The organism is Massilia sp. TWP1-3-3, assembly GCF_049897805.1.
Taxonomy (GTDB): domain Bacteria; phylum Pseudomonadota; class Gammaproteobacteria; order Burkholderiales; family Burkholderiaceae_D; genus Telluria_A.
This window is the reverse complement of record NZ_JAFCWX010000027.1, coordinates 1-91,627: the sequence shown is the minus strand read 5'-3', so window position 1 is coordinate 91,627 and position 91,627 is coordinate 1. Positions and strand designations below refer to the sequence as shown.

General features: G+C 63.4%; 61 protein-coding genes. 38 read left to right on the top strand and 23 right to left on the bottom strand.

All coding sequences use genetic code 11. The features are described 5' to 3' along the window. Positions 1 to 122: 122 nt before the first annotated feature. The gene (locus ACP7D4_RS21905) at positions 123 to 296 is read left to right on the top strand and encodes a PAAR domain-containing protein (protein WP_426211301.1); all 174 of its coding nucleotides are present in this window, start codon (positions 123 to 125) and stop codon (positions 294 to 296) included. Here the strand turns inward: ACP7D4_RS21905 and ACP7D4_RS21900 are convergent. After that, positions 293 to 1,303 (bottom strand): DUF726 domain-containing protein, encoded by a 1,011-nt coding sequence (locus ACP7D4_RS21900; RefSeq protein WP_426211300.1) that lies wholly within the window; start codon positions 1,301 to 1,303, stop codon positions 293 to 295. The two genes, ACP7D4_RS21905 and ACP7D4_RS21900, sit on opposite strands and share 4 nt — an antisense overlap. A gap of 169 nt (positions 1,304 to 1,472) precedes the next feature. Between ACP7D4_RS21900 and ACP7D4_RS21895 the strand changes: the two genes are divergently transcribed. The 19 genes from ACP7D4_RS21895 (at position 1,473) to ACP7D4_RS21805 (ending at position 27,798) form a co-directional block, all read left to right on the top strand. Beyond that, the gene (locus tag ACP7D4_RS21895) at positions 1,473 to 1,886 is read left to right on the top strand and encodes a hypothetical protein (RefSeq protein WP_426211298.1); all 414 of its coding nucleotides are present in this window, start codon (positions 1,473 to 1,475) and stop codon (positions 1,884 to 1,886) included. Between the two features lie 519 nt (positions 1,887 to 2,405). Continuing rightward, a complete protein-coding gene (locus ACP7D4_RS21890; protein ID WP_426211296.1) occupies positions 2,406 to 4,691 on the top strand; it encodes a phage tail sheath family protein in 2,286 nt (761 codons plus the stop codon). Between the two features lie 11 nt (positions 4,692 to 4,702). After that, the gene (locus tag ACP7D4_RS21885) at positions 4,703 to 5,224 is read left to right on the top strand and encodes a phage tail protein (RefSeq protein ID WP_426105221.1); all 522 of its coding nucleotides are present in this window, start codon (positions 4,703 to 4,705) and stop codon (positions 5,222 to 5,224) included. After that, the gene (locus tag ACP7D4_RS21880) at positions 5,224 to 5,955 is read left to right on the top strand and encodes a hypothetical protein (protein ID WP_426105220.1); all 732 of its coding nucleotides are present in this window, start codon (positions 5,224 to 5,226) and stop codon (positions 5,953 to 5,955) included. Before ACP7D4_RS21885 ends, ACP7D4_RS21880 begins: the two co-directional genes overlap by 1 nt. Further along, positions 5,952 to 6,755, top strand: a complete 804-nt coding sequence (locus tag ACP7D4_RS21875; RefSeq protein WP_426211294.1) for a hypothetical protein — start codon at positions 5,952 to 5,954, stop codon at positions 6,753 to 6,755. Before ACP7D4_RS21880 ends, ACP7D4_RS21875 begins: the two co-directional genes overlap by 4 nt. Beyond that, positions 6,752 to 8,059 carry a DUF4255 domain-containing protein gene (locus ACP7D4_RS21870; RefSeq protein WP_426211292.1) on the top strand — a complete coding sequence of 436 codons (1,308 nt, stop codon included), beginning with the start codon at positions 6,752 to 6,754 and terminating at the stop codon, positions 8,057 to 8,059. Before ACP7D4_RS21875 ends, ACP7D4_RS21870 begins: the two co-directional genes overlap by 4 nt. Next, a complete protein-coding gene (locus ACP7D4_RS21865; RefSeq protein WP_426105216.1) occupies positions 8,056 to 9,990 on the top strand; it encodes an ATP-binding protein in 1,935 nt (644 codons plus the stop codon). Before ACP7D4_RS21870 ends, ACP7D4_RS21865 begins: the two co-directional genes overlap by 4 nt. Then, a complete protein-coding gene (locus tag ACP7D4_RS21860) occupies positions 9,987 to 10,256 on the top strand; it encodes a hypothetical protein (protein WP_426211290.1) in 270 nt (89 codons plus the stop codon). The genes ACP7D4_RS21865 and ACP7D4_RS21860 overlap by 4 nt, the downstream gene beginning before the upstream one ends. Further along, positions 10,253 to 13,600: a DUF4157 domain-containing protein gene (locus ACP7D4_RS21855; RefSeq protein ID WP_426211288.1), complete on the top strand. Its 3,348-nt coding sequence runs from the start codon at positions 10,253 to 10,255 to the stop codon at positions 13,598 to 13,600. Before ACP7D4_RS21860 ends, ACP7D4_RS21855 begins: the two co-directional genes overlap by 4 nt. A gap of 7 nt (positions 13,601 to 13,607) precedes the next feature. Next, positions 13,608 to 14,264, top strand: coding sequence for a hypothetical protein (locus tag ACP7D4_RS21850; protein WP_426105212.1), 657 nt, complete (start codon positions 13,608 to 13,610; stop codon positions 14,262 to 14,264). Positions 14,265 to 14,283: 19 nt separating this feature from the next. Continuing rightward, positions 14,284 to 14,637, top strand: a complete 354-nt coding sequence (locus ACP7D4_RS21845; protein ID WP_426211286.1) for a LysM domain-containing protein — start codon at positions 14,284 to 14,286, stop codon at positions 14,635 to 14,637. Then, positions 14,630 to 15,754: a hypothetical protein gene (locus ACP7D4_RS21840; RefSeq protein ID WP_426105210.1), complete on the top strand. Its 1,125-nt coding sequence runs from the start codon at positions 14,630 to 14,632 to the stop codon at positions 15,752 to 15,754. Before ACP7D4_RS21845 ends, ACP7D4_RS21840 begins: the two co-directional genes overlap by 8 nt. Continuing rightward, positions 15,751 to 16,266: a phage baseplate assembly protein V gene (locus tag ACP7D4_RS21835; RefSeq protein ID WP_426105208.1), complete on the top strand. Its 516-nt coding sequence runs from the start codon at positions 15,751 to 15,753 to the stop codon at positions 16,264 to 16,266. The genes ACP7D4_RS21840 and ACP7D4_RS21835 overlap by 4 nt, the downstream gene beginning before the upstream one ends. Before the next feature lie 38 nt (positions 16,267 to 16,304). Beyond that, the gene (locus ACP7D4_RS21830; protein WP_426211284.1) at positions 16,305 to 16,628 is read left to right on the top strand and encodes a hypothetical protein; all 324 of its coding nucleotides are present in this window, start codon (positions 16,305 to 16,307) and stop codon (positions 16,626 to 16,628) included. A 1-nt stretch (position 16,629) separates the two neighbouring features. Continuing rightward, positions 16,630 to 16,989 carry a GPW/gp25 family protein gene (locus ACP7D4_RS21825; protein ID WP_426105206.1) on the top strand — a complete coding sequence of 120 codons (360 nt, stop codon included), beginning with the start codon at positions 16,630 to 16,632 and terminating at the stop codon, positions 16,987 to 16,989. Further along, the gene (locus tag ACP7D4_RS21820; protein WP_426211282.1) at positions 16,986 to 19,427 is read left to right on the top strand and encodes a putative baseplate assembly protein; all 2,442 of its coding nucleotides are present in this window, start codon (positions 16,986 to 16,988) and stop codon (positions 19,425 to 19,427) included. Before ACP7D4_RS21825 ends, ACP7D4_RS21820 begins: the two co-directional genes overlap by 4 nt. Further along, positions 19,424 to 22,588 carry a PA14 domain-containing protein gene (locus tag ACP7D4_RS21815; protein WP_426211280.1) on the top strand — a complete coding sequence of 1,055 codons (3,165 nt, stop codon included), beginning with the start codon at positions 19,424 to 19,426 and terminating at the stop codon, positions 22,586 to 22,588. The genes ACP7D4_RS21820 and ACP7D4_RS21815 overlap by 4 nt, the downstream gene beginning before the upstream one ends. Further along, complete coding sequence (locus tag ACP7D4_RS21810; protein ID WP_426211279.1) at positions 22,585 to 24,687, top strand: phage tail protein; 2,103 nt, start codon at positions 22,585 to 22,587, stop codon at positions 24,685 to 24,687. The genes ACP7D4_RS21815 and ACP7D4_RS21810 overlap by 4 nt, the downstream gene beginning before the upstream one ends. Before the next feature lie 42 nt (positions 24,688 to 24,729). Beyond that, on the top strand, positions 24,730 to 27,798 hold the full coding sequence (locus ACP7D4_RS21805; RefSeq protein WP_426211277.1) for a DUF6519 domain-containing protein: 3,069 nt from the start codon (positions 24,730 to 24,732) through the stop codon (positions 27,796 to 27,798). Positions 27,799 to 28,061: 263 nt separating this feature from the next. Here ACP7D4_RS21805 and ACP7D4_RS21800 read toward each other — a convergent pair whose 3' ends face one another. The 12 genes from ACP7D4_RS21800 to ACP7D4_RS21745 form a co-directional block, all read right to left on the bottom strand. Further along, the gene (locus ACP7D4_RS21800) at positions 28,062 to 29,954 is read right to left on the bottom strand and encodes a potassium transporter Kup (protein WP_426105196.1); all 1,893 of its coding nucleotides are present in this window, start codon (positions 29,952 to 29,954) and stop codon (positions 28,062 to 28,064) included. 125 nt (positions 29,955 to 30,079) lie between these two features. Next, positions 30,080 to 30,346 (bottom strand): hypothetical protein, encoded by a 267-nt coding sequence (locus ACP7D4_RS21795; protein ID WP_426105194.1) that lies wholly within the window; start codon positions 30,344 to 30,346, stop codon positions 30,080 to 30,082. A gap of 7 nt (positions 30,347 to 30,353) precedes the next feature. After that, positions 30,354 to 31,052, bottom strand: a complete 699-nt coding sequence (gene kdpE / locus ACP7D4_RS21790) for a two-component system response regulator KdpE (protein WP_426211275.1) — start codon at positions 31,050 to 31,052, stop codon at positions 30,354 to 30,356. Position 31,053: 1 nt separating this feature from the next. After that, entirely contained in the window at positions 31,054 to 33,783 is a 2,730-nt protein-coding gene (gene kdpD, locus ACP7D4_RS21785) for a two-component system sensor histidine kinase KdpD (RefSeq protein WP_426211273.1), read from the bottom strand. A 2-nt stretch (positions 33,784 to 33,785) separates the two neighbouring features. Continuing rightward, positions 33,786 to 34,370 (bottom strand): potassium-transporting ATPase subunit KdpC, encoded by a 585-nt coding sequence (kdpC, locus tag ACP7D4_RS21780; RefSeq protein WP_426105189.1) that lies wholly within the window; start codon positions 34,368 to 34,370, stop codon positions 33,786 to 33,788. A gap of 12 nt (positions 34,371 to 34,382) precedes the next feature. Further along, complete coding sequence (gene kdpB / locus ACP7D4_RS21775; RefSeq protein WP_426105187.1) at positions 34,383 to 36,464, bottom strand: potassium-transporting ATPase subunit KdpB; 2,082 nt, start codon at positions 36,462 to 36,464, stop codon at positions 34,383 to 34,385. A 19-nt stretch (positions 36,465 to 36,483) separates the two neighbouring features. Next, on the bottom strand, positions 36,484 to 38,289 hold the full coding sequence (kdpA, locus tag ACP7D4_RS21770) for a potassium-transporting ATPase subunit KdpA (protein ID WP_426211272.1): 1,806 nt from the start codon (positions 38,287 to 38,289) through the stop codon (positions 36,484 to 36,486). Next, entirely contained in the window at positions 38,289 to 38,378 is a 90-nt protein-coding gene (kdpF, locus tag ACP7D4_RS21765) for a K(+)-transporting ATPase subunit F (protein WP_426105183.1), read from the bottom strand. The genes kdpA and kdpF overlap by 1 nt, the downstream gene beginning before the upstream one ends. Before the next feature lie 233 nt (positions 38,379 to 38,611). Continuing rightward, positions 38,612 to 39,388 (bottom strand): TorF family putative porin, encoded by a 777-nt coding sequence (locus ACP7D4_RS21760; protein WP_426105181.1) that lies wholly within the window; start codon positions 39,386 to 39,388, stop codon positions 38,612 to 38,614. Further along, positions 39,385 to 39,765, bottom strand: coding sequence for a hypothetical protein (locus ACP7D4_RS21755; protein ID WP_426211270.1), 381 nt, complete (start codon positions 39,763 to 39,765; stop codon positions 39,385 to 39,387). The genes ACP7D4_RS21760 and ACP7D4_RS21755 overlap by 4 nt, the downstream gene beginning before the upstream one ends. Positions 39,766 to 40,471: 706 nt before the next feature. Beyond that, entirely contained in the window at positions 40,472 to 40,990 is a 519-nt protein-coding gene (locus ACP7D4_RS21750; RefSeq protein WP_426211269.1) for a hypothetical protein, read from the bottom strand. Positions 40,991 to 41,094: 104 nt separating this feature from the next. Further along, the gene (locus ACP7D4_RS21745; RefSeq protein WP_426211268.1) at positions 41,095 to 42,759 is read right to left on the bottom strand and encodes a NucA/NucB deoxyribonuclease domain-containing protein; all 1,665 of its coding nucleotides are present in this window, start codon (positions 42,757 to 42,759) and stop codon (positions 41,095 to 41,097) included. 240 nt (positions 42,760 to 42,999) lie between these two features. On the opposite strand from ACP7D4_RS21745, the gene ACP7D4_RS21740 reads away from it, so the two are divergent. Further along, complete coding sequence (locus ACP7D4_RS21740) at positions 43,000 to 44,367, top strand: UDP-glucose dehydrogenase family protein (protein WP_426211267.1); 1,368 nt, start codon at positions 43,000 to 43,002, stop codon at positions 44,365 to 44,367. Between the two features lie 57 nt (positions 44,368 to 44,424). Here the strand turns inward: ACP7D4_RS21740 and ACP7D4_RS21735 are convergent, their stop codons facing one another. From ACP7D4_RS21735 to ACP7D4_RS21720, 4 genes are read right to left on the bottom strand one after another with little or no spacing between them, the layout of a single operon-like run. Then, a complete protein-coding gene (locus ACP7D4_RS21735; RefSeq protein ID WP_426211266.1) occupies positions 44,425 to 45,762 on the bottom strand; it encodes a TolC family protein in 1,338 nt (445 codons plus the stop codon). After that, the gene (locus tag ACP7D4_RS21730; RefSeq protein WP_426105170.1) at positions 45,755 to 47,005 is read right to left on the bottom strand and encodes an ABC transporter permease; all 1,251 of its coding nucleotides are present in this window, start codon (positions 47,003 to 47,005) and stop codon (positions 45,755 to 45,757) included. Before ACP7D4_RS21730 ends, ACP7D4_RS21735 begins: the two co-directional genes overlap by 8 nt. Beyond that, positions 47,002 to 47,685 (bottom strand): ABC transporter ATP-binding protein, encoded by a 684-nt coding sequence (locus ACP7D4_RS21725; RefSeq protein ID WP_426211264.1) that lies wholly within the window; start codon positions 47,683 to 47,685, stop codon positions 47,002 to 47,004. Before ACP7D4_RS21725 ends, ACP7D4_RS21730 begins: the two co-directional genes overlap by 4 nt. Next, a complete protein-coding gene (locus tag ACP7D4_RS21720; RefSeq protein ID WP_426105167.1) occupies positions 47,682 to 48,797 on the bottom strand; it encodes an efflux RND transporter periplasmic adaptor subunit in 1,116 nt (371 codons plus the stop codon). The genes ACP7D4_RS21725 and ACP7D4_RS21720 overlap by 4 nt, the downstream gene beginning before the upstream one ends. Positions 48,798 to 49,043: 246 nt before the next feature. Between ACP7D4_RS21720 and ACP7D4_RS21715 the strand changes: the two genes are divergently transcribed. After that, positions 49,044 to 54,392, top strand: coding sequence for an amino acid adenylation domain-containing protein (locus ACP7D4_RS21715; protein WP_426211263.1), 5,349 nt, complete (start codon positions 49,044 to 49,046; stop codon positions 54,390 to 54,392). 2 nt (positions 54,393 to 54,394) lie between these two features. Here the strand turns inward: ACP7D4_RS21715 and ACP7D4_RS21710 are convergent, their stop codons facing one another. From ACP7D4_RS21710 to ACP7D4_RS21695, 4 genes are all read right to left on the bottom strand, one after another. Then, a complete protein-coding gene (locus ACP7D4_RS21710; protein ID WP_426211261.1) occupies positions 54,395 to 55,195 on the bottom strand; it encodes a 4'-phosphopantetheinyl transferase family protein in 801 nt (266 codons plus the stop codon). A gap of 38 nt (positions 55,196 to 55,233) precedes the next feature. After that, complete coding sequence (locus ACP7D4_RS21705; protein WP_426105161.1) at positions 55,234 to 56,010, bottom strand: thioesterase II family protein; 777 nt, start codon at positions 56,008 to 56,010, stop codon at positions 55,234 to 55,236. 62 nt (positions 56,011 to 56,072) lie between these two features. Next, a complete protein-coding gene (locus ACP7D4_RS21700) occupies positions 56,073 to 56,291 on the bottom strand; it encodes an MbtH family protein (protein ID WP_426105159.1) in 219 nt (72 codons plus the stop codon). Further along, on the bottom strand, positions 56,284 to 56,505 hold the full coding sequence (locus ACP7D4_RS21695; RefSeq protein ID WP_426211260.1) for a hypothetical protein: 222 nt from the start codon (positions 56,503 to 56,505) through the stop codon (positions 56,284 to 56,286). The genes ACP7D4_RS21700 and ACP7D4_RS21695 overlap by 8 nt, the downstream gene beginning before the upstream one ends. Positions 56,506 to 56,664: 159 nt before the next feature. Between ACP7D4_RS21695 and ACP7D4_RS21690 the strand changes: the two genes are divergently transcribed. Beyond that, positions 56,665 to 67,944 (top strand): amino acid adenylation domain-containing protein, encoded by an 11,280-nt coding sequence (locus ACP7D4_RS21690; protein ID WP_426211258.1) that lies wholly within the window; start codon positions 56,665 to 56,667, stop codon positions 67,942 to 67,944. Positions 67,945 to 67,974: 30 nt separating this feature from the next. On the opposite strand, the gene ACP7D4_RS21685 is transcribed toward ACP7D4_RS21690, so the two are convergent. Further along, positions 67,975 to 68,442: a hemerythrin domain-containing protein gene (locus ACP7D4_RS21685; RefSeq protein ID WP_426211257.1), complete on the bottom strand. Its 468-nt coding sequence runs from the start codon at positions 68,440 to 68,442 to the stop codon at positions 67,975 to 67,977. A gap of 280 nt (positions 68,443 to 68,722) precedes the next feature. Between ACP7D4_RS21685 and nosZ the strand changes: the two genes are divergently transcribed. The 10 genes from nosZ (at position 68,723) to ACP7D4_RS21635 (ending at position 80,729) form a co-directional block, all read left to right on the top strand. Beyond that, positions 68,723 to 70,663, top strand: a complete 1,941-nt coding sequence (gene nosZ, locus ACP7D4_RS21680; protein ID WP_426211255.1) for a TAT-dependent nitrous-oxide reductase — start codon at positions 68,723 to 68,725, stop codon at positions 70,661 to 70,663. A 35-nt stretch (positions 70,664 to 70,698) separates the two neighbouring features. Beyond that, positions 70,699 to 72,861 (top strand): 4Fe-4S binding protein, encoded by a 2,163-nt coding sequence (locus ACP7D4_RS21675; RefSeq protein ID WP_426211254.1) that lies wholly within the window; start codon positions 70,699 to 70,701, stop codon positions 72,859 to 72,861. Between the two features lie 77 nt (positions 72,862 to 72,938). Beyond that, positions 72,939 to 74,210 (top strand): nitrous oxide reductase family maturation protein NosD, encoded by a 1,272-nt coding sequence (locus ACP7D4_RS21670; protein ID WP_426105149.1) that lies wholly within the window; start codon positions 72,939 to 72,941, stop codon positions 74,208 to 74,210. Then, positions 74,191 to 75,120: an ABC transporter ATP-binding protein gene (locus ACP7D4_RS21665; protein ID WP_426211252.1), complete on the top strand. Its 930-nt coding sequence runs from the start codon at positions 74,191 to 74,193 to the stop codon at positions 75,118 to 75,120. Before ACP7D4_RS21670 ends, ACP7D4_RS21665 begins: the two co-directional genes overlap by 20 nt. Continuing rightward, positions 75,104 to 75,940, top strand: coding sequence for an ABC transporter permease (locus tag ACP7D4_RS21660; RefSeq protein WP_426105145.1), 837 nt, complete (start codon positions 75,104 to 75,106; stop codon positions 75,938 to 75,940). The genes ACP7D4_RS21665 and ACP7D4_RS21660 overlap by 17 nt, the downstream gene beginning before the upstream one ends. After that, a complete protein-coding gene (locus ACP7D4_RS21655; protein ID WP_426211250.1) occupies positions 75,925 to 76,422 on the top strand; it encodes a nitrous oxide reductase accessory protein NosL in 498 nt (165 codons plus the stop codon). The genes ACP7D4_RS21660 and ACP7D4_RS21655 overlap by 16 nt, the downstream gene beginning before the upstream one ends. 29 nt (positions 76,423 to 76,451) lie before the next feature. Then, entirely contained in the window at positions 76,452 to 76,880 is a 429-nt protein-coding gene (locus ACP7D4_RS21650) for a c-type cytochrome (protein WP_426211248.1), read from the top strand. Positions 76,881 to 76,964: 84 nt separating this feature from the next. Then, a complete protein-coding gene (locus tag ACP7D4_RS21645; RefSeq protein ID WP_426211247.1) occupies positions 76,965 to 78,002 on the top strand; it encodes an FAD:protein FMN transferase in 1,038 nt (345 codons plus the stop codon). Positions 78,003 to 78,078: 76 nt separating this feature from the next. Beyond that, positions 78,079 to 80,004 (top strand): type IV pili methyl-accepting chemotaxis transducer N-terminal domain-containing protein, encoded by a 1,926-nt coding sequence (locus ACP7D4_RS21640; RefSeq protein WP_426211246.1) that lies wholly within the window; start codon positions 78,079 to 78,081, stop codon positions 80,002 to 80,004. Positions 80,005 to 80,024: 20 nt separating this feature from the next. Further along, positions 80,025 to 80,729: a response regulator gene (locus ACP7D4_RS21635; RefSeq protein ID WP_426211244.1), complete on the top strand. Its 705-nt coding sequence runs from the start codon at positions 80,025 to 80,027 to the stop codon at positions 80,727 to 80,729. A 16-nt stretch (positions 80,730 to 80,745) separates the two neighbouring features. Here ACP7D4_RS21635 and ACP7D4_RS21630 read toward each other — a convergent pair whose 3' ends face one another. After that, positions 80,746 to 80,997, bottom strand: coding sequence for a heavy-metal-associated domain-containing protein (locus ACP7D4_RS21630; RefSeq protein WP_426105133.1), 252 nt, complete (start codon positions 80,995 to 80,997; stop codon positions 80,746 to 80,748). Between the two features lie 218 nt (positions 80,998 to 81,215). Here ACP7D4_RS21630 and ACP7D4_RS21625 point away from each other — a divergent pair, with 218 nt between their 5' ends. From ACP7D4_RS21625 to ACP7D4_RS21605, 5 genes are all read left to right on the top strand, one after another. After that, positions 81,216 to 82,418: an NnrS family protein gene (locus tag ACP7D4_RS21625; RefSeq protein WP_426211242.1), complete on the top strand. Its 1,203-nt coding sequence runs from the start codon at positions 81,216 to 81,218 to the stop codon at positions 82,416 to 82,418. A gap of 68 nt (positions 82,419 to 82,486) precedes the next feature. Continuing rightward, positions 82,487 to 82,984, top strand: coding sequence for an RrF2 family transcriptional regulator (locus tag ACP7D4_RS21620; RefSeq protein ID WP_426211241.1), 498 nt, complete (start codon positions 82,487 to 82,489; stop codon positions 82,982 to 82,984). A 57-nt stretch (positions 82,985 to 83,041) separates the two neighbouring features. After that, a complete protein-coding gene (locus ACP7D4_RS21615; RefSeq protein ID WP_426105127.1) occupies positions 83,042 to 85,492 on the top strand; it encodes a putative bifunctional diguanylate cyclase/phosphodiesterase in 2,451 nt (816 codons plus the stop codon). A 378-nt stretch (positions 85,493 to 85,870) separates the two neighbouring features. Next, the gene (locus ACP7D4_RS21610; RefSeq protein ID WP_426211239.1) at positions 85,871 to 90,505 is read left to right on the top strand and encodes an RHS repeat-associated core domain-containing protein; all 4,635 of its coding nucleotides are present in this window, start codon (positions 85,871 to 85,873) and stop codon (positions 90,503 to 90,505) included. A gap of 80 nt (positions 90,506 to 90,585) precedes the next feature. After that, positions 90,586 to 91,215: a hypothetical protein gene (locus tag ACP7D4_RS21605; protein WP_426105124.1), complete on the top strand. Its 630-nt coding sequence runs from the start codon at positions 90,586 to 90,588 to the stop codon at positions 91,213 to 91,215. The last annotated feature ends 412 nt before the right edge of the window (positions 91,216 to 91,627 follow it).

Here is a 91,627-nt window from a genome sequence, read left to right as displayed (position 1 = left end):
GAGTAGAATTCATATCGGGCAAGGTGTGTTCGTGCTGATGGCTTAGGTTTCTAGATAACTCCCATTCTATCAATCACTTACGGCATTCTTGCCCTTTTTTATGCAAAATTCAGGCTAGAGAGATGAAAGATGCGAAAGCAGGCGGCGTGGTCCGTTTAGGCGACAAGACTTCGCACGGTGGCGAGGTTGTGTCTGCCTGTAGTGACTTCAAGGTGCTCGGAATTGCCGTCGCACTCGAAGGCGATATGGCAGGGTTTTTTCCGTCTAGCCGCGCTCGAGAACAAGTCGCTGCCTAGTGTTCTAGCCTTCTAATTATTTCCCCAAATTTCGACTTCCACAACGTGTGGGCCTTCACGAAGTCACTGCAGTCAACATTGATTACTTGTGCGTGTTCCAAGTGAATCCCGCTGTACCCCGCTGGCCGGCTTACCATGACGTTGGCCCCTCGGTAAAGCATGGCAAGGGTACTGTCTTCACTTGAAAAGCAATTGAAAATTTTCCCCCGCACCGCGTTTGCTGCTTGTCTCCAACAGTCATCATCTTTCCCGCCGCCGCCAACTGCCGCACCCAGCAGGTAGGCGTTTTCGATGCGTTTGCTACCGTGTTTAGCCAATTCAACCAATGCAAAGTGGATGACCCTGGCCCCGAGCGAATGACCCGCTAGCGTAAAGCTCCAGTCCGGAGTTCGCAAGATCGCGCTGGCCAGCAGGCGGCCCGCGACTTCAGCATTTTTCATACTCAAATGCCATGAAGCGGCGATATTGGCTCCCGCGAAGAGGATGTGACTGTTCGCGATACTTACAAACGCAGACGCAAGCGCTTCGGGCAAGGCGTTTTTGAGATGTCGTGTGGCCTCCCAGTCCAGATGGTAACAAGTGGCTTTTTCAAAGTATTGTTTAGTCGAACCGGTCCAGTCGCATGTATCCGTTTCAGCTTCCGAGAGAAAACCGTTAACAAAGGTGATGCCGTGTTGCGCGCCGTCGCTGATCTTGCGGATCGCAAAGTGTTCAAGCGCCCTAAAATCACTGATGGGCAACGGCAGCAGGCGACCGAGCTTCCCGAATATTGTTGAATGAGGAATCGCCAGGAAATTGGTGGCGTCTGCATGGATGACGTCATTGAATTCGACAATGTCGCTGAGCGGTCTCGTCCATAAACTCATGTTCGGGACGCTACCGTCGTGCTCGGCGCACAGATTGTCGTCCCACCTTTCGCCCGCTTTTGCCATATGCATGCATTTCGGAACAATGCAGACCAGCGTTCGATTCTTGCAGTGATCACACTGGTACAGGCTGCGCGCCAAGGTAGTCTTGAAGAGATGATGCGGCCCGGGGGTGTAGCACCACGAACAGTAACGGGACGCTAAGGTCATCATTTTCAACGCGTGAAATAATCTTGCGTCATTCTAACGTACCTGTCGCCGCTGGCGAGGCCTCGTCGGGGGACCGGCGAAAGGGCAGCCAACGCCAAAAATGATCTCGCTACCAAAACAGGCGACCTGTGGTGAAAAAACCGCCGCTATCGTTCGAGAGCTTAACTATACGGTCCCACCGTCGCTCGCACCATACCGTAACGCGGTGCTGTTCTTCACCCAGCAGCACTCGCGCTTTGACAAGCACGGAAAGAAGCCGGCATTCGCCAACAGCCGTTACGATCCCTATCTCTGTGCGAGTAGGTCGCCGGGCCATGGTGAGCTGGGCGCGCTCAAAGACCTGGCAGTGGCGCCCTGTAACCGGGATGGTCAGAAATGGGAGGACACCCTGGTGAAGGGCTACGTTGGCATGCTTGAGATTGAAGATGCTCTGCACGAGACGGCCACCTACACTATTGCGCTGGACAAAACTGCAAAGGCACGGCGCAAGGTTTTAGGCGCATCTGATGGCTGAAGAAGGCTGTTTTTCGTGCAGTTGGGTGCGGATCTTCCGTATCGAGAAGCGCGCAACTCATATTCGGGATGCTGCCGTCGTGCTCGACGCATAGCTGGTCTTCAAGAGGTGGTGCGGCCCGCAGGTGTAGCACCAGGAACAGTAGCGGGACGCTGAGGCCATCATTTTTTACGCGTGAAATAATTCAGCGTCATTTTCGAAGTACGGCTGCCACCGCCGACGCCTCAAAAACCATCCAATCCGATGCCTTCGAACTTGCATCTAAGCCATTAATTCTTAAGCGTTTTTTCCTAATAGAAGTAGGAAGAATTAGAGACTTTTCTCCCTTTCTCCAGCACGCTCATTCGGGCGGCACGTCGCGGCAACGCAGCCGCTTATGTCTTTTCAATATCTTCTTGGTTTGATATTTCGCAAACGTGCCATTTTGCAACGTCCCACAATAGGACCTCGGCGCCACGCAGACAACTCCCCGTGGAGGCCTGGGTCAAGCCTGGACCGCTACCTGCGAAAGGATGTCTAATGCCAAGTGCTCTTACTTACCCCGGCGTTTATCTGGAAGAGGTTTCCAGCGGGGTGCGCAGCATCACCGGTGTCGCCACCTCGGTCGCGGCCTTCGCGGGCGCCGCCGAACGCGGTCCGGTCAATTCTCCCGTGCATCTGTTTAGCTATTCCGATTACGAACGCCGCTTCGGCGCGCTGGTCGAGGAATTCGAGCTGGGCTACAGCGTGCGCCAGTTTTTTCAGAACGGTGGCACCGACGCCTGGGTCGTGCGGGTCGTCAAGAGCGCCAGCAGGGCCGAAATCACGCTGCAAAGCGCCGCCCCGCTCAACGTCCTCAAAGCCAGCGCGATCGACCAAGGCAGTGACGGCAACGGCATCGAAGTGCAGGTCGACTATTTCACGAGCAATCCCGGCAGCACCTTCAACCTGACGCTGCTGCGCACCTCCGACGGCCTGGTTGAGCGTTACGCTGAGCTGTCGATGAATTCGATGAGTTCCCGCTACGCCATCGAGGCCGTGAATGGCGTGTCGCAGCTGATCACGCTCGAGCGCCTGGTCAGCGCCCCCGCCTTGAATGCGCTCACTGCGGCGACGTCGACCAGCGCCGCGCTGCCCGATGTGGGCACGCTGATCGACCTTAATCACAATGAATTCCAGATCAGCGCGAACGGCCTGGCGCCGCTGAAAATCGTCATCGCACCCGGCGACGTGGCAGGCGCCAGCGCGTCACTGCGCCTGGCCAGCCTGTGCGCGGCGATCCAGGCCAAGGTGCAAGCGCTGGCCAACGGCCGCCCCGCCTACGCCGCCTTCACGGCCGCCCCGGCCGGCGCGTCGATCGCGCTCACCTCCGGCGCGGGTGGCGAATTTTCGAGCGTGCGCATCCTCCCTGGGGAACGCAACAACGCCAGTGGCGTGCTGCGGCTGGGCGCCGAAAGCGGCGGCGCCGAGATCGATGGCGTGGCCGCGATCCGCCCCGCGCCCGTGCCGGCGCCGGCCACCCTGAGCAGCGGCGCCTTTGCCGCCGCCGACCTCGATGCCTTGCCCGACGCTACGCACAGCGCCTTGCGCATCAGCCTTGACGGTTTTTCCGACCTCGTCGACATCGGTCCCGCGCTGGCCGTCGGCGCCACCCTGGCCGACAAACTGGCCGATGTCGCCCGCCGGCTCCAAACTGCGGTGCGCGCGCTCAAGCCGGGCATGCCGGCCTACCGCTACTTCACGGCCACCGTGTCAACCGCCGGTGGCAACACCCGCGTCGTACTTGCCACCGGCACCCGCGGCAGCGGCAGTACGATCAGCGTCATGCCGGCCGCCGCCAACAGCGTGGCCGCCGAACTGCACCTGACCTCGGGCACCGTGACTACATCGCCCGTCAACGTGAGCCTGCAGTCCGGGACCGAAGTGCAGTTCGGCAGCGCCGACGTGTACACGGCCTTCATCGGCAGCCGCGCCGAGCGCAAGGGCATTTACGCGCTCGAGCAGGTCGACCTGTTCAATCTGCTGGTCCTGCCCGGTATCGACGATCCGGGCGTGCTGGCCGACGCCAATGCCTATTGCCGGGAACGGCGCGCATTTTTCATCATCGACGCGCCCAAGGGCATCAAGTCGCCGGACGAGGCCGTCCAGCTGATCACCGGCACCGACCTGCCCAAGTCCGACCATGCGGGCGTGTATTACCCGTGGGTGTACATCGCCGACCCGCTGCGCAATGGCAAACCGCGCCTGAGCGCGCCGTCCGGCACCGTGGCCGGCCTGTTCGCGCGCACCGACGCCGACCGCGGCGTGTGGAAGGCGCCGGCCGGCACCGAAGCCAGCCTGGTGGGCGTGCAGGCGCTGGCCTACCAGATGACCGACAGCCAGAATGGCACCCTCAATCCGCTCGGCATGAACAGCCTGCGCGTCTTTCCCGTCCACGGCGCCGTGTGCTGGGGCGCCCGCACCTTGCGCGGAGCCGACCAGATGACGTCGGAATACAAATACGTGCCGGTGCGCCGCCTCGCGCTGTTTTTGGAGGAGAGCCTGTACCGCGGCACTCAATGGATCGTGTTTGAACCGAACGACGAGCCGCTGTGGGCCCAGATCCGCCTGAACCTGGGCGCCTTCATGAACGGCTTGTTTCGCCAGGGCGCGTTCCAGGGCAAGACGCCGCGCGAAGCGTATTTGGTCAAGTGCGACCGCGAGACCACGACCCAGGACGACATTAACCACGGCATCGTGAACATACTGGTGGCCTTCGCGCCGCTCAAGCCGGCCGAATTCGTGGTCATCCGGATCCAGCAGTTGGCCGGCCAGATCCAAACTTAAGGAGGCACACCGTGGCGTCATTTACTGCTAACGCTCAGCGTTTCGACCCTTACAAGAACTTTAAATTCCGCATCAAATGGGATGGAAAATATGTGGCCGGCGTGAGCAAGGTGTCCGCGCTCAAGCGCACCACCGAAGTGCTCAAGCACCGCGAAGGGGGCGACCCCAGCACCAGCCGCAAGACGCCGGGGCGCACCGAATTCGAGGCCATCACGCTCGAACGGGGCGTCACGCACGACCAGGAATTTGAAAAATGGGCCAACAAGGTCTGGAATTTCGGCGCCGGCCTCGGGGCCGAATCCTCGCTCAAGGATTTCCGCAAGGATCTCATCCTCGAACTGTATAACGAGGCCGGTCAGCTGGTGCTCGCCTACAAGGTGTTTCGCTGCTGGGTCTCGGAATTCCAGTCCCTGCCCGACCTGGACGCCAATGCAAACGCGGTCGCGATCGCCCGTCTCAAGCTGGAAAACGAGGGCTGGGAGCGCGATTACGAAGTCGCCGAGCCGTCCGAACCGAGCTTTAGCGAGCCCTGATGGCGGCCCTCACTTGCGCCCAGTGGCTGGCGGCCTGGGAAGACAGCGCCGCGCTGGCCCCGGCGCTGCGGCCTTGCGCCTTGCTTGCGCCCTTGATGGAAGGCGGGCAGGAGGCTGCGCAAGCGCTCAGCGTCGGGCAGCGCGACGCCCATTTGCTCGACCTGTACCAAGCCTTGTTCGGGCCGCGCATCGAGGTCGTGGCGGCCTGTCCGGCCTGCGCCGCCATGCTCGAACTTGAAGTCGAGCCAGCCGGCCTGCGCCTGCCGTTCGCCGCGCATCCGGCGCGCGTCATGGCGCTGGACGCCGGGGGCCACTATATAACATTTCGCCTGCCCGACAGTTGCGACATGGCTGCCGCGGCGGCTTGCGCCGATCCCATAGCGGCGCGCAACCTGCTGCTCGAACGCTGCGTGAGCGCGGCCGCAGTCGATGGGGGCGCACTGGCCGCGCACGCCTTGCCGCCCGAGGTGGTTGACGCCGTCGCGCGCGCCATGGCCGATGCCGATCCCCAGGCGTTAACCGAACTTGCGCTCACGTGCCCGAGCTGCGCCCATGGCTGGGACGCGCCGTTCGAGATCGCCCACTTCCTGACCGAGGCGCTGGGCCACTGGGCCGCTCGCATGCTCGACCAGGTGCACGCACTGGCTACCGCCTACCATTGGAGCGAGGACGCCATCTTTGCGCTCACACCGGCGCGCCGGGCGCAGTATCTGGCGCGGGTGTGCGCATGAGCGACTTTTTGATGCTGCTGGCCCGGCGCGCCGTGTCTGCGCCGGCGCTGCGCGCGCGTGCACCGTCGCGCTTCGAAGGCGGCGTCCAGGGCCCGCATGGGGCCCCGCATGTTGATCCTGCGCGTGACGAGATGCCTGCCACGGTGGCGCCACCGATAGCCAGTGAGCGAGCACCGGGCGGCCCGGTCAGCATCGATGCAACAACCAGGCCACCGCTCGCACCGCCCCGCCGGGCGCCAGGTCCGGCGCCGCTGTCGGTTGATGCGAGCGCGGACCCTGGCGCCGCACCGTCGCCGGCCAGCGTGGTCCCTAAAACGTCGCTGGCGATGCCGCTTGTTCGATCCGCGTCAGCGCTGCAAGCCGTCCTTGAGTCTGTCGAGCCTGTGTTGTCCGCAGCACCGGCCAAGGCCACAGCGGTTTTGGTTAAACCTGCGCTGGACGAACACCGCGAACAACACGAACAGCGGACGATGCAACCGTCCACGAGCGCAACCATACTCACGCACACCCGGCATGTGCTGAACCAGCCGGTGGAACGCCTGCCCGCCGCCCCACCTGTCGCCGCAACTCCCGCGCAGCAGGGCAACGCGCCGACGTCCGACACCGCGCGCGCGCAGGCGGGCGCCGGCGTTGACCCGGCTCCACCGGCGGTGGAAATTCACATCGGAAGCATCGAAGTGCACGCCGCAGCCGCCCCGGTTTCGAGCGCGCGTCAGCCTGCAGCGAGCGCGCCCGCCGGCAAGTCGCTCGACGACTATCTGCATGAACGCAGCGGCCCGGCGCGCGGGCGCCTGCCATGAGCAGCGCGCTCGGCCTGGCCGCCACCGCCGCCGTGTTACAGCAGATGCTGCAAAACGGCCTGTCCAGCCTGAAGATCGGCGACGTCCTGGGCATCACCACGCCGCACGTGAGCTGCATGCCGGCCGACCGCATCGATCTCGAAGGCGCCGCCAGCCAGCTCAATCTGTTCCTCTACCAGCAGACGCGCAATCCGGGCTGGGCCAACATGGACCTGCCCAGCCGCGACAGCCGCGGCGAGCGGCGCACCAACCCGGCGCTGGCGCTGGACCTGCATTTTTTGGTGACCGCTTACGGCGTGTCCGACTTTCATGCCGAAGTGCTGTTGGGCGCCGCCATGCAGATCCTGCACGAAAGCGCGGTCTTTGGACGCGCGGCCATCCGCGCGGCGCTCAAGAGCGGCCCGGCCAAGCCGAACCTGCCCGTTCAACTCGAACTGGCCGGCCTTGCCGACCAGCTCGAACAGCTGCGCATCACACCGCTCAACTTCGGGCTCGACGATCTGGCGCGCATCTGGTCCGCGATCCAGCTGCCGCTGCGCCCGAGCGCCGCCTACCAGGTCAGCGTGGTGCTCATCGACAGCGCGCGCAGGGCCAGCACCGCGCTGCCGGTGCGCTCGGCAAATATCTATGTGGCGCCGTTTAACGAGCCGCGCATCGACCGGGTCGAAGCGGCTGGCCAGCCGAACGGCGCCATCCTGCCCGACACCGTGCTGCGCGTGAGCGGAGCCCGTTTCAAGGGTCCTGCCATGCGCGTAAGCGCGAGCGGACTCGATGTGACGGGCGCCTTGAGCCGGCGCGAGGACGCGGTGCTTGAATTGACGCTGCTGCCGGCCATGGCGAGCGGCCTGCGCTCGGGCGTCAACACCATGCAGGTCCAGCAAATGCAATTGATGGGGCAACCGCCGGTCGAACACATGGGGGTGGAATCGAACCTGGCCAGCTTCGTGCTGAACCCGGCGGCCAGCTTCAGCGTCGAACCCGGGGCGGTCGCCAGCGTGGTCGGCGCCGTCACCTACAAGTCGGGCAAGATCAAGGTCACGCTCACGCCCAGGGTGGGCGCAAGACAACGCGTGCGCCTGCTGCTCAACGCGCTCGACCCCGCCGCCGCCGCGCTGGCGTATACCTTTCAGGCGCCCGACGGCAATGGCATCACCGCCCCAGCCACCGACACCGACGTGATCCTGATCGCGTACCAGCATGTGGTGCAAGGTAACTACCTAGCGCGGGTGCAGGTTGATGCGGGCGTGAGCGCGCTGCAGGCGAACGCGGACGGGCGTTTTTTCACACCGATGGTGGCGCCGTGAGCGCGCGCCGGGCGCTGGCCGCCAACCGGCGCGCGCTTGATCTGGCGCTCGACCAGCTGGCCCATTTTCTCGCGCTCGGCCTGACGCCGGGCGGCCCCCCACATCTGACTTACTTGGCGCCGCCGCCCGCGCTCGCGCACTTGTGCGCGCGATTGCGGCTGTCGCGTTTCGAGCAGGACCTGCTGCTGCTGGCCGCCGCGCCCGCGCTCGATGCGCGCTTCAAGCAGTTGCTCGCTGCCGCGCACGGGGATCCCGGCATGCCCTGGCTCAGTTTTGGCCTGGCGCTGCGACTGTTGCCAAATCCCGACTGGGGCGCGACGACCCCGGTGGGCGCCTTGCGGCGCTGGCAGTTGCTCGAATTGAGCGGGCCGGGCAGCCTGTTCGAAGCGCCCCTGGTGGTCGATGAAGCCATCCTGCACCAACTGGCAGGGCGCACGTATCCCGATCCGCGCATCGCGCCGTGGTTTCGCGAACTTGCCGCTGATCCGGGCGCCCAGGGCGACGGCGCAGCGTCGAGCGCGCAGTTGGCCGCCATCGGCCGGGTGTGGCAAAACGCGCCGGATTTGGCCGCCACGCCCGTATTGCGCATGCAGGAGGGCGATGGCGAGCGCTTCGTGCGCGCCTTGGCCGCAGCGCTGGGGCTGCGCGCCTACCGGTTTTGCGCGCTGGCCCTGCCGGGAACCCCGGCCGAACGCGAGGTGCTGGCCCGCCTGTGGGAGCGCGAAGCCCTGCTGCGCGGTGGCCTGCTCTGGATCGAAACCGTGCACGTGGGCGCCGGCGAGCAGGAGCTGGTGGCCGACTTCATCGATCGCCTGCAATGCCTGGCCGTGTGCACCGGCAGCCATGCGCTGCCCCTGCGCCGCGTGCAGCGCCAGATCGTGCTGCCGGCCGCTTCGGCGCCCAGCCGCCTGGCCAGCTGGCAAGCGGCGCTGGGCACGCACGCGCTGCGCCTGAACGGGCAGCTCGGACCCATCGCCGAGCAATTCCACTTGAGCGCGGCCGTCATCGGCGCGCTGGCCGGGCGGCTGGAGGAGCAACTGGGCGGGCAGGCCGAAGCGCCCGATCCGCACCAGCTGCAACAACTGGTCTGGAATGCCTGCCGGGTCGAGGCGCGCCACGGCCTGAGCGCGCTGGCCAGCCGGGTCGACAGCGGCGCCGGCTGGGACCAGCTGATCCTGCCTGATGCCGCACTTAGCGCGCTGCGCACCATCGTCGCGCAGGTGCGGCAGCGATCGCGGGTCTACCGCGAATGGGGTTTCGGCGAGCGCGGCGCGCGCGGCCTGGGCATCAGTGCGCTGTTCTCCGGCGGCAGCGGCACCGGCAAGACGCTGGCCGCCGAAGTGCTGGCCAACGAGCTGCGGCTCGACCTGTTCCGGGTCGACCTGGCCGCGCTGGTCAGCAAGTACATCGGCGAGACGGAAAAAAACCTGTCCAAAGTGTTCGAGGCGGCCGAAGCCAGCGGCGCGATCCTGTTGTTCGACGAAGCCGACGCGCTGTTTGGCAAGCGCAGCGAAGTCAAGGACAGCCATGACCGCTACGCCAACCTGGAAGTCAGTTATCTGCTGCAGCGCCTGGAAACCTACCGCGGTCTGGCCATCCTGACCACCAATCTGAAGCAGGCGATCGACAGCGCGTTCCAGCGCCGCATACGATTCGTCGTCAATTTCCCTTTTCCCGATGCCGCAGCGCGCAGCGCGATCTGGGGCCGCGTGTTCCCGCCGGCCACGCCGACCACGGCGCTCGACATTGGCAAACTGGCGCGCCTGTCGCTGTCCGGCGGCCATATCCGCAACCTGGCCTTGAACGCGGCCTTCCTGGCCGCCGACGCCGGCGACCGGGTGTCGATGCGCCACTTGCGCCACGCCGCCGAGGCAGAATTCGCCAAATTAGAGAAGCCCTTGCCTATCAGCGAAGTGGAAGACTGGACATGAACGGCACCCCCAAGCGGCCCGCCGCGCCCGTGCATGTGTCGATCGGCGAGCTGCGCCTGGTCGGCTATTCGAAGCGCGACGGCGAGCGCCTGGGCGGCGCGTTCCAGCGCGAATTGGGCAGACTGCTGGCCCACGGCGGGCCGCCACCGGCAGGCTTTCGCCAGCAGAAGCTGGCGCTGCCGCATTTTGCCAGCGCCGTCGCCGAGCGGCCCGAGCAAACCGGGCGCCGTCTCGCGCGCGCCATCGTCAGGTCGCTGCGGCCATGAGCGAACGCGCGCCCGCCGCCGTGGCGCCGCTCCCCGCCAAACGCGCCCCATCGCCGGCGCGCCAGCCGATCCTGCTGCAACGCAAATGCGCGTGCGGGGCGGGCGCGGGCGCCGGCGGCCAGCGCGGCGCTTGCGCCGAGCAGGCATCGATGCTGCAGCGGCGCGCAAGCACGGGCAGCGCGCGCGCCATGCCGGCGTCGGTGGGCGCCACGCTGGCGCAGCCGGGCCGTCCGCTCGAGCCGGACACCCGCAGCTTCATGGAAAAGGGCTTTGGCGCCGATTTTGGCGCGGTGCGCGTGCACGACGACAGTACGGCGGCCGGCTCGGCGCGCGCGGTCGATGCGCACGCCTACACGGTCGGCCAGCACCTCGTGTTCGACCAGGGACAGTACCAGCCGCACAGCGAGTCTGGGCGCCACCTGATCGCGCACGAACTGGCGCACACGCTGCAGCAGCAGGGTTTGCAGCGCGCCGGCGTGAGCAATCTGGAGGATCAGGGAGCGCAGTACCAGCGCCTCGAGCGCGAGGCCGACCACGCGGCCGACGCGGTCATGCGCGGCCAGGCGCTCTCGCCGGGCGCGCTAAGTCACGTCCCGGCGCGGCTGGCGCGCAAGGAAAAGTCGCCCGACCCCACGCTCACCGTCGAGAGCAGCTACTACAGCGAAAAAAACAAGATCGACGTGCAGATGGCGACCCAGCACAAAGTGACGCCCGAAAAGTCGCACACGGTCAAAGAGAATGGCAAGGACAAGGAGCACGCTTCGTTCCTGGTCGACCAGATCGAACTGAACGAATCGAAGGGCGCGGTCGGCAAGGAATGGGAAAGCAAGGCCAAGGCGGGCGCCCTGCGCGCCACCGTCACGATGGACAAGCTGGCGGCGGTGCAGGCCGGCCATTGGCAGGAGCGCGTCAGCTCGGACGAGCTGCGCAAGCGCTGGCTCAACCAGCTAGGCTGGAAGGTAGGCGACGCGGGCCTGAACGAGGCCTGGCAAAACGCGGGCAAGGCCGAAGGGGCGAATGCGGAGTTTCCCAAGGTGGCCGGGGTCAGCTGCGAGATGGACCACATCATCGAGCTGCAGGTGGGCGGCGACAACACCGAACAAAACATCCAGGTGCTGGACCGGCCCGACAACGGCGCCAGCGGCAGCTTGATCTGGCAGCAGGTGCGCGGTCTGGCGCAAGCCATTGCCGGCACGCTCGACAAGGACCAGAAGGCGCTGCCTGCGGAAATCCGCATGGTCTTTCAAGGGGTCAAGGCCAAGCCGGGAAACTGCGGCCCGTGCTGCAAAACAGCCGCTAAATTCAAGCAGCAAAACGGGAAAGCCAAGCCGGGCGATAAGGGCAGCGTCAAGCTCGACGAGTATGCCATTGCGGCAGGCGGCAGGAGCGTCGCTCTGCTGGTCGATGGCAAAAAAAAGCGCAACAAAATCTTCGAGTCTGACGTGGCCGGCAACACGGCGGCCGCCGAAATCCTGCCCGGCCTGCTGCTGCATGAATTGAACCAAGAGGGCGGCCCGGCCAAGCACCATATCGACGCCCACATCGACGCGCGCAGCAAGACGCGCCTGCCGATCACGCTGCCGGGCAAGGGCACGCCGGTGCGCCTGAACGTGGCCAAGGACGGGGACTTGACGCTTTCGGCCCAGGCGCAAAAGGATGCCGGCATCGCCTTTACCTACGATTACCTGAGCCCAGGCCGCTTCACCAAGCTGCACGCGGACGCGAGCGGCCTGTCCGGCGAGGGCTACATCACGCCGCAAAAAGTACCTTTTTTGCCGCGCCTGGAAGTGGCGTTTTCGCCTGATTACTTCCGCATCAAGGCGCCGCTCGACAAGGACAAGCTCAAGCCGCCTTTTCCCGGCGTGAAAATCACCGAGGGCTCGCTCGGACTGGAACTGGCGCCCAAACTGAAGGCGGTGGGCAGCATCGGCTTTGAATTTGGCACCGCGCGCAAACTGGCCAGCAGCAAACTGGAGGTGTCGGCCGACGAGGCCGGGCTTGTTTTGAAAGGTAAGCTCAACGTGTTCCTGCCGGGTGTGGACGACGCCAGTGGCGAGATCACCTGGCAGGGCGGCGTCTGGAGCGGTGGCGCCGTCATCAGCGCCACCAAACTGCGCGAGCGGCTCAAATACGTGCAGGGCGGCGAACTGCGGGTCGGTCTGAAGGAGGGCAAGATCGACGCCGGCGGCACGGTCAAGCTGATGCTGCCGGGTGAAAACGAGGCCGACCTCGAACTGGGCTACCGCAACAACAAGTGGCTGTTCGCCGGGCGCGGCGCGATCAAGGTCAACTCGTCCTATCTCAAGCCGATCCAGGCGGCGCTGTCGTATGACGGTGAATTGTTCAAGGCCAGCGGGCGCGCCGGCTTCGCCTTCAAGGGCCTGGACGGCACGCTTGACGCCACCTACGAAAACAAGGACGGCGCCGAAAAAGTCTACGGCAAGGGCGACATCAAGATCGACCAGGGCCGCGCCAAAGGAAATATGCTGGTCGAGCTGCATCCGAACCAGAGCATCACCGGCAAGGGCAAGCTGTCCTACGAGATCCGCAAGGGGCTGGTGGCAAGCGCCGGCATCACCATCGACGACAAGCAAAAAATCACCTTCGACGGCGAATTGAGCTTTCCCGACATCGAGTTGTTCAAGCGCTTTCCAGCCTCCAGCGAGAAGCATTCGATCTTCAAGGCGTCGGCCAGCATTCCCATTCCGGGCGCCTCGATCGGGCCGATCGGCCTCGTGGTCAAGGTCTACGGCGGGCTTGAATACTATTATTTTGCGGGCCCCGGCGTGCTCAAGAACGTCAAGGCCGAGGCCAAATTCAATCCCTTCGAGGCCGACCCGGATTTCTCGTTCAAGCTCAAGGCGACGGCCAGCATTCCGGCCGGCGGGGGCATCACGGGCACCATCGGCGCCGACCTGGCCATTGACGCGGTGCTCGGTTCGGTCGGCGGCGGCTTGAGCGTGTCGGCCACGGCCGGCCTGGAAGGCAAGGCGGAACTGGCCAGCGAGATCAACTACGCCAAGGACCGCTTCAGCATCGACGCCAGCGCTTACGTGGGCGGCAAGGTGATCCTGGGGGCAGGGCTTGACGCGCGCGTGTACGCCGAGGCGGGCGCGCTGGGCATCAGCGTGCGCACCGAGAAGGTGTGGAACCTGGCCAAGACCAGTTTGGACACGGGCCTGGCGCTGGGCATGCGCCTGCCTTTGCACTACGACAGCGTGGACGGCTTCAAGATGCCTTCGCTGTCGGACATCAAGCCGGAGCCGGCCAATCTGGACATCAACCCGTCGCGCATGCTCGAAAAGCTGTTCGGCGACGCCAAGAGCAGCGAAAAGAAGGGATGAAGACGCCATGACGGGATTTTCCAATTCGCCGCGCCTGCTCAAGGGCGGCCTGATCCTGATGAATCCGGCGGACGGCTTGATCCAGCGCGTCATCGCGCTTCAGTACAACCCGGACACAGTCACGCGCGCTTTGCAGCCGCAAAGCACGGGCGGCGCCGGCGGCACCAGCGAACCATTGCGGCTCAAGGGCCCGCCCGTGGAAACCATCAAGCTCGAGATCGTGCTTGACGCGAGCGACCAGCTTGAATTCCCCGCCGGGCACCCGATGGCGGTCAAGGTGGGCCTGCATCCGCAACTGGCCGCGCTTGAAATCATCGTCTACCCGAACAGCGAGACGCTGATCCGCAACAACCAGCTGGCCGGCGCCGGCACGCTTGAAATCGCGCCGGTGCAGGCGCCGCTGCCGCTGTTCGTGTGGAGCCAGTCGCGCGTGGTGCCGGTGCGGATCACCGATTTCTCGATCGTCGAGGAAGCCTTCGACGCCAACCTCAATCCGATCCGCGCGCGCGTGAGCCTGGGCATGCGGGTGCTCAACATCAACGACCTCGGTTTCAACGACAAGGGCGGCCACCTGTTCATGGTCTACCAGCAGCAAAAAGAGCAGTTGGCACGGCAGTCCGGCAGCGCGGCGCTGGCCGGGCTTGGCCTGGGCGCGGCGCCGTGAAATCACACAAGGAGCAGGCATGAGCGAAGGAGCAGGCATGAGCGAAGGAGCAGGCATGAGCGACAAGCACTTCCCCCCCACCAGCCGTTACGCCGCCACCGGCACGGTCGAGATGGTGCGCGACGGCGAGCGCATCGTCCACCTGCGGCGCCGTTTCGTGCCCGACCCGTCACGCTACGCGACCCTGTTCGAGCATCGCGTGGTGCAAGGCGAGCGGCTCGACCTGCTCACCGCCACCTACTTGGGCGACCCGGGCCTGTTCTGGCGCCTGGCCGACGCCAACGGCCTGCTCGACGCGCGCGAACTGGAGCAGGGCGGGCGGCGCTTGCGCCTGACCCTGCCCGAAGGCATGGCGGGGCCGGTCGATGCTTAAGGGGATCCACGTCTCGCTGCTGGTCGGGCCGGCGCAGCCGGTGCCCGCTCCCAGGCCCGTCATGGACGCGCTGCAAAGCATCCAGGTGACGTCGGACGCGGGTGCGCGCAGTGGCTTTCAGATCAAGTTCAACGTCGACAATCACTCGCCCCTGCACACGCTCTTGCTGCTGGCCGGCGGCCAGGTGCCGTGGCTGCGAGTGCTCATCGTGGTCACCATCAACAGCCTGCCCACGGTGATGATGGATGGCCTGATCACGCGCCAGGAGATCGGCGCCGCGAACGAGCCGGGCATGAGCGTGCTCACCATCACCGGCGAAGACCTGTCGGTGGCGATGGACCAGCAAGAGTTCAACGGCATTCCCTATCCGGCCATGCCGGCCCCGGCGCGGGTGGCCCTGGTGCTGGCAAAGTACGCAATGTTTGGCATGGTGCCGCTGGTGATTCCCCCGATTTTTACCGACGTGCCGATCCCGGTCGAATCGATTCCCCTGCATGAGGGAACCGACCTGGCCTACGTGCAAAAGCTAGCCAAAGATGTCGGCTACGTGTTTTACGTAAGCCCGGGCCCGCTGCCGGGCATGAACACGGCTTACTGGGGCCCGGAAATCCGGCTCGGCCTGCCCCAGCCGGCGCTCAACATCGGCATGGACGCGCACAGCAATGTGGACACGCTCTCGTTCGCGGTCAACCAGACCGGCGCGGCGATGCCGATCGTGTTTATCCATAACGCGCTGACCAAGATCGCCTTGCCGCTGCCAATTCCAAATATTTCGCTGCTCAGCCCACCGCTTGGCCTGCTCGCGCCCATTCCCAAGGAGATCACCTTGCTCAAGGAAACCGCCAAGATGTCGCCCATGGCCGCCATATCGCGCGGTCTGGCCGCTGCCGCCTCGAGCGCCGACGTGGTCAGCGCCAACGGCAGCCTGGACGTGTTCAGGTATGGCAGCATCCTCATGGCGCGCCGCCTGGTCGGCGTGCGCGGCGCAGGGGGGGCCTTCGACGGCCTGTATTACGTCAAAAAGGTCAGCAGCACCTTCAAGCCGGGCGAATTCAAGCAAACATTTTCCCTCGCGCGCAACGGCCTGCTGTCGACCTTGCCCCTGGTGCCGACATGAGCGAACGGACGCGTTTCTACGGCAAGTTCCGCGGCACGGTGCTCAACAACATCGACCCCATGCAAAAAGGGCGCATCCAGGTCATGGTGCCCGACACCACGGGGCTGGTGCCGGGCAGCTGGGCCATGCCCTGCGTGCCCTTCGCCGGCCGCCAGAGCGGCCTGTACGTGCTGCCGCAGATCGGCGACGGGGTCTGGGTCGAGTTCGAGCAGGGCGATCTTGATTATCCGGTCTGGGTCGGCGGTTTTTGGGGCAGCGCGGCCGAAGTGCCGGTGCTGGCGCTGGCCGGACTGCCCGTTTCGCCCAGCGTGGTGCTGCAGACCGGTGGTCAAAACACGCTGATGCTGTCGGACCTGCCGGGGCCGACGGGCGGCATCCTGCTCAAGAGTACAACCGGTGCGCTCATTTCGATCACCGAGTTGGGCATCACGATCAGCAACGGGCAGGGCGCCACCATCACCCTGCTGGGACCGGCGGTCAACATCAACGCGGGCGCGCTGACGGTGATCTAGCGCTTTTTCATATTAGCCATTTTTTGGAGGACCACCAGATGCCCGGATTCCTATTGCACGTCGGCGCCACCGTGATTTGCGCGCACGGCGGCCAAGCTACGCCGAGCGCGCCGTTCCCGCGCGTGAGCGTGTCCGGCCAGCCGGTGGTCACGCTGGGCGCGCCCTACGTGGTGGCCGGTTGCGCGATGCCGCCGCCGCCGGTCGGCAACGGACCGTGCGTGAGCGGGCAGTGGCTGGCCGGCGCGACCCGGGTGATGGCGGGCGGCCAACCCGTGCTGCTGCAGGCGGCCCCCTCGATCTGCGCACCCACCGCAACGCCGATGACGGCGCTGCAAACCCAGACCCGTGTGATAGGACTTTGACATGGCGCTCGCCTTTCCCTTCCGGATCGACGCGCGCGGGCGCAGCGCCGCCGTGTTCGAGGACGCGCACCTGCGCGACATGATCGAGCAGGTACTGTTTACGGTGCCGGGCGAGCGCGTCAACCGCCCCGACTTCGGCTGCGGCCTGCTGCAACTGGCGTTCGCGCCGAACAGCGACGCGCTCGCCGCCGCCGTCCAGATGACGGTGCAAGGCGCGCTCCAGCAATGGCTGGGCGAACTGATCGAAGTGGAGGCGGTGGCGGTCGAGGCGCGCGAGGCGCAGCTGCATGTCGAGCTCCAGTACGTGGTGCGGCGCGACCGCGAGCGGGTGCGCGCCTCGTTTGCCCGGAGCCTGCCTTGAAGCGCCAGTTCCGCAGCGCCCATCCGCACCGCGTGCAACTGCTGCGCGAACTGAACCCGCCCACGCTCAACGGCATCGACTATCTGGAAATTGGCAGCGCCGACCAGCGCACCCTCAAGGTGGTGTTCGTCCACCCTGTGGCGGGGTTGGCAGCGGCCCATTTTCGGGTCGAGGGCGGGGTCAGGATCGTCGGCGTCAAGCTCGATGGGCCGGTGCTGGTGGCGGGGCGCGAGGTGAGCGTGCGCGTAGACCGGACGGGCGACTTTTCGTCGTACACGCTGCTGCTGCAAAACCCGGCCGCGCCGCTCGAAGCACCGGCCGGCTTCGACCCTTGCCTCTCTAACATTGCCTTCAGCTTCAAGGCCGAGTGCCCGTCCGACTTCGACTGCCTGACGGCGCGCACCTGCGCGCCGCCCGTCTACGTGGAACCCCGGCTCGACTATCTGGCCAAGGATTACACGAGTTTTCGGCGCCTCATGCTCGAGCGCATGGGGCAGCTCATGCCGCTTTCGCGCGAGCGCAATCCGGCTGATTTTTCCGTGGCGCTGGTCGAGATGCTGGCGCACGTGGGCGACCAGCTCAGCTATTACCAGGACGCGGTCGCCACCGAAGCTTACCTGGGCACGGCGCGCCAGCGCGTCTCGCTGCGCCGCCATGCGCGCCTGCTCGACTACGCCATCAATGACGGTTGCAACAGCCGGGTGTGGGTGGCCCTGAGCGTGCTGCTGGCGGCCGACGGACGCGTCTTGCCGGCGTCCACGCCAGTGCTCACGCGCGGCGCCGCGGGCGGCGGGGCGATCGAACGGGCCGCCATCCTGCACACCCTGCCGGACCCGCAGGTGCAAGTCTTCGAAACCATGCACGAGCTCACGCTACAGTCGGCCCACAACGGGATCGGCATCCACGCCTGGGGCGATCCGAATTTTTGCCTGGCGCGCGGCAGCACCTCGGCCGCGCTGGTCGACGGCGCCGGACTCTCGCTCAAGGCCGGCGATGTGCTGGTGCTCGAGGAAGTCGCCAATCCCGGCACCGGCCTGGCCGCCGACGCCGACCGCAGCCACCGGCACGCCGTGCGCCTGCTGGCAGTGGAGGCGGGCGTTGACCCGATGGGTGCGGTCGATCCGGTGACCCACGCGGCGCTGCCGGTGGCGCTGCAACTGGTGCGCTGGCACGCTGATGACGCATTGCCGTTTGCCTTGTGCGTGACGGTGGAACGGCCGCTCGGCGGCGGCCTGCAAACGCTGCAGCTGGCGCGCGCGCGCGGCAACGTGGTGCTGGCCGACCATGGCTTTACGCGCGACCGGGTCGGTCTCTTGCCGCCGCTCGCGCCGGCCGGGTCGCGCTACCGCCCGCGCCTGCCCGACACTGGCCTCGCGTTCGCCCAGCCTTACCGGCACCGCGCCGCACTGGGGCAGTCGGCGCGCGCTGCGCTCAGCCAGGACTTGCAACAGGTCCAGCCGGCCGGCATGTACCTGGAACTGGACGGCGCCGCTGCCGCGCCGCGCTGGAATGCGCGCGCCGACCTGCTCGGCAGCGACCGCTTCGCGCAAGAGTTCGTGGTCGAGACCGAGCACGATGGCAGCGCCCACCTGCGCTTTGGCGACCGGCAGTTCGGCATGGCGCCCGAGCCGCAGGCGCGCTTGCTGGCGCACTACCGGGTCGGCGGCGGCGGCGGCGGCGAGGGCAACGTGGGGGCCGAGTCGCTCACCCGCATCGTCAGCGAGGACCCGGTGCTGCGCCTGGCCATCGTTGGCGTACGCAACCCGCTGGCAGCCGTCGGCGGGGTCGACCCGGAGCCGGCCGACGCCATCAAGCTGCTCGCTCCCGAAGCATTCCGGGTGCAGGAGCGCGCGGTCACGGAGGACGACTATGCGCGCGTGGCCGAACGCCATCCCGAAGTGCAGCGCGCGCTGGCCCGGCTGCGCTGGACCGGCAGCTGGTACACCATGGTCGTCATCGTCGACCGGCTTGGCGGCAAGCCGCTCGATGCGGCCTTTCGCGCGGCCATGCTGGAGCACCTCGAGCGTTTTCGGCTGGCCGGCCACGACCTCGACCTGGCCGCCCCGGTGTTCGTGGCGCTCGATATCGCACTGCTGGTGTGCGTGGCGCCCGGCTTTTTCAGCGCTCCGGTTGAAAAAGCTCTATACCAGGCGCTGGGCGCCGGGCGCGACGCGAACGGGCAGGCCGGCTTTTTTCATCCGGACCATTTTACTTTTGGGGACCCGCTGAGCGTGTCGCGCCTGATCGCGGCCGCCATGCAGGTCAGCGGCGTGGCCTCGATCGAGGTGCTGCGCTTTCAACGCTGGGGCAAACCGGCCGACCACGAGATCGAGAACGCGCGCATCCAGGCGGCGCCGTTGGAGGTCCTGCGCCTCGATAACGATCCCAGCTTTCCGGAAAACGGCCATCTGATGCTGACCATGTGTGGGGGAATATGAGCGACGAATTGAATCGGGCCGACTCCTTTGCAGATACCTTGGCCGACTGCGACTGTTGCAAGGGCGTGCACAGCGTCACGCCGGCCGACCAGGCCAATCCTCCCGGGCAGTCGGCGCTCAAGATGCGGGTCGGCACCCATGCGCGCTTCCTGCAAAGCCAGGTGGCCGCGCTGGCCGGCCAGGACGCCTTGCACGGTTTGACCACGCGCGCGCCGGACGACCCCGCGCTGGCGCTGCTGGACGGCTGGTCGGCGCTGCTCGATGTGCTTAGTTTTTACCAGGAGCGCATCGCCAACGAGGGTTATTTGCGCAGCGCCACCGAGCGCCGCTCGGTGCTCGAACTGGCGCGCACAATCGGCTACGAATTGCGCCCCGGCGTGGCGGCATCGACCTATCTCGCGTTCGGCATGGAAAGCGCGCCCGGCGCGCCGGCCGGCATGCGCATTCCGCTTGGCCTGAAGACGCAAAGCACGCCCGGGCAGGACGAAACCGCCCAGGTCTTCGAGACGCTCGAAGCGATTGACGCGCGCGCGCGCTGGAACGCGCTGGCGGTCGCGCATGAGGATAGCGTGACTCCCGTCGTCGGCACCGACACGCTCTACCTGCGCGGCCAGCATACCGGCCTGCAGGCCGGCGACCTGCTGCTGGTGGTGGGCGACGAACGGCTGGCCGATCCGGCCGATTTGCACTGGGACGTGCGCCAGGTCACGCGCGTGCTGGCGGTGGCCCCGCTTGAAGCCAGCGCCGATCCGCTGGCTGGCCACAGCGTCGTCACGCTGGAGCGCGCGCTCGGCTCGTCCGCGCCGCCGGGCGCCCCCGTCGCCACCAACGCGCGCTGTTACGCGCTGCGCGCCAAGGCCGCCCTGTTCGGCGCCAACGCGCCCGACTGGCGTGCCATGCCGGCCACCCTGCGCGCGGCCTACCTCGGCTTCGACAAGCCGGAGCAGGCGCCGATCGGTGAACACGGCCAGTGGCCGGGCTTTACCATGGCGGGCGTCTCCGACGCTCCGCCCGGCGAGTTGGCCGGCAGCGGGCTGTATGCCGAGTATTTCGCTGGCAAACAGCTCAACGTGCCGGCGTGCGCGCGGCTTGACCCGGTCATCGATTTCCACTGGGGCGCCGGCGGGCCGGACGCGCGCGTTGGCGTCGACCATTTTGCGGCGCGCTGGAGCGGTTGGCTGGAAGTGCCGGCCACGGGCGACTACACCCTGTTCGTGCTGGTCGACGATGGCGTGCGCCTGTGGCTGGACGGCAAGCTCCTGATCGATCAATGGGTCGACCATGGGAGTACCGAATTTGGCGTGCTGGCCGCGGGCCTGGAACGGGGAAAAAAATACGATCTGCGGCTCGAGTATTACGAAAACGGTGGCGGCGCGACCATCGTTTTTTCGTGGCAGGGTCCGGGCCTGGCCAAGCAGGTGGTGCCGGCCGAGCGCCTGTATCCGCGCGACGTCAACAGCGTGCATCTGGACGCCAGCTATACGAAGTGGGTGGCGGGTAGCTGGATGGTGCTCGGCCTTGGCCAACGGCGCGAGCTGTATCAGGTCGTGACGGCCAGCGACGATGGCCGCTCGCAGTTCACGCTTACCAGCAAGACCACGCGCCTGCTCTTGCGCGGCGCGCGGCTGCGCGAATTGTTCAACGACCAGCTGCGCGCAACCGCCGCGTACGGGGAGTCGAGCGAACTGGCCTGGGCCGCGCGGCCCCGTTCCGGGCTGCTCGCAGGGCTGGTGCTCGACTTGACCACGCAGGAAGACGAGCTGGCCGCCGGGCGCATGATCGCGCTGGCGGGCAAGGTGCTGCGCGAGGGGGCCGGGAACGCAGCGCTCAAGGCGCGCCTGCAAAACCACGATCCGCTGGCCGCTTTCGAACCCGCGCGCGACGGCAAGTCGGCCAGGTTCACGTTCATTGACGGGCAGCGCCTGACGGCCTTGCTCGAGCCAGCCTCGGAAGTGGTGCGCATCCAGCACGCCGAGGTGGTGGACGGGCACACCCGCCTGCTGCTGGAAACCGCGCTGGTGCACGCTTACTTGCCGGCGACGTTGCGCGTCAACGCCAACGTGGCTGCCGCCAGCCATGGCGACAGCCGCCAGATGCAGATCCAGCCGGAGCTGCTTGGCGGCGGCGACAGCAGCCGCACGTTCCAGCGCTTTGCCCTGCGTCAGGCGCCGCTGACCCACATCGCGGCGGCCACCGCGTCGGGCGCGGCCAGCACGCTCGCGCTGCGGGTGGACGGCGTGTTGTGGCAGGCGGCGCCGCGCATCGGCCTGCTCGGGCCGCGCACGCGCGGCTACGTGCTGCAATTGAACGACGACGGCCAGAGCGTGGTGCAGTTTGGCGACGGCGTGCACGGCGCGCGCCTGCCCAGTGGGGAACTCAACGTCGAGGCGAGCTACCGGGTTGGCCTCGGCTCGCAAGGCAATCTGGCGAGCGGAAAAATCGACCTGCTGCTGATGCGTCCACTCGGCCTGAAAGAGGTGGTCAACCCGGTTCCCGCCAGCGGCGGCGCCGACCCCGAGAGCGGGGCGCGGGCGCGCGCCAACGCGCCGCTGACGGTGCGTACGCTCGACCGGATCGTGTCGCTGCGCGATGTCCAGGACTTCGCCGCCGCCTTTGCCGGGATCGGCAAGGCGCAGGCGGTCTGGCTGTGGAACGGCGCCCAGCGCCTGGTGCACCTGACCGTGGGCGGGGTCGACGGCGCCGACATCGACCCGCTCTCGGCGCTGCATCGCAATCTGGCCGCTGCCGTCGACGCGGCGCGTGCGCCCCACCAGATGCTCACCATTGCCCCCGGGCGCACCCTGTGGTTCGGGTTGGATGCGCGCGTGGCGGTGCTGGCTGGGCAGCGCGCCGCACCGGTGCTCGCGCGCGTGCGGCTGGCCTTGCAGGCGGCGTTCGGTTTTGCCGCGCGCAGCTACGGACAGTCGCTCAGCGGCAGCGAACTGCTGGCCGCGATGCAGGCGGTGGAAGGGGTCGACTGGATCGACCTTGACCAGATGCGGCTGCGCGCGACGCCCGGCGGGCCGGTGCAGGCACAAGTGCCCGGCCCGGACGGTCGCCTGCGATCGCAGCGCGCGCACTGGCAGGACGGGCAAGTGGCACCGGCCGAACTGCTGCTGCCCGACTTGGCTGATGTGAACCTGTCCGAGGTGACGGCATGAGCCTCGACGCCGATTTCCTGTTTTCGCGCCTGCCGGCGTTTTACCAGAGCCGCGACGCCGAGCAGGGCGGCTCGCTGCGCGCGCTGCTGACAGTAATCGCCGCCCAAGGCGCGGTGCTTGACGACGACATCGCGCGCCTGTACGAGAACTGGTTCATCGAGACGTGCGACGAGTCGCTGGTGCCGTACATCGGCGACCTGCTAGGTGTGCGCGGCCTGTACTCGGTGGCCGGCACGCCCGCGTTCGGCCAGCGCGCGCTGGTGGCCAACACCTTGCGCCTGCGGCGCCGCAAAGGCACCTTGTCCGTGCTCGAGGAGCTGGCCTTCAACGCGAGCGGCTGGCCGGCGCGCGCGGTCGAATTTTTCCAGCTGCTGGCCACCACCCAGCACGTGAACCACACCCGTACTGCGAATGTGCGCACGCCCGACTTGCGCCACGCGCTCGCCATGGAGCGTATCGACGGCGCCTTTGACCGCGCCGCCCACACTGCCGAACTGCGCGCGCTGCCCGGTGGGCGCTACAACATTGCCAACGTCGGCCTGTACCTGTGGCGCCTGTCCGCGTTCGCCCTGCAGGGACGCGGCAGCGCGCCGGCCGAGGCGGCGCACGCAGGCCGCTTCCGGTTCGACCCCTTGGGACGCGACATGGCGCTGTTCAACCGCCCGCGCGCCGAAGACAGCGTGGGCCACTTGGCAGAACCGGTCAACGTGCCCGAGCCGATCTCGCGCCGGCTGCTGCACGACGAACTGAACGCGCTGCGCCAGGCGCTGGTCGACGACACCGACCCGCCGCTCGGCTACTTTGACGCGGACGGCGGGGCGGTGCTGCGCATCTGGCTCGACGGCGAGGCAGTCCCGCCTGAAAATATGCTCGTGTGCAATCTGTCGGCGCGCTCGGACGACGCAGCCCCGCACGACTGGCGCCGCCCGCCGGCGCAGCTGACGGTGGCCGCGCGCGTGGCCGGGCGGCCCGAGCTCGACTTTCCGCGCGACTCGGCGCGCATGCTGGTCGGCATCGATCCGGTGCTGGGCCGGATCGCTTTGCCGGCGGGCAAAGTCGCGGCCAAAGTCGAGGTGGCGTACGCGGTCGGTTTTCCCGGCGACATAGGGGGCGGGCCGTACGACCGGCGCGGTGCGCGCCGCGTCGACGAGGACGGCAGCGGTCTGCTGGGCGGGCGCGGCTTTGACGTGGCGCTGCGGGTTGGCGCGGGCGCGGGCGCGTTGCCCACGCTGGCAGCAGCGCTGGCGCTGGTGGTGGCAGGCAAGCGTACCTTGATCGAGCTCGACACGGACGCCAGCGAAGCCATTTCTCCCATGCTGGTGCTGCCCGAATCGTATCTGGTGATCGAGGCGCGCAACCGGCGCCGCCCGGTGCTCATTGGCGACATCCATCTGCAGGGTAATGGAACCACGCGCTTTGGCCTGTCGGGCATCACGCTGGACGGCCAGTTGCTGCTCGACGGCCCGCTGCGCGAAGTCGACCTGCGTCATTGCGGCCTGACCCCGGCGCGCGGCGGCATCGCGCACACGGGCAGTGCGCCGGAACTGCAGCTTGTGCTCAGCCATTGCGTGTGCGGACCGGTACGCGCGCAAAACGCGCTGGCGGCGGTCGCGGCCGGCGACAGCGTGGTCGCGTCCTTCGATCTGCCGCGCAGCGCGCTGCGGATCGAACGCTGCACCGTGCCGGGCACGACGGCGGCCGGCGAACTGGCGGCCGGCAACAGCCTGTTTGGTGCGCGCGTGAGCATCGAGCGCACCCAGCAGGGATGCGTGCGCTTTTGTTACGTGCCCCAGAGCTCGCAGACGCCGCGCCGCCACCGCTGCCAGCCCGACCTGGTCGTCAAGGACCTCGCGCCGGCGCTGGCGGCGGCCGAGGCGGTGCGGGTCAGACCGAGTTTTACCCAGGTCGGCTATGCCGACCCGGCCTATTTCCAATTGACCTCCGGCACGGCCAGTGAAATCCGGCGCGGCGCCGACGATGGCGCGGAAATGGGCGTATGGAACATGCTCAAACAAGCCCAGCGCGAAGCCAACATCACCCAGGCGCTCGACGAATACTTGCGCTTCGGCCTGGAGGCGGGTGTCATTTTCGTCAATTAGAACGTCAGAACAACTCCATTCACGTCGAAGGAAACACGCGCAATGAAAGCAGACCTCACCCGCCTCACGTTTCAGCAAGAGAACCACTATCGCAGCGTGCGCATGCAGCAGGGGCGGGTCCAGCTCGACGCCGACTGGAACGAGCAGCAGGATATCCTCAACCACCGGATCGAAGGCGAAACCGTCGACACGCTCGGCCACGCGGCCGGTCCCCTGGACCAGGGCGGCTTCACGCTCACAGCGGCCGGCAAGAATGTGCTGATCGGGGCGGGGCGCTATTACGTCGAGGGCATTGTGTGCGAAAACGCGACGCAGGTGAGCATGAGCACCCAGCCCGATTTTCCGGCTGCGGCCTCGCCCATTGTGCCGCCCGGCGCTTTTTCGATTGACCTGCCGCCGGCCGGCGCGCCACGGCCGGCCAATATCATCGTCTACGACGGCGCCGGCGCGCCCCAGGATCCACCGGACGGGGTCTACATCGCCTACCTCGAACTGTGGCAGCGCCACCTGACGGTGCTCGAACAACCCCTGATGCGCGAGGTCGCGCTGGGCGGGCCGGACACCGCCACGCGCGAAAAAACCCTGTGGCAGGTCAAGCTGCTGCGCGCGGGCGAACCGGGCGAGGCCCTGACGTGCCTGTCGGACGTGGCGGACTGGAACACGCTAACGGCGCCGCCGACCGGGCAACTGGCCGCGCGCGCCGAACCGGGCTCGCCGCCCAAGGATCCTTGCCTGCTCAGTCCCGACGCCGGCTACCGGCGTCTGGAAAACCAGTTGTACCGGGTCGAAATCCACGACGACGGTTCGCAGACCTCGCTGCGCTATAAATGGTCGCGCAATAACGGTTTTCTGGCCTCCAAAGTGGTGCGCTGGCTGGGCAGCCCGATTGCCGACGAATGCGAGGTCGATTCGATCGGGCGCGACGCCACGCTGGCCATCGTGGCGCGCTGCTGGCTCGAGTTCTTCGACGACAACCACGAGTTGCTGGGCCTGTCGGGCACGCTGGTCAGGGTGCTCAAGACGGCCGGCAACGTCGTCACGCTCGACCTGGCGAGCGCGACCGGCAGCCTTGATCAAGCGCTGTTCCTGCAAAACCCGCGCGTGCGGGTGTGGGAAGACTGGGGCGACATGACGCTGGCGGCGCCAGGCGCTGCCGGCGGCTGGGTTGAGCTGGAGGACGGGGTCGAGATCAAATTTACGTCCGGCAGCTACCGGATGGGCGACTACTGGACTATTCCGGCACGCACCGCAAGCGCCGACATCGAATGGCCGCGCGAGCCCAGCGGCCAGAGCGCCTTCATCGGGCCGCAAGGCGTGTTGCGCGCGTTCGCGCGCCTGGCCATGCTCTCGGCGGCGGGCGGCACCTGGAGCGTGCTGTCCGATTGCCGGTCGCTGTTCCCGGCGCTGAGCGAACTGACAAACCTGGTGTATGTGGGCGGCGACGGCCAGGAGATCATGCCCGACTTTCTCGACCCCGCCAATAATTTGTTGCCTAGTCCACTTGAAGTGGGGGTCTTCAACGGCCAGTATCCCGTGGCCGGCGCGGCGCTCCGATTCACCGCCAGCGACGGATTTTTCCCGGGCGGGGGCAAGGTCGAGATCACCACCACGGCGGCGACCGGCATCGCCGCGATTGGCTGGACGCTCGATGCGAACGTGCTCGATCAGCGCGTCACAGTTGAATTGCTGGAAGCCGGGCAGACGGCGCCGGGCAAGTTCGCCAGCGTGCATTTCTCGGCCCGCCTGTTGGTCGCCGCGCAAGTGGCCTACGACGCGTCCAAGTGCGCCGATCTCGCCGCGGCGGGCGTAAGCAATGTGCAGGACGCCATCGACGTCCTGTGCATGCGCACGCATGGGGGCGGCTGCTGCGTGACGGTGGGCAAGGAAGGCAGTTTTCCCACCCTTGACGTGGCCCTGCGCACGCTGCTCGAACAGGAAAAGTCCGACATCTGCATCTGCCTGCTGCCCGGCGAGCATCATCTTGGTGAGAGCGGTATCGATCAGCAAGCTCCTGGCCTCAAGCTCCTGATCCACGGCGCCGGGCGCGCCAGCCGCCTCATGTTCGACGGCCAGGAATTGAACTTTCTGGGCATGCAGGCGTTGACCTTGCGCGATTTCGACCTCATCAACACGGGTGCGCCCAGCGGCTTGCGGGTCGAGGGCACGGCACAGGTGCAATTGCACAATCTGCATATCGGCGGCATGAGCGAACCCGGCCAAAGCCTGGTGCGGCTCTCCGACGCCGGCAATATTGACATGCGCGACTGCCGCCTGAGCACCTTCCAGAAGAGCTCGGTCGAAATCTTCGGCCTGGTGCTGGCCGAGATTCCTTTGCTAAGGCCGCTTGAACGCAGCTTGCAGCTCAGCGGCGGCGAGCTCTTCCGTCCTATCACGGCCGACGTGGTGGGCGAGCTCGTCAACTACGACGAGGCGCAGCGCAGGGAGTTGATCAAGACCTATGAATTGTTTGTCAGGCAGCACAGTAGCGATGGCGTGGTCACCACCAATGCCTTGCGGGCCCTGTCAGAGCTGGCCGAGACGGTGTCGACGAGAATGGGCGGCATGGCGCAGGCGCTGGACAACTTGCGCACCGGGTTGATGTTGAATACGCCCGGGTTTGCGCTGATGCTGGGCGGCACGCCGGCGCTCGCATCGCTTAGCGACAACCAGATCAATGGCCGGCTGTCGGTGTATGGAGAATCGTCCGGTGGCGACATCAACGAGGATGGCAGGATCAATGCTTTGCGCGGACGCGTGCAAACCGGGGCATTCAGGATCCGGGACGGGCGCTGCGCGCTACGCATACGCAATAACGAGATGCGCGAAATGCGTTTGGGCGACGAGTGGCTGCGCCAGTCGGTGGAGGGGAACACCAATGAATCCTACGGCACGCTGATCGCCGAGGGAAACACCATGGTTGGCTACCAAACGCAGATGCTGGCGTTCGATCTGGCGCTGTGCCACAACGTGCTGCACCCGTATCAGGACGTGGGTACCGTGTTTGCGACCCAGGCCAAATATCTGGGCAATTTCGCGCATAACGATTTTCGGATTTTCAATGTCGGCAATGTGGCCGAAAAGTTCGGCAACGGTGCGTTAAATATCGTCTGAGGCACGCCAGCGGCGTAACGTTACTTGAGCCAGTTGCCATCCATGTGCAATGGAAGCGCCGGGGCCAACCCAGGACAGCGTCCTACCATAGGCTGCCGGGGGCGCACGCATCCGGTCTGAACGACACCGCTTGGTCCATGCGCGATACCGGACGGGTGGGTCCGGCATCGGCGGCCATGACCCGCTGCATGTTCGGCCACAAGGTCGCGATCCGCTTGCGCGCAGTGTCGCGGCCGCATGCACCTTCCGCCGGTGGCACGGATTCAAATCTCGACCTGAGTCCCCAGTTCGATCACTCGATTGCTCGGAATGCGGAAATAATCTGCCGCGTCGCGTGCATTCCTGGACATGGTGACGAATAGATGCTCGCGCCATGGCATCATGCCACTTCCCGGCGTCGAAATCACGGTCTGGCGCGCCACGAAGAACGATGTCTCCATCATGTCGAACTTCAGGCCGTGCTCTGTACACAGCACCAGGGCACCAGGAATATCCGGCTCGTCCTTGAAACCATACTTGACGTTGACCTGGTGGCAGTCGTGCCCGAGCGGCGTAATGCTTACCCGCTGCGTGTCCGCGACCCACGGCTCCTCGATCACTTGCACCGTCAGGAATATGACGCGCTCGTGCAAGACCTTGTTGTGCGAAAGATTGTGCAACATGGCATGCGGCACCCCGTCGCTCTCCGAGCGCATGAAAACGGCGGTACCAGGCACGCGAAGCGGCGGCGATACAAACAGCGATTGCAGGAAGTCATCGAGCGGGATGGCATGTTTTTGCAGGTTCAGAAACACTAGCCGGCGGCCGCGCTTCCAGGTCAGCATGACGATAAACAAGACCGAGCCTAGCATTAGCGGAAACCAACCGCCATGCAACAACTTGAGTAGGTTGGCGGAGAAAAAGGTGAGGTCGATGACAAGGAAGAAGCCGGTTGCGGTCCAGCACAGCAAGGGGTTTAATTTCCAACGGTAACGGATCACAAAGAAAGTCAGGATGGTCGTGGCCAGCATCGTCGCCGTGACGGCAATGCCGTAGGCGGCAGCCAGATTCTCCGAGGAGCCAAAACCGATTACCGCGATCAGCACCACCACCAGCTGAAGCCAGTTCACCGCCGGCATGTAGATCTGGCCGATTTCGCTTTCCGATGTGTGTTGCACCCGCATGCGCGGCAGCAGTCCCATGGCGATGGCCTGCTTGGTCATCGAAAAAGTACCTGAAATGGTCGCCTGCGATGCGATCACGGTGGCGATGGTGGAAAGGATTACCAGAGGATAAATGCTCCATGCGCCCAGTTGCTGGTAGAACGGATTCGATATTGCTTCGGGATGGGCCAGCAACAGGCCGCCCTGACCCAAGTAATTCAACGCTAGTGAAGGAAAGGCAATGAAGAACCAGGCGGCGCGGATCGGCTTTTTTCCAAAGTGCCCCATGTCCGCGTACAAGGCCTCGGCACCGGTAAAGGCAAGCACCACGGCACCGAGGGCGATGAAGGCGGTATACCGGTTGTTGATCATGAAAGCGACGGCATGCACGGGATTGATTGCGGACAGGATCGCGGGCGAATGGACAATATTGATCGCGCCCATTGTGGCGAGCACGGCGAACCAGAGCACCATGATCGGTCCGAACCAGCGGCCGATGCCGGCGGTGCCGTAACGCTGGGCCGAATATAGGAGGATTAGCACGATCATGGTCATCGGGACCACATACGGTTTCAGCGCGGGTGTAGCGACTTCCAATCCTTCGATCGCCGACAGCACCGAGATCGCGGGGGTGATCACGCTGTCGCCGTAAAACAGGGCCGCGCCAAAGACGCCGGCAATGAGCAGCCCGGCATAGATACGCGAGCCCTTCACCGAGGCGCCAAGTGCCAGCGCAAGCAGGGCGACGATGCCGCCTTCGCCTCGATTGTCTGCCCGCAGCACCAGCGTCACGTACTTCAGCGAGACGATGATGGTCAATCCCCAGAAAATCAGGGAAACAATCCCGAGCAAATTGGCCTGGGTTAATGCCAGGCCGTGCGTGGGATCGAAAATTGTCTTGAGCGTGTAAAGGGGGCTGGTGCCGATGTCGCCATAGACAATGCCAACTGCGGACAGGGTGAGGGCGAGCAGCTTGCTGTTCTTGTTTTCGGACGTCAAAATCGCACCAGTCATATAGGTTGAGGTGCAGCGCACCCTGAAACTTCGAGAATATCAGGAAAAGCTTATACAGATGCACATAAAAAGCGTGTAAAGAAATGGCTAAATGGCGTAAAAACGCTATAAAAATTGCCAATCACTTATTTGGCGCGTAGCAAGTAGCGTGGCCAGAATAACGCCCACCACAACAGCCGTAGACCACCCATGGTGTCGACATGATGCATACTTGGTGTGGGGAACGAAATTTTCTTCATCTGCATGACGAATAGGCCCACGTTGAGCCAGACAATGACGTCAAGCTCGGAATGGATATTGCAGGTGACGTAGGCTATGACCGGGACAATCAGTACGCCGGCGTAAGCCGATGCCATCACGGCTAGATGGAATACGAGCTGCTTGACGGTCATTTTAAGATCAGTTCAGCAGCAGGCGGTAACCAACGCCAGTCTCGGTGATCAGATGACGCGGTTGGGTCGGGTCGTCCTCCAGTTTGTGCCGCAGGTGACCCATGTAGATGCGCAGGTAATGACCGCTCTCGGTATGCTGTGGGCCCCATACCGAGCGCAGCAACTGCGGATTGCTGACTACCTTTCCCGAATTGGCCACCATGACGGACAGCAGGCGATATTCGGTGGGCGTCAGATGCACGTGGGTGCCTGCCTTCGCAACGCGCCGGTCCCTCAGGTCGACCGACACGTCGCCGAAGCGCACGACATCCATTTCCGCCTGGACTGCCGCCCCGCGCTGGCGCCGCAGTGCCGCTCTCACCCTGGCCAATAACTCGTCGACACCAAAAGGCTTGGTCAGATAGTCGTCCGCACCGGCATCGAGCGCGCGCACTTTTTCGCGCTCGCTGGTGCGGGCAGAGAGCACAATGATGGGAATGTTCGACCACTTGCGCAGATCGGCAATGAAATCGATCCCATCGCCATCTGGAAGGCCGAGATCGAGCACGATCAGGTCCGGCGGGCGAGTCCCGGCATCGATCAGGCCGCGCGCCAGCGTAGCGGCCTCGTGTACGTGCCAGCCTTCTTCCTCCAGCGCCGCGCGCACGAAGCGTCGTATCTGGGGTTCGTCTTCGACGAGCAATGCTTTTGGTGCCAGTTCATGCATGTTATTGCTCCGATTGGACTAAATCAAGTTCAGGCATCGCCGGCGGTGTGCCCAGCGCCAGCGAAAATACAAAGCCGGCACCGCCTTCCGGCGAGACGCAAGTGTCGATGGTTCCGCCATGTGCCTCGACAATGGCGCGGCAGATGGCCAGCCCGAGCCCGACGCCCGTCTTGGTCGATTCCTTCTCGCCGCGCGTGAATTTCTCGAACAAGGCTTCCTGGCGCCCCAACGGCAAGCCGGGACCATTGTCGTAGACCATCACATTGACGACGCTGCCATGCGCCTTGGCGGCGATCACGATGCGCGAGCCCTCGGGCGTATACTTGGCTGCGTTTTCCAGCAGATTGCACAGGACGCGCTCGAGCAAGACGGCGTCAAAGCGCAGCAGCGGTAGATTGGGCTCGAGCTGGGTGATCACCTGATGGCGTTTGAGCTGCGAGCCGCTGGCCCGCAGCGCGCTGCCGACGACTTCCTCGAGTGTCTGCCATTCGAGGTTGAATGTGACTTCGCCGCTTTGAATGCGCGCCATGTCGAGCAGGTTCGATACCAGGGCGCTCATGCGAATCGACTCGTCATGCAGGGTATGGGCGTAGGCAAGCTGGGCGGGATCGAGGGCCGGTCTGGAGCGCACCAGCGTCTCGGACACGCCCACCAGCGATGTCAGGGGCGTGCGCAGGTCGTGCGACAGGGCCGCCAACAGGGAATTGCGCAAGCGTTCCGACTCCATGTTTACCAGTGCGTTCTGCGCCACCTCGATGTAATGGACACGCTCAAGGGCGATGGCGGCCAGCGCCGCAAAAGCGTCGAGCTGTTGCCTTTGCTCGGGAATGAGGATCCAGCGCAGGCTTTCCGGCTCAATGGCCAGTACGCCCCGGGTACGCATCGGCGCGACCAGGGGAAGGTAAAATAGCTTGCTGGCCGGCAGCGTGTCGGTGCCAAGGCCGGCGCTGGCGGCCCGGTCGAACGCCCACTGGGCGATGCCGATGTCAAGCGCGGCGGCCAAACTGTCGTTCATGCCCGCTTCTGGCGCAAGCAGTCTGCCGTCAGCGTCGGGCACCAGCAAGGTGGCCTTGGCGCGGAAGGCGCGCTGAACGAAGCTGCTGGTGATGTCGAAAATCTGCTCGGTCTGCAGTGTTCCGGACAGTTCGCGCGCGAATTCATACAGGGCGCGTGAACGGCTTTCACGGTGCGAAGCCACGCGCGCCTGAAAGCGCAGATTTGCCGTCAGATGGCCGGTGATCAGGCCAACGGCCAACATGACTGCGAACGTGACGAGGTACTGTGCATCGGAAATGGCAAAGGTAAAGCGCGGAGGAACGAAGAAAAAATCGAAGCAGGCAACGCTGACGCAAGTGGCCACGACCGAAGGTCCCCGTCCAAATCGCAATGCGACCAAGACCACCACCAACAGGAATAACATGGCAATATTGGCCAGGTCTAAAAAGGCAAACAGCGGGGTGGCCACCAGCGCGGTCGCGACACTGGCCGCGCCGGCCCAACCATATTTCCAGAGGCGGCGCTTGGCGGGCATCCCGTTTATTCCCCCTTGCCCCAGGCCAGGCGCCGATGGCGCCCCGGCCGCAGTGTCGTTGGCGGCGGCGCCGATTTCAGTGAGGTCGATATCCGGCGCGTAGTGGGCGATTCGCCGGATGTGCGGGGTGCGCCATGGCCAGCTCCGATGTCCGCGGCCCAGCATGATTTTCGACAGATTGTGGCTGCGTGCGTACTCGACCGCAGCGGCGGCAATGTCGCTGGCAGACAGCACGGCCGTGCTCGCGCCAAGGTCCTGGGCCAGCTTCAGTGTCTGCAGTATTTGCTCGCGCTGGGCGCCCGGCAGCTGCTGCAGCGACGGCGTTTCTATATAGATGGCATGCCATTCGGCGCCGAGCTGGCCGGCCAGGCGTGCGGTACTGCGCACCACATGCTCGCCGCCGGGACGGGGGCCGATGCATGCCAGCAGCGCCGCATCGGTCTTCCAGATCGCCGCAATCGATTTTTCGACGCGGTAGGCGCGCACGTCGTCGCCGATCCGGTCGGCCGTACGACGTAGCGCCAGTTCGCGCAGCGCGATCAGGTTGCCCTTCCGGAAAAAATTTTGGGCGGCGCGTTCGGCCTGCTGTTCCTGATAGACCTTGCCGCTTTTCAGGCGCGCCAGCAGCTCGTCTGCCGGGATATCGACCAGAACGACTTCGTCGGCCTGGTCGAACACCGTATCGGGCACCGTTTCGGCGACCCGAATGCCGGTGATGCCACCGACGACGTCGTTCAAGCTGTCGAGATGCTGGACGTTGATCGTCGTGAAAACATCAATGCCGGCGCCGAGCAAATCTTCCACATCTTGCCAACGCTTTGGATGGCGCGACCCGGGCGCATTCGAATGCGCCAGTTCGTCCATCAGGATCAACGCCGGCTGGCGCGCCAATGCCGCGTCCAGGTCGAATTCGCTAAGCGTTTTGCCACGATATTGCACCGCTTTCAAGGGCAATAGCGGCAAGCCTTCGAGCATGGCGGCCGTTTCGCTGCGACCATGCGTTTCAATTACGCCAACCAGCAATTGCTGCCCTTGCGCATGCAGCTTGCAGGCGGCGGCCAGCATGCCGAAGGTCTTGCCCACGCCGGCCGACGCCCCAAAGTAGATGCGCAGCTTGCCGCGCGCTTCTTTCCTGTCCTGTGCCTGTACATTGGCAAGCAAGAGGTCGGGGTCCGGGCGTTGGGCGTCGTTGGGAAACATGATCAGGGGGCTGTCGCCGCTTGCGCGTCAAGCGCGAGGTTTAATGCCAGCACGTTCACCCGGGACTCGCCCACCACCCCGGCCAACTGCAGTTCGCTGTACTGCTCGACCAGCGTGTTGATGCGCGCGACGCTGATGCCACGCGCAGCGGCAACCCGGCCGCTCTGGTAGCGCGCGGCAGCCACGCTGATTTCCGGATCCAGACCACTGGCTGAGGCCGTTACAAGGTCAACCGGAATCGGCAGGGTATTGCCTGGGTCGGCAGCCTTGAGCGCTTCAACCCGGCCCTTCACCGCCGCGATTTGCGCCGGATTGGTCGGTCCCAGATTGGCGCCGCCAGAACCGGCGCCATTATTTGCCATGGGCGCGGTGGCTGAAGGACGGCCCCAGAAATACTTGGGCGAGGTGAACGACTGGCCGATCAGGTGCGAACCAACAACGATGCCGTCGCGCTCGATCATGCTGCCTGCGGCCTGGTGTGGATACAGGATTTGGCCGAGACCGGTCACGGCAAGCGGATAAAGCACGCCGCAGACCAGGGTGAGTGCGCCGAATAATACAAGCGCTGGACGAAGGGTAGATTGCATGGCAACTCCAGTTTAGGCCAGATTGAGAAAAGATAGCAGCACGTCGATCAGCTTGATGCCGATGAAGGGCAGGATGAGGCCGCCCACGCCATACAGCAGCAGATTGCGGCGCAGCAGCGCGGCCGCGCCAATGGCCCGGTATTGCACGCCCTTGAGCGCCAGCGGAATCAGTACCACGATGATCAAGGCATTGAAGATCACGGCCGACATGATGGCCGACGAGGGACTCGACAGGTGCATGACGTCGAGCGCCTTCAGGCTGGGATAGGTGCCAACGAAAGCAGCCGGGATGATTGCGAAGTACTTGGCGATGTCGTTCGAAATCGAGAACGTCGTCAGCGAGCCGCGCGTCATCAGCATTTGCTTGCCGATTTCAACGATTTCCAGCAACTTGGTCGGGTTCGAATCCAGATCCACCATATTGCCGGCTTCCTTGGCGGCCTGGGTGCCCGAATTCATCGCCACGGCCACGTCGGCCTGGGCCAGCGCTGGCGCATCGTTGGTGCCGTCGCCAGTCATCGCCACCAGGCGCCCTTCGGCCTGGTAGCTGCGAATGAGCTTCAACTTGTCCTCGGGCGTCGCCTCGGCCAAAAAGTCGTCGACGCCGGCTTCGGCAGCGATGGCCGCTGCGGTCAGCTTGTTGTCGCCGGTGATCATCACGGTCTTGATACCCATGCGGCGCAGTTCGGCAAAGCGTTCCTTGATGCCACCCTTGACGATGTCTTTCAGTTCGACCACGCCGGCCACCTTGCCTGCATCGGTGACAACCAGTGGCGTGCTGCCACGGCGCGCCACATCGTCGACCGTGCGCGCCACATCGGCCGGGTAAGGGTTGCCCAGCGCCTCGACGTATTTGCGCATCGAATCGGCAGCGCCCTTGCGCACTTCCCGTTGACCAAGGTCGACGCCGCTCATGCGGGTATTTGCGCTGAACGGGACAAAGGTCGCGTGCAAGGCCGCCATCTCGCGTTCCCGGATGTTGAACTTCTGTTTTGCGAGCACCACGATGCTGCGGCCTTCCGGGGTTTCGTCGGCCAGCGAAGCCAGTTGCGCCACATCGGCGAGCTGCTGTTCGGTCAACCCCGGAGCGGGGAAGAAGGCTGACGCCTGCCGATTGCCGAGCGTGATGGTGCCGGTCTTGTCGAGCAGTAGCACGTCGACGTCGCCCGCCGCTTCCACCGCCCGGCCGGAGGTGGCGATGACGTTGGCCTGCATCATGCGGCTCATGCCGGCCACGCCGATGGCCGAGAGCAGCCCACCGATGGTGGTTGGGATCAGGCACACCAGCAGCGCGATCAGCACTGTGATGCTGACCGGCGTCCCGGATTGCGCCGCAGCGACGGCGAACAGGGAAAACGGCAGCAGCGTGACGGTCACGACCAGGAACACGATCGTCAGTGCCACCAGCAGGATCGTGAGCGCAATTTCGTTCGGCGTCTTTTGGCGCTTGGCGCCTTCCACCATGGCGATCATGCGGTCGAGAAAGGTCTCGCCGGGATTGGCTGATACGCGCACCACCAGCCAGTCCGACAGCACGCGGGTGCCACCTGTGACGGCCGAGAAATCACCGCCGGACTCGCGGATGACCGGTGCCGACTCGCCCGTGATGGCGCTCTCGTCAACCGAGGCCACGCCTTCGATCACTTCACCGTCAATCGGGATCACGTCGCCTGCTTCGACCAGGATCGTCATGCCGCGGCGCAGGTCGGTGGCCGCGCATGGCAGCCAGGTGGTGCCGTGCTTGGGCGTATGGAGCTTTTTGGCCATCACGGTCTGCTTCAGATTGCGCAGCGAGGCGGCCTGCGCCTTGCTGCGGCCCTCGGCCAGCGCTTCGGCGAAATTGGCAAACAGGACCGTGAACCACAGCCAGATGCTGGTGGCCAGGATGAAGCCGGGACTGGCCTCGCCCTTGCCGCTCAGGGCCTGGAAATACAGCAGCGTGGTGATGATGCTGCCGATGTAGACCACGAACATGACCGGGCTTCGCAGCTGAGTGCGTGGACTGAGCTTTTTGAACGCATCGACAATGGCCGGGCCAAGCAGTGCGGAATCGAACAGCGTCAGCGCTTTGCGTGACGTAAGGGCTTGCGACATCGTGAACTCCTGATTGTGATTAGTTGGCGAACAACTGCAAATGTTCGACCATTGGACCGAGGGCCAGCGCCGGTACATAATTGAGCACGCCCACCAGCACCACAACGGCAATCAACAGGCCGATGAACATCGGGCCGTGGGTCGGCATGGTGCCGGCGTTCGCTTCAAGGCGCTGCTTGCTCGCCAGTGAGCCGGCAATGGCGAGAATCGGCACGATCGTGGCAAACCGGCCTAGCCACATGGCAACGCCCAGCATGGCGTTGTAGAAGGGCGTGTTGGCGGCCAAGCCGGCGAAGGCACTGCCGTTGTTGTTGGCCGCCGAACTGAAGGCATACAAAACTTCCGAAAAACCATGCGCGCCGGGGTTGGCCATGCCTGCCTTGCCAACGTCGAGCAGTACTGCGATGGCGGTCCCGGCCAGCACCAGCGTCGGCGTGACCAAGATTGCGATCGAGGTCATCTTGATTTCGTAGGACTGGATCTTCTTGCCCAGGTATTCCGGGGTGCGCCCTATCATCAGGCCGGCAATGAACACGGCCATGATGGCAAAGATCAGCATGCCATACAGGCCAGAACCGACGCCGCCGAAAATGACTTCGCCGAACTGGATCAGCATCAACGGCACCATGCCGCCCACCGGCATGAAAGCGTCATGCATGGCGTTCACCGCGCCGCACGAAGCGGCGGTGGTCACGGCGGCGAACAGGGTCGATGCGCTGATGCCAAAGCGGGTTTCCTTGCCTTCCATGTTGCCGCCAGCCTGCAGCAGGCTGGCACGCTGGTCGACACCCATCGCTTGCAGCGCGGGATGGACCTGCTGTTCGGCGCCCATGACCACGACCGTCGTCATGGTGAAGACTAGGGTCATTGCGGCCAGCAAGGCCCAGCCCTGCCGCCGGTCGCCGACCATGCGGCCGAAGGCAAAGCACAGGCCGGCCGGGATCAGGAAAATCGACAGCATCTGGACAAAGTTGGTCAGCGCAGTCGGATTCTCGTAAGGGTGGGCCGAGTTGGCATTGAAAAATCCGCCACCATTGGTGCCGAGCATCTTGATCGCTTCCTGCGAGGCGACCGGGCCCATGGCGATGGTCTGGGTCCTAGTCACGACCGACTCGGTCAGCGCTTCGCCCTTGGCGTCTTTGAGCGGCTGGCCGTCGGCGCCATTTTTCGGCTGGGAGTAGCTGACCTGGTCGAGCAGGGTAACCTCCTTGTATGCGGAGAAGTTCTGGATCACCCCCTGACCCATCAGGAATACCGCGAACAGCAGCGACAAAGGCAGCAGGACGTACAAGGTGGATCGGGTCAGGTCGACCCAAAAATTGCCGATCGACTTGACAGAGCGCGAACTGAAGCCGCGCACCAGCGCAAAGGCAACGGCCATGCCGGTCGCCGCCGAGAAGAAATTTTGCCCGGTCAGGGCCAGCATCTGGGTGAGGAACCCCATGGTTTGTTCGCCGCTATAGCCCTGCCAGTTGGTGTTGCTGACAAAGCTGACTGCCGTATTGAAAGCGGAGTCCGGGCTCACGTTGGGCAGCGCCTGCGGATTGAGGGGCAGCCAGAATTGGATGCGCTGTAGGCCGTATACGAACAGCGCGCCCAGAGCGTTAAAGGCCAGCAGCGCAACGGCATACGCCTTCCAGGATTGTCCATCCGTGGCTGTGGTGCCGGCCGCGCGGTAGAGCAGGTTCTCGATCTTGCCGATCCAGCTCAGACCGGAGATGGGGGCGCCGCTGCCGACGCGGGCCAGCAACATCCCCAGCGGATAGGCCAGGGCGAACAGCACGACCAGGAAGCCGATCAATAAAACAAGCGATTGAGACGTCATTACAGGTTCTCCGCATTCAGCAAGGCGACCAGAAGGTAGACGAAAAGCCCGGCGGAACTGAGCGCGCCGATCACGTAAAAGAGCGTCATTGATCACCCCTCAGCGTTGCGCAGCCGGCCACCATCGCCCAGCATACTGCGACAAAGGCGCAGATCGCCCCAACGAAAATTATGTCCATTTGTTACCCTCACACAGATTGATTTGATTACGTAGAAGCTTAGCCGGGAGCGTCTAAAAACTTTGTAAACACTTCGGGCGGGGACGTATACGCGGTATATAGATTTTTGCCCGAGCGTCTGCCGATGCCCTGGCCAGTTGCACCTTAAAAGGTCTTGCTGACCGTCACAGTCAGCGCTGATCGTCCAAGAAACTTGCCGTTCGCGGGCGAGGCATAGATGACCTTGCCGGCATTGGTCCCGATCAGGGCGGCAGCAACGCTAACGACGCCGAAGTCCCTGGTTGCGCCGGCTTTCCAGTCGGTGTAGCTGGCAGCGGACGTGCTCTTGACGTTCTGATGACCGGCATGCAGGTTAATTACGAGCTGATTGCCGGCATCGATGTTGGCCCCCACGTCCAGGTAAGCACTGTTCTTGCTATCCATGAAGCCGAACAGATTGGTGAGCGCATGCGAATACTTGATGTAAGCGGGACCATAGCCCAGCTGGCCATAGAGCTCGGTGGTGTTGGCGTTCGCAAAACCAGCCACGTGGGCCAGATTGTTGGATGGGTAGACATAGGTCAGTACGCCGACGTCGTAGCGCACGTCCTGGCCGAACTGGCCGCGTTTGCCTGCATACAAATCGAGTTCGGTGTTGCCGCCGCCGCCAGCATCCTTGGCCCATGTGATTGTCGACAGCCATGCCCCCGCATACAGGCCGGTTCGGTTGTGAACATAGTCTGCGCCTCCCTGGGCAGCGCTCTTGAGACGGCTTTGCGAGATGCCGCGGAAACGGTAGTCGGACACGAGGGCGGCATTCATGCTGACGGCCTTGTCCGGTTTTGCTTCGTCAACTATGGTGGCAACGAGCGCCTCATCGGCCTTGGCAGCATTGCCTGCGAACAGTGTCAATAAGGCGGCTACGTAGATCTTGGTTTTCATGACTGCAATCTTTCAGGTAGTGGTGAAATAAGGTTTTGACGGGGGATCAATTCGATGGTCCAGTGTTCAAAGACGTCGTGATACAGCTCGGCCATACCGATGGCGTTTCCCGATCCTGAATCAATGACGGTCTTGCAACGCGTGGCCGACATGACTTCGGACGCATGACCCCGTACGCAGGCAAGTTGGGCTGCGCTTGGTTCAGCATCGCCACAGACCACTGCGAACAGCACATGCAGGCCAGGATTGAACATGCGCGCTGAATTGAGACGCGCAACGAGCTGGTCGCGCTGCAAGCAGCGTGCGCGCGCGGCAGCGAGCGCGGCAACGATGGCGCTGCTGTCGCAACTGCATGGCCCGGCGACGGCAATGATCATGGCGCCGTGCGCCATGGCTGATTGGGTGATCCTGGGCAGGCGATTGCAGCGGCAGTAATCGAGCGCGAATTCATGAAATAGCCTGTGGGTAGATGAACTGCCTGCAGGTTATCGAATAGGAGGTAAAAACTTTCTAAAGAGTTTGCTCGTTTGCATAAACGCGCTATATAAACCCAGTCCAGGCAGTTCAGAAAACCGGTGCAGCGTCAGTCGCTGAGCTGAATCCGCGCTGAACATGCCCACATGCGCTCATCTCGGCTGAGAATTTCCGGCTCTCATATGCCGGCGTCGCAGACGCAAGGGATAACGTCGTCTTTCGTGCGCGTTGGGTAGCGATAGCGGGACTGGTGAGCCTGGATACACGGACGATCTTGCCCTGCGCTACGGATTGCGGCCGCCGCGCGCACGGCTGAGGCGTGGCGCCGAGCGTTCGACCTCTGCCGCGAGGGCAGTACCGTCGATGTGCTGCGCCATCACCCGCAGTGCAATACCAGGCTGATTCGGCTCCGCTTCGCGCTTTGGTCGGCCAACGGGCTGGTGACAGAGCGCGCGCTAGCGTGGTCTTGAAGAGATGGTGCGGCATAGGGGTAGCCGCACGAAGAATATTGAGCCCGCGCCGTGCTGGCGCAGGCTCCATCGTTGCCGTCAGGATGGAATGCAAACATTGCCGAACGATAGATCGCGCAGGATCACGCTCGCTGCAACGTTACCGGTTTCTTACCTCGTCATGAAAATGAGCGGCTTTTGCGCTGGTCTGCTTGATCACTTCATCTGCCCGCTGCGTTTCGGGCCAGAGAATCAACAGGTAGGATTCGATCGCTGGATCGCACAAGCCGCCGACTTGTTTCGATTCGCCATAGCCTTTCGCGCAAAACCGCACTCTGTATTCGCCCGTGGTCAAAGGAAGCGGATAGGCACAGTCGCCATCACAGCCTGTCAGCGCTACAGGAAGATGTTCAAACCTGCACGAGGCTTCAACAATTTCGTCCCAGGAAGCATCGACCGCGGGGGCGACGTCGTGCACCTCGACGGTGAAAGGTACTCGTCCGCCCCAGCAACCGAGGCCCAGAAATAGCCCGCCCGGTACCGCTGCGCCGCATAAGCCGTTCGTCTGTCCTTTGAAGGCGTCTACCGATAATTCCCCCTCTCGGTAGTTCAGCGACGTGAGATACACTTGACTGTAACTGGTCTTTACCGCTTCGCTCATGGTAAACAGCTGTGTCATGTATTCCCCTTTGAGTGAGCATGGTTCAATGTAAGCGACGGCGCAGGCCGTCGGGATATGCAACGGCGGCCACAAATTATCCGTGGCCGTGTTTTTGCGTTCGATTAAATTGCTGGACCGCGTGGATCAAAAGGCGGGTCAACAGGGAAACTGTCGTCTGTAAATTTTCCGCTAAACATCGTTGTTGTGAATGAGAATTTCTGCGAGGGCGCTCTGATCGTGACTGGGAGAATCATCGAACCGACGATCGCGGGTTCGTTAATGGCAATGAAAACACCGCTCGAACTCTGATAGGAGCCAAGCACCATGACGCCAACCGGAAGATTCTTAAAGTACAGGCGGAATGGACCGGCTAACGGGCCCGGTGCATTATTGGTGATGGTGAAATTATACTTTTGATCCTGGCCTTCCGAGTAAAGGTAGTTCCTGGTGATCGTAAACGAGCTGGTGACATCCTTTGGTCCTGACGGTGGTGGCGGTGGTGGTGGCGGCGTCCCGGTGATATTGCCCAGATAAACCCAAAAATTTTCATTGTCGTCCACGCGCTCGTCATTGAAGAACGTGAGCATTTGTCCGCCACCGGAGCGGTTATCGGTGGTAGGGATCAAGTTGACGGTGTATTTGTGCTCTTCGGTTGCAACGGAACGGGCGCCCTCCAATGCAGCTGCAGGTGGGTATTCGTCGCAATCGCACAGCTTGCGGTCGCTACAGGTCGGCGGCATCGCGACCGGCCATTGTTTGTCGCATCGAAGACCTGCCGTGTAGCGATTGGCATTCTGCGTTGTTTCGTTGAATGTTCGCGTCAAGGGCATATAGCCGGGGGCGCTCGAGGCGACCGAGCGCATGCCATCTGCCAAACGGAACTTGCCCGGAATTTCAGGGAAGTTGGAAAATGCATCGGCGATCAGCTTGCGTGCCTGAGGAGCACTTCCGCTCGGGTCCTGGAAGCGCCAAATAGCCGATGCGCCCGGGAACACGCAGCCCTCTGACGTGGATTTGATCACGCCTTTATCACAGCGCAAATCCCAATTGCCGGTGAGAGGTTGCATGACATTGGTCGCACCCGACCATGCATACACCGGCACGCTGCCATCAGTCGTATAGAACAACTTGACGTACATTGTGGTGCTGACCTTTTTGACAGTGGTCGTATCCCAAGTGATGGGAAACGAAAATGATTTCGTCATCTGCCCATTGGCACTGAGCGTGATCATCGGGATTTGCGCATCCGGCCCGCATGTCACGTCCGTTTCCTGTCCAACGCAATCGAGGCGGGGCTTTATTTTCAGCGTTGGAACCGGCAGTTTCAGCGCTGGCTGCAGATCAGTGTAGGTGTACCGCAGCGTCAGCGTTGCCTGTTTCTTCAAGCCCACGCTGCCACCGTAGACCGACCAATACGTTTCGACTTTCATCTCGCCCGCGTTATGGATCAGATCGCCTTCTGCATTCTTCACGTCCACGCTGGCCGTGTTCTTGTCCCGGACGCAAAGTACGTGCCGGTTAATCAGTGCATTCGGGTTTGGCGTGAAATCAGCTTGGTAGAAATCCGCGTCGCCGGTGCACCCAGTCGTTGCAATGGTGGGAGGGACTGCAGGGTCAATTGCAAGCGTGGAACTGCTTGACGTGGCGAGCAGGCGGCTTTCGGCGGCGGGCGCTGGAAGCGTTTTATCGTCGCCGCTGCCGTTGCCGCAGCCGCCCAACAATACGCTTAGTGCAAAACAACTTGCTACTCCGGCGGTCCTGCGTAACCGGGCTGATCTCTTGAGCATGAACATTCCTTAATTTTCCGTGGATGCGCAAGTTATAATTAAAAAACAATGTTGTCAACTTTTAAAAACTTTTGTGAACAGCTACAACTGCTTTTAGTTAATTATTGTTTAATCAATGCTATTTAAGATATAATTTTGTTCAAAAAATAATTCGTCGCTGCCTTTCCTAGCGTCTTGAACACCTTGGCGCGCGAGAAGCAAAGCTGCATCGACGTCACCATACATAGCGCGAGGCAAACAATGAAGATCACCATCATCGGTACTGGCTACGTAGGCCTGGTTGCGGGCGCGTGCTTCGCCGACGTCGGCAATACCGTTCTTTGCCTCGACGTCGACGCAGCGCGCATCGAGCTTCTGAAAAACGGCACCATCCCTATTCACGAGCCCGGTCTTGACCAACTGGTCGTGCGTAATGCCAACGCCGGCCGCCTAACCTTCACCACCAGCTACGACGACGCCATCACCCATGCCGAGGTGATTTTCCTGGCCGTCGGTACGCCATCGCTGGAAGACGGCCGCGCCGACCTGACCCAGATCCTCGCGGTCGCGCGCTCGATCGGCGAGCGCATCGTCCGACCTGTCGTCATCGTCGACAAGTCGACCGTTCCGGTGGGCAGCGCCGATAAAATCAGCGCCGTGGTGGCCGCAGAATTGGCGCGCCGCCAGGTCGACGTCACGTACGCCATTTGCAGCAACCCCGAGTTTCTCAAGGAAGGCGCCGCCATTGACGACTTCATGAAGCCGGCCCGCATCGTCGTTGGCAGCGAAGATCCCGCCACCATCAAGCTGATGCGCCAGTTGTACGCGCCGTTCAATCGCAACCATGAAAAAATGGTCATGATGAATGTGCGCAGCGCGGAACTGACCAAGTACGCCGCCAATGCCATGCTTGCTACGCGCATCAGCTTCATGAATGAGCTGGCCGGTCTAGCCGAGCAGCTTGGCGCGGACATTGAATCGGTGCGCCAGGGCATTGGATCGGATCCCCGCATCGGCCCCGACTTCCTGTATGCCGGCACCGGCTACGGCGGTTCGTGTTTCCCCAAAGATATTGCAGCCCTCGTCAATACGGCGGCCGAATACGATCAGCAGCTGCGCATATTGAGCGCAACCGAAGCGGTCAACAACCAGCAAAAGACGGTCCTGTATAAAAAGCTGGTGCGTTTTTTTGGCGGCGCAGACAATTTGGAAGGCAAGACAATCGCCTTGTGGGGCTTGTCGTTCAAGCCCAATACCGACGACATGCGGGAAGCTTCCAGCCTGACCCTGATTCGCTCGCTGTTCCATGCGGGCGCGAACGTCGTCGCCTACGACCCCGTCGCCAATGCCGAGGCACTGCGCATCTTGCAAGCCGAGTACGGCGACGAGCGCTGCGCGAAGTCGCTGCGGATCGTCACGAGCGCAATGCACGCCGCGGCCGATGCCGATGTGCTGGTGTTAATGACGGAGTGGAAAGAGTTTCGCTCGCCCGATTTTGCGCAGTTGGCAAAAACCCTGCGTCACCTGGCAATTTTTGACGGGCGCAATATCTACGATCCCGACCAGGTTGCCTCGGCAGGGCTGCGTTACGAAGGCATCGGAAGGATTCGCGCCGGAAACGCGGCCTGACGTGTTTTGCCGGGCACGGCAGTAGGTGCCCGGCAACACCAGCGCTGCCGCAAGTGTTTATTGCAGCGCGAGTTTGAGTTTGCTGGCGGTCACATCCAGCGTCAGGCTGGCGATGCGGTTCTCTTGTGCATCGACCGCAAAGGCCAGGCGCGCCTGATCCAGATCCGATATGAGCTTCAGGCGCAGCCGCTGCGCGCCGATCGCCTGCTTGCTTTGGGCCAGTTCGAGCTGCATTTTTTCCAGCGTCAATTGTTCCTCCAGCCCGGCCAATTCCTCTTGCGCCGCCACCTGCCGCGAAGCGGTTTCTCCGCCGACCATGGTTTGCCGCAAACGCATCTGTTCGGTCGCGGCCACTTCCTGCTGCAGGTAGCTGGCCGAGCGAAAGCCGTCGAACAAGGTCCAGGTCAGGCGCACGCCGACGGCGGACTGCTCGCGTTTAAAACCGCTGCGCGCGTCGCCGAAGCCTTCATTGCTGTAGCCATGGTTCGACAGGGAGTAGTACAGGTCGACCACCGGCGCATAGCTGGCGCGCGCCAGCGCGATGCGCTGCCTGGCGGCCTGCGTGCTCGCTTCCGCCTTGACCGCGTCAGGGTTGCCGCCCACGCCGAACCTGCTGTACAGCGCAGTCATATCGGGCATGCGCAAGTTCAGTTCGGGCGCGGCAAGTTCAGCATCCGGCGCGGCGCATTCGGTGTTCAGCGCGCTGCAATACTTGCGCTGCGCTTCACGCAAGGCGCGCGCGGCGGCCTTCAGGTCGATCTGGCCCGACTTGAGCCGGATGTCCGCTTCCTTCGCGTCCAGCGCCGACGCGTTGCCGGCGGCCAGGCGCTGCTGCAGCTGCGCCGCTTCCAGCGTGGCCATCTCCACAGCGCGCGCGCGCTGGCGCTGCACCAGCGCCGCCTTCATCCACGCCGCGCAGGCGGCGGCGGCGTCGGCCATGACCTTTTTCGTTTCCAGCGCATATTGGGCCTGCGCCGCGCGGGCCAGCTGGCGCGCCTCTTCCAGACGGGCGCGGTCGGCGCCGCCCTTGTACAGGTTGTAAGCCACTTCCACCCCAAGACGCCCCTGGTAGCGGGGCGGATTGGCGGCCACGTCCACGCTGACCGGTTGCCCGCCAATGTTGGTGGAGGCGGTCACGCCCGAAAACGGGTCATAGCGGTGCACGTGCTCGACCGTAGACGTGAGGGCCACGGTCGGCTTGAAGTTGGCCGCCATTTCGCCCACGCGGCCATCGGCGGCGCGGATCTTTTCGCGCTCGATGGCCAGTTCGGTACGGTTGGCAACTGCTTGCTGCAGCGCCTGCTCAAAGCTGGCCGGCGGGGCGCTGCCGGCCATGGCCGCGCCGGTCGCGGTAGACAGGAATGCGGCGCCCAGGCCGCCCAGCAGCTTATTCATAACGCAGCGCGTCCACAGGGCGCAGGCGGGCGGCGCGGCGCGCGGGAAAGTAGCCCGACAGCAGTCCGACCGCCATCGACACCAGCAAGGCCAGCACGATCGTGGCCGGTTCGGGCGCCAGCGGAAAACCGGTCAGCCACGACAGGACCACGCTGACCACGCCGCCAAAGACCAGCCCGATCAGGCCGCCGATGGTGCTGATGATGACCGATTCGAGCAAGAACTGCAGCAAGATCAAGTGCTGGGACGCGCCGATTGCCTTGCGCAAGCCAATTTCCCTGGTGCGTTCAAGCACTGAGGTTGCCACGATGTTCATGATGCCCATTCCTCCTACTAATAATGAAATCGCTGCGGCCAGCACGCCGATCAAGGACACGCCCCGCAAAATCTGGTTTGCCGTATCGATATACCTGGCCATGGTGTCGGAGTGGTAGCGGAAGCGCTCGCCATGGCGCCGGGTCAGCAAGTCGGTCATCTGCTGGGCGGCCAGCGGCGCTTGTTCAAAGCTTTGCGCCTCGGCCTGGATGGCGTGGATATCGTGGTTGCCCATCTGGGCTTGCAGCGTGGTGTAGGGCAGCAAGATGCGGTTGTTTGCATCCTGGCCGGCCGAACCTATGCTGGCAAGAAAGTCGCGGCTCTTCGCTTCCAGCAAGCCCACGACCACGTACTTGGCGTCGTTGATGCGAAATTCCTTACCGATGACGTCGATGCTGCCGCCGAACAAATCATTGGCCACGGTCTGGCCGATGATCGCCACCTTGCGCCGCTGGCGCACGTCGTCGCTGCGAATGCCAATCCCCGCCGACAAGCCGTCGTTATTGATGTCCAGGTAAGCCACATCCATGCCGCTGACCTTGCCGTTGCTGTACTGGCTGCCGCTGTGGATGTACAGCGCGCCGCTGCCGTAGACGATGGGCGAGGTGCGCGCAATGGTGGCGAAGCCGGCGTCGCGGATGCTTTGCAGGTCGAGTTCGTCAATGCCGCTGCCGCGCCGGCTGGCGCGGTACGGGCCTTTGTCGTCGTCCAGGCGCTTGACCCAGACCGATTTCAAACCAAAGGTTTCGAGCTCCTTGAACACCAGGTAGTGGCCGCCCTTGCCGATCGAGCCGACGGCAATCACCGATGCGATGCCGATCGCGATGCCCAGCACGCTCAGATAGGTGCGCAGCTGGTTGTCGCCCAGCGCGTGCAATGCCTGGTCGAGCACGTTGACCAGCTCGCGCCAGCGCCGCCGCAGCGTCATTGCAGGGCCTCGCGCGGCGTGCGCTCGAGCTGGCCGTCGCGCAGGCGAATGATGCGCTTGGCGTAGGCGGCCACTTCGTTTTCGTGGGTGACCATCACAATGGTGATGCCGCTCTCGTTCAAGGTGCGGAAAATCTGCATGATTTCGACCCCGGCGGCCGAATCCAGGCTGCCGGTGGGCTCATCGGCGATCAGCACGTCCGGTTCATTGATCAGCGCGCGGGCAATGGCCACGCGCTGCTGCTGGCCGCCCGACAACTGGGCCGGGGTATGGTCGGCGCGTTCGGCCAGGCCGACTTGGGCCAGCAGGGCGCTGGCGCGGCTGCGGCGCGTGGCGCTGTCGACGTCGGCATACACCAGCGGCAATTCAACGTTGCGCTGGGCGCTGATGCGCGGTATCAGGTTAAATTGCTGGAACACAAAGCCGAGCCGCTGGTTGCGGATCGTGCACAGTTCTTCCTCGCTGCTGACGGTGAGCGACTGGCCGTCCAGCGTATATTCGCCCGCGTCCAGAAAATCGAGGCAGCCGATGATGTTGAGCAGGGTCGACTTGCCCGAGCCCGACGGCCCCATGATGGCGACAAAGTCGCCGCGCGCGATCTCCAGCGACACGCCCTTGAGCACTTCAATGGCCACTTCGCCCACTTGATAGCGCTTGCGCGCGCCCGATAGATGGATCATGTCGTCGCGGGGCCCGCCGGCGCAACCGTCACCTTGTCATGTTCCTTCAGTACTTTTCCGTCGGGAACAATAATCACTTGGCCGGCGCGCACGCCGCTCTTGACTTCCACCAGTTTCAATTCGGCGCTGCCCAGCGTGACGGTCAGCAAGTGCACGGCGCCGTTTTCGATCACCGCCACCGACGACTTGCCCTGGCTGGTCAGCACGGCCGCGGCCGGCACCACCAGCACGTTGCTCGCTGTAAAAGTTGGAATCCTGACGTCGACCTGCTGGCCGAGCGTGAGCGGTGGGGCGTCGGCCGTCAGCGGAATGCGCACCGCCAGCGTGTTGGAGGAAACGTCTTTCTTGGTCGCGGCGGCAATCCAGGTGATTTTGCCGGGCCATTCCTTGCCGGGCATGGCTTCGCTGCTGAGCGTGACCGCCTTGCCCAGGCTGACGGCGCCGGCGTCGCCCGAGTCGACCTTCACTTCGATATCGCGCGTGGCGTTGCCAGAAAGTTTCATGAGCATGTCGCCCTGGTTGACCCAGGCCCCGGGCGTGGCCGCCAGCGCCGTGACCGAGGCGGCCAGCGGCGCCTTGACGGTAAAGCGTTCCAGTTCGATTTCCTGGCGCCGCACGTCAAAGCCGATGGCGTCGGCGTTGCGCACGCTTTCCTGCCACTTGAGGCGGGCGTCGGCCACGGTTTTATGCGACTCGCCGCCCAGCTTGTAAATTTGTTCCAGCGCGTCCCAGTCGTGCCGGGCCGCTTCGGCCACGCGGCGGGCGGCAGCGAGCGCGCTGCGCCGTTCGTCGATGCGGCTTAACAGGTCGCGCGCGTCGAGCGTGAGCAAGGTCTGGCCGGGCTTGCTGAGCGAGCCTTCCTTGACGTTGACGCCCGTGACCCGACCCGAAACCGGGCTGAACAGCGACACTTCGTCGCTGGCGATCAGATTGCCGCTGACCGTGATAAACGATTGTATGTTTCCCCGTACCACAGTGGCGGTGCGGACCGGCGTGGCCGGATGCAGCCAGTCGGCGCGCGCCAGGCCAAATGCAGCGGCGGCGACAACCACGCCCAGGCCCAGTGCCCACGCCCAGAATCTGGATCTGAAGGATTTTCCACGAGTCGTCATGATGGTTCCAGGTGCCTGCGTTATCAGATGTTGAAAGTTTGCTTTTATGACAAGCGACCCGCATTATGCCCTGTGCGTGGCATGAGAACAAGCAATTCTTGACGCCCAAAATGTGTACGAAATAGTAAGGTTATTTATTCTGATACGTAAAGTTTCATTCTATAATTGCAAAAATACAAGAGTGCCGCCGGCGTCGGCTGCAATCACTTTTTTCGGAACAATCAATGACTGAAGCGAGCAAGTGCAATGGCTGAAAAATCGAGTCTGTCGGACGCCAAGCGCTTATTACTGAGCAAATGGGCCAAGGGCAGGGCCAGCCAGCAAACCATTTTCCGCAGCACGGACACGGGTCCCAGGCCCCTGTCGCACGCCCAGCAACGCTTGTGGTTTCTTGACCAGGTCGATCCCGGCAGCGCGCTCTACAACGTGCCGGCGGCGGTCACCCTCAGCGGTCGCCTCGACCAGGCCGCTCTCACGCTGACATTCAAAGAAATCTTCCGCCGCCATGCGGTGTTGCGCACGCGCTTTGTCAACCTCGACGGCGTGCCGGCCCAGCTGGTCGAGCCGCATCTGACGCTGGCCTTGCCCGTCACCGACCTGAGCGGCCACGCGCCCGAGCACCGGCTGGCGCTGGCCAAGGAACTGGCGCATGCCGAAGCGCAGCTGCCGTTCGACCTGACCGCGGGCCCGCCGATGCGCGCCAGTTTGCTCAAGTTGGGCGAGCAAGAACATGTGGTCCTGTTCACGCTGCACCATATCGTGTCCGACGGCTGGTCGCTGGGCGTGCTGGTCAAGGAAGTGGCGTCGCTGTACACCGCCTTTAGCCAGGAACTGCCGTCAAGCTTGCCGGAACTGCCCATCCAGTATGCCGATTATGCGCAGTGGCAGCGGCAATGGCTGGCCGGCGGCGTGTGCGCCCAGCAGCTCAGTTACTGGGTCGAGCAATTGCGCGACGCCCCCGCGTCGCTCGCCTTGCCGACCGACCGCCCGCGCCCGCGGGTGCAAAGCTACAACGGGGCGCGCTGTCACTTTGCCGTGTCCGCGCCGGTCACCGAAGGCTTGCACGGCCTGGCGCGCGATGCCGGCGCCACCATGTTCATGCTGGTGGCCGCCACCTTGAATGTTTTGCTGGCGCGCTATTGCGGGCAGGACGACATCTGCATCGGCACGCCGAGCGCGAACCGGCGCATGGCCGAAATCGAACCGCTGATCGGCTTTTTCGTCAATACGCTGGTGCTGCGCACGCGCGTGGGCAAGCAAAGCTTTGCGCAATTGCTGCAACAGGTGCGCGCCAGCGCGCTGGGTGCGCTGTCGAACCAGGACATCCCGTTCGAGTACCTGGTCGAAGTGCTGCGGCCCGAGCGCGAGCAGAGCCAGTCGCCGCTGTTCCAGGTGATGTTCGCCATGCAGAACACGCCTATTGGCGTGCTGGGAAGCCAGGACTTGCTGATCAAGCCGCTCGACATCGCCCCCGAGCACGCCCGTTTCGACTTCGCCGTCGACGCCTACGAGAGCGAAGGGCGACTGTGCGGCTTTTTCGAGTACAACACCGACCTGTTCGACGCCGTCACCATCGAGCGCATGGCCGCCGCGCTGGTGCGCCTGCTGGGCGCCGTGCAGGCCAACCCGCAGGTCTGCGTTAGCGAGCTACCCTTGCTGGGCGAGGACGAGCGGCGCCATTTGCTGGTCGAACTGAACCGCACTGACGAAGCGCACCCGGCCGGCGCCAGCATCATTGCCCTGTTCGAGGAGCAGGCGCGCACGCAAGGCGAACGAGCGGCGCTCTACTGCGACGGGGCGCGCATGAGCTACGCCGAACTCAACGCCAGCGCGAACCGCCTGGCCTGGTATCTGATCGGGCAGGGCGTGGGTCCCGAAGCGCTGGTGGGCGTGTGCGTTGAACGCTCGCCGGACATGATCGTTGCCATGCTGGCGATCTGGAAAGCGGGCGCGGCCTACTTGCCGCTGGACCCGTCCTATCCGGCCGAGCGGCTGGCGTATATGGTGGCCGACGCCAAACCGGTGCTGGTGCTCACGCAGCAACACCTGCAGCAGCACCTGCAGCAACACCTGCAGCAACACCTGCAGCAACACCTGCAGCAGCACCTGGCCAAGCTTGCCCAATGCGGCAACTGCCCCGTGTTTTGCGTGGACGACGCACCCGGCCTGGGCGATTTGTCCGTCCACAACCCGGCGCCACGCGCCTGCGGGGCAAGCCTGGCGTATGTCATCTACACGTCCGGCTCCACCGGCAAGCCGAAAGGCGTGCTCATTTCGGTGGACGCCATCACGCGCCAGACGCTCGCTTCGGCCACGCGCTACGGGATTGGCCCCACCGACGTGGCCCTGCAGTTCGCCTCGACCAATTTTGATGCCTCGATCGAACAAGTCTGTTCGGCGCTGACAATGGGCGCCGCGCTGGTCTTGCGCGCAGCGCAGCTGTGGACGCCCGAGCAGTTGTGGGAGGAAATCGCGCGCCACCAGATGACGGTGGTGAACCTGCCGGCCGCCATGTGGGGCGCGCTGGCCGAAGGCGGCCCCGCGCTGGCCGCCTGCGCCAGCGTGCGCCTCTTGATCGTGGGCGGCGACGCGCTGCTGCCCGAAGCGGTGGCGCGCCTTGGCCTGTCGTGCGCGGTGATGAACGCCTACGGCCCGACCGAAACGACGATCACCGCCAGCACCTATCTGGTCGCCCACCCGAAACGCTGGCAGCCGACCGCCACCCAGTACCTGCCGATCGGCCGGCCGGTGGCCAACATGCAGTTCTACATCCTCGACAAGTACCTCAATCCGGTGCCGCAGGGTAGTTGCGGCGAGCTGTATATCGCCGGCGTCGGCCTGGCGCGCGGTTACCTGGGCCAGCCGGGCCTGAGCGCCGAAAAATTCGTGCCCAATCCGTTTGGCGCTGCGGGCGAACGCATGTACGCCTCGGGCGACCTGGTGCGCTATCTGCAGGACGGCAACATCGAATACCTGGCCCGGGTCGATCACCAAGTCAAGCTGCGCGGCTTTCGCATCGAGCTGGGCGAAATCGAAGCTGCCCTGTGCAGCCACCCGGGCGTGCGCGAAGCGGTGGTGGTCGCGCGCGGCGAGGCCGGCGCCGAGCGGCGCCTGGTGGCCTACGTGGTGGCCTACGTGGTGGCGGCCAGCCGGCCGGACGCCGCCGACGGCGAGCAGGTCGCGTTCTGGCGCCAGACCTTTGATGAAATCAATGCCGCCCCCGAGCAGGCGGACGACCCGGCCTTTAATATTCTCGGCTGGGACAGCAGCTACGACCGATTGCCGATCGCGCCCGCGCAGATGGCCGAGTGGGTGCAGCAGACGTGCGCGCGGATCGCCGCCCTGCAACCGCGCCGCGTGCTGGAAGTGGGCTGCGGCACGGGCTTGCTGCTGCACCGCATCGCGCCGCTGTGCCAGACGTACTGCGGCACCGATTTGTCGGCCAGCGTGTTGACCGAACTGCGCAAGCACGTCGGTCCCGCCACCTTCCCCAACTGCGACGTGACGCTTCTGCAGCGCCCGGCGCACGAACTGGCCGACGTGCTGCACGCTCGCCTTGACACGGTGGTGATCAATTCCGTGGTCCAGTATTTTCCTAGCGCCGAGTATCTCGGCAGCGTGCTGGCCCAGGTGATCGATGGCTTGCCCGATGGCGGCAAGGTGCTGGTTGGCGACGTGCGCCATTTCGGCCTGCTCGAAGCGTTCCGCTGCTCCGTCGCGCGCTATCAGGCCGCTCCAGGCACGTCGATCGAAGCCTTGCGCGCCGTGGTGGCGCGCGCGCTCGAAAGTGAAACCGAACTGCTGCTTCATCCCGGCTACTTTTTAGATCTGCAGCGGCGCACGGCGCGCATTGCCCAGGTCGAGATTCTGCCCAAGCTGTCGCGCCGGGACAATGAATTGAGCAAGTACCGCTACGACGTGATCCTGACTGTGGGACCTGTCGCGCCGGCCCCGGCGCTGTCGTGGCGCGACTGGAGCGCGCTGGAAGGCGGCGTGGCCGCGCTGGCGCGCCTGCTGGAAGAAGGCGTCGACTGCGTGGCATTGCGGCACGTCCCGCATGGCTTGATCGAAGCGGACGTGCTGGCCTGGCATGAACTGGGCCGGATGGACGCGCACGCCAGTGCCGCCGACCTGGAACAGGCCGTGCGCAGCCAGGGCGGGACCGCAGTCAATCTGTGCGATCTGGTGGAGTTGGCCGAGCGCCATGGTTACCAGGCCCAGCCATCTATGGCGACAGACCGTGTCGACACGTGCCATATGGTGTTGTCGCGCGCGCCGCTGCAGGTCGACTGGGCGGCGCTCGCGGGCGCGCGCGCGCAGGCGGGGCAACCGCTGGCCAACCGGCCCGCGCTGGTGCAAGCGCACCACGCGCTGCGCGAAGACTTGCTGGCCAGCATGGCGCTGACCCTGCCCGACTACATGATCCCGCGCCAGATGGTCATGCTTGAGCGCTTGCCGCTCACGCCCAGCGGCAAGCTCGATCGCAAGGCTTTGCCCACGCCGGACATGGCGCGCAGCGGCGAGCGCTTTGTCGCTCCCGTCACGCCGACCGAACAGGCCTTGGCGGCGATCTGGGTCAAGCTGCTCGCGGTCGACCGGATCGGCGCCCAGGACAACTTTTTTGCTTTGGGCGGGCATTCGCTGCTGTCCATCAGTTTGTTCCACATGATCAAACAGGCATTTGGCGTGGCGCTGCCGCTGGCGACCATTTTCTCGGCGCCGACGGTGGCCGCGCTGGCCGCGCAGATTGACCAGGGCCGGGGGCGCCAGTCGCTGCTGGTGCCTTTGCGCACCGGCGGCGCCGGCGTGCCCCTGTTCTTCTTGCACCCCATTGGCGGCCAGGTATTTTTCTATCAAAAGCTGGCCGAGGCGCTCGCACCAGGCTTTCCCGTGTACGCCATCCAGTCGCCTGAAGCTGCCGGCCACGACGCCGGCCACGCGCAGGCGCACGAGATGATCGCGGCGTATTGCGCCGCCGTGCGCGCATGCCAGCCGGAGGGACCGTACCGGCTGGCCGGCTGGTCGTCAGGCGGGGCGATTGCGTGCGCGCTGGCCGCCGCACTCGAGGCGCAAGGGCAGACTGTGGCCTACCTGGGCTTGATCGACGCGCGCCCGCGCGCCGCACTGGTCGATCCGCAGCAGGTGCTGGCCGAAGCGGCGCTGGCTTTGCTCGGCAGCCTGCGCGGCGCGCGCCTCGGTCCGGATCAACTGGCCGAGCTCGAAGCCATGCTGGTGCAGCGCCAACTAGGGCTGGCTGCCCTGCTTACAGGGCAGCATGACGCATTCCTGCAGCAACTGCTCACCCGCCTGAGCGGCCAGGCCATGGACGGCGCCACGCTGGCCTACCTGAAAACGCAGCTGCGCGTGACCGGGCACCATCTGGGTCTGCTGGCAGGACTGGCCGGGCAACAGCAGGTGGCGCCGCACGTGCTGTGGGCGCGTGGGTCGCTGTCGGCCGAGCAGTCGGAGCTGGCGCTGTACCGGCACTGGCCGGCGGCGCTGCAGGCCGTGGTCGAGGGCGACCATTACAGCATGCTGGCAAGCCCGCACGTGGCTGGCCTTGCGCACCAGCTCGGCGCCCAACTACCGCTGTGATGTTAACCGGCCAGGCTGCTCTGGTGCAGGCGCCCGGCGCCACGCATGCTCCTCAGCGCGGCCAGGTTCCGGCAGGCGAAGGTGGGGTGGGGCGCGCCCACCGCCAGCGCGGCGATATAGCCGGCTGCTGGCTCGAAGCCGTGCAGCGTCCACGCGGCCAGTGCCGGCGCCGGCGCCGCATGCCAGTGCAATTGCGCCGGCGCGCCCGCCACCAGGGTCACGTCGAAATTGTCGAGCGGGTGCGACAGGCCGGTGCCAAGCGCCTTGACGGCGGCTTCCTTGCGCGTCCAGCAGCGAAAAAAAGCGTCTTGCTGTTCGCCGGAGGGGAGCGCTGCGAGCGTGGCGCTTTCACGTTTTGAGAAAAACCGCGCCGAGATGTCGAGCATGTCCGGCAGTGCGCGGCTGCGTTCGACATCGACGCCGAGCAGTTCGTGGCGTTCGCTGACGGCGTAGACGATCATCTCGTCGCTATGGGACAGGTTGAAGTGCGGTGCGCGCGGATGGCGCAGCGCACACAGGGCCGGCCGGCCCTGGGGGCCATAGCGAAACTGCAGCGCAGCGGCAGGCAGGCCGAGATAGTGGCCCAGCAAGCGGCGCAGCAGGCCGCGTGCGGTCACGTAACGCACTTTGTCGACGGCGAAACGATAAGCGCCTGCGCGCGCCAGTTCATCCGGGGCCAGGCTGGCCTGCAGGGAGGCCAACTCGCTTGAGAAATCGCCTACGTTGGCGCACCACAGCTGCACCTCATGTTGCGCGAAGCCGGGCTCCGGCAGGGGGCAAGGTGCTACGGAAGGCTTTTCCATCAGGGCCAGTGCGGTTATTGAGAGGCGGTTTGCGCGTGCTACAGCTCTGCCATCTCGGCCAGCTCGGCCAAATCTTCCAACTCGGCCTTCACGCACGCGAGCACCGCCTCGCGTTCTGAATTGATGAAGAAATGGTCGCCCTCGAACCATTGAACCCGGAACGCGGCGCTGGTTTCTTTTTGCCAATACTGCACGTTTTCCGGCACGATATGGTCGTCGCGCTTGCCGGCAAAGACGGTCAACGGCATGCTCAGAGGCTTGCCATCCTGGTAGACGTATTGTTCAACCAGCGCAAAGTCGGCCCGAATCGACGGAGCGAGCAGCGCCATCAGTTCGCGGTTGTCCAATACTTCCTCGGGCGTTCCTTTGTATTCGCGCAGCGCGGCAATCAATTGCGCATCGGGCATGGCGTGCAAGTTTTTTGGCGGTGCGCGATGGCGCGGTGCTTCGGCGCCGGACACGATCACGCGCAGCGGCAGCGGCAAGGCGCGCGCCATCCGATGGCGCGCCAGTTCAAAGGCGATCAAGCCACCCAGGCTATGCCCGAAAAACACGCAGGGCAGCGGCGGCTGGCCGGCCATGGCGGCGCTCAGCTGGTCGAGGAGCGCTGGCATGGAAGTGCAGGGCGTTTCGCTGAACCGGATGCCACGACCCGGCAGTTGAATGGCGCACACTTCCACGTCGGGCGGCAACAGCGCTTGCCACGGCTGGAAAACAGCGGCGCTGCCGCCCGCGTAGGCAAAACAGTAGAGCCGCAGGCGCGGTTGGCAAAAAGGATGGGGGCGGCTGATCAGCCAGCGGCTAGTGGGTTGCATGGGCAAGGTCCAATGGGGCCCGCCGGCGTTGCCAGCCGGGCTGCTGTCGCAGGGAAATGTTCTTATTGCTGCGCGGCGAGCATTTGCTGGCGCAGGGAGAGGGGACGCATATCGGTCCAGACTTCGTTGATGTAGTCCAGGCAATCCTGCTTTTCGCCTTGCTTGCCGACTGCGCGCCAACCGGCGGGAACGTCTTTGTCCACCGGCCAGATTGAATATTGCTCTTCGTGATTGATGACGACTTCAAACAATGGTGCGGCCGGCTCGTTCGCGCTAGACATCTGACACTCCTGGAAAAGACGGTAAAAAAATTATCACATTTGCAATTATGGCTGTTTCCCCAATTTTTGGCAACATTATTTTTATGTTAAAGCATGCGGTTTTTGATGCCGGCAAAGGCGTTTCCCCTGGGCGCCCAGACGTTTCTTTCACAAAAAAATAATGTTGCCAAAAAAATGAGAAGAAGCGATAATTGCCTATGTGATAATTTTTCATCATGCCTTCCAGGATTCCATCAGTGAACTGCCATGTCCCAGCCCCTGATGCGCGCTCCCAGCCTGTTTGAGTCCTACAGTTCGCCACCTCAATCTTCCCCTTGTTTGTTCAGGTCCCGCGGGCCCGGGGGCGAAGGTATTTCTTGTCTTAGGATAGTTGATGACGCTTGTTGATCTCCTCGAAAACACCGCAATGCATGCTGCCGACAAGTGTGTCATACACGTGTCGCGCGATGGCAGTGAAAGCAGGCAGACGTATGCCCAACTCCATGAGCGCGCCAAGCAGACGCTGGCCTTTTTGCAGGGCCACGGCGTATGCCCCGGGCGCATACTGGTGGTGCAGGTGGGCGCGAGTGGCAGGCAGCTCGAGGTATTCTGGGCGTGTGTGCTTGGTGGAATTATCCCGGTGTTGCTGCCGAAGGTCGCGTCGTGGTTGCGCGACACGGAAGCGTCGCGCAAGCTTGGCGGCGTGTGCGACACGCTCGAGCAGCCGTTTATCCTGGTCGACGCCGACCAGGCCGTCAACTACGCCAACGGCGTACTGAATTTCGTGGCAAAGGGCATCGTGGCGATCGCCGACGATCCCGCCCAAGGCCTTGCCGGCGCCGCGCGCCTGCACACGCCGCACCCGGATGAGCTGGCCTATCTGCAGTATTCGTCCGGCTCGACGGGTTTGCCGAAAGGCGTGCGGCTCAGCCATCGCAATATCGTTTGCAACATCGTCGAGATCGCGCAGGCTTCCGCCGCCCACGCGGAAGTCACCGCGCTCAGCTGGATGCCGTATTTTCACGACATGGGACTGGTCGGCTTCCACTTGACGCCGCTGTACCTGGGCATGAACCAGATCAAGATGGAAGCGGCCCATTTCATCGCCGACCCTTTGCTGTGGCTGCGCAAGATCGACCAGCACCGCGCCAACATGATTGGCTGCCCCAACTTTGGGCTGCAGCACGTGCTCGACAAGCTCGGCGCGGCCGACTACGGCCATCTCGACCTGTCATGCATCCGGCTGCTGTACAACGGCGCCGAACCGATTTCGGCGCCCGTCATGCAGCGTTTCATTGCCGAGCTGGCGCCCACCGGTTTTCGCAACACGGCAATGCTGCCGGTGTATGGCATGGCCGAAGCGTGCCTTGCCGTCACCTTCAGCCCGCTGGACGCGGCGCCGCTGGTCCATCAATTCGACCGCAATACCCTGTTTACCGAAGGCGTTGCCGTTCCCGCGCAAGACCAGTTGCCCACGCTGGACTATGTCGATGTCGGCCCGCCCCTGCCGTCGGTCGAACTGCGCATCGTCAATGAGCGCGGCGAGCTGCAGCCAGCACTGCGGCTGGGCGACATCCAGATACGCGGCGTGAGCGTCACCAGCGGCTACCAGGGTCTGGAAGACCGGAACGGGGAATTGTTCACGCACGATGGCTGGTTGCGCACGGGCGACGTCGGCTTTCTGAAAAACGCCCGCTTGATCGTCACCGGCCGCAGCAAGGACGTCATCTTCATCAATGGACGCAACGTCATGACGGCCGACCTGGAGCGGCACCTGGCGCAGTGCTTCGATTTGAAGGAGGGCGAACTGGCCGCGTGCGGCGTCACCCATCCGGACACGGGGCGCGAATGCGTGGTGATGTTCGCCGCCAGCCGCAGCAGAAACGTGCCGTGGGCCAGGCTGCATGAAATGAAACTTGCCGCCGAAGAGTACCTGTCGTTCCCGGTCGATTCAGTGTTGCCCATGAAGCAGCTGCCGCGCACCTCGAGCGGCAAGATCCAGCGCTACAAACTGGCGCAGGAATGGTTGAACGGAGCGCTGGCCGACGCGCGCGATGCCTTCCTGTCCAACGCGCCTGCCGCGACTGTAATGGTCACGCCGGCCGACGACCGGCAGGATGCGATTCGCCGCATCTGGGCCGACGTCTTGCAGTGCGACGTTGCCAGCATCGGCATCGATATGTCGTTCACGGCGCTGGGCGGCACCTCGGTCAAGGCGATTGAAATGCTGGCGCGGCTTGAAGAGCGGTTTGGCCGTATTTTTGGCTACGCGCTGCTGCTCGAATGCCGCACGGTACGCGACGTGGGAGAGTTTATTGCACAGCATGTCGCGCCGCATCTCAGCGTCGTGCCCGAGACTGCTTCCCCGTTGCCCGCAACAGCGCCGGGTCCGCGCGACGAGCACATGCGCATTGCCGTGATCGGCATGTCCGGACGCTTTCCCGGCGCCGCCTCGCTCGATGCGTTCTGGAATAATCTGCGCGACGGCGTGAACGTGGTGCGCGAGGTTCCCCCGCAGCGTTGGCATAGCGACCAGGGCAAGTTTTACATGGGAATGCTGGCCGACGTCGATCTGTTTGCCGCCGATTTTTTTGGCATTGCCGGCGACGAGGCAGCCATTACCGATCCCCAGCAACGCTTGATGCTGGAAGTGGCGTATGAAGCGCTCGACAGCGCCGGCTACAACGGCGTGCGGCTGGACGCAGAGCGCAACGTGGGCGTGTATCTGGGCGTCAGCCACAACAGTTACTTTGAAGAGATCGTGGAGCGGCGCCGCGACGGCGCCTTTGCCGGGTCCGACAACGCCAAATTGATGCCGGCCAACCTGCTCAATATGGTGGCCGCGCGCGTGTCGCACGCGTTGAACCTCAAGGGCCCGGCGCTCACCTTTGACAGCGCGTGCTCGTCGTCGCTGGTGGCGCTGCATCAAGCCTGCAACGACCTGTTGCTCGATAACTGCGACATGGCGATTGCCGGCGGCGTGAATTTGATGCTCACGCCAACCGGACATGAACTGTTCGCGCAGGCCGGCGCGTTGTCGAATGACGGCGTGTGCCGCGCGTTCGACGAAGCGGCCAACGGCATGGTTCCCGGTGAAGGACTGGGCGCGGTGGTGCTGAAGCGGCTAGATCGCGCGCTCGCCGATGGCGACCAGATCGACGCCGTCATTGCCGCCACGTCGATCAATAACGACGGCCGTTCGATCGGCATCATGGCGCCCACGCCGGAGGGCCAGGAAGCCGTCCTGAAAAAGGCCTATGCCAAGGCCGGCATTTCTCCCGCCGCGATCAGCTACATTGAAGCGCATGGCACCAGCACGCCAATCGGCGACCCGATTGAAATGCGCGCCCTGACCAGCGCCTTTGGCGCCGTCGCGCAAGTTGGCACTTGCGGTGTCGGCTCGGTCAAGACGAATATCGGCCATTTGCTGGCCGCGGCCGGCATTGCGGGACTGATCAAGGTCATCCTGGCGCTGCGCCACCAGCAATTGCCGCCGACCTTGAATGTGACGCGGCCCCAGCCGCGCGCCCGCTTTGGCGAAACGCCTTTTTACCTGGTGTCGCACTTGACGCCGTGGCCGCAAGGGCCGGCGCCGCGCTATGCGGGCATCAGCTCGTTTGGTTTTGGCGGCACCAACGCCCACCTCGTGGTGCGCGATCATGTGCAGGCAGTACGCAGTGCGCAGGGTGCAGGCAGCCACCATTTGCTGTGCCTGTCGGCGCGCAATCCGGACGAACTGGCTTTGATGCGCGCCGATTTGCGGGCCCATTTGCGCGCACATCCAGACACGCCCATCGCCGACCTGTGTTTTACGCGCAGTGCGGGACGCCAGCAGTTCAGCGCGCGCCAAGCCTTGATTGTTACAGACGTGGCCGACGCGCTCGCCCAACTGGAAAGCCAGTCATACGTCCCGTGCGAGACATGGTTCAAAAAAGAGCGCGCGAAGATCGCTTTTGCGTTGCGCTGCGGGGAGGCCGACCATGCGGCACTCATTCAAGCGTTCTACCGCGCCCATACGCTTTTCGCGCAAGCCTTCGACAGCTGCATCGATACCTTGCGTATCGTGCGTTCCGAGTCAAGCGATGGGCATGCACTGGCCGAACCAGCTTCACCAGATGCGCTCAAATTTGCGGCGTGCTATGCATTGGCGCGCCTGTGGCTCGGTATCGGGATCAAGCCGACCGTGTTGCTGGCCGCTGACCGGGTGGGCGAACACGTAGCCGCATGCCTTGCCGGCGTGTTCAACCTGCACGATGCGCTGGCGCTGCTGCTTGCACGAAAGTACAAAGTGCAGTTCAATCTGCCGGCCATGGATGTGATATTCGCCGGCGCACCGGCGTTTCCCGCGTCGGCGAACGAGTTGCCCGCGTACTGGGCGGCCAGGGCCGAGAGCGGCATGGCTGGCGGCAGTGACCGGTCGCCTGCGCCGGACGTGCAATTCTGTGTTGCCATTAGTGGCGAAGCGTTGCCCCATCAGGCATTGCTAACCAGTCTGGGCGCATTGTGGCAGCATGGCGCTGCCATCGACTGGCACTGCCTGTACCGTGGCTCGGACGCGCGCATCGCCAACTTGCCGTCGTACCCGATGCAGCGCAGCTCGTACTGGCTTCCTGCGCGCAGCCTGCGCCTGCCTGCCTTGGTTCCGCAAGCGCTTGCCGCGAACGCGCCCGTCGATTGGTCGGCAGCCGGCCGGCCCGGCTCGGACTGGTTTTACCGCGCCACATGGATTGAAACGTTTCTCGTCGATGTCACGCGCGGCGCGCCGCGCCGCGTGCTGGTACTTGGCGCCGACAGCGCGACGGGCGTCGCACTATGCGACGACTTGGAGGCGGCCGGCTGCGATGTCGTACGCGTGGACAGTGCGTTGCTGCCCGAAGGCGCAAACAGCGACGCTTACCAAGCCCTGTTTGCCGGTCCGGAAGGCGCCAGGCTGACCGTGTGCGATGCGCGCTACGGCGAGATAGCGCAAGAACACAACATGGCGGAACACGCCGAAGCGCAACTGTTGGGACTACTCGTTTTGTCGCAAGCGTTGATGGCCCAGCGTGTCAATATCGCCAGGTTCGTCATCGTCACTTCCGGCGCGATGAGCGTGGGTAGCGACGACAGTGCCGTGTCGCCCACAAGCGCGGCGGTGTGGAGTTTTGCGCGCTCACTGGCGCAGGAAACCAGCTGGCTTGATGTGCGTTGTATCGATGCTGGCGCCGGCGGCGACGCCGCGGCGCTGTTGGTGGACAGCGTGCTGTCCGATCAGGCCGCGAAGGTGCAGCAGCGCTTTACCGCGCTACGGGGTGCACGCCGGTTTATCATGGCCATTGAGCAGGCTGCCGCGCCTGCCGTGCCAGCGGCGACGTCGTTCGTCAGCGGCGGCGCCTACCTCATTGCGGGAGGCCTGGGCGGCATCGGCCTTGCATGGTCCGAATGGATGGCGGGGCGCTATCGTCCGACGCTGATCTTGCTCGCGCGCCGCTTGCCGGACGAGCACGCGCGCGAGCGCCTGGCGCGTATCCGGGCGCTGGGCGCGACGGTGCACCTGATCCAGGCCGATATCGCCAATCCTGACGACATGGCGCGCGCCGAACGTGAAATTGCCGCAATCTGCACGCGCCTGGACGGCGTGCTGCACGCGGCCGGTTCGCTGAACGATGTACTGGTACAAAACATGAGCGCCGACGCTTTGCGCGCCGTGCTGGCAAGCAAAGTGCGCGGCAGTGTACTGCTGTATCGCCATACGCGCTCCTTCACGCCGGGCAAATTCATCCTGTTCTCTTCGCTGGTCAGCGTCACGGGCCATGCGGGTCAGGCCAACCACGCAGCGGGCAATGGTTTTCAGGATGCGTTCGCGCGCTGGATGGCGCAGCAGGGGCAGTCCAGCCTGGTGGTAAACTGGGGTTTCTGGGGCGAGGACGGCGTCGTGGCCGACCCGGTCTATATCGCGTTGCTAGCGCGCGAACGCGTCTATCCAATGTCGAGCGCCGCTGCGCTCAATGCCTTTGCCGCAGCGTGCGCAAGCGGCCAGGAACGGGCCATCGTCGCCAATGTCGGCATCGGGTTTTTCGCCGATTTTGGACTCGACCAGCATTTGCTCACGCTCGTGAAATCGTGCGAACGGTACCAGATCAGCGCGCAATTGAAGCAGGACTTGTCGCGTCAAAGCGATCTGGTGCGCCGTTTCGACCAATTGTGCGCCATTTTGGTCGGGCTGGCGCTGCGGCGCGGCGGGGTGCTGGCCGATGGTTCGCCTGCCTTGTCGGTTGACGAGCTATGCCAACGCCTGGGCGCCCGCGCGGACCGCCGTCCCCAGATGAAGCGCATGCTCGATATCTTGCAAGAAGAGCAGTGGGTGAGCAAGGAAACGGACCGGTATCGCTGGAGCAGCAACGTGCTGCCGGACGAGGCCACCGTCCAGGCCGACATCGCCAGGCTGCAGCAAGAGTTTTCCTTCGCTGCCAATGCGATTCTGATGGTGCAGCGCTGCATGGCCGCGTTGCCTGAGGTACTGGCAGGCAAACTGTCGCCCGTGGCGGTGTTGTTCGACAACGGATCAATCACGGAACTGGAAGAGTTCTATAGCCGCTTTCCGGTGCTGGCGCTGGCTAACACCATGGCGGCAAGCACGGTCAGCGCCATTGCCGACAGCCGGCATGACAGCCGGCTGTCCATCCTGGAAGTTGGTTCGGGTACCGGCGCCCTGACCGGCGCGCTGTTGCCCGCGCTGGGCGAGCGCATCGGTCACTATGTCTATTCGGATGTGAGTTCAAGCTTTCTGGCGCACGGACAAAAAAAGTTCGGCGCCTGCGCCGCCTTGCACACGATGATTCTTGACATCGACAAAGATCCTGCAGCGCAAGGCTTGCAAGAAGGCAGTTTCGACGTGGTCGTCGCCGCCAACGTGATCCACGCTTCGCCCGATCTGCGCCGTTCCATCCGGCACCTGCGCAGCACCTTGCGCGAGGGCGGCCACCTGGTGCTGGTCGAAACGGTGGCCCCGAACCGTTTTGCCGATTGCACCGTCGGCCTGCTCGACGGCTGGTGGTCGTTCCGCGATGCCGACTTGCGCGACGGCTATCCGCTCTTGAGCATGCAGCAATGGCAAGTGCTGGTACGCGAAGAAGGCTTTGAGGTCGCAGTGGTGCCCGTGGGCAATCGCGGCGACGCGGCCGATACGGGAACGGCGATCGTGATCGCCCGCAATATGAACCAGTCGGACGCCGCGCCAGGCGCCGCGCACGCTGCGCTGATGATGGCGCCAGCGGCGCCGGTGGCGCGCGCCGTCACCAGGCTGTCGTCTTCCATGTCGGCCCATGAATGTGCGGCGACGCTGCTGGAAAATGAACTGGCGAACCAGGACCTGAAGGTCTCGGATCGCGACGAGTCGCTCTCGATGCTGGGCATCGACTCCCTGGTGACCATGCAAACTGGCAACGCCTTGCAGTCGAAGCTGGGGATCGCACTGCCGCTGTCGCTGTTCTTCGAATACGACACCGTCAATTTGCTGGCTGCCTATCTGGTGGCCGAACATGGCGAGGCGCTTGAACGCTACCTGTCCACCGAGGGCGCGACGAACGAGCGCGAGCACGAGCACGAGCACGACTTGCAGAGCGCCGCGCCGGCGGCGGACTATGAACTGTCGCCCGCGCAGCGGCGCCTGTGGTTCATGGCGCAATTGGAACCGGGCAATCCCTTCTACAACATTCCTGGCGCGGTACAGATTGACGGGCCGCTCGACATTGCTGCCTTCGACAGCGCGCTCAAAGCCATTGTCGCCGCCCAGGAATCGCTGCGCACGCGCTTTGTCGACATGAACGACGAACCGCGCCAGGTGATCGATGAGGCTATCGAGGCAGGCGTGCGCCACGTGGACTTGTCCGCGTTGGCGCCGCACGAACAGCGCGCGGCGCTGGCGCAGTTGCGTACCGACGAGAGCGAGCAAGCATTCGACATGAGCTGCGCGCCCTTGCTCAGGATTACGCTGGTGCGCTTGTCCGTAACATCGCATGTGTTCCTGTATGTGCTGCACCATATCATTGCCGATGGCTGGTCAATGGGCGTGTTTGTACGCCAGATGGCGCACGCCTATAACGTGTTTCATCGCGGCGAAGCGGCTAACCCGATTCAGTTGCCGGTTTTTTACAAGGACTACGCCGTTTGGCAGAACCGCCTGATCCGCGACGGTGCCTGGGATGACCAGCAGCGTTACTGGCAGGCCAGGCTGGCCGGCGAGCTGCCGGTCTTGCAGCTGCCCACCGACTTTCCCCGGCCCGCCATGCAGTCGTATCGCGGCGCGGTCGCGCGCCTTGATATTGATGTGCAGGAAACCGACAGCCTGGTGCAATTGGCGGCCAGTCACAACGTGACGATGTTCATGACGCTGTTGAGCGCGCTGTATGCCGTCTTGCATCATTTGACGCAGCAAAGCGACGTGATCGTCGGCAGCCCGATTGCAGGGCGCAATGCGGCCTCGCTCGAGCCTTTGATCGGCTTGTTCGTCAATGCGCTTGCCTTGCGCGCCGACCTGGGCGGCAATCCGACAGTGAGCCAATTGCTGCATGAGGTGCGGCAAATCGCCACTGAAGCCTACGCCAACCAGGACTTTCCGTTCGACCGCGTGGTGGAGGTTGTCAATCCCGTGCGTGACCTGGCGCGCTCGCCGATTTTCTCGGTGATGTTGATTTACCAGACAGCGCAGATGGAAAGCAATCTGAGTCATATTTTTGACGGCGTCGCGCTCGAGGCCTTGCCCAATGACTGGTTGACGTCCAAGTTCGATCTGCAGTTTTTCATCAAGCAGTCGGCAACGGGACTGGCCATCAGCCTGGAATACAGCACCGACTTGTTTGCAGAGGCAACGGCGCAGCGGTTCCTGTCGTATTTGCACAATACCTTGCGCCAAATGTGCGCAAGCCCTGGCACACGCATCGGCGACCTGTGCCTGCTGTCGGACGCCGAGCAGCGCCACATGCTGGTGGACTGGAATGCCACTGCCGTCAGCTACCCGGCAACCCCGGCGCTGCATCAGCTGTTCGAGGCGCAGGCTGCGCGCACGCCGAACGCCGTCGCGGTGGTCTTTGGCGACGCGCAGTTGACCTATGCCGAGCTCAATGCCAAAGCCAATCAGCTGGCCAATCATCTTGCTGCGGCCGGTGTCGGGCCGGACGTGCTGGTGGCGATCTGCGTCGAGCGTTCGCTGGAGATGGTCATTGGTCTGTTTGCCATCCTGAAGGCGGGCGGCGCTTATGTGCCATTGGATCCGGGCTATCCGAAGGAGCGGCTGGCCTATATGCTGGCCGACGCCAAGCCTGACATGCTGCTCAGCCAGCAGCACTTGAAAACCCTGCTGCCGCCAAGCCAGACGCCGGTGTTTTATCTCGACGCGGACTGGCACACCCTGGCCGCAACCTCGCGCGCCAACCAGCCCAATCGGGTCCACCAGCATCATCTGGCGTACGTCATTTATACGTCTGGCTCCACGGGTAAACCAAAAGGCGTAGGGATCGATCACGCAGGCATTGTCAATCGCCTGTTGTGGATGCAAGAGACCTATGGTTTGACCGAAGCGGACCGGGTTTTGCAAAAAACGCCGTTCAGTTTCGATGTCTCGGTGTGGGAATTCTTTTGGCCGCTGGCCACCGGCGCGCGCCTGATAGTGGCCGCGCCCGGCGGGCACCAGGACCCCGTCTACTTGTCACGGCTGATTGAACAGCAAGCCATCACGACCTTGCATTTCGTCCCGCCCATGCTCGATGTCTTCCTGGACGCCGTGGAGCTGGAACGTTGCCGCTCCCTCAAGCGGGTGCTGTGCAGTGGGCAAGCTTTGCCATTCGACTTGCAGCAGCGCTTCTTCAAGCAGTTCCAGCATGTTGAGCTGCACAATCTGTACGGGCCAACCGAAGCGTCGATTGACGTGACGGCCTGGGCTTGCGAGCGCGACAGTGCAAGCAACGTGGTGCCTATCGGGCGCCCGATTGCCAACACGCAGATGTACATCCTCGACCAGCACTTCAATCCGGTTCCGGTGGGCGTTGCCGGTCAGCTGCACATTGCCGGCATTGGTCTAGCGCGCGGCTACCTTGGTCGGCCTGACCTGACGGCCGAAAAATTCATTCCAGATCCGTTTTCCGCCGTGCCTGGCGCGCGCATGTACTGCTCGGGCGACCTGGCGAGCTATCGCGACGATGGCGCGATTACCTATATCGGCCGGATCGATGACCAGTTCAAGATTCGCGGCTTTCGCATCGAACTGGCGGAAGTGGAGGGCGCGCTGTGCAACTTGCCTGGCGTTGCGGCCGCGCTTGCCGATGTGCGGGACGATGGCCAGGGCGAGCAGGTGCTGGTCGCCTACATCGTGGGACGCGATGCGGATCTGCCGCTGGCGGCGCTGCGCGCAGCCTTGCGTGACAGCTTGCCCGAGTACATGATTCCGACGCGCTGGATGGCATTGCCGCAGTTGCCCTTGACGCCGAACGGCAAGATCGACCGGGCCGCGCTGGCGCTGCCGCAGATCGAACGCGCCGAGTTCGCCTTGCCGCTGACCGACTGCGAATGCCGCATCGCGCTCATCTGGAAAGATGTGCTGGGCATCGATACCATCGGCCGCCACGACAATTTCTTTACGCTGGGCGGGCACTCGCTGCTGGCGGTACCGGTGGTGTCGCGCACCAGCAAGGAAATGGGCGTCGAGATTGCGCTGCGGCAGTTATACATCACCCCGACGCTGTCGCAATTCGCCGAGGCTGTCATGAATGCCAGCGCCGGCGGAGTTGCTCATGTTGATGATGCTGAACTGGAAGGGGAGCTGTCAGCCCACGACAACGTCACGCCAACGCCGGTTGCGTTGCCAGTGGCCGCAACGGCCCGCGCCGCTGGCAGGCGCCGCATGGGTTGGCGCGCCGGCCTGGATCAGTTGCGCCTGTCGCTCAGTTTCCTCATCGCGCTGGTGGCGGGCTTGATCATGACGCTGTGCTATCTGGCGTGCAAGCAGGTGTGGCCAGGGGGCGCGCGCTGGCTGCGCGCGAACCTGCCGCGCATGATCGGGCAGGGGATCCTGAAAGGCAGCGGCATTCGCATCGTGCTCGAAGGACGGGAGAATCTGCCCGACCCGGACTCGGCCTTCGTACTGATGGCCAATCACAAGAGCATTTTCGACGGCTATTTACTGCTGTCGTCCTTGCCCTTCGTGTACAAATGGTTTTCGGCCGACGACAACCACTTGCAGCGCCAAAAGAAATTGCATATCGTTCAGTGGATGATCGAAGTGTGCGATCTCGTCTTCACGCACTACAAGGATGACGCAACAAAAACGTTCGAGGAGTTTCAGCTTGCCCAGAAACATTTGGAAAATGGCGGACGCGTTCTGTTTTCGCCGGAAGGCGGCATCAGCAAGGGCGATGCGATTGCCAAGATTGGCGACGCGTGTTGCCGGATCGTGCTGAACGCGGCCGTGCCGGTGGTGCCGATTGCGATCCTCAATTCCGCCTCGTTGATCGATACCCAAAGGAACGTCTACACGCCGGGCACCATCGTGATCCGGATCGGCCGCCCGCTTTATCCGGAGCAATTGCCGGATCAAGTGCAACTCCTGTCCGAACATATCCGGCACGTGATGCAGCAGTTGGCGTCAAGTAAGCGGGACGGTGCTGCCGGTTTGCCCTTGGACGGTACCCGGGGCGGATAGCACGCGGCACGGCGGCGATCGCTTGCGCCGTCAGCGTGCGATTGCCCGCACTTGCTCGCCAGCGCCAAATGCGCGCGCGGCCTCCAGCAGGTCCGGGCCGCGACGCGCCAGCACGCGCTCCATCATGGGATAGAGCACGCCTTCTTCCTTCTCGCTGTGCTGGTGCAGTGTCAGCAGCAAGGCTTCGGCATGCTTGACGAAGGCAGAAGCGCTGAAGGCGGCGACGGCATCGGCCAGGCGCTGCGCCACGGCCCGGATGCGCAAATGCTCTGCGCGCATGGTGGCGGTTAGTGTAACGGCGCGCCCCAGCGCCAGTTCAAAGGCGGGATACAGGATTTGTTCCTCGATCAGCAAATGGCGTTCCAGCGCATGCTGGAAGACAGCCATGTTCTCTTGTGCATCGGGCCAGCAGGCCGCGCCAACGGACTGCTGCGTGCGCCGCAACAGCGCATCGCAGCGCGCATGATCGTGCGTCAGGTAGTTGCCCAGCGTATCCATTCGCATTCTCCGGCCGATTGGCGATGCGCCATTGTCGCCCGCATCTGCTGCCAAAATCCTTAATCCACTTTAAGGAAAATAACCCCGCGTGCCATTTGCCATCCTTTTGCCGTCCTTCTGGCATTCGTATAGTTCTAAAAGACTAGTACGTCTAAGCACTCTGCGAGATGCGATAACCATAGTGCGAATAGGAAATTTCAAACGTGCTCCATACACTCTTCTGGTTATAGCCTCGCACCGCAGCAAGGCCGCCCGCCAATGCACCTCTAGGAGAATACTGATGGACAACAAAAAAGATTCGAACGACAGCACGACCGAAGTTGTAGCCAGCGTTGCAGCCAGCCGCCGCGGCTTTCTGGGCAAGAGCGCCATGGTCGGCCTGGCCGGCGCCGGCGCCGTGCTCGGCCTGGCCGGCTGCAAGGAAGAAACGGTTGCAGGCAAGGCTGCACCGGTACCCGCCAAGGGCGCCGCCGACGGCAGCCACGTCGCCCCGGGTCAGCTCGATACCTATTACGCTTTTATTAGCGCCGGTCACGGCGGCGAAGTGCGGGTACTGGGTCTGCCATCCGGCCGCACGCTCAAGCGCATTCCCGTCTTTAACACCGACTGCATGGTCGGCTGGGGCATCACCAACGAGTCCAAGGCAGTCATGGGCACCAAGCCCGACGGCACGCTGCAGTACACCACCGGCGACACCCACCACGTGCACGGCAGCTACAAGGACGGCACCTACGACAGCCGCTGGTTGTTCGTGAACGACAAGATCCATTCGCGCCTGGCCCGTATCCGCATGGACACGATGGAATGCGACAAGATCACGTCGATTCCGAACGTGATGGGTTTCCACGGTATTTTCCCGGACAAGCGCGACCCGGTCGACGCCGCCATCAATCACACCACGCGCGTATTTTGCGGCGCCGAATTCCACATTCCGCTGCCAAACGACGGACGCGACCTGGACGACCCATCGAAATGGGGCTGCCTGTTCACCTGCGTTGACGCGGCCAGCATGGAAGTGCGCTGGCAGTGCCGCATCGACGGCAACATGGAGTTGCTTGCCACGTCCTATGACGGCAAGCTCGCTGCCGCCACCCAGTACAACACCGAAGGCGCTGCTGACCTGGCCGGCATGATGGCCGCCGAACGCGACGCCTGCGTGTTCTTCAACGTGGCGCGTATCGAAGCGATGATCAAGGCCGGCACCTTTACGACCATCGGCAGCTCCAAGGTGCCCGTGGTTGACGGACGCAAGACCGCCAATGAAGATCCGAAAACGGCACTGACCTGCTACGTCCCGGTCGGCAAAAACCCGCACGGCGTGAACGCCAGCCCTGACGGCAAGTATTTTGTCTGCGCCGGCAAGCTCTCGCCAACGGCGACCGTGATCGAACTGGCCAAGGTACTGCAATGGTTCGACGGCGCGCTCAAGCTGCCGCGCGACAGCGTGGTTGCCGAGCCGGAAATTGGCCTGGGCCCATTGCACACCGCCTTCGACGGCAAGGGCAATGCCTACACCTCGCTGTTTTTGGACAGCCAGGTCGTCAAATGGAATGTGGACATGGCAATTGCCCAGTTCAAGGGCGACAAGACCGTCAAGCCGATCCTCGACCGTGCCGACGTGCACTACCAGCCGGGCCACGGCTACGCTTCGATGGGTGAAACCAAGGATGCGGACGGCAAGTACTTTAACTCTGGCAACAAGTTTTCGAAAGACCGCTTCCTGCCAGTGGGGCCCTTGCACCCGGAAACCGAGCAGATTCTCGACATCAGCGGCGCCAAGATGGTGCTCGTGGCGGACCACACGGCCTACCCGGAGCCGCATGACGGCATTATCGTGCGCCGCGATTTCGTCAAGACCAAGCAAGTGTCGGTGATGACGGACTTCCCGAACGCTGTCACGGCAGAAACCGCCGGCATCGAGCGCAAGGGCAACAAGGTGCATGTGCGCCTGATGTCGCAAGCGCCGGCGTTCAGCATGCCGATCATCAAGGTCAAGGTGGGCGACGAAGTGACGCTGACGCTGACCAACTTTGACAAGGTCGAAGACTTGACCCACGGCTGCGCGATTCCATATCACAACATTAACTTTATCGTCAATCCACAGGAAACCCGTTCGGTCACCTTCAAGACCGAGCATGCCGGCGCCTACTGGATTTACTGCACCCACTTCTGCCACGCATTGCACCTCGAAATGCGCAGCCGTTTGCTGGTGGAAGCGTAAGGCCTATGCGCGTACTGTCGCCCTGGCCATGGTGTATGGCGCTGCTGGCATTGCTGTCGATGCTGGCGGGGGGCGCGGCGCGCGCCACCGTCTACGATGCCGAGCTGTCGCAGCAATTGCTGCACGGCGCAAATTTGTGCGCGCAAGCGCCGTGCCGCGACGTTATGCCGCAGGCAACGAGATTTTCTGAACGCAAGGGCCGGCCGAGCTATGTCGAAGCCTTCGGCGCCGGCCCCGACAAGGCCGAGCACCTCGTCGGCTATGTTTTCCTGTCGACCGATGTGGTCGACATTCCCGCTTATTCCGGCAAACCCATCGTTACCCTGATTGGCATGGACACGGCTGGCCTGATCACCGGCGTGCGCGTGCTCAAGCATTCCGAGCCGATTTTATTGGCCGGCATTCCCGAATCCACACTCCTTAAATTCATTGCGCAATATGTCGGCCAGCGCGGCGACGCCAAGCTGGAAATCGGCCATGGCGACACGGCCAACGGCGCGGTGGGGCTGGACGCCATCAGCGGCGCCACCGTCACCGTGATTGCTGAAAACCAGGTCATTTCACGCAGCGCCTATGAAATCGGGCGTCAGGTCGGCATGTTCAAGAGCGAAGTGCGCCCGCCGGCGCGCTATACGCCGCTGAATGAAAAGCTGAGCTGGGAGCAACTGTTGGCCGAGGGCAGCGTTAGTCACCTGCAAGTGGCGCCCAAAGAAGTCGGGCTCGAGGGCGACGGACCGTACATCGACATGCATTTCGGACACTTGAACGTGCCGTCCGTCGGCATCAGCGTGCTGGGCGAACATGCTTACCGGCGCCTGATGGATGAACTCAAGCCAAACGAACAGGCCATTTTCATCATCGCCAGCGGCGCCGCCTCCTTCAAGGGGTCCGGTTACGTGCGCGGCGGCATCTACGACCGGATCCAGGTGCGCCAGGATCCGCAAAGCTTTACCTTCCGCGATACCGACTACCAGAACCTGTACGGCATTCAAGCCGAGGGCGCGCCCGCGTTCACCGAATCGGCCGTGTTTATCGTCCGTTCCGAGAACTTCAACCCGGCCTGGCCGTGGCAGCTCACTTTCCTGGCCAACAAGGCTGAAGGGCAGAGCGGCGCCAAGACGTTTGTGCACTTTGACAAACAATATTGGCTGCCGTCGCGCTACCTGGTGGGCGGACGTCCCAGGGTCGAGCTGCCGCAGGCAGTGTGGAAGGCGATCTGGGGCGGCAAGAAGGTCGAGATCGGTCTGTTCCTGTTCGTGCTCGCCTTTACTGCCGTCATGTATTCGCAGCGCGACACGCTGGTGCGCATTTCGTCGCGCAAGCACAAGCCGTGGATCAAGCGCCCGCGCCATGTGCTGTGGCTGGTGAGCGTCGTGTTCCTGGGCTTTTACCTGAAGGCGCAGCCGAGCATTACGCAAGTGCTGACCTGGTTCCATGCCGTGCTGCACCAGTGGAAGTGGGAATTGTTCTTGTCCGATCCTTACATTTTCCTGTTCTGGTGGTTCATTATCATCAGCACGCTGGTGTGGGGCAGGGGCGTGTTTTGCGGCTGGCTGTGCCCGTTTGGCTCGCTGCAGCAACTGGCCCTGAGCATCGGCAAGGTCATTGGCTTGAAGAAGTATCAAAAATTGTTGCCCAAGCCCTTGCATGACAAGCTCAGGTACCTAAAGTATGTGATTTTTGCCGTGTTGCTCGGGGTGTCGTTTTATTCGATGGAAACGGCCGAGCATCTGGCCGAGATCGAGCCGTTCAAGACCACCTTTATCGTGGGCGTGTGGAACCGGTCGTGGCCGTTCTGGATCTTTATTGGCGGCATACTGGGTTGGTCATTCTTCAGCGAGCGCCCGTATTGCAAATACCTGTGCCCGTTGGGCGCGGGGTTGGCGCTGCCGGGCAAGTTCCGCCTGTTTGGGCTCAAGCGCAAAGCAGAATGCACGACCTGCCATGCGTGCGCTGCCGGTTGCGGTTCGCACGCGATCGATAGCGCCGGCAATATCGACCAGATGGAATGCATGTTGTGCCTCGATTGCATGATTTTGTATTACGACGACCATGCCTGTCCCCCGCTGGTGGGCGAGCGCAAGCGGCGCGAGAAGGATGGGCAGGCATTGACGGCCATTGATGCGGGCGGGTATTTCATCAAGCTCGAATCGGTCAAGGATGCATTGGCAAACCGGGCAGGAGAGTTGGCTCCGTGATGGGTGGCAAGCGAACCGTCGGAAAAGCGCAGGCCTGGGCGGCCCCCTTTTCCGACGTGCGTCGACGCGACGCGAACATGTCGGAACGCGCTTCGCTTGTCCGACCTACGCTGCTCGCGCTTTCTTTGCTGGCTTTCGGGGCGAGCGCCGCTGAATTGCGGGTGTTGCCCGGACAATCGATCGTGGCCGCCATTGCCCAGGCGGCGCCGGGCGACACGCTGCTCATCGCCGCAGGCACCTATAAGGAACACGTGCTGGTCGATAAACGACTGACCTTGCGCGGCCAAGGCCGGCCCGTCATCAGCGCCCAAGGCACGGGCGACGTGATCCGCGTCACGGCCAGCGATGTCGTCATCGAAGGCCTGGCCATCCGCGACAGCGGCGCCGACCTGGACAAACAAAACGCGGGCGTCTATGTCGTGCCCGGCGCCGACCGCTTTACGCTGCGCGACTGCGTGCTGTCGAACACGCTGTTCGGCCTGTGGCTTGAAAAATCCAACCATTCCAAGGTGACGGGCAACACCATCACCGGCAAGCCGGATTTGCTGTCGGCCGCGCGCGGCAATGGCATCCAGGTCTACAACACGGCCGATGTGGAAGTGATCGGCAACACCATCAGCCACGCGCGCGACGGCATTTACGTCGATATCTCGACCCGCGCACTATTCAGGGGAAATAAAATTCACCATGTGCGGTATGGTACGCACTATATGAATACGAATCACAGTACCTGGGAGGGCAACGAGTCCTACCTGAACCGCGGCGGCCTGGCGCTGATGGAGGTGCGCAACCTTGTGGTGCGCAACAACATCGCCTGGGGCAACGAAGACCACGGCATCATGCTGCGCACCATCCAGGATTCGATCATCGAGCACAATGTCGTGGCCGCCAACGGACGCGGTTTCTTCGTGTATGACGCCGAATACAACGTACTGCGCAACAACGTTGTCATCAACAACCGGGTTGGCGTGCACCTGTCGGCCGGTTCCTCCAACAACCAGGTCGACGGCAATGACTTCATTGGCAACGAGGAAGCGGTCAAGTTCGTCGCCGCGCGCGACGTTGCCTGGGGCCGCAAGCAAGGCAATTACTGGAGCAATTACAGCGGCTGGGACCAGGACGGCGACGGCGCCGGCGACGTGGCCTACGAGGCGAGCGACCTGGTTGACCGCTTGAACTGGCAATATCCGCTCGTCAAGCTGGTCTTGACCAGTCCCGCAGTGCAGACGCTGCGCTTCGTGGCCCGCCAGTTTCCCGTGCTGCGCGCGCCCAGCGTGACCGAAGCACACCCGCGCATGCGGCCGAACAACCCTGAATGGAGACGCTTCAATGACAAGCATCCCCATTGAACTGGACGCGGTGAGCAAGTCCTTCGGCAAGGTCGACGCGGTGCGCAATGTGTCCGTGGCGATCGGCAAGGGCGAAATGTTCGGCCTGATCGGCCACAACGGCGCCGGCAAGAGCACCTTGTTCAAGCTGATGCTCGGCTTGCTGCCGGCCAGCGCGGGCAGCGTGCGCGTGGGCGGCGTGGACACCGCCAGCGCGCAGTTCCGCCAGGTGCGCCGGCGCATCGGCTACCTGCCCGAAACCTTTGTCAGTTACGACAACCTGAGCGGCCTTGAAGTGCTGCGCCTGTTCGCCGACCTGAAAGGGGTGACGCGCAGCGCCTGCGCTGACGTGCTGGAGCTTGTCGGCCTGGCCGGCGACGGCGCGCGCCGCCTGCACACCTATTCCAAAGGCATGCGCCAGCGGCTCGGCTTTGCGCAAGTGCTGCTGGGCGACCCGGACCTGATTTTTCTCGACGAGCCGACCAACGGGCTGGACCCGGAAGGTATCGCCGGTTTTTACGTGCTGCTGCGCGCCGCCCAATCGCGCGGCGCCACCATCGTGATCACTTCCCACATATTGGCGGAAATTCAGGACCGGGTAGACCGCCTGCTGATCCTGGACGCCGGCAAGGTCGCCGCGCTGGGCACGCTGGCCGAGCTGCGCGGGCAACATGTGCTGCCGTCCACGCTCGAACTGCTGCTGCGCCCCGGCCACGCTGCGCTGGCCGCCGGCATGCTGGCGCACATGGAGGGCGTCACCGTGACGCTGGACGCCGACCACCCCGACCATGCCCACATCAGCTGTCCGGCCGCGCTCAAGGCGCCCATCCTGGCCTTGATGGCGCCGGCGCTGCTGGACGTGACGATCCGCGAGCCATCGCTGGAAGACCTGTTCCTAGGCTATGGAGGCCGGCATGCGCGAACGCATTGATTTTCGCCAGGTGCGCGTGATTGCCGCCAAGGAGTTTCGCGACCGGATCCGCAACCGCTGGGTGCTGGCCGTGGCCGTCATTTTTGCGCTGTTCGCGTTGGCAATTGCCTATTTTGGCGCCTCGCAGCAGGGTGAAGTGGGTTTTCACAGCATCGACGTGACGGTAGCCAGCCTGGTCAGCCTGGTGATTTACCTGGTGCCGCTGATTGCGCTGATCCTCGGCTACGATGCCATCGTGGGCGAACGCGAACGCGGCTCGCTCGAACTGATGCTGTCGATGCCGATCACGCGCTTTGAGATTTTGCTGGGCAAATACCTGGGGCTGGCGGCGGCGCTGACCACGGCCACCGTGCTCGGTTTTGGCGCCGGCCTGCTGCCCATGGCCAGCGAGCTGACGGTGCGCGACGGCTTTCATTACGCCGGCTTTGTCGGCAGCGCCATCCTGATGGGCCTGGCCTTCCTGAGTATTTCGATGCTGGTGTCGGTGGTGGCGCTTGACCGGGTGCGCGCCAGCGGCGTGGCAATTGCGCTGTGGTTCTTTTTCGTGCTTATTTTCGACCTGCTGCTGATGGGCGCGTTGGTGATGAGCCAGGGGGGCCTTGGCAGTACGCTGTTTGCCGCGCTGCTGATGTTCAATCCCGCCGACGTGTTCCGGCTGATGAATATCTTCAGTTCCGAGCAGGTGCAAACCATGTACGGCCTGGCGACGGTGATGCCGGAACGGCTGACCGATCCGGCCGTGCTGCTGGCGATCATGGCGGCCTGGATCGTGGTGCCGTTTTTGATCGCTCACTGGAGATTTACATGCCAACCAAAATAGGGTGCCTCCTGTTTGCCTTCGTGCTTGCAGCGTGCAGCGAGGCTACGCTTGCGCCGGTCGCCCAGGAACCGAGCGCCGACGCCGCGTGCGCACTGGACGGCATGGTGCTGCAGGATTTTCCCGGTCCCAAGGCGCAAGTGCACTACACCGAAGGCAAGCCGGACTATTATTGCGACCTGACCGAATTGTTTGCCGTGCTGCTCGCGCCGGAACACAAGCGCAAGGTGGCGGCGGTGTTCGTGCAGGACGCGGGCAAGACCGACTGGGCCAAACCAAGCGGGCACTGGATCGTGGCCAAGGATGCGCTGTTTGTGGTGGGTAGCAGGAAGCAGGGCTCGATGGGGGCGACGTTCGGCGCGTTTGCAAGCGCACAAGAGGCGGCCGCCTTTGTCCAGAGGGAGGGCGGCACGATCGTGCAGTTCGACCATATGAAGGCAGCAATGCTTGACAAGAGTGGCGCGGCCGCCAATGCGCGTCATTGATTTTTTTAACGTTTTTGAGGGTGGATATGATGAAGAAAAGTATATTGGTATCGCTGTTGATGGTCGGCGCGCTTAGCGCCTGCGGCAAGAAGGCGGAGCCGACCGCTGCGCCCGAAGTGCCTGCCGCAGCCGCGGTTGTGGACGCGCCCGCCGCCGCTGCGCCTGCGGCACCGGCAGCATCGGCAGCACCGGTGGTCGTTGCCAGTGCCGCCGACCTGGCCGTTGGCGAAAAGGTGTACACGGCCAACTGCGCGTCGTGCCACGGCGCAGCCGTGCTCGGCGCCCCGAAGCTGGGCGACAAGCCGTCCTGGAGCCCGCGCATCGCCAAGGGCGTGGACACGCTGTATAAAAGCGCCTTGGAAGGCTTGAAGATGATGCCCCCGCGCGGCGGGAATGCGGCGTTGAAGGACGAAGAGATAAAGGCTGCGGTCGATTACATGGTCAGCAAGGCAATGTGATAAGTACCCCGCATCGTCCTCGCGCGCGGGGACGATGCGGAAAATATGACACAAAATAAGCGCCATATCAATGCAAAATGTATCATGAGAATGACCCGGAGCCTGTTTGCCGCGCTGCTGCTGATGCTGCTGATGCTGCTGATGCTGTTTGCGGCGGCCTGCACGCAAGCTGACGCCACGCATCACACCACCGGCCGCGTTTTTGGCACCGTTGTCGACGTCAGCATCTATGGCGGTTCCCCCGAGCGCGCCGCTGAACTGAGCCGCGCCGTGCTGGCCGAATTCGACCGCCTGCACCACAAATTCCACGCCTGGCAGCCCAGCATGCTCACGCGCCTGAACGACGCCATCGCGCGCGGCGAGCCGTTCACCGCCGATGCTGAAATGGTCAGCCTGCTGCAATCGGCCACGGTGCTGGCCGAGCGCTCCGACAATTTGTTCAACCCCGCCATCGGCCACCTGATCCGCCTGTGGGGCTTCCAGAGCAGCACCTTCGAGGGGCGCGACCCGCCCGCCGCGGAAATCGCGCGCTGGGTCGCGGTCAAGCCGCGCCTGGCCGACCTGCGCTACCAGGGCGTTGTAATCACCAGTACCAACCGGGCCGTCATGATCGACCTGGGCGGCTACGCCAAAGGTTACGCGCTCGACCGCGCCGCCCTGATTTTGCGCCGCGGCGGCGTAAAAGCGGCGCTAGTGAACGTGGGCGGCAACCTGATCGCCATCGGCCGGCCCGGCGCGCGGCCGTGGACCGTGGGCGTGCAAGACCCGCGCGGCGACGGCACGCTGGCGCGCGTGGCGCTGCACGACAACGAAGCGATGGGCACCAGCGGCGACTACCAGCGCTATTTTTTTGCCGGCGGCACGCGCCACCCGCACATCATCGACCCGCGCACCGGCAATACGGTCGACCTGGTGGCGTCGGTGACGATCATCACCTCCGGCGGCCAGGATGCCGGGCTGCGCTCGGACGGCAACTCCAAGCCGCTGTTCATCGCCGGCCCGGCCAACTGGGAAGCCATGGCGGCCAAGATGCACCTGACCGAAGTACTGCTGATCGGCGCCGACAAGCGTTTCCTGATGACGCCGGCCATGCAGGCGCGGCTGCAAGCGGGCAGCCGATGAGCCGGCGCTCGCGTATCATGCACAGGCGGCGCCAGGCAATCGCGCCCCGTTTGCGCACAGCACGCAAGGACCGCCGATGAACCTCGATTCGCTCATACCCACCTGGCACCGCCTCTCGACCAGGATCATGGGCGCGCTGGTAGGCTTTTTGTCGCTGGCCCTGGCCGCCATTTCGCTCACGCTGTACCTGTCCTGGCAGCTTGAAGGCAGCGCCGCCGCCATCAACGATGCCGGCAGCTTGCGCATGGATAGCTTCCACCTGTCGCTGACGCTCTCGCAAGGCGCGCTCGCCGACCCGGCCGCCGCGCACCTGATCGCCGACATCGGCGCCACGCTGGCGCAACTTGAACAGGGCGACCCGCAACGCCCGCTGCTGCTGCCGCCGGCCGACGCGATTCGGCGCGACTTCGCGCAGTTGACCGCGCGCTGGCACAACGAGATTCGTCCCGCCGCGCTGGCGCTGCTGGCACTTGACGGCGCGCCGCGTGCGCAGGCGCTGGGCAAGTTCCGCCCCGACACCGAGCGCTTTGTCGCCGAAGCCGACGCGCTGGTCCGGCTCATCGAGCGCGACAGCGAAACGCGCATGTTCTGGCTGCGCGGCTCGCAGCTGGCGCTGCTGGTCATGGCCCTGGCCGGCACGGTCAGCCTGGTGTACCTGATGCTCAGCCTGATCATTGCCCCCGTCACGCGCTTGCATGACGGATTGCGGCGCATGGCGGCCAAGGATTTTGAAGTGCGGCTGGCAGGCGAGGGCCCGGGCGAATTCGGCCAGCTGGCGCGTGGTTTTAACAAGATGGCCGATCGCCTCAAGACGCTGTACGATAATCTTGAAGGCCGGGTGGCGCGCAAGACCGCCGCGCTGGAACACCAGAACCGCGAGCTGGCGCTGCTGTACGACGCCTCGGCCTTTCTGCAGCATCCGCAGGCGCTCGAACCGCTGTGCCAGGGTTTGCTGGAGCGCATGTGCGACTATTTCAATGCCGACGGCGGCTCGGTGCGCGTGCTCGACGCCGGGGGCAACAACTTGCACCTGGTGGTCCACCAGGGCATGTCGCCCCAGCTGGTCGAGCGCGAGCATTGCATCAAGGTCGGCGAATGCCTGTGCGGCGACGCGGTGGCGCGCAAAATCAACGTGATCCACGACTTGCGCAAGCTCGACAAGGAGCACGAGCTCGCATGCCACCGCGAAGGTTTTGCGACCGTGTCGGTGTTCCATATTTGCGCGCAGCGGGTCAACCTGGGTTTTTTCAACCTGCATTTTCGTCAGCCGAAAACGTTTGACGCGCGCGAACAAAGCTTGCTTGAAACGCTGGGCCAGCTGCTAGGCACCGCCGTCGAAAACCTGCGCCTGGTCGCGCGCGAACGCGAACTGGCCGTCTCCGAAGAGCGCAACCTGGTGGCCCAGGGTCTGCACGACAGCATCGCCCAAAGCCTTAATTTTTTGAACTTGCAGGTGCAGATGCTGGACCAGTCGGTCAAGGCGGGCCACATCGGCGACGTGGCCGACATCGTGCCGCTGCTGCGCGCGGGCGTGCAGCAAAGTTACGAAGATGTACGCGAGCTACTGCATAATTTCCGCACGCGCCTGGTCGAAGGCAGCCTGATCGAAACGCTGCAAACCACGGTCGACAAATTCGGTCGCCAGACGGGGCTGGTCGCCGAGCTGGTGGCCGACCCCGACGGCGCGCCGTTCCCCCGCGAGCAGCAGCTGCAATTGCTGTTCATCGTGCAGGAAGCGCTGTCGAACGTGCGCAAGCATGCCGACGCCAGGCGCGTGCTGGTGCGCCTGGAAGAAGGCGACGATTTCACGCTCACGATCACCGACGACGGCGCCGGTTTCGACCCCGCCCAGCTCGACCGGCGGGGCGACGAGCATATCGGCATCCACATCATGCGCGAACGGGCGCACCGCATCGACGCCGCGCTCGCCGTCACGTCGGCCCCGGGCAGCGGCACCAGCATCACGCTCACCTTGCCGCAGGCGCAACGGCGCGCGGCATGAGTCTTTCAGAGGGAACAGAGATGGACAACGGGATGAAAAACGCGCTGAAAAACGCCGACCAAGCGATCCGCGTGCTGCTGGTCGACGACCACTCGCTGTTTCGCAGTGGCATACGTTCACTGCTGCAGCGCCACGCCGAGTTTGCCGTGGTGGGCGAAGCTGCCGACGGGGTGGAGGGCATCAAGCGCTGCAAGCAGCTCAAGCCGGACGTGGTCTTGCTCGACCTGCACATGCCCGGCATGTCGGGCGTGGAAACCTTGCAGCTGATGCAGCAAGATTGCGCGGGCATCGCCATCATCATGCTGACCGTGTCGGAAGAGTCGGAAGACCTGGCGCTGGCCATGCGCGCCGGGGCGCAGGGCTACCTGATCAAAAATATCGAGACCGATTATCTGCTGCGGGCCATCCGCCGCGCCCATGCGGGCGAAGTGGTCGTGGCCGAAGCGCTCACCGGCAAGCTGGTGGCGCAGATGTACGCGACGGCGCCGGTAGCGCCCGTGTCGGACATCGACAAGCTGACGCCGCGCGAAAAGGATATTCTCGATTGCCTGGCGCTAGGGGAGAGCAACAAGTTTATCGCCCGCAAGCTGGACCTGGCGGAAAGCACGGTCAAGATCCATGTCCAGAACGTGCTCAAGAAGCTCAAGCTGTCGAGCCGGGTACAGGCGGCGGTGTTCGCGGTGGAACACCGCATGGCCAGCACCCTGGGAGAGCGCCAGGGTTAGTACATCAAGGCGGGGATTAGTGCCCGCCGCCGCCGCAACCACCGCAGCAGCTCGATGGCGGCTCGGCCACGATAAAGCCGGCCGTGTTGACGGCAGAACGCAGCGCGGCCGGGGTGGCGCGCGTTTCGTCAAAGCCGACCCGGGCCAGCGTGCTGGCCAGCGTGATGTGCACGCGGTCGACGCCAGCGATAGCTTCCAGCGCTTTGGCGACCTGGACCGCGATCGCTTCGGTATTCATGGCGGGGATGATGAGTGAGGCGGTTTGCATATGAACTCCATGGTTTCCTGTGGTAATGCTTCTCAGCGTAAGCAGGATTAAGATTGCCGTCCACCACATTCGATGCGCGCCGGGCGCTATTTTGGAAAAACGTAAGGTACATCAATTTCACCTCATAAACCAGGAAATGCTGTTGCCGTATGGCTGCGTTTGAAGTAGTATTTTGAATGTATCTTTAAACCGATGTCTTATAATCAGAAGGCCGCAGCATGAGCTTGCACATGATCGAAGAACCCGCCACCGGCGCTGTCCATCCCCTCTGGAGCGGCCAGCATGCGCTGTGGGCGCTGGGATTCCGGCCGTTTTACATCCTGGCCGCGTTGCTGGCGGTGTTGTTCATTCCGCTGTGGCTGGCGCACTATCTGGGCTGGGCCGGGGCGTCCACCCACATCACGCTTGGTTGGCACGTGCATGAAATGGTGTTCGGCTTCGCCATCGCCGTCGTGGTCGGCTTCCTGTTGACGGCGGGGCGCGCGTGGACCGGGCTGCAGACGCCCTACGGCGCGCATCTGGCGGGGCTGGCGCTGGTGTGGGTGGCCGCGCGCGTGGCCATGCTGACGGCGCCCGCGTGGCTCGCCGCCGGCATCGACTTGTTGTTCCTGCCAATGGCAGCCTGGTCCATGTACCGCGTGCTGCACCGGGCCGGCAACAAGCGCAATATGTTCCTTATTGTGCTGCTGGGGCTGCTGACGGTGGCCAACGCCGCCTTCCATGGCGCCGGCATGGGCATCCTTCCCATCGGCCAGGTGGCGCCCATCCATGCGGCCATCTTGCTCATCGTGCTGATCGAAGCGGTGATTGGCGGACGCGTGATCCCGATGTTTACCGATAACATGGCGCCCGGCGCCAAGTCGCTGGTCTTGCCGCGCAACGACAAGATCGCCTTGGCGGTCGTGGTCGCCGCCGTGGCAGGCTGGGTGTTCGGCGCGCCGGGGCCGCTGGCGGCCGGGCTTGCATTCCTGGCTTGCTGCGCCACGGCGCTGCGCCTGGCGGGCTGGAAGCCGCAGCGCACGCTGCGCTTTCCCTTGCTGTGGATACTGCACCTGAGCTACGCCTGGATTTGCGCCGGCTTCCTGCTGCTGGCCCTGGCCGCGCTGGGCATCGGCACGGCCAGCACCGCCTTCCATGCGCTCACGGTAGGATCGATGGCAGGCTTGATCATGGGCATGATGACCCGCACCACGCTCGGCCACACGGGCCGCAAGATGGTCGCCGGCAAGGCTGAAACGGCCATGTATGTGCTGATCCAGGCCGGTGCTTTCCTGCGGGTCGGGGCCGGCATGGCGCCGCTTGCGTGGCGCGCCGGCTTGCTCATTGCCGCTGGCGCGTGCTGGAGCATGTCGTTTGCGCTGTTCCTGCTGGTCTATGCCCCTTATCTGTGGCGTGCCCGCGTGGACGGCAAAGAAGGGTAACTTGCCGCAAGGAAGGAAGTAGAATGCTAGCCTGACCGCTGCACTTGCCAGACTACCCATCATTGCCCATGAGACTGACTGCCTACACCGATTATTCGCTGCGTACCCTGATTTTCCTGGCCATGAACCGGGAGCAGCTGGTCACGATCCAGGATATTGCCGACGCCCACGGCATCGCCAAGAACCACCTGACCAAGGTCGTGCATCATCTGGGCACGCTCGGCTACATCGACACCGTGCGCGGGCGCAATGGCGGCTTGCGGCTGGGGCGCGAACCGGCCGACATCAATGTCGGCGAGGTCGTGCGTTATACCGAAACCGATTTCCACATGGCGTCCTGCTTCGACGCCGCTTCGGCCGGCTGCATGTACGCGGCCGCGTGCGCGCTCAAAGGGGTGCTGGGCCAAGCCACGGCAGCCTTCCTGGACGTGCTGGACGCCGTCACGCTGGAACAGATGATCATCAAGGAAGTGCGCAAGGCCAAGGCCAAGGGCGCGCCGCTGCCGGTGCTGGTGCAGTTCCACCCCATGGGCAGGGGCCGCGGCCGCGCGCGCGACAAAACCTAGTTGCAGGCGCGCCGATCAAGGCGCAAAATGGCGGAACCTTGACGGGTGAAGGCTCCCATGAAACTGGAACCGGCCGACCAGGCGCCAAGCCTGCCGCTATCGACCCTCGATCTGTTGCAAGACCAGATTGCCGTGATCGACGCGTCCGGCGTCATCGTCAGTATCAATCACGCCTGGATCGCCTTTGCGCGCGCCAACGGCGCCGATCTTTCCGCCGTGCTTGTTGGCGCCAACTATCTGGACGCGTGCGCGCGCGCCGCCGTCCAGGGAGACGGCTGCGCGTCGGCTGCCGCAGACTTGATACGGGATATTTTGAGCGGCAGGGTCCAACACGCCAGCCTCGAGTATCCGTGTGACTCGCCCACCGAGGAACGCTGGTACCGGCTCAAGCTGACGGGCGTGCACGCGGCCGGGGCGCGGCACGTCGTCGCCGTGCACGAAGAGATTGCCGGGCCGAATATGGCGGACCGCCAGATGCGCCTGCAGCAAAATCTGCTGGCGTCGGTCGAACAGGCTGTCATTGCGACCGACCTGGCCGGCACCATCCTGTTCTGGAATCCTTTTGCCGAGCGGCTGTATGGCTGGCCGGCGGCCGAGGTGTTGGGCCGCAATATCGTCGACGTCACGCCGACCGAGTTGAACCAGACGCAAGCGGTGGACATCATGGCCCGTCTGCAGCAGGGCGAGAGCTGGTCGGGCGACTTCGACGTGCGTCACCGCAGCGGGCGCATACTGCCGGTGCACGTCACCGATTCCCCGCTGCGCAATGAGCGCCAACAACTGATTGGCGTGATTGGCATTTCCACCGACATGACGGAAAAACGCAAGACCGACAAAGCCTTGCGCCTGTCGGACATGGTGTACCAAGCCATCGGCGAAGCGATCATGGTTGTTTGCATGAATGGGCGCATCGAGGCCATCAATCCCGCCTTTACCATGCTTACCGGCTACACCGAAGAGGAAGTAATCGGGCACGACGCCGACCTGCTCAAGGGTGGCGCCGAGCATTTGATTGGCGCCGATGCCGAGCAACTGCTGGGCAGGACCGGGCACTGGGCCGGCTCGCTGCGCATCCGGCTCAAGTCAGCTGAAATCAGCCTGAAATGGCTGCGGATCGATACGATTTACGACCAGCACAAGCGCGACAAGCTGCGCATTTGCATGTTCTCGCATGTCACGGACCAAAAGCGGGCCAATGAAACGATCTGGCGGCAAGCGAACTTCGATATGCTGACCGGTTTGCCGAACCGCAGCATGTTTCGCGACCGGCTTGAGCACGAGATACAAAAAGCGGGACGCGCCGGCCATCGGCTGGCGCTGATGTTCATCGATCTGGACCAGTTCAAGGAAGTCAACGACACGCTCGGCCACGAAATGGGCGACAGCTTGCTCAAGCAGGCGGCCGGCCGCCTGGCCAGCTGCGTGCGCGGCGCCGATACGGTGGCGCGCATCGGGGGCGATGAATTTACCGTGATTTTAGGCGAACTGGAGGACCCTGCCGTGGTCGAACGGGTTGCTTCCACCATCGTGCAGACCATGGCGCTGCCGTTTTACGTCGCGCAAAATACCATTTATGTCTCGGCCAGCGTGGGCATTACGCTGTTTCCGGAAGATGCGCGCGAGGCCGATGGCTTGATCAGGAATGCCGACCAGGCCATGTACGCGGCCAAGAATCATGGCCGCGACCGCTTTCATTATTTTACCCAGCGCATGCAAAACGAAGCGCTGGGCCGGATGCGGATGATCAACGACTTGCGCGGTGCGCTGGCCAACGACCAGTTCGAGCTGCGCTACCAGCCGATCGTGGCGCTGGCCGACGGCGCCATCCACAAGGCGGAGGCGCTGCTGCGCTGGCGCCATCCGGTGCGCGGCATGGTCAGCCCGCTTGAATTCATTACCGTGGCCGAACAGACCGGGATGATCACGGCGATCGGCGAGTGGGTCTACCAGCGCGCCAGCCAGCAGGCGCACATCTGGCGCAAGATTGCTGACCCGCAGTTCAAGGTCAGCGTCAACTTGTCGCCGGTGCAGCTGCGCCAGAACGGTGGGGGAGGCGGCACGCAGTTTGCCAGCCAAAGCGTGGGCAAGGCCAGGCCGCCGTCGGGCGGGGCGGGGGCCATTCTGGAAATCACCGAGGGATTGCTGCTGGAATCGAGCAAGGCCGTCATGGAGCAGTTGCAAGGCTGGCGCGACGCGGGCGGAGAACTTGCCATCGATGATTTCGGCACCGGCTACTCGGCGCTGTCATATCTGAGGAAGTTTCATGTCGACTATCTCAAGATCGACCAGACCTTTGTGCGGGGCTTGAGTGCGCATTCAGACGACCTGACCATGTGCGAAGCCATCATTGCCATGGCCCACAAGCTGGGCATCAGGGTGATTGCCGAAGGCATAGAAAGGCAAGAGCAGCGCGACTTGCTGGCACACGCAGGGTGCGACTTCGGCCAGGGTTTTTTGTTTTCTCACCCGCTCGTGGCGGCCGACATGGGCGCCTTGCTGGGGCATTAGGCGCTGCACGGGCGAGCCGCTCACCGGCGCGAACGGCCTGCATCGCCCGGCAAATTGGTTTTCAGTTCCGCCCGTGTCAATTGCCTTAGCCGCGTTAACACCAGTTTGCCTTCTGGCTCGAACAGCAGCGTGGTCGGGTGAACTTGCACCTCGTCGCTGCGGCTGGGTTGCCCCAGCGCCCCACGTTCAAATCAAATCTTGTTGTCCTCACGTCGTCTGTTCCGTGATCATCATCAATGTCAAAAAAGCAATGCGCCTGATCATCTGTCATCGCAAGCGCGTTGGAAAATACCAAAGATTGGGCGGGCGCAACAATACCCGTTCCGCCTTAAATTTGATGAGCGTGCCTTTGTCAGACAAATATTCACAGGAGAAACAATGCCGAGCCGACTCGATCGTTCGATCGACAAGTATCACCGGGGTCTCAACGTGCTTTGTCATTTACAACCGGGACATGCTTCACCATCCTTGCGGACCATGGTTTCCCGACACCACAAGCTGGTACTCGCGCTGGCCCTTGGCCTTGCCGCATCAGCAAGCGCCCAGGCTGCCGAGACAATGCCAGCCGGCATGAAAGGCTGGAGTTATTTCATCTCGATTAATAAAATCGGCCATGTCCGCACACCGCAAGAAGCGTGCAAGCTCAGTGCGACGAACCACTGGGGTGTCAGGCTTCGCTCGATGAAGCCGGAGGAACTCAACATACCCAGCTATGGCTGTTATTACAAGCTATTGGAAGGTGCCCCAGTCTGGGACTACTCGCATACTTATCTGGACTGCGAAGATGGTTACACCGCCAAGTCGCCCGGCATCTGCGTCAAATGGGCGGAAAGGGCGCGCCCGCCAAGCTGCGCAGCTTCTCAACGCGGGTTTGTCAAGGGAAATCCTGTCGCAGTTAGCAGCGGCGCCAAGATTCAAACCGGAACCGATTTGCAGGGCGCGCCGAACGGGACGCTGCGCATCAGCAGGACCTATCGTTCGCTGCGCGAAGGTGGCATGGGCCAGTCCGCAGGACAAGGCTGGTCCTTTTCATTCGACCGCAGTTTCGCCGTGGTATTTTCGTTACTCCATCCCTCTCAGCCTGTCGGGGTGACCGGAACATTTGGCGACGGCGCCTATTTTGAATTCGGCCGACTGCAATCGGGCCCCTTTGCTTCCAAGACGGACAAACGCGAAACGCTCCGCAGCCTCAACACAACACTTGACGACTGGGAGCTGACCAGGCGCGACGGCAGCATCGAACGGTTCAAGAAGATCGGCGAACGGTACTTGCTGGTCAGCACGCATACCCGGGAAGGCGTTGGCCAGTCCTACACCTACGGGCCGGACAACAGACTGGCCACGATTGCCGACGCCAGCGGCCGCTCGCTGACGGTGACCTGGCGCGGCGACGCAGTGGACACGATCACTGGCGCGACGATGTCCGTGCACTACAACTATGATGTGTACAAAGACGACGACGACAGCGAACTCGCCGGGACCGAGCGACTTGCAACAGTTGAGTTCTACGACGCCCAGGCAGCGCTGCTGAGCACGCGGCGCTACCACTATGAAGACCGCAATTACGCGCACCTGCTGACCGGAATCACGGATGAGAACGGCGTCTGGTTTGCAAGTTACGCCTACAACGACGCCGGGCAGGCGGTGCTGTCCGAGCATGCGGGCGGCGCCGATCGCTACACGTTCGGCTATCCAGAAAAAGCGAAGCGCATCATCACCGACTCGTTGGGAACCACGCGCGAGATCGGTCTGGCCTTTCCGGGAGGCACCGGGGGACTGGTCGCGAGCGAGAGCCAGCCCGGCGGCGCAGGCTGCGGGCCGGGATCGAGCAAGCTGGCCTACGACAATGTTGGCCAGCTGACCAGCAGCATCGATTTCAACGATCAAAAAACCTGCTTCATTACCGATCCCGTACGCGGATTGCTGACAAGCCAGGTATCCGGTCTGACGGCGGCCGCCAGCTGCCCGGCCAGCGCCACCGAAGCCATCGCCGCCACCAGCTGCAGGACAAGCAAGCAATGGCATCCGGACATGGAACTCGAGACCGCCATCGCTAGCCCCAAGCAGATCACAAGGTATGTCTACAACGGCCAGCCAGACGCCAATGGCACCGTAGCCGGCTGCGCGGCTGGTGCGCTGCTCCCCAACGGCAAGCCCATCGTCGTCCTGTGCTCCACAACGGTCCAGGCAACGCGCGATGCAAACGGATCTGGCGGGTTCGCGGCGCAGAGCGACGGCCGCGCCAGGACCTGGCATTACAGCTACAACGCCTCCGGCCAGTTGCTCAAAGCTACCGGGCCGGCGAATGCGCTGGGCCAGGCGGAATCGATCACCAATGTCTACTACGACGACACGACAGCGAGCCATGCCACGGGAGATCTTGCCACCACACAGAATGCCGTGGGCGAAGTAACGCAGTTCCTTGAGTACACCCAGGATGGCCTTGCAAGCAAAATCCTGCGCGCCAATGGCGTGACGGTCAATTTGGTGTATGGGGCCGGGCAGCGACTCGATTCCAGCACCGTTGCAGGAAGCAAGGGCGGTGTCGAGACAACCCGGTATTCCTATGATGCTGCGGGCCAGTTGAAAAGCGTCCTTTCCCCGGACGGTTCGACGGTGACGCTGGCTTACGACAACGCCCACCGCTTGACCAGTCTGCGCGACGGCGCGGGCAACCAGGTTCAACTGACGTTGGACAAGATGGGCAATGTGACCCAGCAGGAGCTGCGCAATTCCTCCGGGGCGCAGGTTATGGTCGGCAACCGCGCCTTTGACGCGCTCAATCGTCTGGCAAGCATCCAGCGTGGCCAGCAGACTGCAGCAACGACGCTGCAATACGACCGTGGAGGAAACCTGCGGGCGCTCACTGATGCGCTGGGCCGCGTCACCACCGCCGAGTTCGACAACCTCGACCGCCTTGCGAAAGCGGCGCTGCCTCCTGCGGCGGCCGGCAAGCCGGTGACGGCGACCAGCTACGGCTACGACCACCAGGACAATCTGGTCAGCGTCACTGACCCTCGCCAACTGACCACGCGTTATACGCTGGATGGCTACGGCCAGCAAAGAGCCGTGAACAGCCCGGACACCAGCGCCGCCACGTACGAGTTCGACGACGTGGGCAATCTTGTGGCCAGCCGTGACGGCCGCGGTGTCACAACCGCCTATAGCTATGATGCGGCGCGGCGGGTGACGAAAGTCGGCACCAGTATTTATGCGTATGGCAAAGGCGCGTCCAGCGCAGCCGGACGAATAACGGCGATGACCGACGACTCAGGCAGAAGCAATTTTGCCTATGACGGGTACGGCCGCCTTGAGGCGCAGGTTCATATTATCGGCAGCGGCACTGCGGCAAAGCAGTTTGCGCTTGGCTACAAATACGGGACCTGCGGCGGCGGCACCGGGCACGTGACGTCGATGACCTACCCAAGCGGCAATCGCATCGACGTCGTCTATGGCGCCGATGGAAAGGCGAGCGAGCTCTCCCTCACAGCACCGAATGCGCAGACCGCGACAGCGATCCTGTCGAACATTGGGTACTCCGCGCTCGGAGCCGTACAGAGCTGGAGCTGGGGGAGCGCAGCGAGCAAGAATATCTACAAGCGGGAGTTCGATGCAGTTGGCCGGCTCAAGACTTATCCCCTGGGCCTGGCCGGCGCCGGCGGCGTTGTGCGAACGTTGAACTACGATGCAGCCGATCGCATCAAATCGATCGTCCACAGCGGCGCGCCGAACGCAATGCGCCTCGATCAAAGCTACACGTATGACGATCTGGACCGTTTGATTCGGGTGGAGGGCGCGAACGTCAGCCAGGGTTTCGACTACGACGCCAACGGCAAGCGCATCAAGGCACGTTTTGGGTCCGGGACCTATATCAATATCGTCGCTCCCACGAGCAACCGGCTCGACAAGACGTCAGGCCCGGCGCCGGCCAAAACGAATACTTACGACAACGCGGGCAATCTGACGAGCGACGGGACCGTGAAATACACCTACGGAACCAATGGCAGGCTCATGGCCGTCGCCGTGGCCGGGGGCACCACAAGCTACCGGTACAACGGCTTTGGCCAGCGGGTTGCGAAATCCGGGGCCGGCGGTGCACTGACCTTCTATGTCTACGACCGAGAGGGCCATCTGGTCGGTGAGTACGACCGAGCCGGAAGCGCAATCCAGGAAACCGTGTATCTGGGTGATTTGCCGGTAGCCGTATTGAAGCCCCGCGACAGCGGGACTCCGGTGCCAGGGGCGCCGCCCACGTCGATGACCGATGTCTTCAGCGTGTACGCCGATCACATTCTGACGCCGCGGGCAATCACGCAGCTTAGCGACAACCGGCTGGTCTGGCGCTGGGACAACGCCGATCCGTTCGGCCTTCAGCAGCCCGACGAGAGCCCGGCCGGCCTGCCGAAGTTCACCTACAATCCGCGCTTTCCAGGACAGGTGTATGACAGAGAGACCAACAGCCACTACAACTACTTCAGGGATTATGATCCGCAGACGGGGCGGTATGTGCAGAGCGATCCAATTGGGTTAGACGGCGGAATCAATACGTACGCTTACGTTGGGAGTCGTCCTCTCACGCACGCCGACCCGTTTGGTCTGGCAGATCTTAACTTTTTCAGTCCAACAGAGCCCAAATTTTGGTCAGGTGCGAATGCTTGGAATGTGCCGGGCTACTATACCGTCGCTGGACATGGAGCTTCTGTGGTCATGTATGGGCCAACCGGAAAGGGTTTGATGTTCCCTAAAGATCTGGCAGCAATTATTAGAGCGGACAAGAACTGGCATGGTCAACCGATCATTTTAGGCTCGTGTGAGACGGGTAGAGACCGCAAAGATGGGGCGCCCGGCTATGCAGAAGACTTAGCTGGTCAACTCGGAACTTGGGTTTTTGCCCCGACTGAAGAGGCGTGGTACAACAATGGCGGCATGCTAGGGTCCGGAAAGATTGGCCCACCGCCGAGCTGGGATGGACAGGGCCCATGGGTCACTAAAGTTCCCGGAATGCGTCACTGAGCTCTATAGCGTCCGCTTTAAATTTAATCTTTCCAGTGGTTGCCCATCGGTTTTAATGCTCCCATTTTTTCGAGTGATGTATGAAAATTGTGCATAGTGGATTTCTAGTGTTATCTATATTATCGGTTGGCTGTCAGCCTGATCGGGCTTCGCCTCCAGTGTTGGAGTCTGCTCCTGCCAGACTAGCCAAACAAGGGCCGAATTTGACATTCACTCAGGAGATGATTTCGCTGGTTGATCAAGCAGATAAAATCCTTGTAACGGAACACTCCTCAATTATCGACGCGCTCGATTCTCAAAGGGGGATTTCGTTGGTGCCTGTCGATATCGTTTATCAAAGTAAAATTCTCAGTGAAGAGCAAACCTCAAAGCTCGTCGCTCTGCTCTGGGAGATGGACCAAGAAGTTGGTGCAAACCGGAGTGTTGATCTGAAGATTCTGAACACGCCAGAGGTGAGTTCAAAATCATGTATATTCGCGCCGCACCACAGCATTACTTTTTTTCTCCAGAAAAACGAACCTAAGAAAATGTCTATTGATTTTGCTTGCGGCAGGGCGGAATGGGCGGGCTCAGCAGCATCTGTTCCTGGGGCCTTTATTTCAAAGTTCTATGGCTTCGCGAAACTCATTGGAATTAATCCACTTCAAAACTGGGAAGACTTAGCCGCGAAACACCTTAAAAGCGACCCGGAAAAGAAAACCTCGCGATAACGAGGGAAGCCGCCACGGAACGGCACGGGGTAGTTATGCCGTTCGATCTATCCTCCTATTGATATCGAGGGGGGGGGGCGCCGCGGGAATGCCGGTATCCGTGGCGTCGCCTTGCGTGCAATCGCCGTCGAACCCAGCTTTTCCTCGCCGCGCAGCGCCGGACCTCGACCAAGTTCATCGACGGCCAGCGCCCGTCATAGGCTCCCCGCGCTGGCGACAACGATGCTTTTAAGCTGGCGCTCGCGCACGCCGGGTGCGACTTCGGCCAGGGTTTTCTGTTCTCACGTCCGCTCTGTTAGCGGCGGTGTAAATCCGCCTAAATCTGGCTTTGGAAGCGCGTGATTTCTCAACCGCAATGGCGCAGCGACCGCTCAGAACGGTTCGTCAGCGTCGGCGGCATCTATGTCCCGGT

Bases quoted from the DNA above. Each gene is read 5' to 3' on its own strand.
- ACP7D4_RS21840 (WP_426105210.1), top strand. From the start codon at position 14,630: ATGCTTAAGGGGATCCACGTCTCGCTGCTGGTCGGGCCGGCGCAGCCG.
- ACP7D4_RS21740 (WP_426211267.1), top strand. From the start codon at position 43,000: ATGAAGATCACCATCATCGGTACTGGCTACGTAGGCCTGGTTGCGGGC.
- ACP7D4_RS21650 (WP_426211248.1), top strand. From the start codon at position 76,452: ATGAAGAAAAGTATATTGGTATCGCTGTTGATGGTCGGCGCGCTTAGC.
- ACP7D4_RS21665 (WP_426211252.1), top strand. From the start codon at position 74,191: ATGACAAGCATCCCCATTGAACTGGACGCGGTGAGCAAGTCCTTCGGC.
- kdpE (WP_426211275.1), bottom strand. From the start codon at position 31,052: ATGCATGAACTGGCACCAAAAGCATTGCTCGTCGAAGACGAACCCCAG.
- ACP7D4_RS21880 (WP_426105220.1), top strand. From the start codon at position 5,224: ATGGCGGCCCTCACTTGCGCCCAGTGGCTGGCGGCCTGGGAAGACAGC.
- ACP7D4_RS21645 (WP_426211247.1), top strand. From the start codon at position 76,965: ATGAGAATGACCCGGAGCCTGTTTGCCGCGCTGCTGCTGATGCTGCTG.
- ACP7D4_RS21805 (WP_426211277.1), top strand. From the start codon at position 24,730: ATGAAAGCAGACCTCACCCGCCTCACGTTTCAGCAAGAGAACCACTAT.
- kdpD (WP_426211273.1), bottom strand. From the start codon at position 33,783: ATGTTTCCCAACGACGCCCAACGCCCGGACCCCGACCTCTTGCTTGCC.
- ACP7D4_RS21860 (WP_426211290.1), top strand. From the start codon at position 9,987: ATGAACGGCACCCCCAAGCGGCCCGCCGCGCCCGTGCATGTGTCGATC.
- ACP7D4_RS21725 (WP_426211264.1), bottom strand. From the start codon at position 47,685: ATGATCCATCTATCGGGCGCGCGCAAGCGCTATCAAGTGGGCGAAGTG.
- ACP7D4_RS21715 (WP_426211263.1), top strand. From the start codon at position 49,044: ATGGCTGAAAAATCGAGTCTGTCGGACGCCAAGCGCTTATTACTGAGC.
- ACP7D4_RS21625 (WP_426211242.1), top strand. From the start codon at position 81,216: ATGAGCTTGCACATGATCGAAGAACCCGCCACCGGCGCTGTCCATCCC.
- ACP7D4_RS21855 (WP_426211288.1), top strand. From the start codon at position 10,253: ATGAGCGAACGCGCGCCCGCCGCCGTGGCGCCGCTCCCCGCCAAACGC.
- ACP7D4_RS21685 (WP_426211257.1), bottom strand. From the start codon at position 68,442: ATGGATACGCTGGGCAACTACCTGACGCACGATCATGCGCGCTGCGAT.
- ACP7D4_RS21755 (WP_426211270.1), bottom strand. From the start codon at position 39,765: ATGATCATTGCCGTCGCCGGGCCATGCAGTTGCGACAGCAGCGCCATC.
- ACP7D4_RS21825 (WP_426105206.1), top strand. From the start codon at position 16,630: ATGGCGCTCGCCTTTCCCTTCCGGATCGACGCGCGCGGGCGCAGCGCC.
- ACP7D4_RS21730 (WP_426105170.1), bottom strand. From the start codon at position 47,005: ATGACGCTGCGGCGGCGCTGGCGCGAGCTGGTCAACGTGCTCGACCAG.
- kdpF (WP_426105183.1), bottom strand. From the start codon at position 38,378: ATGACGCTCTTTTACGTGATCGGCGCGCTCAGTTCCGCCGGGCTTTTC.
- ACP7D4_RS21690 (WP_426211258.1), top strand. From the start codon at position 56,665: ATGACGCTTGTTGATCTCCTCGAAAACACCGCAATGCATGCTGCCGAC.
- ACP7D4_RS21635 (WP_426211244.1), top strand. From the start codon at position 80,025: ATGGACAACGGGATGAAAAACGCGCTGAAAAACGCCGACCAAGCGATC.
- ACP7D4_RS21905 (WP_426211301.1), top strand. From the start codon at position 123: ATGAAAGATGCGAAAGCAGGCGGCGTGGTCCGTTTAGGCGACAAGACT.
- ACP7D4_RS21705 (WP_426105161.1), bottom strand. From the start codon at position 56,010: ATGCAACCCACTAGCCGCTGGCTGATCAGCCGCCCCCATCCTTTTTGC.
- ACP7D4_RS21670 (WP_426105149.1), top strand. From the start codon at position 72,939: ATGTCGGAACGCGCTTCGCTTGTCCGACCTACGCTGCTCGCGCTTTCT.
- ACP7D4_RS21890 (WP_426211296.1), top strand. From the start codon at position 2,406: ATGCCAAGTGCTCTTACTTACCCCGGCGTTTATCTGGAAGAGGTTTCC.
- ACP7D4_RS21735 (WP_426211266.1), bottom strand. From the start codon at position 45,762: ATGAATAAGCTGCTGGGCGGCCTGGGCGCCGCATTCCTGTCTACCGCG.
- ACP7D4_RS21850 (WP_426105212.1), top strand. From the start codon at position 13,608: ATGACGGGATTTTCCAATTCGCCGCGCCTGCTCAAGGGCGGCCTGATC.
- ACP7D4_RS21800 (WP_426105196.1), bottom strand. From the start codon at position 29,954: ATGACTGGTGCGATTTTGACGTCCGAAAACAAGAACAGCAAGCTGCTC.
- ACP7D4_RS21835 (WP_426105208.1), top strand. From the start codon at position 15,751: ATGAGCGAACGGACGCGTTTCTACGGCAAGTTCCGCGGCACGGTGCTC.
- kdpB (WP_426105187.1), bottom strand. From the start codon at position 36,464: ATGTCGCAAGCCCTTACGTCACGCAAAGCGCTGACGCTGTTCGATTCC.
- ACP7D4_RS21795 (WP_426105194.1), bottom strand. From the start codon at position 30,346: ATGACCGTCAAGCAGCTCGTATTCCATCTAGCCGTGATGGCATCGGCT.
- ACP7D4_RS21875 (WP_426211294.1), top strand. From the start codon at position 5,952: ATGAGCGACTTTTTGATGCTGCTGGCCCGGCGCGCCGTGTCTGCGCCG.
- ACP7D4_RS21720 (WP_426105167.1), bottom strand. From the start codon at position 48,797: ATGACGACTCGTGGAAAATCCTTCAGATCCAGATTCTGGGCGTGGGCA.
- ACP7D4_RS21615 (WP_426105127.1), top strand. From the start codon at position 83,042: ATGAAACTGGAACCGGCCGACCAGGCGCCAAGCCTGCCGCTATCGACC.
- ACP7D4_RS21605 (WP_426105124.1), top strand. From the start codon at position 90,586: ATGAAAATTGTGCATAGTGGATTTCTAGTGTTATCTATATTATCGGTT.
- ACP7D4_RS21640 (WP_426211246.1), top strand. From the start codon at position 78,079: ATGAACCTCGATTCGCTCATACCCACCTGGCACCGCCTCTCGACCAGG.
- ACP7D4_RS21660 (WP_426105145.1), top strand. From the start codon at position 75,104: ATGCGCGAACGCATTGATTTTCGCCAGGTGCGCGTGATTGCCGCCAAG.
- ACP7D4_RS21700 (WP_426105159.1), bottom strand. From the start codon at position 56,291: ATGTCTAGCGCGAACGAGCCGGCCGCACCATTGTTTGAAGTCGTCATC.
- kdpC (WP_426105189.1), bottom strand. From the start codon at position 34,370: ATGCAATCTACCCTTCGTCCAGCGCTTGTATTATTCGGCGCACTCACC.
- ACP7D4_RS21630 (WP_426105133.1), bottom strand. From the start codon at position 80,997: ATGCAAACCGCCTCACTCATCATCCCCGCCATGAATACCGAAGCGATC.
- ACP7D4_RS21710 (WP_426211261.1), bottom strand. From the start codon at position 55,195: ATGGAAAAGCCTTCCGTAGCACCTTGCCCCCTGCCGGAGCCCGGCTTC.
- ACP7D4_RS21870 (WP_426211292.1), top strand. From the start codon at position 6,752: ATGAGCAGCGCGCTCGGCCTGGCCGCCACCGCCGCCGTGTTACAGCAG.
- ACP7D4_RS21830 (WP_426211284.1), top strand. From the start codon at position 16,305: ATGCCCGGATTCCTATTGCACGTCGGCGCCACCGTGATTTGCGCGCAC.
- ACP7D4_RS21810 (WP_426211279.1), top strand. From the start codon at position 22,585: ATGAGCCTCGACGCCGATTTCCTGTTTTCGCGCCTGCCGGCGTTTTAC.
- ACP7D4_RS21845 (WP_426211286.1), top strand. From the start codon at position 14,284: ATGAGCGAAGGAGCAGGCATGAGCGAAGGAGCAGGCATGAGCGACAAG.
- ACP7D4_RS21895 (WP_426211298.1), top strand. From the start codon at position 1,473: ATGATCTCGCTACCAAAACAGGCGACCTGTGGTGAAAAAACCGCCGCT.
- ACP7D4_RS21610 (WP_426211239.1), top strand. From the start codon at position 85,871: ATGCCGAGCCGACTCGATCGTTCGATCGACAAGTATCACCGGGGTCTC.
- ACP7D4_RS21815 (WP_426211280.1), top strand. From the start codon at position 19,424: ATGAGCGACGAATTGAATCGGGCCGACTCCTTTGCAGATACCTTGGCC.
- kdpA (WP_426211272.1), bottom strand. From the start codon at position 38,289: ATGACGTCTCAATCGCTTGTTTTATTGATCGGCTTCCTGGTCGTGCTG.
- ACP7D4_RS21695 (WP_426211260.1), bottom strand. From the start codon at position 56,505: ATGAAAAATTATCACATAGGCAATTATCGCTTCTTCTCATTTTTTTGG.
- ACP7D4_RS21750 (WP_426211269.1), bottom strand. From the start codon at position 40,990: ATGACACAGCTGTTTACCATGAGCGAAGCGGTAAAGACCAGTTACAGT.
- ACP7D4_RS21675 (WP_426211254.1), top strand. From the start codon at position 70,699: ATGGCGCTGCTGGCATTGCTGTCGATGCTGGCGGGGGGCGCGGCGCGC.
- ACP7D4_RS21655 (WP_426211250.1), top strand. From the start codon at position 75,925: ATGCCAACCAAAATAGGGTGCCTCCTGTTTGCCTTCGTGCTTGCAGCG.
- ACP7D4_RS21745 (WP_426211268.1), bottom strand. From the start codon at position 42,759: ATGCTCAAGAGATCAGCCCGGTTACGCAGGACCGCCGGAGTAGCAAGT.
- ACP7D4_RS21620 (WP_426211241.1), top strand. From the start codon at position 82,487: ATGAGACTGACTGCCTACACCGATTATTCGCTGCGTACCCTGATTTTC.
- nosZ (WP_426211255.1), top strand. From the start codon at position 68,723: ATGGACAACAAAAAAGATTCGAACGACAGCACGACCGAAGTTGTAGCC.
- ACP7D4_RS21760 (WP_426105181.1), bottom strand. From the start codon at position 39,388: ATGAAAACCAAGATCTACGTAGCCGCCTTATTGACACTGTTCGCAGGC.